Origin of the sequence: Sphingobacterium sp. BIGb0165 (assembly GCF_024810095.1) — a bacterium.
Classification (GTDB): Bacteria; Bacteroidota; Bacteroidia; order Sphingobacteriales; family Sphingobacteriaceae; genus Sphingobacterium; species Sphingobacterium detergens.
The window spans coordinates 1-115343 of the sequence record NZ_JANUEB010000013.1 but is presented as its reverse complement, the minus strand read 5'-3'; the positions used below and the strand labels follow the sequence as shown (position 1 = coordinate 115343).

Here is a 115343-nt window from a genome sequence, read left to right as displayed (position 1 = left end):
ATTTTTTCTGGATTTATCAAAGCTAATGACCCGACAGGTTTCGGTTATAAACTGCAGGAATATTTTGAGGTGTTCCACCTGACAGCCTTCAATGAATACGCAACGGCCATTGCTGTGGTGATCTGTGGTTTTGAAATTCTTTTAGGTGCTCTATTGTTGTTTGGTGTCTATGCCAATTTGGTGGCTTGGGGATTACTGTTATTGATCCTGTTTTTCACCTTTCTGACCTTTTATTCCGCATTTTTCGAAGTTGTCACCTCCTGTGGATGTTTTGGTGATGCCATTCCATTGACTCCTTGGCAATCCTTTTCCAAAGATCTGGTACTATTGGCCCTGATCCTGATCATCTTTTTTTACCGCAAACAGATCCGATCTATTATCAAAGGCTCCGGCAATCAATTTGTTGTCACATTGATTACAGCCGTTGTTTCCTTGGGTATCGGCGTATATACGGTCAACTATCTTCCTTTTATAGATTTCTTACCCTATAAAATTGGCAATAATCTCCCTTCACTAATGGTTCTTCCAGAGGGAAAAGAAGGGGATGTCTTTGAGCAGCTCTATACCATGAAAAACAAAAAGACAGGCGAGACCAAGAAAGTCAATGACAAAGTCTATATGGCGGATAAGCTCTGGGAGGACGAGTCTTGGGAGATCATTGGCGAGCCGGAAAGCAGGCTTATCAAAAAAGGATATGATATTCCTATCCCCGACCTATTGATCACGGACGCAGATGGCGCTGATCATACGCAGGACATCATTGCCAACCCCTATTATAATGTTATCATCGTCGCCAAGGATCTTTCGTCTACCAATATAGATGCGCTCCAGAAAATCAATCAGACGGTGACACAGATGACCAAAGATTACAATGGTCTTCGGGTTGTCTTACTGACTGCCTCAGCATCCAAAGATGCACAATACCTAAGTGACAAGATGCAGCTGATTGCTGAAATATACTATGCGGATTTAATTCCGTTGAAAAGTATGGTCAGAGCCAATCCGGGGGTGATCTTGTTAAAAGGTGGAAATGTAATGGGCAAATGGCATTACAATAATTTCCCGGATGCAAAGACGATTGAAGACAATTTTTTAAGTAAAGACAAATAGAATAATATGCCTAAACCTATTTTTTTGATTGGCTATATGGGCAGTGGAAAGACCACACTGGGGAAAAAGCTGGCCAACAAATTAGATTTACCTTTTATCGACACCGACGAAGAGATCGTAAAGCAGATTGGCATGAGCATTACCGAATATTTCGGTGCACATGGTGAGGCAGCCTTTCGAGAACTTGAGCGTGAACAGATCCGCAAATTTGCGGACAACTATGCCGTCATATCTACCGGTGGTGGTGCCCCATGTTTTTTTGACAACATGGATTGGATCAAAGCCAATGGTTATGCGGTATATCTGCAAATGAGCCCCAAAGCCTTATTTGATCGTCTGTCACAATCGAAATTACACAAAAGACCTATTCTGATCGGCAAATCACCGGAAGAATTACGGGCCTTTATCGAAGAGAAATTAACCGAACGCGAGCCCTACTACAGCCAAGCCCATCTAACAATAGACCAGCTCAATACAACAGTAGAGGTTTTAGTTACCCTGATCAATCAGCATAATACTTAATCGTACAATAGCTAATAATGAGCATACGCCCACACTTCTTTTTTTTATTCTTAAGCTGTGTACTACTTCTCAGCAGCTGTTTTCGCCACAGTGGCGACACCGAAGGCTTACCTGTGGGCAAGCGTATTCAGCTGACTACCGTAGAAGATCTCTATCAATTTCTGACTTACGATGATAATCGTTATCCCCTGGTCAGCCTGCATCGTGGTGGTCCTACTTCCGGCTATCCAGAAAATGCATTAGAGACCTTCGCTTACAATGCGGGGCTGCAACCCGTTATTGTGGAATGCGATGTTAGGTTGAGCAAAGATTCGGCGCTGATACTTATGCATGACAATACGCTCAATCGCACCACGACAGGTCGAGGATCCGTCAGTGAACGCACATTGGCCGAACTCAAAAAACTACGTTTGCTAGACAACAACAAGAAAATAACTCCTTACAAGATCCCTACACTTGACGAAGCACTTGCTTGGGGAAAAGGAAAGGTTATTTTTACACTGGACATAAAAAATGATGTGCCCTACGAATCGGTGATCAATGTCATCCGTCAGCAACGTGCCGAATCCAGTGTTGTTATCATCACTTATAGCGCTGGTCAGGCCGGCAAAGTGCATAACCTAGCTGGGGATCTAATGATATCCGCTTCTGTGAAGAATCTCGATGACCTCGCCCGCCTCAACGAAAAAGATATCCCTGACAATAAGCTGCTAGCCTTCGTGGGAACACGGGAAGCTGACCCTGAACTGACCAAAGTATTGCATGATCATGGGATTATGTGCATTCTGGGTACCCAAGGTAACCTCGACAGACAAGCCGCCAAGAAAGGATTTCAGTTGTATGCTAGCTTTATTGAACGTGGTGCAGATATCTTGAGTACAAATCAGCCAAAGGAAGCTGGACGGGCCCTAAATTTTTATGTCAAAAAAAGAGGGATATCTTCGAAATTTGTACAATAAACGACCCCGACCTCTTTGCTTCTATTTTCAATTGTAGAAGCATCGCCCTCCACAAATCCTATCGCTGTTTGCCTTCTGTATAGATTCTTTTTTCGTTACGCTCTACTCCGTTAATGTTCTAATGCGCTATCCCACTGACACCACCGGAAACCACAAGTTTCATTGCATCGGTAGGTGACATATCCAGCTTTTTAACTTTATCCGCACTGATAATAACAACCTGACCGGCAAAGGAATAGGAATAGGGAAAATAAACCATTACCTCATTTTCTAAACCAATACTTTTCAGATCATGCTGTGTCAGGAACCCGATCTTTTTTAGTCCGAACTCGTTTACAGTCACCAGCACGGGTTCATTGAATTTTTTCGCATCACCCACAAATGCTTCAGTGAAATCCTTTATCGAAGTGTACAAGGTATTCAAAAGTGGTATTCTTTTGATCTGATGATTGATCCACACTTTAATCGGATCAGTCACAAAATTCGTAAATATCACTCCCGCAAGAACAAGGATAAGAATGACTGTCAAGATTCCGATTCCGGGAATATATAGCGGATGCCCTTTTTCATCCTGAAAAAAATGTTCAGTCAGATTAAGCGCAGAGTCTATCGATGCAAAAATCCATACGATCAGAAAGACAGCACCAGCCAAAGGTACAACAACGAGAATACCTCGAATTAGATAATTAATAAATCCCCTGAATAATTTGCCCAGCATGAGTTAGAAAATCAAAATATATTTATACAAAAATGCAGAATATCCTTTATTATTCATAAAAATATACTCTTTTTACCCGTTGCGAGATACTCGTCAACAATTCGTAAGGAATAGTTCCGATAGATTTCGCAGCAAGCTTAATATCGGGGTAAACGATTACCTCGTCTTCCTCGGCAACTTCGATATCCGTAACGTCAAGCATACACATGTCCATGCAAATATCTCCGATCGTCGGTACAAGACAGCCATTGACCATCATCTTTCCTACACCATTACCAAAACGTCTGTCATACCCATCGGCATAACCAATTTTTATGGTTGCTGTTTTGCTATCCCGGTGCAATACCCCATGCCGATTATAACCTACAGTCTCTCCAGCAGCCAAATGTTTTATTTGCGTCACATTGGTCTTCAAACTACTGACTTCTCTAAGCGGAAGATCATGTCGTTCAACATCGATCCCATACAGTCCAATTCCCAACCGAACCATATCAAAATAAGCCTGCGGCCATAGTTCGATGCCCGAAGTCGCTGCAATATGTTTTAAGAATGAATATCCGAGACCTTCTTCAAGGCGCTTTGTAAATTGATCCAAGAGGTCAATCTGTTGTTGGGTGAAAGCATTATCCTCCTTATTTCCAGCGGAGGCCAAATGGGAAAATGCCGACTTTACCTGAAGTATCGAACCTTCCTTTAGCTCCGTACTGAGTCTATCGACCTCATCAGGCATGAAACCAAGACGATGCATTCCTGTATCCACTTTGATATGAACCGGAAAGGACGCAATCCCCTTCCCTTTTAAGTAGTTCAAGAAAGAAGACAAAATTCGAAAGCTATAAATCTCAGGTTCAAGATTATGCTGAACAATAGATTCAAACGTATTTTCATCTGGACTCATCACAACAATTGGCAATGTGATGCCTGCTCCCCTCAGATCAACCCCTTCGTCGGCAAATGCAACAGTCAGGTAATCCACCCTATTGAACTGTAAAAGGTTTGCAATCTCAAAGCTTCCACTCCCATAAGAAAATGCTTTGACCATCGACATCAATTTTACATGTTTTGGCAACAGTTGACGATAGACATTCAAGTTATTCTCCATGGCGTTCAGGTTGATCTCAAGCACGGTATCATGTGATTTCGCCACTAACAACCGGCTGATTCGTTCAAAGTGAAATTCTCGTCCCCCTTTCAATAAAATAGTAGAATCCTCCAATTGAATAGCCCTGATATCTTCCAAAAATGCTGTTGTACTAGGATAAGACACTGATGGAACAGCAAATTGATCAGCTACCTGTGTCAAGATCTCCCCAATCAAGATCAGTTTATCTAGCCGGTATTCTGAAAGTAAGCGTTTCAATTTTGACAAACTTTTCTCATCCGTTATATTTACGCCCGGTATATCGGAAAGGATCAATATTTTTCGGGGATGCTGCCCCTGCTGATTTAAAAACTCGAGCGCGATCTGCAAGGCATCCAGATCATTACTATAGGAATCATCAATAATCGAGCTATTCTTTTTCCCTTTTTTTAGCTCTAGTCGCATCGCAACTGGCTGCAGCTCCTTAATTCTCGATGCAATTACCTCTTTTTCATAACCAAAACGCAACATAACGGCAACGCAGTTGATCGCGTTTTCCACATTTCCCTTATCGACAAAAGGTACCTCGATGGCAAATGTCCGTCCGCCATAGAAAAGTGTGGCTACCGTGAACTTATCATCCACCTGCTTGAGAGAATAAACCTCCAATGAAAGCCCTTCATCAAATCCCCAGGAAAACTTTCGAGGTCGATAGGGCAGTTGAATATCCTCTACATAACGGCTGGGAAAGATCATGGTTTCAACATCCTTGAACAGGTTTATTTTTTCGTAGATCTTTTCGTTCTTTGACTCAAAACCAGCTTTATGGGCCACGCCTATATTTGTTAGTAGGCCGATTGTTGGTTTGATCATATTTTCCAACTTCACCATTTCTCCCTTCTCAGAAATTCCAGCTTCGATAATCGCCAGGTTATACTGGTCCGATAAGCCCCATAGCGAAAGAGCAACACCCAATTGTGAATTGTAGCTTTTAGGACTACGGTAGATCTTATATTCAGGAGACATGAGCTGATATAACCATTCCTTGACTATTGTCTTCCCATTGCTGCCAGTGATGCCGATAACCGGAAAACTAAACTTTTGCCTATGAAAAGCCGCCAATACTTGCATAGCTTCGAGGCTATCCGAAACCCATATCAGATTTGCATCCGGAAATAACAGTTCCTGTTCCTCATCTATCTGCAGAACAAAGTTTCTCACGCCCTTATCATAGGCCTCTTTGATATAATGATGGCCATCCCTACTCTTCTGAAGTGCAAAAAACACACCGTTATCAGCCTGAACAATCTTCCGACTATCATAAAATAAATGCTGAACTAAAGAATTGGGATCCGTGATAAATGTGCGATTAGGGTGTAAAATCTGGACGATTTCCGATATTTTATACATTCTCCTGATATTTTGATTGGATCAAAACTGAACATTTTTTTAGTTATTTCATATTATTTTTGAAATTTTGACAATATGTTCGAAGAAGATAAAAGAAACAAAAAGATACTAACAGCACGTCAGGCTCAATTAAAGGCTGAAAATTATTGTGCTTACCAGGAAAGGTCCCAACAAGAAGTGCGGGACAAACTTTACGGCTGGGGGCTGCATGAGGAGGATGTCGAAAATATTATAGCAAATTTAATCACAGAAAACTTTTTAAATGAAGAGCGCTTCGCGATAGCCTATTGTAATGGGAAGCTTCGCATGAAAGGATGGGGCAAAATCAAAATCAAACAGGCTCTAAAGGGAAAGCGGGTTTCTGAGCAATTGATAAAAATTGCATTCAAGCAGATTGACCTAGACGAATACGAAACTATATTGGAAAATATTATTGACAAAAAAATTCGGGAAATAAACAGTAAAGATTCTTTCATCGTTAGGAACAAAGTCTATCAATTTGCGTTGTCTAGGGGATTTGAAAGCGATTTAATTTTTTCTATACTGAATTCAAAGGAGTTATAAAAAACAATAAAATAAAGTAAACAAATATTTTGCAATATTAAATTTTCGCTCTATATTTGCATCACCAAAAAGGAACACGAGGTTCTTTTTAAAATTGAAATAAAAATTCCATGCGAAAATAGCTCAGCTGGTAGAGCACAACCTTGCCAAGGTTGGGGTCGCGAGTTCGAATCTCGTTTTTCGCTCACCTGCCTAGGTGGTGGAACTGGTAGACACGCAGGACTTAAAATCCTGTTCCCGTTAAGGGAGTGCGGGTTCGATTCCCGCCCTAGGTACAAGAAAGCTCATCAGTCGATGGGCTTTTCTTGTTTATAATAGCAGGTAAAGCAAAAAGCCATAAAGCAAACTCAAAAGTATCAGCTGCAACATCCCGATCCGATAGCGAAATAATAGAAAAACTGAAACAGCGCCCCATAGCAGTGCTTTCCAATCCAACTCCGCCACCGCGAATACCTTAGGAAACAAAATACCCTGTCCCAAATAACAAGCTAAATTAACAATCACCCCCACCACAGAGGCCGTGACCAAAGAAAGTACGTACTGGATGGCTGTATTCTTTTGAGACCGCTCAATCAAGGGAGCCCCAACGAAGATCAATGCGAAATTTGGCAAAAAAGTAAAATAAGCGGTAGCCGCCAGACCTACCGCAGCCATGACATACGAATGGTCGAAATGGTTGAACCCAGCCATAAACCCCACATAAGCCAACACGATTACCAACGGACCTGGCGTCGTCTCGGCCAAAGCAAAACCATCTATCATTTGTATTTTTGCCAACCAAAAAAATTTTTCCGTAACCAGACCTGCGATATAGGGAATAACAGTATATGACCCTCCAATGGTAAAATAAGCCGATTTCGTAAACAAAAAAGAGAGTTCTTTCCAAAATGCAGCATCTGGCATAAATAAATACAAGAAAATAAACGGCCCCAACCACAACAGGAAAAATGCAGATAATTGAATGCCAATCTTACGCACAGAAATTGGCGGCACTTTCTCTAACGAATTAATAGGATAACATTCTTCGACATCTTCCGCTTCTTCCTTTTCAACTATAGCAGTGGCTTTTTTGGTTTTTAGGAAATAAAGAATGAAGCCCCCACCAATAACCCCAAGAATAATCCAGGGCATAGGTATTTTAACAAAATAAGAAAGTAAAAATGCCACCAGAGCTACAAGATAATGCCATATACTCAATAATGATTTTTGCCCCACTTTATAGGTTGCAAACAGTATAATCGCTAGAACTGCGGGTTTTAAACCCGAAAATAACGCAGAAAGAATTGTCGAGTTACCAAAGTAGACGTACACCAGACTAAGTCCAAATATAATAAACAAAGAAGGTAAAATAAAGAACAAGCCCGCTAATATCCCACCTTTCAGACCATGCAATTTCCAGCCAAGATAGATGGTCAATTGATGTGCCTCAGGTCCGGGTAGCAACATACAGGCGTTAAGCGCCTGAAAGAACTTCTTATTGCTTACCCACTTTTTCTTGTCCACCAAGAAATCATGCATGAGGGTAATATGCCCTGTTGTTCCACCAAAACTTATCCAGCCCAGTATAAACCAAAACCGGAGTGCCTCCCGAAAATCAGGAGGACACAATTCATTTCTTTCAACGGATATCTTTTCTTCCAAGATTGTCTAAAAATTTATATTATGATCAGCGCGATTATACGGGTGGAGATAGGAGCTAACTCCATGGCGCATTTTAACAAGAATGCTTAATGCCGCTGATAAAGGCATAAAAAAAGCGATATATTCATAAAATATCTCGCTTTTTAGTTCAGGAAAAAGTCCTGATAATTTTATTTTTTATCTAGGATAGTCACTTCCACCCTTCTATTTTTCTGACGTCCGTCCGGTGTTTTATTATCGCCCACAGGATTTGACTGACCAAAACCTTTAGCAGTAATACGGGACTCCTGTACACCTGAATCTACCAAGAATTTCTTTACAGATGCAGCACGTTTATCCGAAAGCCATTGATTATATTCGACAGTACCAGTCGCATCAGTATAACCATCAACTTTAATTTTATTGTTGTTTTCGTTCAAAATTACGGCGAGCTTACTTACTTCAGTCTTCGCTTTGTCAGACAGATAGGAAGAATTTGTCGGAAACAATAGATCGGATGAAATACTGAATTTAATTCCCTCATCAGTCCTTTTCGCATCATTAAAATCCTTTTTCACATTTTTCAAACCATCATCAGTTCCATCTTTTGTGACAACAGCCCCAGGATTAACTACAATAGCCTGTTGTTTACAAGAAAATAATGATAAACTTGCGCATACGGCCAATAGTCCCAAATTAATTTTTCTAAGCATCGTTTTTAACGTATTTATTGTCGATTTAAGCAGGGTAAATATAAGGAAAAAACTCCAAAAGGGCACTCCTTTTCCGTCTACCGGATCGTAACAAATCTATTTCTTCACATAAACTGTATCCAATGTCTTTTTAATCTCTGGGATCCGTTCATACAACTTCCAGATCATCCCTGAATTGGCATTTTCGATCATTATGGCTATTGTAGCCTGATTCCTTGCCCGATAGCTTTCAGAAACATCATTGTTTTTCAGATCGATCCATGCTCTGAATCCATATTGTGTAAACAGCACATCAGCATATTCCTCGTAAAATTTACGCATGGCTTTCATACCTATCTCCCTTTCAAATGGATAGGAAGCAATTGAAATCGCAGGATTGACAAAATATCCCTGATAAGAATTGTCCGTGTGTTCAACCCCCCAGATATCCGTAAATCTCGTCCCAATATTCAATTCATTATCTCTCCGTTTATAGGCTAGTATATAATCTGACAGATACTTTTTATAATCCACAAAATTATCCACTTTTCCTTTCGGATCCATGATTAAAAATGGTCGATAAACAGACATCAGTGACTCCGCCAGATTCCCTCCTGCAATACTTTTAGCGAAGATAACCTTATCATCCGAATAGATTGAGGCAGGTGCATTCCAAATACTACCGATCAATGGGTTGCTGCTTATAGAACGCGCAAGTGAGTCATTTAATTTTGTTTTTATCTCTGGAGCCAGCGTATTTAACTCATCAGTAAAATCCATTGCATCCCCATGTTTGGTTGCAAATCCATTCATGTAAGCTGAAGCGGCTAAAGGATGTGTAGGAGAAGACATCGCCAGCAGATAGGTACTTAGACTCTCATTAAATCCACCCAATGGACGTGACCTCGCTGTACTATCTATAGGTGACCACTTATTCCAGAGAACATCTGTATTATTTGGATCTGTAAAATAACGCCAATTTATTCTTTCCCATAAAGTAGTAATTGATTTCCTTAAGGATTGCTCTTCCGGATCCTCCTTTGCGAAGTATTCACGGGCGATTAACAATGACTCCATTAAATGGGAAGTTCCTCTTATATCATAGGTAGGCACAGAATCCCGATAGAAGGGCACACCTGATCTCCCATCGTAAAAGGCAGTAAAAACACCCTGATGATTTTGTGCTGCCCCTAAGAATTTTACCATACGTGTCATCCGTGATAATAGAGCCTGTCTGGATATCAATTGATTTTCAGCAGCAACAAGTAGGCCCAAAATGGCATAACCTGTTTCATTCGTTGAAACAACAGCCTGCCGATTTCCGCGATCAGGGAGGTACATACCACTGTTTACATCATAATTATCAATAAAATAGTTGACATGCGCGTTCCGAATAAAATTTAGCATCTCAGCATCGGTCCCTTTTTTGGTCTGTATTTCTTTTACATCGGAAAACGGGGACTCCACATAGTTGTAGTCAACCCATGCTATTTTATAATAATAGTTTTTATTATACTCATTCACCCGATCGAGACACTTCTGTACATAGATCGGCAAGATTGCAATTGGCTGAAAATTAAGCTTATCCTCTGATCTATAAATTTTCACGTAGCGAATACTCGGAGTTAAAGGCAACTGCCACACAAGTTCAACTTGCTTGTCTACAGAACCTATTTTAGATAAAATAGCTGCCGATGACAGTTTCACTTTTGGATAATTTCTTGGCAGAAATTCTATTTGATCAATAAAAAGTTGATGGGTAGTTGCACTGGTTCCATTTTGTTCCAATAGTAACGAGGAAATGGCTTTTCCAATGGTAATACCTTCAAATTTCGATACAGGAATAGAAACATTGAGCCAAGTATCATAGGCAAAGTCTTCGATGTAATGTGTAATATCCAGGGCATTACTGCGTACATCGTTTTGTTGCAGGGCAACTTTAGGCAACTGTCCTTTTTCGGTGTTACTTTGGATAAACAATTTAAAGGTTAAATGATCATCCTTAGCGATCATATACTGAAATTTTTGCTTATCATTTAATATACTGGCCTCCCATTTACCATTGGGGGATGAAACGTAACGTAGCGAAAGCGAGTTCCCTGGAGTAAAAAACAGGCTATCCGAAACAGGAAGACTATGATTCACATTTTGTACCCAAGACTCTCCAGTGTAATGCGCCATGCTTTTTGCATAGCTTCCATTGATTATACTATTATCAAATAGAACCTCCGGATAGCTCTCCGATCTGGCAAGTATGGGCGAAATCAATAGAAAAAGAAAGTAAAAGTATTTTTTCAGCATAAGTCAACATTTTTCACAGGCTTACAATCAAAAATTAAGCCACCACCGAGATTATAACGCAAATGTAACAAAGGATTTCCAATGATATTGTACGCTCAAATTTTAATTTCGGAAAAAATGCGCTAAATTAGCCCCCTGAATATTTTCATAAAATAGATATATGAAAACCACGTTTGATTTTGAAAAGCCAATTGCAGATTTGCAATTGCAGATTGAAAAGGTAACACAAGTTGCCGAAAAAACCCAAGTTGATATGAGCGCAACCGTTCGTGAACTTGAGGAAAAACTTGCTTCTACGGAAAAAGAAATATACAGCAATTTAACTGGATGGCAGAATGTTCAAATGTCCCGTCATCAGGATCGTCCACAGACCTATGATTATATCGAAGCTATCTGCGATGAATTTATTGAATTGCACGGTGATCGCACGGTAAAAGATGACAAGGCAATTGTAGGTGGAATGGCCTCAATCGATGGTAATCCTGTTATGATCATTGGTCATCAGAAAGGTAAAAATACCAAAGAACGTCAATATCATAATTTTGGCATGGCCAATCCCGAAGGTTACCGTAAAGCATTGCGCTTGATGAAAATGGCTGAAAAATTCAATAAGCCTGTGATCACTTTGATCGACACGATGGGAGCTTATCCTGGGTTGGAAGCGGAAGAGCGTGGACAAGGTGAAGCCATTGCGCGCAATCTCATGGAGATGGCCGTACTTAAAGTGCCTATCATCTGCGTCGTTATCGGTGAAGGTGCATCCGGAGGAGCCTTGGGTATTGGAGTAGGTAATCGTGTGTATATGATGGAACATACGTGGTATTCCGTTATTTCACCAGAATCTTGCTCATCCATCTTATGGAGGAGCTGGGATCACAAGGAGAAAGCAGCCGAAGCGTTGAAACTAACGTCCAGTGATATGTTAAGCAATGGTCTGATAGACGGTATCATTCCTGAGCCATTAGGCGGTGCTCATCAAGATCCGGCAAAAGCAGCCGCTAATCTTAAAGAACAATTATTGAAAGATCTAGCTGAATTAACAGCAAAAGACAGCGATACATTGATCAAAGAACGAATTGACAAATTCAGCAATATGGGCGTTGTGACAGAATAATGTTACTCTCCTATTCCTCAAAATATAAAAAAGTCGGCACCAATTGCCGACTTTTTCATTTTAACAAGCTATTGGTTTCAGAAAAGCCGAAAAAGGTGTACCCAAAATCGCTCGATTTACGATCAAATTCCACTGACCTCAAATAGGAATCCGCATCGTCGAGAAAAATAAATACGTAATTTATAAACGGTTATAAAATATATCAATAAAAAACACAAAAAGACTTGGACACAATCACATATTTTTATACCTTTGCATCACTTTCAAAAACAGAAAGGATTCCGTAGCTCAGCTGGTAGAGCAATACACTTTTAATGTATGGGTCCTGGGTTCGAATCCCAGCGGGATCACAAAATAAAAGCTAATCGCAAGATTAGCTTTTTTTGTTTAAACAGGATCAGGATCCCCGTCCTCATGAACTGTTTTTAATCCTGCGTCAGCACAACCTCCAAAAATTTCACTGCTTCTCCCCCAACAATATTTTTTGCACGAAGTTCCACAGATTGCTTTCCTAATGGCAAGTCTATTTGTCCAAGCCCAAGCGAATTTCCTCGTCCACTTGTTGGAGATGACGGATCAATTGAAAAATCAATTACTTTCCCACCTATTTTTAAGACCATATCTCCACCAGTATTTCCAACATCCTTGACATAGCGTACCGAAACATTAAATTGTGCTGGTTTTAACACATTGATATCCCATCCGAGATATTGATTACTATTTTTCCATCCGGACACATAATAACGGTCTCTTTTGGCATCTCCAAATTTCATCGGATCCCCATACTGTTTCGCATAGAAAGACAATAAACGATTTTCAGTGACCTGTGCATCCACATAAATCAGATTATTGGATTCAGGCGCAGCTATATCCTGTTTTAACTGGACAACAATAACTTCATCTGCCGGGTCAGCATCTATTTGATCCAAAGGGATATGAAGACCTACAGCGTCGGAATTATACCCATTGATGCTCTTTTTTGAAGACAATAACGAGATGGATTTGATACCAGCTGTAAGACCACCTACGGTCAATTGCTCTCCTTTTGGCCGATTAAAGACATGCAGATACAATGTGCTCTTTCTTTTTGTGATCACTCCCCATTGTTGACGAGGCAAGGGAGAAGGATCCACACCCATAACACTCTCTTTATTTTTTGTCATCCACAGCCCCATACTCTTCAAAATAGCCACATCCGGTTCATCGAAACTGCCATCACCTTTGGGACCCATATTCAATAAAATATTCCCATCCATAGCCTTAGCTTTCGCCAACAACTGGATAAAATGGGCGGTTGGTTTATGATTCATATCTGTTGACGAATAACCGTATGAATCATTGGTCGTTGGGATAGCCTCCCAATAAGCGCCGTTAGAAACAGGATAGAACTCTTCTGGTCGGTCAGCGGTATTTAAATAATCACCATAATTCCTGCCCTCTGTACGTGCTAATCGCCCGTTAACAACAATCCTAGGATCAGCATCCCGAATTGCTTTCAGAATCCTTAAATTTTCCGACAAAGGCAGCTTATGTGGCGTATCAAACCACAGTAAATCGGGCTGATATTTATGGATCAGTTCCTGTATTTGTGGAATTGCTTTTTCATCCACATAACGTTTTGCTTTGGGCAGCCACTCTGGATGGTTGTCAAACCAGTTTGCTCCACCCAAAAGCTTATCTCCGCCCGGGTTGTTATAATCCCAGTCATTCCCCGGCGCATTGGGGTCTTCCCAATCAAAAGCATGGGAATAGTAAAATCCAAACAACAAACCATGTTTACGGCACGCATTCGCAAGTTCCGCCATTGGATCTCGTTTGAAAGCAGTGCTCTTGGTAGAATAAGCGCTAGCATATTGCGACGGGTACATCGCAAAACCGTCGTGATGTTTAGCCGTAATGATAAAGTATTTCATGCCCGCATTTTTAGCTAACATCCCCCATTCTTCTGCATTAAATTTTTCAGGGTTAAATCTTGCGGCCGAATCCAGGTATTCCTGACGGGGAATTTGCATGACACGCATAAGATGCTCAGCATATCCACCTCCTTTCTTCCCCTTCCAGATATTACCATATTGTGAATAAATGCCCCAGTGGACAAACATTCCAAAGGAGGCCTCTTTCCATTTTTTGATACGTTGCTCTTGCCCCACTAAGGATTCTTTCCACCAGCCTGCTTCCGCAGCGGATATCGCGTTTCTATCCCTCGTGCTCGGGTCATTAAACATATCTGCAGCTTCATTCCCTTTATTTACATTCTGCACCTGTCCCATGACCACCAATACAGCAGTTGAAAGCATTAGAATAAGGCAACACCTGATTTTTATCATAAATTTCGATATTATAATTGTCTCCAATAGCTGCACTAAAGCTTTGAGGAAGACAATAGTGTAACAGAAAATTTTGTATTATCTTCAAAAATAACTCAAATAGCTAAAGATAAGGTGCAATTTTTGTTCATTTTAGGGGAGTAACAACCAAAGTCAGAAAAAATAAAACCTATCCGCTTCTGTACTGTTTATTTTATACTATAAACTTAAGGACTCATGAGCAATCCCTCAGATTATTGGCATGTTCAAATAGGATCTACGGCCAATACCAGTGAAATCTTTATCGAAGTTACCAAAGACGGTCCGTATATTTTACACGGGCAGGTACCCTTTCATTTGCAATATATTATTCCAGATCGACAGGGCGTCTCCAGATCCTATGAAAACGGCGAATCTTTTAAACTTGAAAAAGACACTTATTTATGTCGCTGTGGGCTGTCTAAAAATAAGCCCTTTTGTGACAACTCTCATGAGCAGGCCAGGTCCTTTGGTGTCGACCTGACCGATACAGCGACACTACATGATTCGCTCCAAACAGCGGAAATTATTGAAGGCCCCGTATTTTCCCTCAGCGACGACGAAAAACTATGCGCATTTGCACGCTTCTGTGATCAAGGGAAAAGAATCTGGAATGAGATATCCTATAGCGATGAAAACTCTTTAGAAGGCGCCATAAATATGGCCCATTACTGTCCCAGTGGCAGACTGCTTGTTTGGAACCAGGAGAATACGCCTATCGAAGAAAATACCGTAGCCGAAGTCGGTCTCATTGAAGACGTATTGAATCAGTGCAGTGGACCTATCGCACTTTGGGGTGGAATCCCTGTAAAAAGCAGCAGTGGCAAGTATTATGAAGTACGAAACCGCCAGACCCTTTGTCGTTGCGGGCAATCATCCAACAAACCATTTTGCGATGGCACGCATGCTTCAATGGAATTTCAGGATGGACTCAGTAAGTACACACAAAAATAGCAGATACAAGTTATCGGTATTTATACAATATTTGTTTAAAATTCAGAACATGGAAAAGTTAACCGCAAAAGCAAGTATTCAGATCCAAAAACCCATCAATGAAGTTTTTGAAGCCATCGTTGATCCCAACAAAATGAATCACTATTTTATTAAGTCCTCAACAGGCCGTCTGGAGACCGGAAAAACAGTAGAATGGAATTTCCCTGAGTTCCCTGACAGTTTTCCTGTAACCGGAAAAACAATCCGTCCAGACGACTATATCTCCTTTGACTGGAGTGGCGGATTAGCAAATCAACTGGTTGAAATCAGCTTATCTTCCGTCGGAGAGGGATCCACTGTTGTCAAAATTACAGAACATGAAATGAACAACGATAAGGAAGGCATTTTGATTATGATGCGTCAGACCGAAGGGTGGGCAAACTTTCTAGCCTGCATGAAGGCCTACCTTGAATATAATATCAATCTTCGGAAGGGTGCTTTTGATTTTATGTTTTAACAGAAATAAAAAATGGCGGTAAATAAAACCTCTTATATCGAAAAAAGTGTCGATGATTTTATTCAGGATATACCCGATGGGCAAAAGCGGGCCGACAGCATCCAATTGGTACAATTGATGCAATCTGTCTCAAACGAAGCACCGAAAATGTTTGGCGAATCCATCATTGGCTTTGGACAGTATTACTATAAATATGCAAGCGGGCATGAAGGGTATGCACCCTTAATCGGGTTCAGCCCCCGCAAAGCTGCCATTTCACTTTATGTATATACCGGACTTGAAGAACATCGGTCACTTGTGGAACAACTGGGCAAATATAAAATAGGTAAAGCCTGCATTTACATTAAAAAGCTGAGTGACATCAATACGGAACATCTGACCAAATTAATGCAAGAGACCATCCAATTTATAACAACCCAATACAGCAGGATCAAGAATTAGACACAAGATTATGATAAGTAGCGTTTCAACAATTGACGAGTATATTGACCAATTCGAAGGGGACAAGAAGACCTATCTCAATCAGGTACGGCAGCTGATTGCTGAAGTAGTCCCAGCTGAAGCCACAGAAACCATTTCCTATCAGATGCCTACATTTCGATTTAATGGCAATCTGATCCATTTTGCAATGAATAAACAGCATCTCGGACTATACCCCGGACCTGACGCCATCACGCATTTCGCAGCAGAACTTAAAGATTTTAAAACATCAAAAGGAGCAATACAGATTCCGATTGACCAACCCTTACCGGAAAAAATCATTCGTGATATTGTTGCCTTTAATATCGAAAAACTCAAGGATAAACAGGGCCCCAACTGGCATAAAAGCAGAGGAAATTGGCTAGAAGCCGAAGAACTGATGCAACAGATTCTACTAAAAACCACACTAAAAAAAGAGTTCAAATGGGGCAGTGACATCTATACACACAAAGGGAAGAATGTCATCGGATGGGGTGGTTTCAAAAACTTCTTTTCCCTATGGTTCTATAACGGTGTATTTTTAAAAGATAAGGAAAATGTCTTGATCAGCGCGTCCGAAGGCAAAACCAAAGCTCTTCGACAATGGCGTTTTCAGCATGTCAGCGAAATGGATAGCACCAAAATCGAGGCTTATATCCAAGAATCTATTCGAACAATTGACGAGGGAAAAGAAATTAAACCCTCCAAAAGCGAAGCCATACCTCCTTCTGGAATTCTTTTGGAAGCACTCCATTTAGATCAGGTATTTCATGATCACTTCAAGGCCCTCACACCAGGAAAACAAAAAGAATATATCCAGTATATCGACGAAGCGAAACAGGAAAAAACCAAATTATCCCGTCTGGAGAAAATCAAACCACTGATTACTGCAAATAAAGGATTACACGATAAATATAAATAAGTGAATTTTAAACTAAAAATCGACGCTCATGGAAAATTCAATTATACCGTCCCTATGGTTTGATCAGAATGCGAAGGAAGCTTTTGATTTATACTGCCGGACTTTTCCAAACAGTCATATTGAAAGTAACTCCCCGATCGTTGTCGAGGCACTGCTTAATGGCGTAAAATTTATCGGCATCAATGGAGGACCGATGTTTAAGCCAAATCCATCCATATCATTTATGGTGATCTGCGAATCAGCCGAAGAGATTGATCGCATCTGGAATACATTATCCGTAGACGGAAACGTACTGATGCCACTAAACAGCTATCCCTGGAGTGCTTATTATGGCTGGGTGGCGGACAAATATGGTGTAAACTGGCAGTTATACCAAGGCAACGTAAGTGACACAAACCAACAAGCAATCGTCCCTACGCTAATGTATTGCGGGCCTCAACAAGGCAAGTGCGAAACAGCAGTTCAGTTCTATGAAGAACTATTCAAAGATTTTCACAGCAACGGTATTTTACGTTATCCGGAAGGCGATTATAAAGGGGAAATCCAGCACACTCAATTTCTTATCAATGGATTTACCTTAATGGCCATGGATAGCGGAGTCACTCAGGACTTTACGTTTAGTGAAGGTATTTCCCTCACCATCCTTTGCAAGGATCAAGATGAAATTGACTATTACTGGAATCGCATTACACAACAGGGACAAGAGAGCATGTGTGGATGGTGTAAAGATGAATTCGGCGTGAGCTGGCAAATTGTGCCAACACAAATTGCAACATACCTTCGAAATCCAGGAGCTGAAGAAGCCTTAATGAAAATGAAAAAAATAATTATCAAAGACTTGATCGGATAATTTTATTTAAGATAACAGCATTCCACACTAGAGGGTGGGATAGATAAAAAAACGGGAGTATCCAAAAAGGTTGGACACTCCCATTTTTCATTAATATCATTCGTCAACGATCTCCTTTTAGAAATTCAATTTCAAGAGAGTTCGCTTTTAATTTTTGAACAGTTCTGGTTATGCGTTTACCTGCAACGCCACTGCGTATAATTTCATCTGTTTGATCATCGACAATAAACCATTGGCCCGTGTTGGCGACAAGTGTTCTTTTAAACCGATTTCATCAACGAAATACAGGTCCGCATCAACAATCTCTTTTGCGGTATGTCCCGATAGCACTTTGACCATCAGACTAACCAGCCCTTTAGTGATAATCGCATCGCTATCTGCTGTAAAAAATACCTTTCCATCTTTCACTTCCGGGTACAACCATACCTTAGACTGACAGCCCTTGATAATATATTCTTCTGTCTTATATTGCTCATCAATTAAAGGAACTTCCTTGCCCAATTGGATGATGTATTCATATTTTTCCATCCAATCTGTAAAGAAAGCAAAATCTTCAACTAATTCGTTTTGTATTTCATTAATTGTCATAATCGTTTTTATTACACTAACATATTGACCGCACGCTGAATACCCGCCACCAAGATATCTATTTCTTCTTTTGTGTTGTAAAGTGCTAACGAAGCCCGGATTGTCCCAGGGATACCAAAGCGATCCATTACAGGCTGAGCACAGTGGTGTCCAGTTCGCACAGCAATACCCAATTTATCCAAAATCACCCCTACATCATAAGGATGTGTACCTTCAATGATAAATGAAATAACAGAACATTTTTGATCTGCAGTACCTATAAATTTCATCCCCGGGATCTGCGACAATTTTTCCAATGCATATTCCAGCAACTCGTGTTCGTAAGCCTCAATATTTTTTAAGCCAATCGAATTAATATAGTCTATCGCCTCATTCAAACAGATCCCCGCTTCAATATTCGGAGTACCCGCTTCAAATTTAAAAGGCAATTCATTATAGGTTGTCTTTTCAAAAGTCACTTCTTTGATCATATCGCCACCGCCTTGATAAGGAGGCATTGCGTTTAACAGATCTTCCTTACCATACAACACACCGACACCAGTTGGTCCATACATTTTATGCCCTGAGAAAACTAAAAAGTCAACATCAAGATCCTGCACATCAACCTGGATATGTTGGACAGCCTGCGCCGCATCTATCAATACGACAGCCCCATGCTTATGCGCAATCGAGATGATCTCTTTTACCGGATTGATCGTACCTAGTGCATTGGAGACATAAGTTACAGCAACTAGCTTCGTTCTTTCGTTAATGAGGTTTTGATAGGCGTCCATATCGAGCTCCCCCTTATCATTCATCGGGATAACACGGATCTTACAGTCTTTTTCATCACAGAGCATCTGCCAGGGAACAATATTGGAGTGGTGCTCCATTGCAGAAATAATAATTTCGTCTCCCGCGTGGATAAATGCTCTGCCATAGCAAGTCGCAACCAAATTGATACTATCGGTCGTCCCCTTGGTAATAATCACTTGCTTGTCTTCAGGCGCATTGATAAAAGATTGAAGCTTTTTACGAGTCACCTCAAAAGCATCTGTCGATATCTGGCTGAGGTAGTGAACTCCACGATGTACATTACTATTCATATCTGTATAATAATGTGCAATGGAATTGATTACCGCATTAGGCTTTTGTGTTGTCGCACCATTGTCCAGATAAACCAAAGGTTTGCCATTTACCTGTCTTTTTAGAATAGGAAAATCTGCACGTATTTTATCTATATTATATTTTTCCAAAGTCGTCTAAATAATTTATACAAAGTTAATAGTATTTTATCGAATACAGGGCCGACAATCTGTTTTTTATGTCATTATCAATCATCCAAGTTACTTGATCGATCAAAATAAAAAGTGGCTCAATACCATTAAAGAACCACTTTTTGTAGGTCATTTGCCATTTTTTACAATTATATCTTGCTTTTATAATTTATTGATGCTATTTATTTACCTTTGTATTGATATGCAAGAATTACCTCTAAATTTACCAGAAGGCTCACGTAAAGAAGTGATGGCCTACTTGGAGCCTTTCATGTTGAATGAAATGAGCGAATACCTGAAGCCTGTAGAAGAAATGTGGCAACCTGCTGATTTCCTTCCGGACGCTTCAAGGGATACTTTTTTTGAGGAAATAAGAGATTTACAGGAAAGCGCCAAAGAACTATCCTATGACTTAGTTGCGGTATTAGTTGGTGATACGATTACCGAAGAGGCCCTTCCAACCTACGAATCTTGGCTGACAATGGTTGAGGATGTCGATAAAAACGAACAAGGCGGATGGATGAAATGGGTTCGTGCATGGACTGCAGAAGAAAACCGTCACGGCGATCTATTGAACAAATACCTTTATCTGTCGGGTAGAATAGATATGCGTCAGTTTGAGATGTCTACACAATATTTGATACAAGATGGTTTCGATATCGGCACTGGTGCTGATCCTTACCGTAACTTTATATATACTTCATTCCAGGAACTTGCAACCAACGTATCCCATCGTCGGGTGTCGGGACTTTCTAAAAAAGGTGGTGATAAGCTTCTGGCAAAGATGTGTGGTGTCATTGCTTCGGATGAAGCACGCCATGCCAAAGCATATATGTCTTTCATATCAAAGGCCATGACAGTAGACGCAAGTGAAGTAATGATTGCATTTGAAGATATGATGCGCAAAAAGATTGTCATGCCAGCACAGTTTTTAAGAGAAGCAGGCGAACCTCAGGGCGAAGCTTTCGCACACTTTTCCGATGCTGCACAGCGACTAGGTGTGTATACTGCATTAGATTATGTCGATATCTTGAAAGAACTTAATAATGAGTGGAAAATTGATCAAGTTACAGGTCTAAATGAGAAAGGTGAGAAAGCAAGAGACTACCTCTTAAAATTACCGGATCGCTTGACTAGATTAGCTGACCGCATGAAGATTCCTGAAAAAGATTATAAATTCAAATGGATTTACGGATAAACAAAAAAGCTTGACCAAAAATAGTCAAGCTTTTTTGTTTATCCTATTTCCTATAGGTAATTAACATCGAAACATTCTTTATTTACTTTGTTGTTGGCTGTATGATTGTAAATATTACAAAATAATAATCATCCCCTTTAGGCCAACTATCTCCATACCCAAGTAATCCACAAATGCATATATTTTAAATACAAAAGGATATATAATTTTTCGAAACGAAGTCCGAGTATTTTGGATTATTCGGTTATCCTTCGACTATACTACGGGACATATTTACCCCTTCTTCGTCCCTGAGAGCAGATAAGAGCATGGAGTAGCCTAGGTGCTTACAGCATATTTCCGTGTTTAACACGGACTCACCACGGACTCATGTCGCATTCACCACGGTCGCAGTGCGACACAGCTACGGCGATGTCTGGAAGCTGGTGCGACGCATTGACCATAAAGGTTTACCCCTATCTAATCCGGATATCGCTTACCCTGATACAAAAAAGGGAGCAAACTCGCTATGAATTTGCTCCCTTTTATAAAGATCCAGTCCGTCAATTAGGACTAAGTACTAATGCCAAAAAAAGATTTTTAATACGATCTTTTTTGGAAAATATTTGATTAGGGATTATTTCACATTTCCCATTAATTTCCGCACCACAGGCGACAATGCAATCAGTACCACACCAGCAATTAAAGAATATAAGCCTAATTGCTTATAACTTTCGGTGTACGTCACTAAGTTGTCCGCCAACGAGCTTCCTTCTTTTGCTTCAGCCATACTCGCACCGATCAAGCCAGCAACATATTGTCCATACGCACTTGCCAAAAACCACATTCCCATCATAATACCCTGTAACCTCGCTGGCGATAGTTTCGTCATAATGGAGAGTCCAATTGGCGAAAGACAAAGCTCCCCGACGGTAATCACCAATAGGGCAAACGTAAAGATATCCAATGAGGTCATGCCCTCATGGGCAAATAAACGCGTCGCAAAAAGTACATAGTAACCTAAACCCAAGAAAACAAAGCCCAGACCAAACTTGATAATAGTATTCGGTTCAAGTTTACGTTTTCCCAACCATATCCAAAATAGACCAAATAACGGCGCTAAGGCGATAATGAATAACGCACCGCCAGAATTATTGACACCATTTGGGTCAAGTGTAACCGCTCCAAGTAAAGAGTCATTCAGGTGCTTGGCAGCAAAGATGCTCAATGAACCACCACTCTGTTCATATATCCCCCAAAAGATAATGGAAAACAAAATAAACACTAGTGCAGCAATTAATTTCTTGCGTTCCTCCTTGGTCACTTGTGACATTTCATAAAACAGATATAAAAGTGTCAATGGGCCAATGGTATACATAAAATAGTCGGTATATTGGGTTTTCGACACCATAATCTGAATAACAGGTATAAAGATCAAGGTCAGTGCATATACCGCATATTCAACCCATTTTGGCAAGGCTTTCGTCTTTACGATAGCATCTGGGTGTCCGGGTTTAAGCCCGATAGGCCCAAGGTGTCTTTTGGTAAAGTGAAAATTAATCAAACTTGCCAGCATCCCTATCGCAGCTAAACCAAAGGCAACATTCCAACGGTGAGGTTCGGAGATAACCGAGCTCAACATATATCCTTTACCAATGGCGACACAAACATAGCCACCTAAAAACGCACCTAAATTGATCCCCGCATAGAACAACGAGAAACCACCATCACGACGGCTATCGCCATCACGATAGAGCTCCCCTACCATAGTAGAGATATTCGGTTTAAAAAAGCCGGTACCAATAATAATAAATGAGAGACCAAAAAAGAAATATTGATGTGGATCCGCGGCTAGGAAAAGACTCCCTACAATCATCAATATACCTCCCCAGAACAATGATTTTCTAAAACCTAAAATCTTATCAGCAAAAAGACCACCGATAAATGTAAAGGCATAGACAAATGCCTGGGTAGCTCCATACTGCAAATTAGCCTCTTTCTCCGCAAAGTTCAGTTGTGTGATCATAAAGAACACCAACATGCCCCGCATGCCATAAAAACAAAATCTTTCCCACATTTCCGAGAAAAACAGGCTCCAGATCTGCCTTGGGTACTTTCCCTTAAAATTTTGAATCTCCTCTAGCGATTCCCGTGTACTAACCTCCATACTGTATTTATATTAATCAAAAAAGCTTCTTTCGTAAAAGAAGCTTATATAGTTATTATTTAATTCCGTGCATCAATCTTTTGATCAAAGGATTGAACAGCATGACAAGCAATCCGGCCAAAGCTGGAATAGCCGTAAATAAAAAGAAAAAGTGACTCAACGAATATTCCTGTTGAATTGTTTCTACCTGCCCGCCCAATACCGCTGCAACCTTTTGTGCAATAGCAATTGCTAGATACCAGATACCGAACATAAAAGCCAACATCCGTGCTGGAACCAATTTAGAAACATATGATAGGCCCACTGGAGAAATAAACAATTCTCCCAATGTATGAAATAGATAGGTCAAGACGAGAAATACCATAGAAATTTTCATTCCCGGTGCTATGCCCCATGAACCTAATCCAATAATCAAAAATCCGATGGCAACCAGTATCAGACCAAATCCATATTTAAAGGCAGCTGAAGGATTGTATTTCGATTCCCATATCTTAGATACCGTAGAAGCTAGTGCAATGATAAAAAATGAGTTGAGGATAGAAAACCAGGATACTTTGATTTCTGAAGCTTCTTTATTAAACTCTTGATAAAGCATCCAGATTGCGGCACCCCAGATCAGTCCAAAGCAGACAAATAATACGATATTGGAGATGGCAATCTTATCCCAGGTTACCTTTGCAAGTTTTATTAAAACCCAACTGATAATTGCTAGTGGCACAATCGTTAATAAACCGTTGACCACATTAAATGTCGTCAATGCAGGACCTGTAAGCGCTCTATCGATATTATCCCTTGCGACAATGACCAATGAGGTTGCTCCCTGTTCAAAGCTCATGAAAAAGAAAATAAGGAAAAACGCCAAAAGCACCACAGCAAACATTCTATCCCGCACAGTCTTGTCATAACGCAAAATCCGGGAAACGATCAAATAAATAAACAAGATCAATGCAATAATGACCATGATATACTGACCTCTCAAAAAAGAAGTATCCAGTCCGGCGAAAACATCAATAATACCATTTTTCGACAATGGGTCATTGAAGGCATATACGAAGCCTATTATAGCGACAATACCGATAAGCACGAAATCCTTTATTGTAAACGGGTTTTTAGTATCCGTATCATTGACAATAACTTCTTTCTTCTCCCCGGCCGCGGATTTGTCCAAAATACCAAGGTTGCCCATGAGTGGTTTTGCAAACACAAACTGAAGGGTGCCTAAGAGCATAAAAATACCAGCCAATCCAAATCCCCAATGCCATCCATATGTTTCAGCGATGTAACCACAGAGCATCATCCCAAAGAAAGCGCCTGCATTTACACCCATATAGAATATCGTATACGCTCCATCCTTCTTTTCAGGAAGGTCTTTATACATTTCGCCAAGGATTGAAGGCATGTTCGGTTTGAAAAAACCTGTTCCGATAACCAAACAGATCAATCCCAGAAAAAACATGATCGCAGTATCAAAAGCCATTGCAGCATGCCCCAATGTCATGATAGCTGAGCCGATAATAACAGCTTTTCTGGATCCGATGTATTTATCGGCAATGATTCCACCAAGTATTGGTGTCAGATAAAGCATCATTGCATATGTTCCGTACAATGCCCCCGCTTGTTGTGCGGTCCAGGCCCAGCCAGAGAATGGGCTACCTTGAATAACAGCTGCAGTTAAAAATTGCATCAATAGGACACGCATTCCATAGAATGAAAACCGTTCCCACATCTCTGTAAAGAAAAGTACGAACAGCCCTGAGCGCTGTCCTAGTACATTCGATTTAAAAAAATCGTTCGACGGGCTAGTAGTTATATCCCCGTTTAGTCTCCCCATAAGTAATCAACCTTTATTTTTATAAAATACTTACAAAGAAACAAAAACAAAATCACTTTTGGCCAAAATAAAGTTGCATAAACAAAAAAAGGCAACCCATTTGGATTGCCTTTTCAGTAACATTTTTAATATGCCCTATCTTTTGTGCAATTGTTCGTAAAGATCGATGACCTTTTTCTGAAGTTCGATAACTTCGCCATCACGTAGTTGCAACTTTTGCGTTAACGCATTGACCTCATTGACATACTCTTTATCCTCTTCTGAATCAGAAGTAGATAGTAGTTGAACAACTGTCAAATTGAATAATTTTGAGATTTGATTTAGGCGCGACAGATTTACATCTGTAATACCTGTTTCAATTTTAGAAAATGCTGGGATTGAGATATCCAATCGCTTTGCAACATCCTCTTGACTCCACCCCTTCTGGTGTCTAAGTAATCTGATTTTTTTTCCTAATGCATTCATCTGGTAGATATTTTAAACAAAAATAGTAAATAAAAATATAATTTACATTAAATTATATTTTTTTCTCTAAAAATCCCTAAAAAACCGATCAGCGAGCACGGAGAGATTAACCCCATTATAATTATTTAAACTCATAAGTAGTAAATTGTAACCCTTAGATTTAACCCCATCCAAAAACGAATACAGGCCATCTAAGCTCACAACAACCTCTAAATCAGTATTATTAAAACTCCTTTTGATATTCTCAGGAACACTTCCAATATCCTTATTAAGTTCCTTACAGGAGTGGATATTCACGTAGACCACAGAGAGATCCGACTCTCCCATCGAGTCCGCATATTGTAACAAAAAGGACGAATCTAAACTATCATACGAGTTTAATTCGATAATTGTGACCAATTTCTGATTAGGAAATTGTTCTTTTACCGCGTGAATACTCGACCTAACTTTATCCGCATTGCAGGCATAATCTTGATAGACCACAGATCCTTCGGAGCTCGCCACAAACTCCAGATAACGGATAGATGTATTAAAACTCTTTATTGCATCAAAGAACTCTTTCTTTTTAATGCCCAACCATTCACAAACTGTATAAGCGCCTGCGATATTAGACAGATTATGTTTCCCGAATACTTGTAAAGGGACTTCTCCGTCTGCGGTATTTAGATAGGTAACCCCCTTATTAATTGTGTAATCGGGGATCTTATAGCCATGCCGGTTAATTTTACAGTCTTTGGTATCTTGCAAAACTTTTTGAAGAACGGCATCTTCTTTATTATAGATCAGCGTTCCTTTAGGGGGTATGGAATCAATAAAATCTTCAAATTGTTTAATATATTCCTCTTGAGATATTTTGGAATTAAATTCATTCCATACGATACCAGAGATTAGTGCGATATTAGGCTTATAATATAAAAATTTCGACTTGGAATCAATTTTGGACGAAACATATTCATCTCCCTCGATAATAATAATCTTATTATGCTTGGTAATATCCACAAGTTTATCAAAACCTCTTAATTGCGCCCCAACCAAATAATCAAATTCTTTTCCTAAGGAGCGCATGACGTGCATAACCATGCTCGTAATCGTTGTTTTCCCGTAGCTCCCTGCAATAACCACACGGATTTTATCCTGTGAGAGTTCCTGTATAAACTCTGGAAAAGAATAGATCTTCAAGCCTAATTCCTGCGCCTTTTTTAATTCGGGATTATCTGCTTCCGCATGTGCACCCAAAATAACAGCATCAATATCTTCCGTCACCTTGTCGGCAAACCAACCCAATTGATCTGGCAATAAGCCAGCTTCGATGAGATGGGAACGGGAAGGTTCCACAATCTGATCATCAGATCCAGTAATTTGGTGCCCCTGCTTTGCCAAAGAAATGGCAAGGTTATGCATCACACTACCACCTATCGCTATAAAATGAATACGCATCGCTCTTTTACCGTTTCACAAACTTGGCTGCACACCAATTATTTAAAACTTTTTTGGAGATAAATTCGAAACCTAAAGACTCAGCGGTATCACCTAACATCGCCAAATCTTCCTGTTCATAAAATCCGCTTAAGTACAACTCTCCATTTTTATTGATACTTAAAGCATATTGTGGTAATTGTTCCAATAGAATATTTCGATTGATATTTGCTAAGATAGTATCGAAAATTCGGCCTTCTAAAACTTCGAAGGAACCACAAATAGTCTCGATATTGTCTACCGTATTAAGCAGTCTATTTTCGATCACACTGTCCACACAGATTTCATCATAATCTACTGCCAGGACAGCATTAGCACCTTTTTTGGATGCCAAGATCGCTAGAATACCCGTACCACAGCCCATATCCAGCACCTGCTTACCCTCAAAATCATTCTCCAAAATATATTGGAGCATCATCGATGTGGTCTGATGGTGTCCTGTCCCGAAGGACATTTTAGGATCAATGATTATTTCATAAGGAAAATCAGGTTTTGCGTCATGAAACGTAGCACGTACATAACACTGTCCACCGACTTCAATGGGATTAAAATTACTCTCCCAGAGTTTGTTCCAATTCTGGTTTTCAATTTCCTGAACCTTATAGTCTACTTCAAGTCCTTCATCAAGATTTAGCATTAACGTTTCTAATGCTTGCAAATCAAGATTTGCAGCTGGAACATAAGCTGCAAATCCTGATTCGGTATCTTCAAAAGTATCAAAGCCGATGTCTGCCAAATCAGATACCAATAGATCTTTTTGCCATTCCTCACCCGATAGCATTTGAAAGATAACCTCTATGTATTTCATTTCTAAAAATTAGCCGTTAAACACTTTGGCAATATCTATAAAATCTCTCGATTTCAAAGAAGCTCCTCCAATCAAACCACCGTCAATATCTGCCTGTGCAAATAGATCCTTCGCATTGCCCGGATTACAAGATCCACCATAAAGGATACTTGTGTTATCCGCTGCTTCTTGGCCGTATTTTTCTGCGACAACCTGACGAATAAACTGATGAACTTCCTGCGCTTGCTCTGGGCTAGCCGTAAGTCCTGTCCCAATTGCCCAAACTGGCTCATAAGCTAATACGACTGCAGCAAAAGCTTCATTGGACAAATGGAACAATCCAGCTGTCAATTGTGTTTTAATTATTTCAAAGAAATCACCCGATTCACGTTCTTCTTTTGTTTCTCCGATACAAAATATAGGCGTCAGACCATGTTTCAGCGCGACATCTACTTTAGCAGCCAACAACGCATCTGTTTCACCAAAATAAGCACGTCTTTCAGAGTGACCTAAGATCACATGTGAAGCCCCTACCGATTTTACCTGAGCTGCTGAAATCTCACCTGTATATGCTCCAGACTCCGCCTGATGAATATTTTGTGCACCAATATTCACATTAGTAACATTCTTAGATAATTGCCCAAGACTTGACAAGTGGATGAAAGGGCTACAAACAACCAGTTCCTGATTTCCAATTACCTCATCTTTGGCCATATTGATAATTTCAGAGAATAAACTTAATCCCGATTGATAGTCTAAATTCATTTTCCAATTACCAGCTACGATTTTCTTACGCATGATTTTTACGATTTAATTATATTTTTTGTTAAGTTGATTCAATTCCCTTATGAGCCGTTCCGGTAGTTCCTCATTTTTCGATATATATAGTGCTTCCAGATACGCCATAAACTTATCAAAGTTATAGATCTGTGTATCCCCATTGAACACCCAGGCAAACGACGGTACAAATTTAGCATAAAAACTTGTATCTGCTAGCATACTTGCAATTCCAATTACGGTTCCGGTATTGAAAGATGAGTTGATCCCCGCTCGTGTATAGTCACCTATAAAGACACCACACTTCAATAAGCCTGTATCTCTAAAGTCTTCCAGTTTATAATCATAAATCGCAACCGTTTTTAGATTGTTTTTTAGATTTGAATTGGATGTTCCTGCACCGAGATTACACCAGTCACCAATGACCGAACAGCCCAAATAGCCGTGATGACCTTTTGCGGAGAAGTCACCAATAACTGAATTACCCACTTCACCACCTACAACGCTCTGCTTACCAACAGATACATTCCCATAGATTGTTGCGCCCATTTTCACGACAGCCCCCTTCCCTAGGTATAAAGGTCCCCGGAGATGCGCCCCTTCCATAATTGTAACACCTTCATCAATATAAATGGGTCCGGTGGTCGAGTTGAGTGTCACACACTCCATCGTGACCTGTTCAGCAATGTAAAAATCTGTACCCAGCAGCTGGTTTGTCGGAGAGACAGTCGCAGCAGCTGTCTTTTTTGCTAAAAGATTGAAATCATTGACAATTTCAGCGCCCGTTAATAAAAACAGATCCTCTACCCCTTTCAACAAAGATATGGTATCATCAGCATCCTTTAGTTTAAAGACACCCTCTTGATGATATCGCCAGGCGAAGACTGTTCCATTTTGTTGCAGGGCATCTCCCGCTTCCATTGCAGTAATAACCCGCAATAAGCCCTCAGATGGAATAATATTCTCAGACAGGCACACAATACCATGTTCCAGAACATCACCTACAACAAGCTCTAATTTGAACACCTGAGCCAAGCTATTCCATTTCTCTCTTAGCGACAGTATACCGACACGCAAGTCAAGACAGGATTTAATAAAGGTAAAAGGATATAAACTCTTTTTATCAAAAGAAGTCAGCGGGAAAGTGAGCTTATCCAACGGTCGGATAGCATCAAAACAATCTACAAAAAAGATTTTCACAAAATAAAAATAACAAAAAAAACCCGACAAATAACATTTATCGAGTTCTTAATATTGTAATATACAGATCTGCTACAATTATTTTTTGTTGTAACGGCTACGGAATTTGTCGATACGTCCAGCAGTATCAACCAATTTCATTTTACCTGTATAGAAAGGGTGTGATGTATGAGAAATCTCTAATTTTACAACTGGATACTCATTACCATCTTCCCACTGAATAGTCTCTTTCGTGTCAACACAAGATTTAGTAATAAAAGCATAGTCGTTTGACATATCTTTAAATACAACTAATCTGTAATTTGAAGGATGCAAATCTTTTTTCATTATTATTATGATTACGTATATTCAATTATTGAGGTGCAAAGATAATTTATAAAAATGTAATTTGCAACAATTGCAAAGAATAATTCGCTGAATTTTTCCACACTTTCAGTTACCGGCACTTAAACGGTTACAAATGTAACAATCTTTATTTATCCCCCAAGAATTATTTTGTTTTCCAAGTTTTTTCTCCTAACTTAACTTACTACAATTAAATCATTTACATAATTATGAGCAAATTAGATGAAAAAATTGCTGCATATACTGCAGAATCCAAAAAACTTGGTCTATCACTAGATGATGCGTTTATTGCAAAAGTGACAAAAGGAATGGGACCTTCCATTTACAATGCAGATTCAGAAACTATTGCAGCATCAGATCCCGAGGAGCTTAATCGTGTCAAGCAAAATTTCCTGATCAAAAAATTAGGTCTTAAAGATGGTCCTGATTTAGACAAGGCATTAGAAGAGGTTATTACCGCTATTGGTAAATCCAATAAAAATAAATACCGTGTTTTGGTGTATGCTTTATTGGCAAAAAAATTCAAAAAAGAATCTGTTTACCAATAAGCATCAACATTTTAATAATCCAACTTCTATCCAAAAATCAATTCCCCAAAGAATTGAGGTAAATGGAAATTAGGAGTTGGATTATCTACTTTATTCCATGACAGAAAATGCGGATTTTTTAGGTTGTCACCACACTTGTAAAAGTTCCCATGTATTTTCTTCCCTTTCAGATCACTTGTATCATTAAATTTAAAGACAGCCAGTGGAATGACCTGGATCATACTCCAACGTCTGTCAGTACCACTATGCCGTTCAATCATGGAGAATGCCTGCACCGTCTCAATCTCCGCCACACTGAGCCTGTTTCTCGTTGATTTATCAGGAGTTCCGTAGCCGATCAGTCCTGTTCCTATCAAATTAAACTCAATATTATAATAATGCTTACGATCGTCAAACGAAACGAAAAGTTCTACACAACTATCCTCCCATACATTTTGATTCACCTCCGCATAATTTCCACGCAATTGCTCTTCTGCGACATCAAACTGTAACAGCAATGCTTTTTGCGTGTAACCAATTTTAAATCGCACCTGCGGCTTGTAAGGATACGACTCGCTCCAATTACTATATTCCAATGTATTCCATTCCAAATCTTTGACAAGATCCGAAAGCTGATTAAAATTGTGACTGCCGGTCAAATCTGATGCAATAGGCAGAATGGTTAGTTTCTTCATATACAATAAAGTTAAGAAAAAGAAGCTTCATCATCAGATGGAAGCTTCTCAAAATATTAAAGGTATAAAATCGTTAAATACAATCAAAAATTACCTTTCTCATAAATTCCTCATTCTTTTCCATCTCCTCTACCAATTTCAGCTGTGTATTGGTGCGTACCAAATTATGTTCGTCATATTTGGTTTTATAATAGTGGTCACCCTCGAGATAATCGGTCAAGAAACGTACACCTTGCATATAAGGCAACAAAAATGCGCCATCCACTAAAGTTTCTTTTTCCAGTGTCGTCAAAAATTCGTTTGCTTCTTCCAAATACCCTTCCGCATAAGCCTTATACAACGAAAGGTTCAGTATGATTTTCGATATATCCTTCTCATCTTCAGCAACGGGATTAATAATGGTGCGGATGGCATCCCCAAAATCATAAGCCACATACCCTGGCATAACTGTATCCAGATCGATTACACATTGCATTTTATCATGAACATCCAACAATACATTGTTAAACTTTGTATCGTTATGTGTGATACGTAGCGGCAATGCACCTTTATTTCCCAAATCCAGAATCGTCTTCATGCGGTCTTCACGGTTAAAGATAAAATCCAGCTTATCTTGCACCAGACGAACACGTTGGCAGACATCTTTTGCGATAGCCTTTCTCAGGTTATCAAGTCGGAATTCCACATTATGAAAATTAGGAAGTACCTCCACAATACGGGAAGCATCCAGGTCAGAAAGCTGTTTCTGGAACAGTCCAAAAGCACGTCCGCCTTCTGCGGCCTGCACTTCTGTCTCTACAATATCATAACTCTTCGTATCCTCGATCAGGATAAACATACGCCAGTAATTCCCGGTACTATCCGTTGTATATAACTTGCCCTCCAGTGTAGGAATGATCGTCAGAACATGATCACTAACCTGTTTGCCTTCGGCAACTTTTACTTTTTTACTGAGGTGTTTTGTTACTATTTCAATATTATGCATCAAGCCGTCCACATTTGGAAAAACGTGATGATTAATGCGTTGCAATAAATGCGATATCCCGCTATCTATGGAGGTAATTACACGATAAGTATCATTGATATGACCAGAACCAAAAGGCTGCACTGAAATGATATCTCCTTCTAATGTAAATTGTTTTGCTGCGTTCTCTACTACTAATTGGTTAAAATCAGACATTAAACTATGTTTTTTAAATCATCAATGTGCTTGCAATATCATAAATTGAATTAATAAATGATAATTTTTATTTCAATCAAACGATTGCATGAAATTTAATAAATTTAAACAATCGTTTGCACTTTCATTTATAGCAAATGAAATAATATATTTGTTGATAAGAGCCAGTCACATAGACGGTTCTTATTGTAAGATAAATAACTAATATACAAACTCCTCATATCTCAAAACAATGGATAGAAGAAATTTCATTAAATCAACTGCCATCACTACCGCTGGAATCGGCGTTCTTTCAAGCACAGACCTATTCGCTCAAACAAACGGGAAGATAAAAATCGGCTTTATCGGGGTTGGCCTTCGCGGACGTAATCACGTTCAGATTGCCTTACATAGAGACGACTTAGAAATTGTGGCAGTATGTGATACACAAGAAGAATCTCTTGCACAATGCCGTAAACAGTTCAATGAGAAAGGCACCAAACTTCCGAAAGAGTATACTGGAGGCGTTGATGCTTACAAAAAAATGTTGAGCAGCGAAAAATTAGATGCCGTTATCATCGCAACACCTTGGCAATTTCACAAAGACCAAGCTATTGATGCCATGAAAGCGGGTTTATATGTAGGTTGTGAGGTTATCGCAGGTTTAACAGTACAAGATCACTGGGATGTCGTAAAAGCTTCTGAAGAGACAGGCAAACCTTACATGACATTGGAAAATGTTGCCTTCCGTCGTGATGTGCTTGCTGTACTAAATATGCACAGACAAGGCTTATTCGGCGAATTGTTACATCTTGAAGGTGGCTATCAACATGATTTACGCGAAGTTCTATTCAATGATGGAAAGAGTTATTACGGTCATGGTGTAGAATATGGACCTAAAGCACTTTCTGAAGCACAATGGCGTACACAGTTCAACATAGACCAAGATGGTGACCTTTACCCAACACATGGTTTAGGTCCAATCATGCAATTTGTTGATATCAACAAAGGCAATAGATTTACACACATTACATCTTACTCAAGTAAGGCACGTGGTTTGGCAGCCTATGTAAATAAAGTATCACCAGGGCATGCAAACAGCAAGCTGAACTATAAAAACGGTGACATTACACAAACGATGTTACAATGTGCGAATGGTGAAACTATGTTGTTGACACATGATACCCACTTACCAAGACCATATTCTATCGGTTTCCGTGTACAGGGTACAGATGGTATCTGGATGGACGTCGCTAAAGGTATCCATATCGAAGGTAAATCAAAACCCCACACTTGGGATCCGGCAGACGAATGGGTTAAAAAATATGATCACCCTATCTGGAAGAAATACGAAGAACTAGCAACTGGTTCAGGTCACGGTGGTATGGACTGGTTTGTATTCAATGCATTTATCCAAGCTGTAAAACAAAAAGTTCAAACGCCAATTGACGTTTATGATTCAGTAACGATGAGTGCGGTATTCCCACTTTCTACAGAATCTATCAAAAAAGGTAATAAAACGTTAGAGTTCCCAGATTTCACAAAAGGAAAATGGAAGACAAAGAAAAACACCTTTATGCTTGACGATAGCGGTATGTAATATCGAAAAATACCATAACGAAAGAAGCTGTATCCCGAAAAGATACAGCTTCTTTCGTTATGGTATTTAATATAATACCGATAGTTCTACCATTTAGGCTGCCTTTTTCTTAAATTAGCGTTCACAAACAATTTTTCCATAACATTATGCTCACCGAAGCAATTATAATCTTAGTACTAATCATCTTAAATGGAATCCTGTCTGCTTCCGAAATTTCAATTGTTTCCAGCAGAAAGGCGCGCTTACAGGCCGAGAGCGATAAGAATAATCCAGCTGCCAAGATTGCACTACATCTCAAGGAATCCCCCAATAGCTTCCTATCCACAGTACAAATTGGGATTACGCTAATTGGTATCTTAACAGGTTTCTTTTCGGGTGGTAGCATCTCCGCCTACCTGATCGAAGTTTTTAATAAATCGAGCATACTCGCACCCTATAGCCACGAGCTAGCGGTTGTTTTGGTGGTGCTGATCATTACCTATTTTTCATTGGTTCTTGGCGAACTGGTACCCAAGCGTATTGGTATGGCTATCCCTGAAAAATACGCCATGTTCATTGCTTACCCCATGAACTTGCTCAGCAAGATTGTCAGACCATTTGTCTGGTTATTGAGTGCCTCTACTGAGTTTATTGTCAAGATCCTCAATATCAAAAGTACGGGAAACAGTGTGACTGAAGAAGAGATCAAGGCATTGGTCGACGAGGGGGTCGATAGTGGCGTGATTGAAGGCATTGAACACGATATCGTGGATCGTCTCCTCAGTTTAGGCGACAAAAAAGCGATCAATCTGATGACCCACCGCAAGAACATTGTATTTCTGGATCTTGAGGATAGTTTTGAGGAAAACAGGCAGATTATCCTTGACAATGACCATTCCATTTATCCTGTTTGCGAAGGTGGACTGGATAATATCAAAGGTGTTGTTCATGTCAAATCGCTGCTTAGACAATGTTTTCAAAACAAACCCTTTGATCTCAGGGAACTTCTATTGCCGATCAAATTTGTCAACGAATTCAGTCCTTCATATAGTATTATGAATACGCTGAGAACATCGCAGGTGCATCAAGCAGTGGTTATCGACGAATATGGCTCTCCACAGGGTATTATTACACTACGCGATATTGTAGGAGACCTCGTTGGTAACATTACCGAAAGCGACATCAGTGTACGCCCCAAAATGCGTCAAATGGAAAGCGGCGACTATGTTGTCGATGGCCAATATCAGATCGAGGATCTCCTGGATGAATTTGAAATAGGTCTTTCCGAAGAAGATGAGGACGACATCAACAATGTCACGACAGTCGGAGGCTTGGTATTTTTATTACTGGATCACGTTCCTGAGGAGGGCGAACGTGTACGCTTCAAAAATATGGTATTTGAAGTATTGGACATGGATGGCAATCGTATAGATAAGCTGTTATTAAAAATCGAGGAATAAAACGAAGTTTATCACTTTCAATAACAATAAAGGGCCGATCAATTATGATCGGCCCTTTATTGTTATTCTAATTTTAAGACAGTTATCTTAGTTGATGCCATGCATCATCTTTTTCAAAATAGGATTGAAAACGATTAATAATAATGCTGTCACAGCTGGAACGATTGCAAAGATCATGAAGAAATAAGACATCGAATGCTCTGCTGTAATTTTATCAATATACGAACCTAAAAATCCACCGATAAAATTAGCGATAGCTGAAGCACAGAACCAACAGCCAAAAAGTAAGCCTAAAAACTTCTTTGGAGAGAGTTTACTTACATAAGAAAGTCCTACAGGTGACAAACAAAGTTCTCCCGCTGAGTGGAAGAAATAAGCGATAACAAGCCATATCATACTCACTGAAGCTGTTTTAGCTCCCTGTGGAATATCATTTGCACCGTAAGCCAGGGCTGCAAAACCAATACCGACCAAGATCAAACCCATAGCGAATTTTACGGGTCCCGAAGGATTCCATATTTTTTCCCAGAATTTACTGAAAGAGGATGCTAACGAAATAATAAAAAAGGCATTTAATATCTGGAACCAAGAGGCACCAACTTCCGAACCTGTTATACCGATCTCACGAAATACTTTCCATAAGCCCAAGCACCAGATAATACCAAAAGAAATCGCTGTAAACAAAATCGTCAATGGATATTGTTTATAGATCTTTCTGGCTAGTGCGGTCAATACAATAGTTACAATAACAATAGGAACAATCGTTAAGATAGTATCAATCCATTTAAAGGCCACTGCTGAGTCCCCCGAAAGTACACGCTGTGTATAATCTTTGGCAAAAATAGACATGGAACCTCCGGCTTGCTCAAAAGATAAAAAGAACACCACACTGGCAAGCATGAATATTGTCACCACAATAAGGCGGTCTCTAACGACATTACCGGGTATAACCTCATCAACCTCTTCATTATTTTTCACTTTCTCGTCGTGATGAGCCTGTAGAGCTTTGGGAGTATCGCCAATAATTCCGAATATTTTCTGTCCAAAATAGAATTGTAACATTCCAAAAAACATGAAAACCCCTGCTAAACCAAATCCATAGTGCCAGCCGATCTTCTCACCAATATAACCACACAAAAGCATTCCCAAAAATGAACCAGCATTGATACCCATATAGAAAATCGTGTAACCAGCATCTTTCTTCGCGCTTTTATCCGGATATAGATTTCCAACCATCGAGGAAATATTTGGTTTGAACATCCCATTTCCCAAGATCATCAAGAGTAGACCTAAGAAAAAGAAGCCTGAATTGACAGCCTCAAATGCCATGGATAGATGACCCAGCGTCATAATCAATGCACCGATCAAGATGGCTTTTTTAAAACCGGTCAATTTATCTGCAATCATACCACCGATCAACGGGGTCAAATAAACAAAACCTGTATATAAACCATATAACTTCATTGCACGCTCATTGCTCCATTCCCATCCCCCATCAGCGATCGTACTGATTAAAAATAAGGTCAATAGCGCACGCATTCCATAATAGCTAAAACGCTCCCACATTTCCGTAAAGAACAGCACAAATAATCCGGCAGGATGCCCATTTACCATCTTGTCATCTATCCCCTGCTTGGCCAGATGTGCTACAAGAACTTGATCTTTTTCTTGATTCATATAATTTCAATAATTGTTTTATAACTCAGGTTTTGTTTTTAATTTGATAAAAATCGCATGAAGATACACTATTTTTCTATGAATTAATCAATCCCATGCATCATCTTTTTTATTTTTTTATTACCGAGCAACAGAAATACAGCCGCTATCATAGGTATGACCGTAAACACGGCAAAGAAAAACGACATGGAATGTGATTCGGTTATCTTATCAATATAAGAACCAATAAATCCACCGATAAAATTAGCGATGGCATTGGCACAAAACCAAAAACCGAATAACAGCCCCAGGAATTTCTTTGGTGACAATTTACTCACATACGACAAGCCCACGGGGCCAATGCACAGCTCACCCACTGTATGAAAAAAGTAAGCCAATACCAACCAGATCATACTGACCGAAGCTGTCTTTGCCCCTGTTGGAATCTCTGCACTCCCTATTGCTAAGGCCGCAAACCCAACACCGACCAAGGTTAGCCCCATCGCGAACTTAATCGGGCCAGAAGGATTCCATACACGCTCCCAGATCTTACTGAATGAAGTTGCTAGCGTTATGATAAAGAAAGAATTGAGCATGGGAAACCAGGACACGGTCACTTCCGAATTCATGCCATGATATTCACGGTAAACCTTCCATAGACACAACGACCAGATAATCACAAATGAGATACTGGAAAAGAGTATGATTAAGGGGTATTTACGAATGATTTTCTTCGCCAATACAAAGAGTACTCCGGTAATCACAACAATAGGTACAATAGTTAACGCGAAATCTGCCCATTTAAAAATGGTGGCAACATCTCCGCTCAATACACGCTGGGTATAGTTTTTGGCAAATATGGTCATCGAACCTCCGGCCTGTTCAAAAGCCAAATGGAACACAATACTTGAAAACATAAAAATCGCAATGACCAATAGCCGATCCCGTACAATATGCTTTGGCTGTTCATCGTCCTGATTTAATTTTTCCGAAACAGTGCTTTCTTTTTCTGGCGTATCCCCTATTTTCCCAAAAATGCGTTGTGCAAAGTAAAACTGCAACATGCCCAGAAACATAAATATACCTGCAAGTCCAAAGCCATAATGCCAGCCTATTTTCTCGCCAATATAACCGCACAGCATCATGCCCAAAAAGGCCCCACCATTGATCCCCATATAGAAAATCGTATATCCGGCATCTTTTTTACCGCCCTTATCAGGATATAATTTACCCACCATAGAAGATATATTGGGCTTGAACAAACCATTTCCCAGCACAATAAGGATCAATCCCGCCAGAAAGAAATTTTTATTAAATCCCTCCATGGCCATCGAAATATGGCCCAGGGTCATGATGATCGCCCCCACCATGATAGACTTTTTATATCCTGTCAGACGATCCGCAATAATTCCACCGAATAAAGGCGTTAAAAAGACCATCCCCGTATACAGACCGTACAGCTTCATGGCCTCCGAATTTGTCCAGCCCCAGCCATGTTGCGCAATCGTCGAAACCAGAAAGTTTACCAATAGCGCGCGCATGCCATAGTAACTAAAACGCTCCCACATCTCCGTAAAAAACAAGACAAATAATCCAGCGGGATGCCCCTTCACCAATACTCGTTCAGCACCCACTTGATTTAAGTGAGATTCCAGAACAGCATCTTTTTCAAAATTCATGTTTTTCTAATCGTTATTTTTCAATATCAGGTCGTGTGATTTCAATTTATCCAATACTATCCAGCCCAGGTCATCCTACATTCATAGGCTACTAAAGCAGTGTGCTACAATCAAATTATTCGACAAAATAATATGGACAAAATTTAGATTTACTTTAATAGGATATCTCCTATCAATTAAATTCTCAGTTAAAAACAAAGTTCTTTTCAATAGCATGAAAAGAACTTTGTTTATATACTTTTATATTAAATCAATGGACGCAAACGCTCCAATAATTTTTTAGTTGCGAAGATTCCTTCCTCTTCACTCAATTTACTTCCTTCGTACTCAATCCCAACATATCCTTTGAATTTCGCCTTTTTCACGATTTTCAACATACGCTCATAGTCAATTTGGGTTTCATTACCATTCGCATCAAAATCATGTGTTTTCGCGCTTACACCATGCGCATAAGGCATTAAATCTGTCACACCTTGATAACGGTCATATTCATAGAAATTACCCAAATCAGGTAAGCTTCCACAATATTTGCTTCCTACAGCTTTCAGGGTTTTAGCCAACCAGTCACCATGCGAGGAAATACCACCATGATTTTCAACGATAATACTGATACCTGCTTTTTTTCCGATATCCGACAGCGTAGTTAAACTCTCTACCACACGTTTGCTTACTTCATCCGGTGTACCTTTACCAGCAGCGTTTACGCGGATGGCATGGCAACCCAAAAAGTTCGCGGCAGAAATCCATTTATAGTGATTTTGTACAGCCTGTTTTCTTTTAGTTTCATCTTCGTCACCAAGATTTCCCTCACCATCAATCATGATCAACACATTCCTTACACCATTATCCTTTGCACGCATGTTCAGTTCAGTCAGGTAATTGTTATCATTAGCCTTGTCTTTAAAGAATTGATTCACATACTCTACACCATAGATACCATATTTTTTTGCAGCTATAACCGGGAAATCCAAATTGTTCAGATCACCTTTAAATAAAGTTTTATGCAATGACCATTCAGCCAAGGAAATGTCAAACCAGTCTTTCTTTGCTACAGCAAAGCTCTCCAATGATGGCGCCAATGCTACACCAGCAGAGGCTAATGCAAGGTTTTTAAGAAAATCTCTTCTAGAATTCATGTGTTTAGATTTAAAGTGTGTTATTTATATATTTCCCCAACCAGTAGTCAGTACGTCCACGAGATGCATGGTCTGGATGGGTAATTTATGTTTATCAATATACGCCTGCAGTTGCAACAGGCAAGACGAATCTGTCGAAATAATATAATCAGCATTCAATGCCATGGCATTCCTGACTTTCTGTTCCGCCATGGCGGCCGATATCCCCTCAAACTTGACAGCAAAACTTCCACCAAAACCGCAACAGGTTTCACTATCTTTTACTTCCACCATTTCCAATCCCAACACCTTGCTAAGTAATTTTCTCGGCTCATCCTTGATCTTGCACTCACGTAGGGCTGAACAAGAGTCATGATACACCCCAACACCTTCCAATTCAGCTCCAAAATAATCCTTTTTCAATACATTGACTAGGAAATCGGAAATCTCCATGACCTGTTGTTGTATTTTATGACATTGGTGGGAATCTGCAGAATTTGCGAACAGATCGCTATAACCATTTCTGACCATACCGGTACAGGAGGCCGAAGGAGAAATAATGACATGATCTCCCGAAAAATCTTCTAAAAACTTCTTTCCTACCTGCTTCGCATCGTCCCAAAAACCAGCGTTATAAGCTGGTTGCCCACAGCAAGTCTGATCAGGATTATAATTCACCTCACAACCCACCTTCTCCAATAAACGGACCGTGTTAAAAGCGGTTTCTGGATAAAGCTGATCTATAAAACAAGGAACAAAAAGTTCTACCTTCATATTTAATTCAATCAATAAAATTAAGATTTATTGGATATTAATATCCGCACCAAAAGTAACAATCCGATTACAAAAAATAAAGAAAGTACCAGTGCAGAATAGCGAATATTATGTGTGATCTGTTCTATCAGGCCAAAGGAGAACAAGCCAATGACGATAGCCACCTTTTCTGTAACATCATAAAAGGAGAAAAAAGCCGTCGTATCCTTGATATCCGTTGGGATCAATTTGGAATAGGTTGACCGCGATAAAGATTGAATTCCGCCCATAACCAAGCCGACCAATGCGGCAATAATATAAAACTGCATTGCTGTAGCCAAGTAGAATGCAGCGATACAAATTGCAATCCAGATCATCACAACGACGATCAGCACCTTAATATTTCCAAAAAGTTTGGATAGGTACGACATCAAAAATGCACCTAAGATCGCTACAAGTTGAATTAAAAGAATTGTTGCAATTAATCGCTCAGCCCCCAGATGAAGAATTTTCTCTCCAAATGAGGATGCGACGATCATCAATGTCTGCACCCCGATCGCGTAGAAGAAAAAAGCGGGTAGAAACTGCTTTATTTCGGGTATACCTTTAATTTTATGAATCACATGGCCAAACTCATCCCGCACATTCTGTACAAAGCTTTTCCCGATATTATTGCCAGTGGCTTCAATTTTAGGTAAATATTTAAATGGAATCATGGAAAAGCCCAACCACCACAGTCCCACCATCAGAAAAGAGATCCGGGCAGGCAAAGACGGGTCAGTAATACCAAACCACTCCGGTTTCAATACTACGATAAAACAAAGTATCTGTAAGGTCACACAACCGATGTAGCCAAAAGCAAATCCTTGCGCGCTCACCCGATCCTGTTGATCTACAGTTGCTAACAGTGGTAAGTAGGAATTATTAAACAGCACCCCACCGATATAACCCATTGCAGCCAAAGCGAAACAGATAATACCGATCTCCAGAGTATCGAGTTTGAAGAAAAACAGACACATACATGAAATTGCTCCCACATAAGTAAAGAATTTCATAATCGGTTTCTTCAATCCTTTAGCATCCGCATAGGATGATATAAAAGGCAAAGAAAATGACATTAACAAATAAGCCGCAGCCAGAGCAAAATTAGAAAGCGCAGTATTGACAATCTTCAAACCAAAGAAATTAACAACATCACCATGTTCCTTTGTCGTTGTAATTGCGGTATAGTATACGGGGAAAATGGTTGAAGTAATCACGAGGTTGTAAGCGGAATTGGCCCAATCAAACATCGCCCATGAACGAATCAGTTTTTTATTGTTTTTTACAATTGCTTCCATTTAAATTGGCTTAATAAGTTTGACGAATATAAGTAATTATTTTAGCCATTTCTTTACGAATTACACTTGCGCGATCATCAATATAATTATTATTCATAAAAGAGAAAGCAAGCCGTCTTCCCGATCTTGTGACCAGATAACCACTCTGGTTATAGACAGACGTAATTGTTCCGGTTTTTGCGAAAACAAAAGGTTCGCCCTGGTCTTTCCCATAGGTTCTTTTCAACGTACCATCCACCCCACCAGCAGGAAACAGCCGAAAACGCACCTTTTCGTCCGGGATCTTATTTTTCAAAAGCACCAGCAAATCCACATTATTCTGTGGCGTGACCTTGTTATAGGAAGACAATCCCGATCCATCAAAAATCGCCACTTCATTCGAAAAGAACTTATAGACCTTATTTTTCATCCAGTCCCGAACTAGATAGGTATCAAATTGGCCATACTGCTTCCATGAGCACATCATCAAAAATTGTTCAGCGATAAAATTATCACTTGGCAACATCATCTCCCGAATCAGATTTTTGGTCTCTCCGGAATACAATATTTTTGTATCATTTGGCTTTTTATAGGTCAGCAGATTTACCTTCTTGCCTAGCGTATCTGACAACAATTTTACAAATAGACTATCTGAATAGATAAAAGGCACTTCATTGACATAATCGTTTGGCACAGGGCGTTTCGACATCCAAAAAACATTGCTCCGAAACGAGCGGGAAAGTTCAAAATCACCTGATTTAGGTTCAGGTAAAAAATTCAGGTCATTCTGAAAAATCCCAGGAGAAGTATTTAAATGATTATACCCTCTTTGACGGAAAGTGACCACATTGCCATAAATCGGGAAAGTGCTTATCTCAGGCTGATAGTATGCTTCGAAATCCTCCATTGCCCAACCGTGAGCATAGAACTTATTTTTCATTGTCCCGGGCACAACATAAATCGTTTTGTTCGTTCTTTTCAGAAAGTTATAGACCACCCGCGTATCGAGTCTATTATGCAAAAAGGTCGGATCTCCTGTTCCCCAGATCAACAGGGAGTCACCCCTTTCCACATACTCCAACCCAGGGATGGAGTCACCCAACAGCTCCAACGCGGCATAGGTTGTATACATTTTGGTATTTGAAGCTGGAGTAAAATGCTTATTACCATTGACGTCCAGGACAAACTTATTGGCGTTTAAGTCGTACAGTGAAAACCCATAGAAATGATCATTTAATATTTTGGATTCCTGAAGCATCCGATAGACGTCTTCAAAATCCTGTGACTTTACAATAAGGGTAGAAAATGGGATAAGCCAAAGCAGCAATATCGTGCGCAAGAAATTTTTCATTGGTTCAAACATACAAAAAAGAGCAACAACTCCTTTTCTCCTATTGCCAAAATTAACATACAAATCATTTAAAACGGCAAAAGGAGGAAATTCACTCCTCCTTTTGCTGTCTCTATATCAACTATTAATAACCGGGGTTTTGCTTTAGATTACCCATACTCGCATTGATTTCAACTTGAGGTATTGGGAAAATTTCATTTTTGTTAGGTGTGAAATTTATTCCTTTAAAGGTTGGCAAGATTCCTCCTTCAAAGGTCGAATAAGCTGCTATCACATCCTTTGCTATACCCCAACGTACAAGGTCATAAAAACGATGACCTTCCATTGCTAGCTCTAATCTACGCTCAAAACGCACAGCTCGCCGAGCATGATCTTGATCAGTAAATGCGAGATAAGGTTTCACATTATATTTCGCTGCGGGTTCCCCTTTATCTGTAAGTTTCCCAGGTAGTTTAGATGCTCTAATTCGAATAGCATTGACATATTTTAACGCCTCAGGAAGGTTATTCAACTCGATCTCACACTCAGCTGCCATCAAGATGACATCAGCTAAGCGAATAATATTTACATCCAGATCTGTCACATAAGTACCATCATTGGACGTATGCCCTGAAAACAGTGCCTTAGGGATCATTGTTTTAATAATTGAAAAAGGTCCTGCGTGTGGACGTTGCCCTTCTTCAGCTCTCAACCACGCGTCGCCAGGAAAAATTCCATAATCTAAATACATGACCCCTCTCCTTCCAACATTATAGTCAAGACGGGGATCGAATTGAAGGTTTGTATTCACTTTGTAATCAGCAAGGTCCTTACCTGTCAAAAGAATATCCGAAGTATACGGATTGTTTCGATAAGAACCATCTAACAACGGTAGTCCATTCGCATCAACTTTATACGCATTAACCAGATCTATGGAAGGTTGATAAAAGCCACAACATCCAACAGGGCCACCATTTAAACCCGACAACATATCTCCAACATTCGCATTGTCACCCGAACCATCAGGGTTAATTATATGCTTTGACACCATAATAGCCTCAGGACCATCTTCTTTTAACACATCATAGTTGTTCTGATAAGGCATTGCGGTAATATCTTTCCCTGCGATGACAGCCTTAAACAAATCGAGCGCTTCTCTATACTTTTTCTGATAAAGATAAAATTTCCCTAAATATGATTTTGCCACATTTTGATCCATTCGTCCAGCCTCATTGTTAATTTTCGTCAGCGGCAAATTCGCAATAGCTGTTTTCAAATCACTTTCAATCAGCGGTAAAATATCCTGATCATTTTTAATAGTTTTCGCCTCTTCAATTGGGGTATTTTCATTTATAATTGGAATATTTTTAAATACACGCCATAGTAGAAAATAATAATGGGCACGTAGCAATTTCGCCTCTCCTTCGATCTGCTTAGCACGCTCCCCAGTCACAGTCTTTTTAGAACTCTGATCCTGCGCTAATAATTTCAATGTTGTATTAGCACGAAGCACGCCCTCATAATACACCTGCCACATTGTACTCAAATTGTCATTCGAAGAAATAGGAGAAAAGTTCACCAATGCATTCATATTAGGCTGATCTGTAGGTACAGATCCCTTATGTGCATTATCTGAAATAATTTCACCAAATACCCATTGGCTCGGAGCAGAAGCATAATTACCCCAGGTACCGTTCACATTCCCATTTAATATAGCATAAGTGCCGATCAGCGATGCTTCTACACCTTTTTTTATTCCGACCTGATCTTCTATCAATTGTCCTTGTGTATTCTTTTCCAAAAAACCTTTACCACAGCTCGCTAAACCCAGAATAGCGATCCCTGTGATTCCAAGCAATATTTTTATATTTTTCATTTCACTCAAATTAAACATTAAACTAAAATCCTACACTTACTCCCAACATGTATTGTCTTGACTGTGGATACACTCCAAAATCAACGCCAAGTGCAGGGTATTTGGATGGTGTCGCAGTAACCTCGGGATCTAATCCTTTATATTTTGTAATTGTAAACAAATTGGTCACCCCTAGATAAGCACGAAGTCTCTTCACACCTGTATTTGACCCAAATATTTTATCAGTCTGAAAGTTATATCCGATCTGGAAATTTTTCATTTTGAAAAAGCTCGCATCTTGGATATAATAAGTTGATGAAGCGTATTCATTAGGAGACACTTTATCTTTGGTTATCGATGGTACAGCACCTAATGTGTTTTCGGTACTCCACATATCCTGGAGCCGAGTACTTTTTTGCCCATCAAAAACACCAAAATCAGTAAAATAACGAGTTGCTTCATAATTTTCATTACCTTTTGATCCGTAGAAATACATCATCATATCAAAATTTTGGTAACGTGCATTAAAATTAATTGCATAGGTAAAATCTGGATGTGGACTACCAATAATCGTTTTATCACCTTCGTCTATTTTACCATCATTATTGATATCCTCGAAGCGGAAACCTCCCACACGAGCCAAATCATAAGAAGCGTACTGAGTCAACTCGCCTGTATTTTGATAAATTCCTACGACCTTAAATCCATAAAATGCACCAAAAGGACTCCCCGCTTTCATAATTGATGTTTCCATACTCCGAAACGCACCATATACAACCTGTTCGACTCCCGGAGCGAGTGAAAGAATTTTATTGTCGTTTTTCGAGAAGTTAACCCCTAAGTCGAAATCGAATTTATTCGGATCATGTTGCTTATGGTGATAGTTAAGCGACAACTCTACCCCTTTATTTTGCATATCCCCCACATTTAAATAAGGAGAGTTACCCCTTCCAACCGCTGTTGCAGGTAGAGGCAAAGCAAACAACATATCGGTGGTTTTCTTATTATACCAGTCAAATGTTCCGTCTATCTTACCTTCAAGAATAGAGAAGTCCAGTCCCAGATTGAGCGATTTAACCTGTTCCCATTTCACATTTTCATTTTGATAATCGCTGATCCACATCCCGCTAACAAGATTTCCACCAATTGGATAGGAGGACGAGTTTTGTGATAGTTGAAATCTCTTTAAATATTGGTAACCTGGAATACGTTGATTTCCGGTAATTCCGTAACCCGCCCTAATTTTCAAATCATTCAACCAAGAGATATTTTTCATAAAGTCCTCCTGTGACAAACGCCACGCCGCACTAGCTCCTGGAAATACACCATATTTGTTATTCGGCCCGAAATTTGAAGAACCATCTCTTCTCACTGTGGCACTTAATATATAACGATCTTTGTAGGAATAATCCACCTTTCCAAACATCGAAAACAACGAACCATAGTTTCCTTCACTCTCACCTGATCTCTTACCCCCAGAAGTTACATAAAAATAATCTAAGTTATTCGTAATAAAGTAATCATTCCCAGCCCCTTTAACCTGCCGATGCGAATTGTCAATCGCCTCTGTTCCTAATAGGATATTTAAATTATGAACATCGTTAAAATTCGCTTTATAATTTAAGGTATTTGTCCAGGTCCATTCCGTATTATACCCCGCTGTTTCTGCTATCCCATTATTGGCACTTCCCTCCTGAAATTCAAGATTCGGATAGGTGTAATCAACACCATAATAATTTTCATATTTAATACCAAAACTTGTCCTGAATGTCAATCCCTTCAAAATATCGTATTCGCCAAAAGCATTACCAAAAAACAGGTTCGATCTATTCACATCATCTTTTGCGCGATAAGCAATAGCTACGGGATTTTCACCATTTCCCCATCCACCTTTCGACCCAGCGAAATTTCCACCCTCGTCATATACAGGAATGATATTTTTAATACGATAAGCAAAACCAATCGCACTTCCCTCGCCGATATAATCACCTGCAGTATTTGTATTTACACCTATTCCATGTCCTTTGGTCATACTATATTGCATATTTTCACCAAAGCGCAATTTTTTATTGAAAGCAGAAAAATTAGTATTTGAACGCACATTAAACCGCTCAAAACCAGTATGTATAACAGTTCCTTTCTGTCCCAGATATCCCCCTGATACAGCATATGAAGCATTTTCACCTCCTCCTACTGCACTCAATTGATAAGATTGCGTAGGCGCATTTTGCGACAATTCCTTGAACCAATCTGTTCCCGCCTTATTTGCTTTGGTAATTTGAAAAAATTCTTCTTTATTGTCCGCGTAGTTATACTTGGACATATCCACATTCTTGGGATCAATATCGCTTCCAGAAAGTGAACCATAAAGCAGATAATCTGGAAGATCTCCCTTATTACCGTTTATCTTGTATACTTCCTGAGGGTTCAACATCTTCGGAAAACGGCCTCTATTAGGTACCTGTACACCATAATAGGTGTCTAGACTAATTTGTGGCTTTCCTGATTTACCTGATTTTGTCGTTATAATAATAACACCATTATTCGCACGAGAACCGTAAATAGACGCCGCCGATGCATCTTTTAAGACCTGCATAGACTCAATATCATTCTGGTTTAACCAGCTCAGTTTTCCTTCGTACGGAACACCATCGATAACATATAATGGTTCATTATTATTAATCGTACTGAAACCACGAATCTTAATTGCAGGTGTTGCCCCTGGAGCACCATCTGTTACAACTTGAACCCCAGTTGCACGGCCTTGCAAGGACTCGACAGCACTCGCCGCTGGCGTGGTTTTCAATTGGTCTGTATTGACGACAGCGACAGATCCCGTCAGATCTTTCTTACGTTGCGTCGAATAACCTGTTACTACGACTTCTTCCAATGCACCTTCAGCAGAATTCAACGAAATTGTCAGATCCGCTTTTCCAGTGACGGTGACTTCAGCGCTTGAGTAACCGATGTAACTCACGACCAATACATCACCGACTTTTCCCTGGATCGTAAATGCACCATCCGCATCTGTTGATGTTCCCTTGCTTGTTCCTTTGATTTTAACCGATACACCGATAATCGCCTGGCCTGTAGTGGCATCTTTTACCACACCCTTAATGGGTATTTCCTGTAACCCATTAGTTTTCACCAACGAAACGACTTCAACTCGACCATGAGCAACAGCTCCTTTGGCAGATATCTGAGCAGTCATTCCGCCTGCGATGAGTAGAGAACTCATCAGCAAGAACCTCTTATTGAACTTTTGGCCCAATATGAGATCAAAACAGCAATTTTTGTCCGTTTTTTTCATCATAATTTTAAATAGGTGGTTTAAAAAATTTATGTTTATTTATCTGTTTGTTTAGCTTGGTAATGGTTTATTTAAGTTTTGGTCGTTCGACTCCAACAGAGACAATATGCATTATCACTGATTATGAGCCACTTTGGTTATCATTTTCAATTTCAGTTTGGTTATTTACAGAAATGTTAAAATCTGTTAAATAAATGTAAAGAATAAAAAATATAAAAAAAAGAAAATTCTTAATTTAAATCACAATACACTATAAATCAAGTTATTGTAGTTAATACACTAAGTCAAACATCCATATTTCTGTTACAAAAGAACGTTGAGAAAATTTAGTTTATCTGCTTCCCGCTCAATATCAAGTCGGAATGTCAAATATTCGCCAAATACATTTAAATCCGCTAAAAGGTACTTATATTTGTTTTGATGAATGTAAGTAGTTTATTAGAACGGGCGCTCCGATTTGAGTTCCTTTCCAAGGAAGAGGGTGTTTTTTTATATCAAAATGCACCTACAGCTGATTTGACTTTCGTAGCCAATGAATTGCGCAAGATACAAGTACCACATGGCAAGGTAACCTGGCAGATCGACAGGAATGTCAATACGACCAATGTCTGTATTGCAAACTGCAAGTTCTGCAATTTCTTTCGTCGTCCCGGTCATGAAGACAGTTACATCACCGATATCGAGAGTTACAAACAAAAGATCGAAGAAACATTTAAATTCGGTGGCGACCAACTTTTGCTACAGGGAGGGCACCATCCGGATTTAGGTATTGAATTCTACAAAAATCTATATAGACAGTTAAAGGAACTTTACCCTACACTGAAACTCCATTCACTCGGTCCACCGGAAATCGCCCATATTTCTAAACTGGAAAACATGAGCCATATCGACGTGTTGACTCAATTGAAAGAAGCAGGTCTTGATTCTTTACCGGGAGCCGGAGCCGAAATTCTCAATGATCGTGTGAGACGTTTGATATCCAAAGGAAAATGTGGTGGTAAGGAATGGCTCGATGTGATGCGCGCAGCGCACAAAATCAATCTGCCTAGTTCCGCTACCATGATGTTTGGGCATATTGAAACTATTGAAGAGCGTTTTGAACATCTGGTATGGATCAGAGAAGTGCAAGATGAAAAACCTGACGATTCTTATGGTTTTATAGCCTTTATACCTTGGCCTTTCCAAGATGATGGCACATTATTAAAAAGACTCCGTGGCATTACCAATGATGTTACAAGTGAAGAGTATATCCGTATGATCGCTTTGAGCCGAATCATGTTACCGAATATCAAAAATATCCAGGCATCATGGCTTACAGTTGGAAAACGCACCGCCCAGTTATGCTTGCATGCTGGTGCCAACGATTTTGGATCCATTATGATCGAGGAAAATGTCGTTTCGGCAGCAGGTGCTCCCCATCGGTTCACCTCTAAGTCAATACAGGAAGCGATTCTGGAAGCGGGGTTTGAACCGCAATTGAGAACGCAAAAATATGATTTCAGAGAACTGCCTGCGCACATGGTCGAACAAGTCATTAACTATTAATACCCTACATTGAAAGACGTCATTAGAAATATTGAAGCAATTATTTTTGCTTCTGCAGAAGGAATAGATCTTGCCGATATCAAACAGATTCTACAGGAAGCCTTGGCTATTGAAGTATCGAAAGAAGAGTTGCGTGAATTGATCAAAAAGATTGAAGACAAATATCAGGATGAAGATCAGGTATTGGAGTTGCGGTATATCAATAATTCATATCAGTTTCTGACCAAAGCGGTCTATCACGAGGCGATACAGCAATTACAAAATCACAACAACAAACGCAAGCTCAGTCAATCGGCTCTGGAAACACTTGCCATTATCGCATACAGACAGCCGATTACCAAACTGGAAGTTGAGCAGATCAGAGGTGTCAGCTGTGATTATTCTATCCAAAGACTACTGGAAAAGAAACTGATCAAAATAGCTGGAAAAGCCGATACAATAGGCAAGCCATTGTTGTACGCGACCAGCCAACAGTTTATGGATCATTTCGGAATCAATGGTGTTCGTGATCTTCCGCAGCTAAAAGATATCGTTACGGAAGACAATGCAATTGGCGAAACAAATGAGTAAATAAAATAAAATAAATTTTTATTTTTAAAAAACAATTCAACATATTGATTAGCAGAAAAATAAAGGGCTATATTTTTTTTAAAAAAAGTTTTAAAAAATAGTTTTCTTCTCTAATTTTACAACATTGAATAAGCAACAATAAAGTATTATTTTATGAACACGGCAATATTAGCTAACGAAGATCTTGAAGAAGTAAAATTCGCGTCTTTCAATGGACCCGATGACGACGATGATGATTTCGAAAACGATGATTTCGAAATTCCTGAAATTGAAGGATTGGATGACTTCGACGATGATGATGAGTTTTAATATTTAGTGCTATATAACACTACCTATCAAAACCAGAGAATCATTAAAAAAATAAGGCGTTCAATTTGATTGAACGCCTTATTTTTTTACCCACCGATTTATTTCGCCTGGTCGATTAGCTTATGCAATTCCATCTTTGGGATCACCCCACTCTGGCGCCACAGCTGTTGACCATTTTTAAATAATATAAAAGTAGGTACTCCACTTACTTTATAAATGGAAGCAATTTTTGGATTCTTATCCACATCTATTTTTATAATCGATAGATCCTCCTGATAAAATTCCTTTACATCCTGTAACACCGGCGCCATCGTCTGGCATGGACCGCACCACGTCGCAAAAAAATCCACTAAAACCAGCGAATTTGATTGAATAATCTGGTCAAAAGTTGCCATTATTAATTCTCCTTTATTTCATCTTTCAATGCCTTATATCCACCCTGAATATTGCACACATTTTTAAATCCTTTGGCACGCAAAATAGAGACGGCAACCGCACTGCGATAACCCGATTGACAATGCACATAAAGTGGCTTATTATCTTTTTCTAGCGTGTTACCAAAATTAATGAAATCCGTCAAGGGAATGTTCATTGCATTGTCAATATGTCCCTTATCAAATTCTTTCACTGTCCGTACATCCACAATATGACCTGGATCTGATCTTTCTCCAAATTCCCCAGCACTCAGATTTATAACAGAATCGATAGGTTCTCGTTCCTTCCAGCGGTCTATCCCTCCGTCCAATATACCGATTGCTCCCCTATAGCCCAATTGCGCTAGACGTGCAGCCACCGCAGTACGGTCTTGCTCCTCAGCAACAATTAAGAGCTTTTGGTTTTTATCAGGTACAACCTGTTTCAAGAAAGTATCAAATGGCCCCTTAAAACCTACATTGATCGATCCTGGAATGAAACCCTTTAAGAAATCATCACCTGACCGAGTATCCAACACCACCACATCATGCTGTTTACGCAGTTTTCTAAATTGCTTCAAGGCAAGTAATGGTAAATCAGCTATGGTATAATGTGATTCTTTTTGCTGTAGATCTGATTTTGCATTAGCTGGCAGAGCACCAGGACATATAAAGACAGCCCCTATCAATGCGGCTACTAAAATTCTGTTCATCTTATTTGCTATTTAAAGGGGATAAGTAATTTTTCCAATTCCGTTATTTTACCATTGTAGATATTTAAATCGACATTTCCACGGATACCGGTCACCGAGCCTTTTTCTGAAAATTGCCAAAATGCCCAATGCTCTTTTGGATTTTCGATCCAAAAATTATAGTTCGCGATCCAGAGGGTATAGTTTGCGAATTCCTTTTCTAAAAAATCACTATAGAATTTATCTCCGGAGTATAGGATAGGTTTGACTTTATAATGCGCTTCCACCTCGTCGAGCCAACGTTTCAATCCCACTTTCAGGCTATCCATGGATTGCTGTTTTGGATGCTCCTCAATATCGAGTACGGGGGGAAGATCTCCTGGATGGAGCTCAACCTTACGGATAAAATTTTTGGCCTGTTTGACCGAATTTTCATTTGGCCGAAAATAATGGTATGCACCCCGTAATATAGCTCGGTTACGTATTTTGGACCAGTTGCGGCTAAATTTATCATCGATACCCTTCTCCCCCATCGTCGCCCGGATAAATACAAAGTCAATGGGAAATTGATCGTTTATCGTGTTCACTTTCTGCCAGTCGATATCTTCCTGATAGGTCGAAACGTCAATACCAAACACCTTGTCATCATGCTTACTCATGATTTCGATATTACGGATATCATACTTAGCTTCCTTTGTTAAGGATTTATTTTTGGATGTTGCCACACGGAAGTAATACATTATTCCGGCTTTATAGTGCCATGCAACAAGAAATAAGAAAAACATAAACATCCCCACGATCATCCATATCCATTTGGTTTCGCGAGGTTGCTGTTTCTTCCCACTCCCTTTTGTTCTTTTTGATTGCTGTTGCGCCATACGATGATGAAGTTACGGCAATCACAATTAACTCGCAAAGTTTTCGTAACAATTTATATTTTTGTATATGATCGTATACAACCCTAAAGATTGGCTGTCAGCAACTTTCAAACTGCATAAATCAGACACGTTTATAAAGCTATTACCGTTTCTTATCTTAATAGCTGTCTACTCTTGGGCTATAGCCTACCTCGAAATGGAATATCTCAAATTAAATGAAAGAAGCTGGGTTAAAAACATTACCATCGTCCATAACCTGCTGGGTTTTGTAATCTCCCTATTGCTGGTATTTAGAACCAACTCAGCCTATGACCGTTGGTGGGAGGCACGCAAACAATGGGGCACATTGACCAATGTCAGCCGGGCCTTTGCCTATAAGCTCAACGCCATGCTCGATGCGGATGACAAGGTCAATCGCAGTTTCTTCCGAAAAACTATACCCTTGTTTGCAGAGACCCTATATGATTTTTTGCGATCCGACTACACCAAGTTTATGCTCGATGAAAACGAGCATCCCGAACTTAGGGCGTTGGACAGCAAGAAGCATGGTCCAAATCAGGTTTCCAATATGATTTTTCAGAAGATAAACGATCTTTACAAAGAAGGAATTGTCAGTGGAGAACAGTTGATTATACTCAATGAGGAGATTGTGTCCATGACCAATGTATGTGGTGCCTGTGAACGAATAAAAAATACGCCAATTCCATTAGCTTATAGCGCGTTTATCAAGAAGTTTATTATCTTCTATACGATGACACTTCCTGTAGGTTATGTTTTTTCGATCGGATATTTTGTTGTCGTTGCCGTTCCGTTTATCCTCTACGTATTAGCTTCGCTTGAATTGATCGGCGAATCCATTGAGGAGCCTTTTGGTATAGATCAGGATGATCTACCGATAGATAAAATAGCTGCCAATATCAAAAAACACTGCCACGAGATTATCCCAGCATAGCATTTTGAAAATAATCTAGCTCATTTTCAAACCATAAGACATTGCTGCAAAAATAAGTTTTGCAAATCTATTCAGAATTTCTACTTTTGTCGCGGAGAGTTGGCAGAGTGGTCGAATGCGGCGGTCTTGAAAACCGTTAACTGTCACAGGTTCGGGGGTTCGAATCCCTCACTCTCCGCCACCAAAAATAAAGCCCGACGATAGTCGGGTTTTGTCGTTTATAGACTTTTGCAAACAATGTTTGATAAAAAGTGTATAAACGACGAAAAAATGAACGGAGTGAATGGCTTTATTTTATGGTGAAGCCTCCCCCATCGGGATCATATTATTATCCCTCACTCTCCGCAGAAAGATCCTTCATCGAAAGATGAGGGATCTTTTATTTTACAGACAAGTTGATAGAAATTTACACTTAGTCATAATCTGGTATATTTTTGCCCAGGATGATATTTCGCCTGATTATTAGCATACCCGATTCTATTATTGGGAGGACTATCCCTGAACCACCACGATTTTCAGCAGTCTCTTTTTTCACAATTGATTCCGCGTGATCGAATAAAAGACTGATTTTGCCATCTGAGCTATTTGTAATTCTTAAAAAAAATCATTCAATAAAAACCTGATATCCAGGAACATTTTTGGCATAAATCGTCCAAATGGCACATTAAACGAAGAAAAATGTAAAATAAGTTTTGTAAATCTGTTCAGAATTTCTACTTTTGTCGCGGAGAGTTGGCAGAGTGGTCGAATGCGGCGGTCTTGAAAACCGTTAACTGTCACAGGTTCGGGGGTTCGAATCCCTCACTCTCCGCAGAACAAGCCTTTCAGAAATGAAAGGCTTTTTTCGTTGTATTCGGATTTGAACCAAAAGGGTTGGTCGGGGTTCGAACTTTATCATCTTCCCCTACCGTCTCTCAGGTTAACAATTAGAAGATTTTTCGATAAAAAACCTGAGTTCTTTCTTTCAGATATCCAGGTACTTTTTTGTAGATTTACGGTATTAACCGATTAACTTTTATGGAGTCACCTAAATCCAAATATTACCTTACAGCAAAGAAATTCTGGAAGACAGTTGTAGACATTGAGAAAACAGCAGATACCTCCCACTTACAACAACAGATCGAATTTCATAAACGTTTGTTAAATATATTTCAAGCAGGAAATTTCTATTATTTAGTTTTCAACATGTATACAGGGGATGTCGAGGTCATCAGCGAAGAATGCCAAAACCTGATCGGCTATAAACCAGATGAGCTTTCTATTCCATTCCTCATGGAACGTATCCATCCTGATGACAAACCCTATTTTCTCAACTTTGAATATAAAGTCGTAGAGTTTTTTAAGAGTTTACCTTATGAAAAAGTAAAAAGCTATAAAGTCCAATATGATTTCAGGTTCAAAAGAAAAGATGGGCATTACATCAGGATCCTGCATCAAGCTATTCAGATAGATTATGATGAAAATAACTTCTACCGGACACTTTCTCTGCATACCGACATATCGCATATAAAACAAGAAGGAAAACCCTGTTTCTCACTTATTGGACTTGATGACGAACCTTCTTTTTTTAATATTCAACTCGATCAAGCGTTCACAAAATCCTATGATATGTTTACAAAGCGAGAGCGAGAAATTTTAAAATGTATCCTCGAGGGCAAGATGAGCAAAACAATTGCCGATGAGCTGTGTGTCAGTCTCCACACGGTAAACACGCACAGGAAAAATATTCTTGCTAAAGCTGGCGTAAAAACACCAGTGGATCTGATAGCCAAGGCGATAAAGGAAGGCTGGTTGTAGGCTAAATAGATTAATAACTTAAGGAATTTAAATGAAGCATTTACATAAACCTAGACTCTTTCTGCTTATTTGGCTCTTACATATTCTAGTGTATTATTCCATCTATTTAATCGTTTTAAGAATATTAAAAAATGACTATGAGGCTTTTTATACGGTTCTTGGTGGTGCTATTGGCGGATTAATTGGCTGGTTGGAACAGATACCATTCTTTATCTTAATACCAATTTCTATCATGCTTGCTCTTATCAATTCCTTCTTAAAGAAAAAATGGTTTGAAGCCTATCTAATTGCTATATTGACAGCTTATTTAGCAGACTATATCTGGCTATTTTCAGAAGATAAAAACAATGGAGTGTTACTGTCTACCATTGATATCGACCTCATTTATCTGATTATTCCATCACTATTGATAAGCATCCTTAGTAACTGGCTTATTTTTAAGCGGTACTATAAAGCCATTGCATCGCTCTAAGACTATCTTTTATGGCATAAAAGCGAGAGCCCTGATCAAATTACCAGAACAGCAAGAGATTTATTTTTAATCAAAAAGCGTCGGAGTCCGATCTTTCATTTCCAGATCAATAAGAATAGATTTATTTTTCAGGCCACCTGCAAAACCAACGAGTTTACCGGTTCCACCGATGACCCGATGACAAGGTACAATAATGGATATCGGATTCTTGTTCAATGCACCACCGACTGCACGTACAGCTTTGATATCGCCAAGCTGGCGTGCCAGATCTCCATAGGTTTTTGTTCGGCCATAAGGAATAGTGAGCAAAGCTTCCCACACCTTAAGCTGAAAGGGAGTTCCCTGCATATCCAGCGGTAGGTCAAAAACAGTACGCTTGCGGTCAAAATACTCCAAAAGCTGTTGTTGAGCGAGTAAAAGTATTGGTGCATGGTCATCTCTATCCGGTTTAGATAACTTTGTACGGGTATAGTCTTCACCTTCCCACAATACAGCAGTAAGACCGCGCATGGTCGCCACAAGCCTTATGCTCCCTACCGGTGATACGATATCTGTATAGACAAGTCCTTTATCCTGCTCCATATTTTTTATTGGCAAGTTACTAATCTTTTTTATTTCATTTCCCGCAACGAAAATACGTTCCCCAACAATCTCCCCTAACTGACGACCTATATTATACAACCGCCACGACCACTTTATCACTGCTTCACCTTTTTGCGATAGTCACTACCAGAGAAGACAAGTTCTCAACCTTAGAAGTTAGTATCACCACAACACTATTTTTAGCACCAGCAAATCTTGGTCTATCATCTTCTACTAGATAATTCTTTAACCTATTGCAATTGAACCCTCTGAAAAAATTCAAAAAAAAACGGCTCCCCTTGTCAAAAAAAAATATGGAATAGTTCTCGTCGGGGCATCATATCAATGTGTATGAACAAGAGTTATAACCTAAAGACAAAGCATCATGGCAGAATTAAACCAAAAAACACAAGAAAGCGGAAAGAAAAAAATTAGAAGCCGGAAAATGGCTCCAAAGGTAGATCTGACAGCGATGGTAGACCTTGCTTTTCTTTTGATCACCTTCTTCATGCTGACCACAACCTTAAACAAACCTGCAGCAATGGATATTGCCATGCCAGACAAAACAAAAGGTGAGGCGACACCACCAGTGCTCATTGACGAAAACCGGACAGCGACATTGATCCTTGGGGATGGAAAATTTATGTGGTATCATGGCGACTTCAAGAAGCCCATTGCCTTTTCTGAAAAACCAAGCGATATAGAGAAAACATTACCGCAAGTGCTCACACAGTTGAAAGCAAAGATCAGTACCCTGCCCAACAGCAAGGATATGATCGTACTGATCAAACCGAGCAAAGAAGCAAGGACGAAAGATCTGATCCATACAATTGATGAGATCAAACACCAAAACATCACACGATATGTCATTGGTAAAACGCAAGAAGAAGAGGAAAAACAGTTATTGGCTTCCGTTCAGTAAAATACGAAAGGGAAAGCACCAATAGCAATGAAAATTGACTGAAGCTCTTTCTGGTCAATAAACCGAGCGTAACGAGTTCATTGATGCCTTAATGAAAAATACGAATCAATAAAAACAGGCAATTCAGAAAAAAAAGCCTATGTATTCAATATTCCAAACAGGACTGTAGCGATCCGAGCATAATCAAAGACAAAAGGGCCATTCCAAAATTGAATGGCCCTTTTGTCTTTGTATTCAGTATTACAATCTATTATCTTTTGTCCAGATTTTCCCAATAGCGTTCCACATTCTCTTTTACCTCGGTAGGCAAAGAAGCATAATTGTCTGAATAGGAAGTCTTAGCATATCCATCCTCCGCCTCTGCACGCAGACGATAAAATTGTCCCTTATATAAAACCAAAGCAATACAGCTCAGCTGCTTTTCGACGTGATCCTTTGGATGCCTGGAATAGATAAACACCGCATCCAGTTTCCCATCTTTGTCAGCATCAAAGAAGGCTTTTCTGGATTCCCACACCGAAGTAATAATACCATCTTCAACGATAGTTTCCTCCACAATAGGCACCCACATACCATCTTTTCGCTGAAATTGCTGTGCATATAGTTTATCCGGATCTGCTCCGCGTTCCTCTTTTGAAAAAATGATATAATTATCTTCCTTTTCGGTCTGAATATGCTCCACCTGCAGCACACGCTTGCCTTTAAATGGAAAACCCGAAGATTCAAAATTTTCTTTGTTGACTGTAATATCGGTGATTTGTGCCTGCGCGGTGTAACATCCCAGCAGCAGCAGGACAAAAAAAGTGTATTTTCCCATGTATTTTCCCTAAATATCTATTCAAATTACTGACAATAAAAGAAAAATCCAATATTTTTAACATGCATCTTTACATCTACCTGATTCAATTCTCCTATATTCTCGCTAAATTTATCTTATTCATACACCGTGCAACAGCTACAGATGAGGTATCCGTTTCACAAAAGCAGGCATTAAACCCATGAAACAGGACATTCAAACCATCGCGGACATAAAAATATTAGTCGATCAGTTTTACAACACCGTTCGTCAGGACAATCTCCTAGGCCCTATTTTTCAGGAACGTATCCAGGACAATTGGGGCGTACACCTGGAAAAAATGTATCGCTTCTGGCAGACGATCCTGCTGGATGAACATACCTACTTTGGCAGTCCATTTCCACCCCACATCCCCCTTCCCATTGAGGCAAAACATTTCGATCAATGGCTCCTGCTGTTTGAAGCGACCGTCGATCGGTTATATACAGGTGAAAAGGCTGACGAAGCCAAATGGCGCGCACAAAAAATGGCACAGATGTTCCAGTTTAAAAAAGAATATTTTAATACCAATCCAAAAAAGAAACCCCTGATATAAGGCATTTCGTATTCCAGGTTCGATATGCAGTCTCACTTCATTTTCCACTAGCATTCCAGATAAAGTTACCCCCCAGTATCCGATAGGCTCATTATTTTAGCAGTTGCCATTCTCTTTTTCTTGTAACAAAAATTGTTTATCACAAGCAATAAAATAAAAATAAAAGACTAGAAATCAATTAAATATACATAAATAACAAATTTTAACACTCTACATTCTACATAATGTAGAATAGATTCTATATTTGTAGTATGAATAAATTATCAGCGACTGAAGAACAATTGATGGGGTACATCTGGGACATGAAAAAGGCCTTTATGAAAGATCTTATGGAAGCCTATCCTGAACCCAAACCCGCTCCGACGACGATTGCGACATTATTAAAACGGATGACCGAAAAAGGAGCTATATCGTATGTATTATATGGCAATTCACGTGAGTATTATCCCCTATTCGATAAGGACAGTTATTATCTCGCACACGTCAATGATATTGTTGAAACGTATTTTGATAATTCAGCTTTAAAATTTGCTTCTTTTTTCACAAAACAATCGCAGTTGAACAAGGAGCAATTGGAAGAACTGAAAAAAATAATTGATTCAGAAATTAAAAACAAAGCGACATGATTATCTATTTGGGAAAATTGATCGCCTGTTCAGGCTTACTGTATCTCGTATACATTTTTCTTCTACAACAGCATAAGCTATTGGTATTTAACCGGTTTTATTTGCTCGCTATTATACCAATCGCTCTTTTTGCACCATTGCTGCAAACTGCTTTACCGTCTTTTATTCCTGATTTTTTTCATTTTAATAGAGTTCAACCGGAAGTCGTTCCTGAGAACATGGAGCTTGTCATCACAGCCCCTGCAGCCGTCCCGCAGGAACCGTTGATATCAACCAACACGGCTATTTTCCTTGCCTATCTACTGATCGCGATTGTACTTCTGATTAAGTATTTATTGAGCTATAAAAAGTTCTCGACTTACATCGATCGTGCCGCAGCGACTGACAATCCTTCAATTTATAGCATTCATGGCCTCAAAACTCCCTTCTCATTTTTCAGGCGGATCTATGTTCCCCGTGGAGCCTATTTACAAGGAGAGATTGAGGCTTCGATTATCGCCCACGAACAGGCGCATGTAGACCAGCGCCATTCCATAGATGTGATCGTCATGCAGTTCATGCGCGTTATACTATGGTTCAACCCAATGGTTTACCTAATCGACAGAGCCGTTCGACAAAACCACGAGTACCTGGCAGACGATGCTGTAGTACAGGTTTATGAACGCGCCAGTTACCAACATCTGATTATCCAGTGGAGCATGTCCTCCCCCGATATAAACGCATTACCGGCCAGTAATTTTAATTTTTTAACAACAAAAAAACGATTAATTATGTTACAGAAAAGAACAAACAGTGGTAAGCTCCTGCTGATGCCAGCGCTTACCCTATTGCTGACAACAGCAATTAGTCTGTTGTTTTCGACTCATGTCGAAGCGCAGAAGACAACCCCGGCCAAAACAGAAAAAACTGAACCAGCGAAACCGGCGATGACTCCGCCTGCGTCCAAAAAACCGGGTGCTCCAAAAGCTGTATCTGAACAGCCTAATCCGCCCAGAAGAGCAGATGCTCCCGCAATGGAACCCAAGAAAAATGCTGCTCCAAAAGAAGAAACAGTACGCTTTCCAGAACCCAAGAAAAGCCCTGCTGCTCCAAAAGAAAAAACAGTACGCTTTCCAGAGCCCAAAAAGACAGATGGAAGCAGTAAGAAAACAACTGGAAGTAAACCTCCAGTACCTAAAGAGGTAAAATTGGATCCTGCGCCACCTAAAATCGAAGAAGTGACTTTGGAAAATGTACAAATTCAGGAGCCTAAACGGGTTAATGTAAACGGAAATGGAAATTCAAGCGGAAACGGGAATGCCAATACAAATGGAAACACGAACGGAAACGTAAAATTTCAAGAACCTAAACATGTAACTATGCGTGCAACTGCAAATGTGAGCACTGTCACATCGGTAAAAGCAAACAATGTTCAAGTCAATGATCCCAAAACTGTATCGATAGTAAAAACAGGAACTGCCACATCTGGATCGGCAAAGGCAACGGAAATTAGGTCAGCGGAACCAAATACCATAACGAATGTAAACGTGCGTTCTACTAGTACCATCAGCTCCGAAGCAAAGGAAAACAACGGAAAGCGAGCCGCAAAAATCGTTCTTAAAGGTCAACCCGCAAAAAAAGAGCTTACATCAAATTAAACAGGATTTATGTCAAGTGACATGAAACGTCTGATTCAAAAAGCAAAAAAACCGGAGGAACAATCGTTCCTCCGGTTTTTCAACCAAGCCTATGGAAAAATCGTGAAATCCATGAAGCTTTTATTGCATACGTACCGCCTGAATCACTTTCGGCTTGGATGTTAGGTAGTTCCTAAACCCAGTTGCATACTGTTCAATCTCCGCATTTAAGGTTTCGATGTACTTCTTTTTCGCTCCGCTATCACCATCCAGTTTTACCATCCAGTTAATTTCAGTGCTATCATCCCCTTTTTCTTTGGTAAATATCGCTACCTGAACCGCTTTCAAGCCCGTCGGCAGCGCATCTTTTTCAATCGTATACACCAAAAAACGATGCTGCTCCTCCAATTGGTTCAGCAATTCATCGCGCTTGGAACCGTCCTTAAATGTCACCTCCCGCGCAATAGGCAATTCAGTACCCTTGTTAACCATGGACTTCACATATCCATTGGAAAGAACGGCAACCAAGCCGTTATTCTTCAGCAACGACCAGACCGAGTCCCGTGCTACGGGAACCTCGATCCGTCGGTCTATATCCCAGCTTACAACAGCTGCTGTGGCCATTTGCGCCTTACCTTGCATCGCAACCGATACCAGCAAAACAAGCATGAAAAGAATACGTTTCATCGGTTATTTGTTTAAAAGTTTGGCCAATTCTTTTTCAAGATCTGCACCACGAAGATTTCGAGCTACCACTTTACCATCACTGTCTAACAAGAAGTTAGAAGGAATTGCTGTGATATTGTAATACTGAGCGGCTTCATTTTTCCAGCCTTTCAGATCCGATACTTGCGCCCAAGGCATTTTATCATCTTTTACCGCTTTCAACCAGTTATCCTTCTTATCGTCCAATGATACGGCAAAGACATCAAAACCTTTTGCCTTAAAAGCATTGTATGCTTTCAATACATGTGGGTTCTCAGCCCGGCAAGGACCACACCAGGAAGCCCAGAAATCGACCAATACATATTTCTTACCTTTCAGGTAGTCGTATAAGTTGACATTCTTTCCTGCGGCATCTGCCTGTGTGATATTGATAAATTTAGCGCCATCCTCTGTTTTCTTCACAGCAGCAAGAGCCTTGTTGATATTTTCCTTCACTTCCTTTGCTTCCTGTAACCAAGGGTATTTTTCAATCAGGGGATTGACATAGCTCAGGATAAATTCCTGATCACGTCTGGGACTGACATAGCCCAAAGCATAGACCACCTGCGGTTCATTTTTATAGTTCTTAACGTACCATTTAGCGCGGGTAGCCATATTATCATATTGTTCCATCATCATATCCGTCAACGATTTAGTCATTGCCGTATCCTTGCTCTGCATAGCCATGTACTGTCTTTTACCAATAGCAATGGTATTCTGATAGTTTTGATAATTTTCCCAGTTCAGCATATTGATCAACTGATTGTCTTTACCTTCGGATTCAATAAAAACATAAGGCGGATTTTTGATTTTGATTTTAGCGGTATCCAAGCCTCTAAAATCAATTTTTAAATCATCATTACCGGCCCAAAAGGTGATTCTATCCCAACCAAAAACATCCAGGCTGTAAAAACGAGGTGTTTTTGCCGGTACTTTTATTTCATAGGTATTATCTGCCTTTAATTGAATTTTCTGAAAAACCTCTGCATCCTTCATGGCTTTGTCTTTCAATACAAAAGGAAATTTCTCCTGACTCTCTTTATCTGGTGGAAATTTCACTGTTCCCCGTACGGTAATGTAATCTCGCGTTTGCGCAATTAATGCTGTAGTCATCAATAGTCCAGCGACTATACCTAATACCACTTTTTTCATGTTGTATCTAATTATATGTTTAAAATTTAACCTTGAATAATTCTTCTAATTTTTTCTCCATAGCGCCACCACCTTTGGGCTCAAAACCGATTTCCTTCATAATGATTTTGCCTGAGGGGTCGATCAGATAAGAAGTCGGCACTGCATTGACATTAAATAGGGAGTAGGAAACCTTGCGGTCGTCGTATAACTGTGGCCAGGGATTGGACTCCTCCTTTACAGCTTTTAACCAGGCGTCCTTATTTTGATCGATCGAAATATTGATCACAATAAAATCCTTATCCTTGATCTTGCTATAGACCTCACGGATCCTTGGGAACGAGGCCCGACATGGGGAACACCAGGAAGCCCAAAAATCCAACAGGATGTATTTCCCCTTAAACTCATTAAAGCTGCGTAATTTTCCAAGGGCATCAGGCAGTTCGAAGTTCTTGACCGTAGCACCTATATACGCATTTTTCTGCCCTTGGATCTTGGCGTGTAAGGTCTGCGATTCTTCGCTTTTTTTGACCTTATCCGATAATTTATTGTAATAATATTCCAATCGTTCGAGTGGTAATGTCGTTTCCTGCGACTGTATAAAGACAGGCGAAACCGATGCATTTGGTTTCACAAATACATTCAGCAAAGAATCATTCAAGTGCACAAAAAGCTGTTCTTTATACGCTTTTGCGGTTTCAAATTGTGCATTTCCGGTCTTCATGGCATCTGCACCATATTTTTCCTGCGTCAGACGCATGGATTCCCGAAATACCTTGATTTTAGCTTCAGTGTATTGGTAAAAAGAAGTTGCTGAGGCAAGACCGCTCACTTTACCGGACGACAAGCCTTTCACTATATCAAATTCCACGTTGATTGTACCCGATTGATCGTAAAACAAGACTAGCGGTGTATACATACGACGTTTGGCATGATCATATTCAATGGAAATCGCTCGGGATCCGACTTTTTTATCTTCAAAATTGATTTCGAAGTGGCCATTTTTTATTTCTGCCGAATCTTTCGCCATACGATTGTACAGGTATACCTTGTTATGCCCTTCCGTATCACCAGTTACCTTCCCAATGACCTTGACCTTAATCTGACCGATGGCCAGCTGCGCGATCAAAAGCCCTAAAACACTAAAAATTATTTTCTTCATCTATCTAAAATTTATTATTAAGCTACTCTGATTGCCATGCTTTCCGTACGGGACAACGTTCCATGACCAAACGCATCCGCTCTATCTGTCCCTGGGTGAAGCTATTCCGTAGCGAAGCAAAGCGGACATCATCCATAGCGTTGTTTGCCAGAAACTTTTCACCATCTAAGCCTGTCCTCAGGAGACCTGAAGATTGGTTTGCCGTCTGCGTATTCCCCGTAAAATATTTCTTCGTATCCGCCACAAAGTCATTGACAGGCAAGGTTATTGAATTCGTTGCATACAGACCATAATATATACCCAGATGAGGAGCGATTTCTATTTTTAGACTCGACTCCGGAAAGAAAATTGACCGCTGAATCCCCAGACCGTAGATTGTATAAAAATCAGTTGTCGGGATTTCGGCTTCCGAGTTAACGATATTGGCAATCCCCTCGATTGCCTGCTGTCCTGCAGGTACGAGTTGATAAGCCGCACGGTTATTTCCAATACTGGTATTTGCTACTGTTGGATAGATATAGATATTCAAAAATTTATCCTTGTTCCATTGGTAGGCAGCAGTCGCATTGATTTTCGCCGTAAAATTTGTGGGTAAAAACTGCGCTGTGGGGGAAGCTTTCCAACTTGCATCATACAGGATCTTATTGTAACCAGGTAGTGCTAAAGCCATCCCTGCCGGATTTTTCTTCGCCAGACGGAATTCAAAATTTGCCTGCCCGCCATTTGGATCTTTACCATACACATTGTTAAATACTGCATTCGCATAGGCTATAGCCGACTCCAATTGTTTTTGCTGAATATCTTGATAGGTCAGGGCATCATAGCCAGGGTCCGTCGTACTCAGCTCAAACACATGGAATACCACATCAATGTAGCGTTTTGCTCCCAAAGGCTTTGGCGCTTTAATCTGTACTGATTTAACCTTAGATTTCAGCCCACCGATCTGCGCATAAAATTCTCGTGTGTTCTTCGAAAGATCTTTTACCTGATATTCCATTCCTTCGACCAGCTGTCCATCCGCAAAAATCTTGACTTCAGCTTTCGGGAGCTTAGCGTAGTCCACATACATCATCGTATCCCTTGGCTGTCCCCCCGCATCCTTGATCTGCACTTTACGATAGGCCTCCAGCACAAATTGCAATGTCGCTTTGCCATCGGCGATCAGCGATGTGCTTCCTGTCGAAAAGTAGATGGAATCGATATCTCCGACTTCCGCTGCATAGGTTTGGTAATTAAACGTGTCTTTTTTGCAGGCCTGCAGGCCCAGCAAGACAATGAGTACAAAGAGTATATTTTTCATCTTTATCTATTTTTTTCGTTCATTCATCTATAACACTTAAAAAATAATTGGATTCCAGCCTTCATTTGGTACGATATGCGGATTTTCCTGCAATTCAGTCAATGGAATCGGCAATGCATAGTAATAGTCTCCGGCCTCGACCTTAATGTCAAATTCCTTATCGAAAAACTTGAGCTTACGCTGCATCGTGCCCAGTCGGTAACGTTTGAGATCTAACCAACGCTTATCCGTATCACAAAAGAATTCCTTGCGTCGCTCGCTGATAATCTCACGCAGCAGCTGTTCATTATTCAGATTGTTTTTTGCTGTTGCCCCTCTAAATCCTTTAAACTTATTTAAGGTTGCCAGCGCTTGCTCGTTCTGATTTAAACGGCAGTAGCTCTCCGCCAATATCAGATACGCTTCCTCTGGCGTAAACAAGTGAATACGCACATATTTTGGTCCATTGGGCATCCCGTCTGGCCAGGTACTTGACAATACAGCTCCATTGAAATACGCCGCCTTCCGTATGTCATCGTTGTCAAAAGATTCCAAAAATCCGGGATCCACTTTTAGATTTGCCGGAGCAAAACCCAGATAATCGTAAGGCGATCCGTAGATGGCGCCGACATTACCAAAGTTTAACGATTGCATATAAACTGCCGGATATTCGGTATTGAGATTGCGCTGCACATTTTGAAAAGCCGTCAGTGTATTTGGAATATATGCATCCACACCATCGATAGCCGCCAGTGCATAGTTGCGCGCTTCTTTATAATCTTCCGCTTGTCTGGCCGAGGACTCGGCCTTAAACCAATAGACCTGAGCCAACAGATTCTGGATAAAACGACCATTGAAAAAGCGGCTGTAACCAGGGTTCCCTCCTTCCGATTGGTAGAAGGCCAAAGCCTGTTTCAGATCGTCAATAAGGACTTTGTATACATCAGCCGATTTCCACCTCTTCATTTCAATACCTACCACCTCTTTTCCTGTATGCAGATACAAGGGAATTCCCCGGTCTTCCTTATCCATAGGTGCGAAATATTGCTGCAGTTTGAAGATATAGTAGGCCCGATGTACCAGCATCTCTCCTTTTACGCGTTTCAGTTCACTCGGATCAGCCTGCGTTAATTCGTCCGACTGGTCGATCAATGCGTTTAGAAACCCGATCACAGCATAATAGTTGTTCCAGATATTATCCGAGGTCTCCATATCGTTAAAAAGTAACTTATTAGCATACAATTTTTCGATACCGTGGATGTTTTTGGGATTGATATACTGCCCCATATTACCAGCAAAATCGAAATTGTCCGCATAGGCCTCAAACATCATATTTTGTGCTTCGTTCATAATTGGAGCCTGCCCAACAATTGGACTGGTGTTTGACCGTGCAAACATATCCAGATAACCAGCCAATACAGATTTTGCGTCGTCCAGGGTTGTTACCGCCCGTTGGTTTTTCGGCGGTAGATCCAAGAAGTCCTTACAACCGTTATTGATTAATGTACAGCATAATGCGATATAGATTACTATCTTTTTCATCTTTAATAGCTATTAAAATCCAATATTTAACGAAAATGAATAACTTGGTGTGGTTGGATAACCAAAAGCCATCTGTGTCTCCGGATCCGAACCTGAATAAGGTGAAATCGTAAACAGGTTATTGGCAAATACGCCGATCTGCAGCTGTTTGATCAATTTTTTGAGCACCGCTGGATTTGCGCGCCAGTTGACACCGATTTCGGTACATTTGATATACATCCCTGACTCAATATCCCTATCGATGAGGTAATTGACATAATTTGAAGCTGTCGGTGAATAATAGGGGATATCCGTCACATCACCATACTGACGCCAGCGGTATTGCTGTTCCTTGAGACGGTTTGTACGTCCAGCTGTCACATCATCCGTCATCCCACTCGGTCCCTCCCGACGATCCTGAAATCCCTTGATCATATTACCGTCCGCAAACACAAAGTTTGTTGAGAACGTCATGCTTTTATACCGCAAGCGCGTATTGAAACCGCCATATAATTTAGGGTCCTGCTGTCCCAAGTAATATGTCCTGTATTTGCTCTGCAAATCTGCCGACGATATTTTTGAAAGATCAATAATTTCCTCGCCGCTGATATTTCCGGCCGCATCCAGACGTTGGGCCTTCACCATCATGTGCCCATTATTCGGATCGATATGGTCATATTTATAGCCAAACCAAGAACGCATCGCATAATTCTCTACATTTTGTGGTGTTAGATTAGACACTGTCGGTTCTTTCTTATAATACACCTTATCGAGGTTATTTTTGACTGTCGTCAGATTTCCGCCAACCTCCCAGAGCCAGTCTGTCTTTTTGAGCAATTCCACACGTGCCGAAAGTTCCCAGCCTTTATTGGAAAGTATTCCCGCATTCACGACAGAACTCGTACGCCCTACCGATACTGGCAATACCACATTGTCCAAGAGATCGGTCACCCGATTATCGTAATAGTTGGCTTCGATATTCAGACGGCTATTCAAGACAGATATTTGGGCACCATAATTTATATCTCGCTTCTTTTCCCATTTCAATACAGGATTACCGTATTTAAACGCTTGTGCTTTTACGACATCATCATAGACCAATGCGCTGAGGGTATAGGTATGGAAGGGATAGACCGAACGGTTGATACTGCCTGTATAACCAAAACCTGCCGAGAGTACAAATCGGTTCAACCAGGGCAGTTGTTCCTTGACAAACTTCTCTTCATGTCCGTTCCATTTGGCACCCACCGACCAGAGTGGTGTAAACTGATTTTTTGAGCCAATGATATCCACACCGTCCGAACGGAAATTCGCATTAAAGACATAACGATTTGCATAACTATAGGTTGCGGAACTGATAAAGGATACGGAGCGATCTTTTTCATAATAAGTACCACCTAAGCGTGACAAATCCAGCTTTTTATAGTTCGCCGGTGGCACATCATCCCAGGAAGGATAGCCCGCCATACGGTAGTCCTGCAAATAAATGGGATTGTAGTGAAAGAAACGATTGTTTGTCCGCTCGGAGACCTCATTGGCAAAAAAAGCCTGAACATAATGCTTGTCTGCGAAAGTCTTGTTATACTCGATGGTATTCCGGACCGTGTAATCGAGGGTTCTGCCTGAATTTTCCTCCAAAAAGCCATAGTTAAATTTCGGTAATACTCCAGATCCACTCGTCCGGGCCACATTTAACCAGTTTTGAGCAAACGAACGGTAGGTACCCGCACGAGATTCATCCGCAGTAGATACATTGGTATAATTCACCACAGCGGATCCACGGTATTGGAATCCATTTAAAAACTTCCATTCCAGTCCAAACTGACTCCGTACATTGGCATAATCCGTGGTCAACGTATTTTCCCGCAGTTCTTTGATGATATTGAAAGTCTCATAATTTAAATAGGCCGTTTCACCAACTTTACCACTTAAATCCCGATAGGTCTTATCCCAGGCATACGAACCATCTTCCTGATAAGGTCGTTCATACGGATTGGCAAATAGCGCATAACGGAATGGATCCATGGCCGATTGCCCCTCCTTATTTTTCTTGATCGTAGAATACAGATTAAAATCGACCAATAGTTTATCGTTGATATTACGCGTCAGTTTGACATTCATCCCCCCTTGTTTGTTGTTATTTTCCATCAGTGTACCATTGGCATCCTGATAGTTCAACGAGACATTGTACTGGAGTTTCGTACTTCCACCGCTCATGGCAATATTATGAGACTGCTGATAGGCCGGATTGTACAGTACATTGATCCAGTCTGTATTGATCATTGACAGTTGGTTGATCTGCTGTTGCGCTTCCGCTGCTGAAATAGCGCCATTATCTACTTGTAGCAGCAATTGGTTGGCACGTCCACCATAGACCGGATGAAAATCTTTGTACAATTGGGTTTCGAAGGCCAGCTTTTCTGCCGAATTCATAAAATTGAATGCATTGCCCGGCTGCATATTCAAGGACTGCTTGGTGCTATAATTGATATAATCCTTGTCAGCTTCCCCACGTTTGGTCGTGATCACAATCACGCCATTGGCCGCGCGGGCACCGTAGATAGAAGCTGCGGTCGCATCTCGTAGAATATCGATGCTGGCGATATCTTCCGGCGGAATATTTCCGATCCCGTTGGTCAGCAAGCTATTGATATTGGAACTTGTTTTATCTGTTCCAGCAACCCCACCGTTCTGTAGCGGCATACCATCCAGGATGATCAGCGGCTCACTGCTTCCGGTCATAGTATTACTCCCGCGGATGATAATTGATCCAGCTTCGCCCGGCCTGCCCGAGTTGGAGCGGACATAGACACCGGTCAGTTTTCCACGCAGGGCCTTGTCTACGGTCGTTATCCCCGATGCCTGCAGATCCTCCCCCTTGATGGAGGAAATATTTCCGATCAATTTATTGCGTTCACGTTTTTGAAAGCCCGTGGAGATGACCACATCATCGAGCTGTTGTGCTTTGACACGCAAAGTCAGCATCAGTGTTGTCTGTCCAGCGACATGGATTTCTTCGGGGTGATAGCCCAGGCAATTACAGAGCACCTGCTGCCCATCAGCAGGGCGGAGCAACTTAAAAGTCCCCGTACGATCAGTGGCAGTACCGATCCTGGTACCTTTGATCAGCAAGGTCGCTCCCACAACAGGATTGCCCCGTTCGTCAACCACCTTCCCTTGAATGGTATCTTTTTGTGCTGCCTGCAAGGTTAACGCTGCTGCTTTTGTTTCCCCGGTTCCTTTCGTCGTTCTTTTCTTCACCAAAACCTGCTGTCCCGAAATCTTAAATTCCAATTTCGTCTGCTGTTCAAGTAGCTGAATAACCTGTTCTATCGAACAGTTGGCACAATCAAAGGAAATCGCAGGACTGTTTTCCACGGCCTTGTCGTAGAGAAATACATACTTGCTCTGTTTCTCGACCTGACGGAAGACGCTTATCAGCGATTTTTGTTTGGCGGCGATATTGATCTGTGCCTTTAGCCCTCCAAGCGGTGAAAGTATCAAAAGCCATACGCCTCCCCCGAGCAAAATGGATTTCACACGCCTATACTTCATGAAATGGTGTTTCATAATGTTTTAGGTTAAATATTAGAAAATTGATTAGTTTGCTTTTGTTGCTTATTCGTTTTTCGTGACCGTAATCTCAATATCAAAAAACCGCAGCATTTCCACGACTTCTTTCATGGAGTCCGTTCGCTTGATCCTTCCTGAGATTTTCTTCGTAGTATCCTGCTGTTTTAAGCCTATAGACACTGGATACCAGCGCTCAAGCTCCCTGACGATTGTGAGTGCGTCAGCATCTTCAAAGTAGAATTCGCCATTACGCCAAGCCACTACCGATTCCGGATTAGCCACTGTATGAACAGTCCCCACTAGCCCATCTGACACATACTGTTCGGCTGGTTTCAGTACCGTTGGCGCATCTTTTCGTCTGCTATCGCGCAGCGCTACAGCGCCCTCCAATAAAGTGACGGTCTTGCTTCGCTCATTGTGATACCCTCGGGTATTAAAATGCGTTCCCAATACCTTCACCTGCTGTTGTCCCATCGTGACGATAAACGGAGATTTTTTGTTGTGCGCCACCTCAAAGTAAGCCTCACCAGTTACCGAAACTGGGCGCTCAGCCGCTTCAAAATGTGCTGGAAATTTCAGTTGCGAAGATGCATTCAGCCACACCTCTGAACCATCAGACAATGTCACATGTAATTGCTTTCCTCGTCCGGTCTGCAGAGTTTGAAGCTGCCCCTGCAGTTTCGTATGATCTAGTTTTCTAAAATCCAGTGAACTGGCGTTGTGCGCCAATTGAGACAAATTGCTATCCAATGGGCGCGCACCATCCAATAAAACGGTATCACCTGTAGATAGAATGAGTTTTGACGATGAACTAGCATCCACATAGGTTGCTTTGAGCTCCTTCTCGTCCATAAAAGAGGTGGATGAATGCAGCCACAATTTCCATAGCGAGCCCAACAGCAATAGCACGAGTACCGCTGCTGCACCAATTGCCCAGCTGTTCCGATAGAACGGCATTGATCTTACAGTCATATCAATAGCCGATAGACTGTAGTCATGATCTTGCTCAGCTTTGCGGACAATACCTTTCCAGATCTCGTTCTGTTTATTCCTATTTGGTTTATTGGATAGAAGACGCATAATCAAATTTTGATTTCTACCTATATAGTCTGTCCTTTTTCAAAAACATACTATATAAAAAATAAAAAAAATTAAAATTTGATAAAAAACAGGAATAAGAGCCAGGTAGCCTTATCACCAAAACGGTTCTTAATACGCTTTAAAGCAGTAGAAATTTGGTTTCTCACAGTCTGTACAGTAATTCCCAATTTGTCTGCAATCTGTTGGGCAGATAGGTTTTCAAATCGGCTGAGCAGAAATATTTCACGCATTTTTTCGGGCATAGCATCAATTTCCTTTCTTACTTGCTGATTTTCGGCGGCAAAATCCTGCTGTTCCCCCTCCTGAAAACTATAGTCCCAGTATTCCTCCTGTTCATTAATGGGGACAAAGATGGGGAGTCGATCCCGTTGGGCATAGAAATCGTATATTTTATGACGCAGCATGGACATCAAGTAAGCAGCGATATTGCTTTTCACTTGCCAGCCAGCGCGATTTTTCCAAATAATGTAAAAGACATCTTGTGTAATGTCAGAAGCATCTTCTTCTGTAGGTAGTTTTTGCAGGGCTGTCCGATAGATTTTTTTCCAATACGTGTCAAACAGCCTTTTAAAAGCAATGGGATCGGCATTATTAATCGCCTCAATCAGTTCAACATCGTCTCTGTTCACAGCTAGGTTTTTCGTTAAAAGGTACTTGTTTAGAATTTATAATTTCCAAGTATAGAAAAAAAAACTTAGAAAGCAATTTCTAAAACCTCTTTTTAAGACAGCTACCTTTAAAAAAAATAGCGAACTCAAGTTCCTGTATGCGAATAAAATAACTGATTAGATTAAATAGATTAAAGTACACTAGAACAACCTATCCAAACAGATAAATTAAACTAAAAAGTATAGACAAAAGATAAATTGTTTATTTAAAATAGAGTTAATATACAGCTAATATCGCTAGAATACCTTTGCGGTATGAGAAGAAACCAAATTACAATCCTGAGTTTACTATTGTCAGTGGCAATAGCTGGCTGTAAAGACAACGACAAAATCGGAGATGGTGGAGAGAATCCGCCGGTGGAAAATTTAGAAAACTATTCAAAAGAACCCGCTTTTGTCTTTGGCATGCCCGGTTTTGAAAATTTAAAGATCACCACCCTGATCTCAAGTTCAGATAAATTATCCGGCAGTCCTGAATTCGTATTCGCTGGTCAACCTGATGGTGCTGGATTTATGAAGGATGACAAATCAGATGGTTTCCTGATGATCAGTAACCACGAAATCACGCAATCGGTATCCCGGGTTTATCTTGATAAAAACTTCAAACCTATTAAAGGCGAATATATCATGGATGGTACTGGTGGTAGCACCAGACTGTGTTCGGCTACACTTGCCACACCTGAGGAGCATGGGTTTTCCGCTTTTCTAACAGCTGGAGAATCTGGCGAAGAGAGCATGGTTCATAAGCTGGATCCACTGGGATCTGTAGCCCAACGCTCGGACAAAAACCGTGTTAAGCCGGCTTTAGGAAAAGCTTCCATGGAAAATGCGGTGCCACTTCCAAAAGACGTATCCAATGGCAAGACCTATATCCTAATCGGAGAAGATCAATCCTACGGTTCAAACCATCAATCCGCTGGCCAATTGATACTATATGTCGCTGATCAACAAGGAGACTTGGATAACGGCAAGCTATACGCCCTAAAGCGTAGCAATAATGACTATACCGAGACGAATATGAAAAAGGGTAGTTCCTATGATGTCGAGTTTGTCGAAATTCCGAATGCCAAAAATCTGATGGGTAAAGAAATCAACCAAGCTAATATAGACAATAAAGCCATCCGTTTCTCTCGGGTAGAAGATGTGGATTACCGTAAAGGTGCTGGTAATGGACGTGAAGTCTATTTTACCGCAACTGGGCAATCAAGTGATGGCAAGACCCCAACAGAAGGGTTAACAATGTGGGGCCGCGTCTATAAACTGAATATGGACGCTAAAGATATGTTGAAGGGCAAATTAGAAGTTATAGCTGAGGGAGATTCCGATCCGGGAAATAACCTGATCAATCCGGATAACCTATGTGTGACCGAAAACTACGTGTACATACAGGAAGATGGTGATTCTTATTATACTGATGCCAAACACGATTCTTATATCTGGCAATACAATATGGCGACCAAGACCTACAAGCCTTGGTTAAACATGAAACATGAGCGCAACAACCAAGATTGGCAAACAGCTTATAACCAAAGCGGCAACCTGCAGAAATTTGGCTCATGGGAATTTGGAGCGATGACAGATGTTTCCAAATTGGTTGGCATTCCAAATACCTTCGCTGTCAATATCCACTCTCACACTTGGCAGAATGATAAATTTGCCAACGCGGATGGATCTGGTGCGGTTACCAACAAGGAAGGTGGTCAAGTCGTTCTTATCCGTAACGTACAACGATAATTTAAAAAAATCAATACTAAAACTCAAAAGGGTATTCTTTCATAGCGAGAGGATACCCTTATTGTTATTTTATTCAAACATAAAAAATAAATGAAATATTGGCTTGTGAGCGGTCTGATAGCAATTGTATTATTGGCTATCATGTGTAAGGGAAATCAGGAGACAGATCCCCAAGATCTGCCAGCGATCAGACAACAGGTGTTAAAGATCAATACCGCATTTGATAAACAGATTGACCAACAGATCGCCAACGTCGAAAACAATAGTAGCGACCAACAGTTGCAACAAGGATTTGATCAGTTGCGGCTCACCTATAAAACTATGGAATGGGCAGTTGGCTATTTTATGCCCGAGACCGCCCGTTTTTTGAATGGTCCCAACCTGGACGAAATCGAACTGGAAGAAAATGCCGTCATCGAAGCTGAAGGTTTGCAAACTTTGGAGGAATATTTCTATCCCAGTTATCAAAAGGAAGAAAAACAACAGATTATTCGATTTTTAAAGAAGCTAAAAAACAAATCCCTAGCGATCAATACTTATTTTGAGGTCAATACCTTATCATTGCCACAGCTCATGGAATCATTACGCAATGAAGTATTCCGGATCACGACATTAGGCGTTACAGGTTTTGATACCCCCATCTCGGGGAAAGGTCTCGTCGAATCGACTCATGCCCTCGATGGTGTCGCTGATGTACTGCGTATGATCAAAGGACAGGTCAATCATCCTGGCGAGATCGAAAACATCTTAGGCTTAATTAAAACAACCAATACGATATTGGGCAAGAGTGCAGATCGGAACCAATTTGATTACCTCGGTTTGATGGATCAACATTTGAATAAAATTTCCGATGCACTGCATCAATTTCGAAAATCCGAAGGTATCCCATCCTTGCAGGTCAATCATCCTATCTCGCCCGATGCATCCAATCTTTTTAGCGAAGATGCCTTTAATCCCGATTTCTTTGTTCCCTCAGAGCGACAAAAAATGAGTCCTGAAAAAGTTACTTTGGGCGCCAAATTATTCCGGGACAATATCTTATCCGGGGATCAAACCCGTTCTTGTATCTCCTGTCATCATGCAGACAAAGCCTTTGCGGATGGGGTCAAAGTACCTAGTACCCTATCCGGTGCGAAGATGGATCGCAATACCCCCTCCCTTTCCTATAGTAATTATCAACATGGGCAATTCTGGGATATGCGTCGTGAAGATCTGGAAGGACAGAGCATGGACGTCATCACCAATAAGGACGAGATGCACGGATCCATGACGGAAATTGCCAAACGCCTGAATCAGCATGCAACCTATACAAAAGCGTTTAACAAAATTTATAAAACCGATACTGTTGAAAATTGGCAGGTACAGAACGTATTGGCCAGTTATGTCCGTTCATTAAGCACATTTAACTCCCGCTTTGACCGTTATATGCGCGGTCAGACGCAGCTATTGACTGCAGATGAGAAAGCCGGGTTTAACCTCTTTGTAGGCAAAGCCAAATGTGCTACCTGTCATTTTGTTCCCCTGTTTAACGGGACGGTACCACCTGAATATGCCAAGACCGAATCTGAAGTATTGGGCGTGGCCGTAGACTATCGTAATAAGCAACTGGATCCCGACCGCGGCAGAGGACGCTATCATGAGACGGTGCCACAATTGCAATATTCCTTTAAAACACCGACAGTACGCAATAGCAGCAAGACAGCGCCTTATATGCACAATGGTGGTTATGTCACCTTAGAACAGGTCATGGATTTTTACAACAAAGGCGGTGGTCAACAGTTTGGCTTTAAGTTGGACAACCAAACCTTACCGACGGATACATTGGGTTTAACACCCAAAGAGACAGCCAAAATTATTGCTTTTCTCAAAGCATTGGATGATTGATGTCAAAAGGAATATTCGTTCGTCGCCATTTGTAAAAAATGCGACAGCGGAAATGTGAGTAGTTAGCCGTACAAAGAAGCCGCATGAACGGGGAGTTCTATGCGGCTCAAGTATGTATAGATTATCAGGAATATATATGACGATTGAAACCCGCAATTGTCCCGAAAAATTTTAGAAAAGTTTTAGAAACCTTGATCAGAAGTGCAGCATACAAAAAAAGAAGCCGCAAGAACGGGGAATTCAATGCGGCTGTAACCAAACTAAGAATAGTAATTAAAATAAATCTGTGTTATTAGTAAGACGGTTCAGCAGCCCGATTGTCCCGAAAAATTTTAAAAAAGTTTTTTACTACCTTAGATAAAGAAATCAAACGAGGAAAACCAACTTGTTTTTCATTAACTAACGTAATATTTTATATGAAATCATATGCACTTGTTTTAGCAGCGGGCCTGCTTCCGGTTGTTGCCTTGTGTCAGAAGATCGTTGCCCCCGGCAGCCAGGATATCAACACCAAGTATATAAAGCCTGAGAAATCGCTTTACACGGTATATTATGTCAAAGAGACCAACTGGGACAAGCAGGGTACAATAACGTATGATATTGTTGCGGCCAACAATCAACTGAGTCTGACAAGTTCTTATACACCCAAAGACAATACTTGGGTCACGGCCCGCACCAGCGTCGTGGATGGAAGCACACTAAAATCCATCAGCTATGCGGCTGACACCAAGAAAACAAAATTAAATCTCAACTTTGGCGAGACCATCACCGGTAATTATTATTCCAAAGAAACCAAAAAAGATAAAAAGCTGAATTTACGTCCTACCGAACCATTTATTGATTTCAACTGGACAGACCATCTGATGGGCACACTTCCCCTAGATGTTGGGTATAAGGCACGGATCCCTCAATTTTACTACAATGACGAGTCCAATGTTCAGGTGGAATACTACACGATTAAAGAAGTCAAAAGCTATAGTTATGGCTCACCGAAAACAGGCAAACATGACAGCTGGTTAATCACGCTATTGGAAGAGAACACGGGGGCCATCTATAATTATGTCGTGGACAAGAAAGACCGCCGTTTATGGCAACGGGAGATGTCCATGGGCAATGGTAAGTGGGAAATTACAGTCAACGAGGAGCTCGATTACCAGCCGATCAAAAACCGATTTAACAAAGAGCAGGCTATTCAGCAGATATCCAATGGTAACAGTGTGATCATCGGCACCGCATATGCACGGTCAAGCTCTGGCAAGCGGCTGGCTGGTCTTGTCAATACAGCGAAAAAACAATATGCGCCAAAAGGAACGGAGATTATGCTTTTTCCAAATTCAGCATACTATGAAGAATGGCTTGAGGTAAACAAAAAAATCCGAAAGCAAAAGAAAGTTGCGGAGGTTCCGCTGGATGCCGATTTTGGCCATTCCGTCAAACGTACAAAGACCTATGATGATGAGGGGCACTTTGAATTTGCTGAGCTAATGCCCGGCAATTATATCATTATGACCAGCTTTGATTTTTCCAACTCCTATAATTATTCTTATGTATCGGGTTATACCAATTATTATAATTATTGGGGCTATACCGGATCTACCACAAATTACGGAACCGGACGGTCTTCATATATTGACAAGGCGAATATAGAGAAACGCATCACTATAGATAAGGATGGCGAGAAGAAAGAAGTGAATTTAAAGGAAATGTAACAAAAAAAAGCCGCACAAATGGGGAATTTGCTGCGGCTTCACACTAACCTATGAAAAACATATACTTTGTGAAAAAGTCTATACTTATAAGACGGTTAAGTGAGCCAATTGTCCCGAAAAAAATAAAAAAAATTAAATTACTTTATTTTCTTCTGTGCCGTTCCAAATAATGATCAAGACTGAAGGGAAAAATTCGGTTTGTCCCCAATAGAAAACAAGCACTTGCCCCCACCCAGACCGAATAGTTAAAAGTGACTTTGATACCAAAGGACAGCATCATTGTCAATGCAAAAATAGTCAGCAACCCTCCAGAGAACAGCGCTACCAAACGTGTCCGATAGCCGATCAACAGCAAAATCCCCAAAACTACTTCGAGTACCGTAGCTCCGATAGCGAGCACATTGCTCATGGAAGCAGGCGCAAAAAAATTAAGCTGATTGGAATAAGCGACGAAATTCGCCCAGTTTCCCCATGAAGCATTCGATGTACCGGGTGCTCCCCAAAAACCCAAACGATCCGCCACGGCAGATAAAAAGGCTGTTGCTACAGCCAGACGAACAAAAAGTTGACTATACATATGCTTTATTTTAATGATCAAATATAAAACAACAATAATCGTGTCAACTTAAACCAGTTTAAGAAATGAATTGACCAACAACAATAAGGCCGCCAGTACATCGGGTACTATGCGGCCTTAAACATCAATTAATACGAATAAGAATTTATATGGTGTATCTCTCCATTAAATTGTGATACACTATTTAAACGACAATCGAATTGTCAAATAGTCCCAATAAAATTTTCAATTTCTTATACCACACCGGGTCAAACTAGGATTTGCGTCAAAATCCTCTGTCACATCAATGTAGACACCTCACGCACTACCGCCCATCGGATCCATCTCCAACTAAACGAATAGCCATCATTAAAAAAATACATCAGGTGGCTAAAGAACTACTGTTTTCTCCATACAAGCTTTCATGCGCTGATAGGTTCGTTCAATATCATGATCCAGCCCAATAGAAAAACGGATCAATCCATCCGATATCCCCATGCTTACCCGTTCTTCCTCCGGAATTTCAGACGAGGTCGAACTGCATGAACAGGAAAATAAGGTTTTATAAAATCCAAGGCTTACCGCCAAATAGCCAAGATTTTCCTTTTGCATCAGTTCCATGAGTTCATTCGCTTTATCTGTTGTTCCCGCATCCAGCGTCAATATACCACCAAAGCCATACTCGGCGTGCATCATACTTTTTAATAGTTCATGATGTTTGTGGGAAGACAATCCGGGATAAGAAACCCGTAGTCCGTCCCGTTCAAAGCGTTCGGCGAGATACAAGGCGTTGTAACTATGCTGCTTCATCCGGATATGGAGTGTCCTTAGATTTTTAAGAATACTTGCCGCACGGAGGCTATCCATTGTCGGACCGAGCAACATGCAGGCACCCGAATTGACATTTTTGGTATCGTTGATAAATTCCTGCGGTCCACAATAGACTCCACCGACACTATCGCTACTACCATTAATAAATTTTGTCAGGCTATGAATCACAATATCCGCTCCCAGCAGACCTGGTGAAACAGATAGTGGTGAAAAGGTATTGTCGACCACAAGTTTTAGATTATATTTCTTACAGATTGCCGAAAGCTTCCTTAAATCTGCGACTTCCAATAGCGGATTGCTGACACTTTCACAATAGATCACTTTCGTTGTCGGACGTATTGCCTGTTCGATTGCATCGAAATTGCTGATATCGACAAAGCTGGTATCAATTTGAAATGGTGGCAAGAAATTCTTCAGAAAAGCATAAGTCCCCCCATAAATGGTCCTGCTGGAAACAATATGGTCACCACTTTTACAGAGCTGCAATAGTACAGTTGTAATGGCGCCCATTCCCGAAGCTGTTACATTGGCTGCCGCTGTATTTTCCAGCTTCGCCAATGCCTGTGCGAGATATAGATTCATAGGTGACGAATGCCGTGAATATAAATAACAGCCATCTGCATTGCCCTCGAAGGTATCAAACATCGTTTTAGCCGACAGAAAAGTATAGGTCGAACTATCCGAAATCGAAGGGTTCACACCACCGAATTCACCAAAGTATTGTAAATCCTGTATTTCATTTGCTGCATTAAAATCTTCCATAATTTTTTACTTATAAAATTGGGCCATTTTAAATTTTATAACAACATTTTATCAGTATATTAGACTATAAATCTAATTTTTAACAAAATATCAGAAAATATATCTACAATAGATGCAGTATATATTTTTAAACCAAAAAATAATCTATGCAATTCGATGAAACGGATAAGAAATTATTGCAATTTCTACAGGAAGATGCTAAACAGACCAGCAAAGAGCTCGCACATAAGCTCGGATTATCTGTAACGGCGGTGTATGAGCGCGTGCGCAAACTCGAAAACACAGGGGTGATCTCCAAATATATTGCCCTCCTCAATAAGCGCAAGATTGCCAAGGATTTTATGGTGCTCTGCCATGTCAAGCTCACACAGCATAAAAAAGAATATATTCAGCAGTTCGAGCGAGAAGTGTTGGATTTACAGGAAGTCACCGAATGCTTCCATGTCAGCGGCGACTATGATTATATCCTAAAAATCTGTGTGCGTGATATGGAAGACTACCGCCATTTTATGCTGAGTAAGCTGACCTCTCTCCAGCATATTGCCAGTACACACAGTTCATTTATGATCGCTGAGGTAAAAAACACATTGACCATTCTCGTTTAAAAAACCTATTGAACGAGAATGTACTGCCAAATGCATGTATTGTTAAACCAATACACCATTTTTCGATGCAATCGGATCGGGCAGATTTTCTTCACCCATTATTTGCAATAAGTCAATCTCGATCGTCCGGCAGATCGACAGCATCGGGATATCAAACATCAGTCCGCCAAATGGATTTTCGGTATAGTCCCCGACCAGCTCCATTACAATATAGATCCATCCGATCACCACACAAAAAGGAATACTGGTCCAGATTCCCCAATGACCCAACTTAGCAAATTCATTGACCAGCCCTAAGGGCAATAGCATGATCAAAATAACATTAAAAACAAATGCTGTACTCGCAAACTGCCTTGGTGAGGGAAACTTTTTGATCCGTTCGGCTTGCCCCTGGTAATCATAGAATTGATTGAGGCAATTCTGCAATTGCGTTTGATTAAAATCTGAGATTATCCGATCATTTTTTAAGGCATTGATATCTTTTGCCTGCTCGGCATTTAAATAAGTTGCAAAGTTTCTATAGCTCGATTGCAGTGCAAATTCCTCCGCTGAAAGATATTTATGTAAAAAAATAGGCGTTCGGCTATAGTCCGGAAAACCTGCCTTTATCAACCGATGCCTTTTTACGTTCAATGCCCCAATATGTCTCTTCAGGCTGATGTGTTCCCATTCGGTTGGTACCAGGAGCTGCTCACGCAGTTGATATAACCATGCAATATGACGATAGGTTATTTTCTTCCTGATTTCTTCCAGATTTTGCTGATCCCCCTGTTCGGTATTAAAAGCATAAAGCATGGATACAAAGGAACGGCTGGAATTGACGATACCGCCCCAGATCTTACGTGCCTCCCATAACCTATCGTAGGCTTGGTTATTTTTAAACCCTACATAAAAAGCCTCTGCTGTACCAATCAATGCCAGGGGAACCCAAGGAATGATCATCCATTCCCACTGAAAGAAATAATAGACGACGGCAACAAGAGAACACCAGGCTGTCAGCCAGATCAGGTGTACCCCAGCAAGGTTAAAGATCTGTTTGTAATTAAAATATTTTGTTGTGATCATAAAAGGTATATATTATTAAGGCCTTCCAATATCAGTTAAATCAAAAATCCTTGTTTTTCAAATTGCTTGACCAATTTTGCAGCATCTCTTTCAGCCTCGTTCTCCTCCACCTCATAATTATCCAACAAAACGGCTGTTACACTTTCGACATTAAATTCCTTTCCCTGCAGTTCCAACCAGATCTGCACAGCGGTCTCATTAAAGGTATACACCTTAGAAGCATCCAGTTGATCTTGCCCTGGATAGACTAGAATATGGTCATCGCCCAATTTGCGTAGTTGTAAATCTCCTCTAAGTTTCATCTGGCTATTCTTCTTTTTATTTCTATGACATTCAAACCGACTGTTTGGTTTGTCCTATTACGAAAAAATATATACTTATCCAATGAATTCGAATGGCATTTTCGTCTTCAAGGTGGCTTTCTATCAAAGATAGAAAAGACAGTGGAAAATACAGCACTCGATTAATTATATTATCATATCCTGCAATAAAAAAATTGAAATGGAATAGTGGATAACATAAGTTAACAATTTTATTAAATATATCGGCAATTTTTAAAGATTATCTGCAACCTCTATTCTATAGGACGGCTATACCCTGCGAATGACCTAAGAAAAAGCTAAAAATGGCTGCAGGAGATTACATTAATCTCCTGCAGTCTACAACTTATCTATTTCCTTCCCATATTTAGCAAGCAGACTGCTAACAGTAATGTTTACAAAATACCAAAACTATTATTTGTATTTAATCTAAATAAACTTATATTTGTCCCGCTTCGAAAAACTTATGCTCCTTATAAAGCTGATTGGCAGGAGCATAGTTAAACGATCTAATCATATGTCACTATAAAAAACATACATAACGCTAATAGCATGCTCAAGTCAACCTACATTTTTTTCATCTCGGTATTTTTCCTTACCTCCATAGCGCAAGCTCAAACATCCTTTTCAGGGTATGTGAAAGATGCCTTCGGAAAAGCAATCGAAAGCGCCACCGTTACCGTTGTCGGCACCAACCTCAGCACATCGACTGATATAGATGGGTTTTACAAATTAAAAATAGATTCCAAACAGAACCATAAAATTGAGGTGAGTTCTGTCGGTTACATTACGCAAAGTATCCTATTGAAAAGTAATGAAACGTACAGAGACTTTCAGCTAAAAAATGATGACCACATGCTGGAAACTGTCAATGTAAAAGGGCAATCTGAAAATCAAAAAAGGGTCAACGAAATAAAAAGATCAGGTTTCAATGTGAGTGTTGTTGACATGAACCGATATGCCAACCAGACCGCCAATGTGAGCCAGATTCTCCGTACAGCTCCCGGCGTGACCTTTCGGGAAGACGGTGGATTGGGATCCAATTTTGTCTTCCGTATTAATGGCCTTGTAGCCAAGATCTATATAGACGGTGTCCCGATGGATGATTTTGGATCTGCCATGTCCTTAAATAATATCCCGGTCAATTTGGTCGACCGAATAGAAATCTATAAAGGGGTTGTTCCTGCATTTTTAGGATCGGATGCCCTCGGGGGAGCTGTCAACATCATTACCAAACAACGGAATAGACATTTCCTTGATCTCAGCTATAGCTATGGTTCCTTCAATACCCACCAGGCATCCTTGGTCGGAATGTATACCAACCCCAAAAATAAGCTATCTGTCCGGACAAATGCTTTCTACAACTATTCAGACAATGACTACAAAATGTATACAGAGAAAAAATACGGTATTGTCTTTGAAAAAGTAGTAGATAATAAATTCATACCCATTGATTTCGTGAGACGATTCAATGACCGCTATTATTCGTCCATGGCCCAAGTTGAGGTCGGCCTCCGTGATAAAAGCTGGGCCGATCAGTTTTTCGTTGGTCTGACCTATTCCGGAAATAATAAACAAAATCAGCTCGGCGCCACGATCAACAGGCCTTATGGTGGCGACTGGCGAGAATCGGCTTACATCATGCCTACCCTGAGCTATAAAAAGCAAAATTTCATTGTTGACCGACTATATGCGGACATCTACGCAAACTATGGCTTTGACCTCACCCGCAACAGAGATACAGCACAATATAACTATGAATGGACCGGTAATCCGATCAGCAACCCCAATGGTCAGAGCAGACGAAAAGAGGTTTACATCAAACAAAACACCAATAGTGTACTCGGAAGGGTAAATCTGAACTATGACTTCGACGAAAGCCGCAACCATAGTTTGAACCTCAACTACAATGTCAGCACCAATTACCGCAAAACTTTTGATAAAATAGCGAACAATAGTACCTCTGGTTTGCCGAAAAACATGGTTAAGCATATTGCAGGACTGGCCTGGCAGAGTCAATGGCTGGATAAACGATTGGTCACCAATATTGCGATCAAATACTACGGCATGGACACCTATCAGCAGCTTGATGAGCGCAAATTCGGAGATAACAATGAATTATTGAGTGGTGCTATTATCACACAATCAAAATATCTAGGCTATAAAGGCTATAGTTTTGCTTCCCGTTACCGGATTTTCAAAGATGGTGGGGTCAAATTCTCTGCCGAGCGAGCTTATAATTTGCCCGAGATGATTGCCATTTATGGTGATGATCAAGACTATGTTTCAAATTGGGAGCTGAAGCCGGAGCGCAGCGATAACTTCAACACTGGTTTTTATTATAATACATTTTTTAATGAAAATCATTTTATAAATCTTGACGTTTCGGGATTCTACCGCCGGGCAAAAGATTATCAAAATGTACGTATCGTCAAAGACGATGAACGCGAAAAATTTCAGTATTACAATATTATGGGGGCTAAAATATATGGTGGAAGTTTCGAATTTCGCTATGGCTATAAAGATATCATCACAGCCGCGTTAAATGGAAGTTACGATAAAGCCATCGATAAGCAGAAATATACCGACCAAACCGATCAGCAAATTAGCCCGGCCTATGGCTATCAAATACCTAACCGACCTTGGACATATGGCAATATAGATCTTGGTTTTGCTCAAAATGACTGGTTCAGCAAAGGAAGCCGTACACAATTTAACTGGACGACGCAGTATACCAAATGGTTTTATTTAAGCGAAAGCCATCTTGGTTCGCTGGCTTCAAAAAATTATATCCCCACGCAGATCGTTCATTCCTTGCTGGTGAGCTACTCATGGAACCGCAACCGATACAATATTTCCGGTGAGGCCCGCAACATCTTTGATGAACGCGCCTATGACAACTTTCGTCTCCAAAAGCCAGGAAGAGCATTTTACGTAAAATTTAGAATATCACTACTATAATTCATCAAACACCATCAAAATCATGAAGAAAAATAGACTATTTGGCTATTGTGCATTAGCAGGACTATTACTATCCTCCTGCAAAGATAGCCCGAGCATCCCTGAAGTTACAGAAACCATACCAACCGCATATTCTGTCTGGGTGGCTACAACCAATGGATCGTACCTGTTGACGACCGATAAAATCATGAAAGATACCTTATTGTCGCCTGCGAATAATAAAGGGGTCGACATCACGGGCAACCTGCCACAAGCACGATATGCAGGTTATGCCTATGTTTTCAATGGTTACTATTACTTATCCAATGACGGAACCCGTTTTAGTAAACACCAACTGACAGAAAACGGGCAATTCAAAGAGGTTGATAATTATGCTTTCCCAACCGATTTCTATTTAGGAAAAGTCGCAGCCCAGTTTAGCAGCACGGATGAAATTGTTTTTACGGGAACAGGAGCGAGCGACGCAAACCTAGAGAAAAAAGTATTTGAAAAGGACATCTACTTTATGAATACCAAGGATATGACGATCTCAAAAACCTTAAAAGCACAGATTCCAACGTTAGACTATACCGTTTATAAGCCCGATGGCAGTGTTGATCCGACGATCCTCAATGTCACCAGTATGCGCATTGGCGGTGGAAAAGCGTATTTTGGTTTCTTCTATTATAACTACGATTACAAGCCGGTAGACAAGAAAGCTTACGTCTATATCTGTGATTACCCAAGCATGCAAAACGGTCACGTGATGAGCGACGACAGAGCAAGTTATGTAGCGGGTCACTGGCAAAGAGAGAACTACTCCTTCCTGGATGACAACAATAATCTATATGTATTGACCCGTGGTAAAACGGATGGTACCTACGCATTGATGCGTGTCAATAATGGTCAGACTCAATTTGATAAAAACTATCTATTTGACCTAAAAGACTACGCGGTAAAAGGCGGTGACCTCGCTTGGTTGGGTGAAGGAAAAGCATATATCAGACCTTATGTAATCGATGTTGCCAATAAAAGAATTGTCGCTAACCTAGCTGAAATGACAGGCGGCGATCCGACGACAACAATCAACCTGATCGAAAATGGCAACCTGTATACTGCCGTAAAAACACCAGCATCAAAATGGTTTATTTACGAGTATAATATTAAGAATAACAGTGTAAAAAAAGGTGCTGAAATTGATCCGGGTGTAACCCAGGTTTATCACATCAATAAATTAAAATAAGATAAATCGTAAGCACGTTGAAAAAATCCGCTCCTTATCGGGAGCGGATTTTTTATATAATTTACCGCTAACTTCCCGGCATAAACATATTCTTAAATAACTGTGGATAGTTCTTGGGCAGTTCAAAACGCCAGTTATGCATCGGGAAATCATCATTGCGGATCTTACCATCGGGATCCATCAGAATATACCGAGGTATTCCGTTGAATTTAAATAGCTCCCGTAGCGCCAGGTATTCGTCTGATGAAACAATATAACTTTCGAACATATGATTTTTGGCGACATAATCCTTGTAAAAATTCATATCTGGGGTACCACTGCTATCCGTCACAAAAACAAATACGAGATTGGGATTATCCTTGAGTTTTAATCGTTCTTCTTTCATCCTTTCGATTCCGGCACGGCAAGGACCACAGGATTCCGCCCAAAAATCAACAAGAACGACCTTACCACGATATTTATCGGTCAGTTTTTTAAATACAGCCGCAGATTCCGTCTGTGGCAATACGTAGCCTGCCATCGTTTTTTTCACTCTTTCGTTCAACGCTAAGGCCTCTTTTTTTAAATCCACATTTGTCAGCCCCGTCAAAAGGCTCGTTGTGATCCTTGCCATCTGCGCTGTATCCTGAACACTTGATATCCTGGATTTTAATGTCCGTAGTTTTGCTGCTTCGGTAACCAACGTACCGGCTATCGGCCCATTCACATTTCGATTTAAGGAATCCAATACCTGATAGAAGTCTACTTTCCGCTGGCTGTTCATTATCTGATAAAGTTTGGTGGTAGGAAATAACGGTGAGTACTCAAAGCGGTTGATAAATGTTGAGAACTCCCTTGGGACAAACAGTGCAGGATCATTCAGGTTCAGGCGCTTTATAAAATCAAAATAATCTCCCAGAAGGGGTTCTTTAAGATAAGGATTTAGGCTGTCACTTTTTGAAATCCCATTGCGGTACATCTGGAGATCCAACAGCTGCGTAGCGTAATTAACGTCCACATCGCTCCGGATCAAATGCTTTACCTTAGAGGTATATGCTGCTGTCGCCAGACGGCCATTTACATCCTGTCGGATGGAATCCCATGTCGAAACAATCCCCGCTTTGGTTTGTTGTACCGGCTTTTCTTTCAGCAGCTTTTCAACATGATCATAAAATTTCCTCCGATTGTCCTCCCATTTAAAATCCGTAAGCTGTTGATTTTCCGGAGCAAGCGGCCCACCGTACCGCAACAGTTCCAATTGGCCGGTCGCCGAAGCTTTCAAAATCATGGACAAGGTCTGACCGGGTTCGATATAATACTTATAGATCGCGTCATTAAAACACAGGTAGGACATTTCTGGATTTGTGGTCAGGTAACTGGTCTCAAAACGGCCATCAGGGTATATCCGGATAGTAGCCGGATAATCCTCTCTGGTCAATTGGTTGCCGCAATAGATAATGCCACTGGTAAAACCGAGTTTGGGGCTATAGCCTTCTATATACCCGATGATACGGACCGAATCTGGTCTAAAAAAATTTTTATCATAGTTTTTAAGCGCTGTTTTGACCTTTGCCCTAGCGAGTTCTTGCTTCATCCAACGATCAGGATCAATGGCTGCAGTTTTTTTCGAAGATGTTTGCGCCGCTGCAAACGAAAAGATCAGAGAAATAAAAAAGACTATGAGTGGATATTTCATAACTTATGGCTTTTAATCCCTTTAAGTTAAGCATTTTACACCAATCAAACCAAAAGTTTCAAAAAATCATTAATATCATTAACGCAGATGGACGTATCGTTTATGCATCAATTGGCTTCGTCAAAGATGAATTTGTTAAAAAAGAAACGATAAAGAAAGTAGCCCCAGGATAATCCCTTGGGGCTACTTTTACTTTTACCAATCTTTGCGATGGACAACTTGATCATACGAAAGCTCATCATTAAAGAAAGCTTTGGTCATCAGCTGTAGCTGCTCAAGCTGCATATCAAAATTGCTCCTTGTCTGGTCTAGCGCAAATATCATGTGCGTGCCATCACCATTTTTTGTAGCCGATATTGTGCTGTGGCAGTTACTCGCAGTGCTGGAATTTATCTTGAAAATCTATTCCCTTTATATACTTTTCAAACGCCGTGCACGTTACCAGCCTTTCCTGCTTCCCTCCTTTCGAATGATCGTCTTTGTACCGTTATTTGGTAGCCTGATATTCCTATTTACAAATAGCAACATCAAGAACAATGATAATTTAACTTAGACAAATATTTCCCTATTATCGCTGTGGATGGCAAGCGAAGCCCAGCGATTGGTGGATACCCTTTGGATAACTGGTTTAAAAGCACAAAAAGGGAATGTAAAAAATTACACTCCCTTCTACTATTGCTTTATATATCGTTTACCTGGTTTCTTATTCGCCTGATTAATTTGTGTTTACTGGATTTAAGGTCTGAATCATCTCCCGATAATACTTATAGCTCTTTTGCTTGTCATGGTTAAAAGCATAGGCACCAAAACCAGCCTGTGCGAACATCATCTTATACGAAGACGGTTGAGAAGCCAGATTGTCCCGAGGAAAATAAAATTCCTTTAAAATTTATCAATATTGAAGTTCTAGGACCGGTTTGTTTGCCGCTGCTTCCCGACTGCTAAATGCCATGTCATTGAATGAGGAAGCGGCTCCGGTATTCAGAAACAGGAACGACACCTTACGATCTGTACCTGTCAACTGTCTGTTGATCGCTTGCGTCACATCAATGGTCTGAAGACCGACTCCCGAAACAACGATCTTCCCAGCTGATACGGTATCCATTGGCGCATTATTCCAGTTGATGGTATTTTCCAGCCAGGAACTGGTACCTGTCCTATAGATATTGATCGTACGCTGGGGTGCTGTATTGACACCACTGACATACATTTTTAATTTTGCCGAACTTACCTTCGGTAGCGTAACTGCCGCGATATCAAATTTGATATACGATTTGCGCGCATAAGATACCGCATCAGATTTTACGATCAGATCCGGCAATGTACCATAATTGGTACCGGCATAGGTACCATTGCGTACATAGGCATCGGCAAGACTACTGCCAGCCTGTGAAATTACCGCATGTTGAAATGCACCGACATCTGGATTGCCCGCTGGTAAAACATTGCCGACAAAATCTTTTCCGCCATTGCCCGCAATCAGTATCCCCGCATTGCGGACAGGGGAATTGGGATCTACATCATAGCCTTTGGCAATATCAAAACCAGTTCCGGAGATGGGATTTAAGAAAACAGGATCTGTATAAAAGCTATTGCTCTGTACTGAGGTACCCCAATTGAATGCAGTAAATATATTGCCAGGGTAAAGGTTATTATTGTTGAACCTTGTCTGCGTTGTCAATGGAATTGTACTACCGGCATCATTTCTGGCTAAAACCAAACCTGTAGCCGAAGGTGCCACATAGAAAATATTATTGGAATAAGTCCCATACGGAGCACTATGGAAGATGGTACCCCCCGGGTTTTTAATGTAGAATACATTGTTATAAATCTGGTGATTGCGGTTTGTGCTACCGTTGAAAAGAAATAGCTTTTTCTTACCGGTCGTTCCGATATCATTGACACTGACATTATAACGCACGGTAATATTCTGCGAATTGTACATAAACAACATAAAGCCGCCGTTGTTGTCATGGGAATAGTTGTATTCAAAAATATCACCATTGGTCGGGGAGTTGGCATCGTAGCCATCGGCATCAAAGGCCATACCGTCATTGGCACCACCACCGGTCAATCCATATACTTCATTGTATGCGACCACCGTATTCTTGCTCTTTACAGTCCATATTCCCGCATAGTTATAGTTGGTTGTATTCATACAGGCTTTATAGACCGTATTATGGGTAATCTTACAGCCCCCTGTCGCTCCGGCCATAATAATGCCGTCGCCATAGATATACTCCAGCAGATTATCGCCAAATAGTACATTTGTCGCTGTACCCGTAGTGCGGATACCAGTGACCGAAGAGTTGGCAATATGGCAGCTTTGTACTAAAACATTACTTACCGTGCCATCAATAATAATACCGCCGGTTGCTTTTACAAAATTCGGCTGATTATCAAATGCGGCGTTGACATGATGAATGTAGCAGTTCTTTATCGCAATATCGGTACCACCATTGACCCGGATTCCTGTCGCCGCATAACTGGTTCCACTAGGCACTGTATTGGTCAATTCCAGATTATTCACTTCAACATAAGATACCTTATTTAAAAATAGGGTATTGGAACCATTTCTTTTCCCGCCGCCGTTAATGACGGGTCGTACCTCACCATCGTATTTGTCAAGCACAATAGCAGCTCCGCTGGCTCCAGAGCTTTTGATATGCAGGGTATCATTCCATACGCCGCCACTCTTGAAAAGGATCCGATCACCAGGGCTGAACACTGAAGCATTAATTTTGGCTAGTGTCTTCCATGCGGCTCCGGCACTTGTACCAACACTGTCATCGCTACCCGATGGGTCGACATAGTAGGTCGTCCCCAATACCATGCCATTGGCAAGAGCCTTTGCTTTAAGTACATCATTTGCAACGAGCCTATCGGCTTTCTTACAACTTAACAAGCCCAGCAGGCCAATTGAAATCAGGATAATAGTTTGTCTCATAACTTTGGTTTAAAATTTTATCGTAAGGATTATTCATTAACACTTAGTACATAACGTTTGAAATCAAAAATTGTCCTGAACTATTTTCAAAAAATGTATATTTTCCTCCCTAAACCGTCCAATGTTATGGTCATTCATCCCATAATCAAGCTCCTTATCCCAACAATATTTATCATTCGATCGATGACCAAAAATAATTTTAGCGAACAAACAAAAGTCCGTTGTAAATAAAACAGAAACACGCTACTTTTACGGTAAGTAAAAGCGAGGACATGAATTTTATTGACGACATCCATCCCATTCTATTTTCTATTATTGTAGGTGGTATTATCGGGCTTGAACGGGAGTACCAGCTGAAATCAGCGGGATTGCGGACCATGATATTGGTCACACTAGGATCCTGCATGTTTACCATGCTCTCCTTGAGTCTGGGTGGACCGGGAAGTCCCGACCGTATCGCTGCCAATATCATTACGGGAATAGGTTTTGTAGGCGCAGGTGTCATCTTTAAGGAAGAAAACCGTGTATCGGGGCTCACTACGGCAGTCACCATATGGATCTGTGCCTCTCTGGGCATGACCATTGGTGCGGGTTATTACAAAGAAGCAACAATTGGTTCCGTTGCCGTATTTTTAATGCTTATCGTCTTTAAATACATTCAGAATATTATCGATCGGATCAGCATGCGCTATACCTATGAGATTACCCTTCATTATGATGAGGGAGCGTTAGCAAAATATGAAGAGATCTTCAGGCAACATCATTTAAAAGCAAAACGTGGTAAACAGATCCGACGTGGTGGAAAATATACCGTCATCTGGTATGTACAGGGCACTACCCAGAATCATGAAAATTGTGCAAAGCTACTTTTCAACGACCTGACAATTGACGAGTTTAAATTCTAAATCTTTTATCCCCTGGCTTTGGCGAGGCTATTGATTTTAGAATTGACATCTTAACGTTATCCTTTCCTATCTATAATTTCTGAGCCAAGCAATAATTTTCTTCAACAATACTATTTTCGGAAGACGTATATGAAATAAAAATGAGGTTGTCACTTCACACTTTAGACAACCTCATTTTATTATTGTACCAGGCTATTAATCATACAGTAGATGACTTACTAAAGTTGCAAATTCAATTCCTGCTGTTGCTGATTTCTAAAGACATTAACTTTTGGTTGATCGGCGTGGACATGTTTTTTAATCGCTTGCTGCAGATCTGTTAATTGATCTGTCTTCTCACCTTGATAGTTTAGCACCACATCGCCTGTCCGCAAACCGCTTTTATAAAGTGTGCTCTTTTCGTCCAATTGAAGGACCAATACACCTGCGATCGATGGCAGACCTGCCGCTGACTGTTCGCCCAATGTTTCAACAGATTTAAATTGCCCGCCTTTCCAAGCCCACTTCACGCCCTGCTCTTTTGTATCCTTTTGTATCAGCTGCGGTATCTCAGGGCTGGCAGCAAGGCTTTTCAGTCTTTTGCTGGTCACACCAAAATGCAGCATATCAAAATTTTTGAAACCTTGGTCTTTCCAGTTCTTCAATCGAAAATCGCCTAGAGCAGGTGCGACAAAATTCATCGCAACAACACGCCCATGTTTTTCTATGCCTTTGGCCTGATCTTTTTGAAGATCTTCTTGTCGTGCGTAGATATTGTAATCCACCTCATCCCCCCAATACTTCACCTGAATATCTTGATGAGCATGCATCACAATATTATTGCGAAAGACATCATGGCTATTTTGGAACCAGACATGGGGATGAAAACCATTGTTGAGCATCACATTGTTATATACTTTGCGGTAAAAGCCCTCCCTCAATTTCAACCCGCCACTTAAACACAAGTTATTGTATATTTCATAGTTGGAGGATCCATCATCCAGATCAATGTCCCATCCGTGATCACAGCGAAAACGGTTGTCGTGAATTTTGGTTGTTTTGACCGCATCCAGTAAGATCAAGTCTGGGTGAGCTGCTGTCAGCTGATCCATCTTGTTTCGATCGGGATGCCAAAAACGATCACGTCCCCAGGAATTAAACGCACCATGGTCGCTGGTTTCCAGCACGGTGCTAAAAACATCATTGTAAGCGATCTCATGACCGCCCCAGGTGCCGTCACCTACATTGATCCCTGCGCGGGGTACATTGTAAATTGTATTGTGCAAAATACGTAAAGACTCTGCCATAGACACTTGTACACCTGCCACTTGTTTTTCGATCAGACCGATGCTGTGGATCAAATTGTCACTGGCTTCACAATCCATGGGGTAATTATTACTTTTAGGACCTTTGAGGGTGTCCATCTGATCGAGTGGAACAAATTTTTCATAGCGAAACGCTGGTGAACGTACAGCCTCGGGATCACCTACAAAATTGATGGCACCGGCACCGATCTGTTCGATACGATTACCACTGATCTTTACACCACGGTTGTAATTGTTAACGAAGATCGCATTTCCACCCAATTCGATAAAATCATTGGCACGAAGGATACAGTTTTCAGCACCTTCGATCTTCACTGCTCCTTGACGATAGATGGTCCAGTCGCTACGCAACAAAGGTTCGGCTGTTTTCATAAACGTAGGTGCAGTATGCGTAAAGCGGATACCGCTGACTTCGATATCGTGCACTGGATTGTTGGCAGATCCAGCGATTGTAATCAAATTTTCCAGCTGTGGTGCTACAAATTTCAATTGATTGGGGTCTTTACCTTTAGATGGCATATAATACAGAGTTGCTGTCCCCTCATCCAAATACCATTCTTGTGCACTGTCAAGTTCTTCAACTATATTCTCGACATAGCGGTAGGTTTCATGCATTGGGCTTGGCCGGTTATTTTGCTCTCCGCCTGCTAATGTAACCTTTGATGCTCCATCTTTTCCGGTAATACGGTAATGGAATCCACCCCAGCGACCTGAATGTAAAGCATGTACAATACCTCCTGTCGGATTTTTCCAGGTGGCAACGCGTTCTGGACTCAGTGCGTCAGCAGCGTAGCCCTGAAAGGGTAGTACGGATGCGTCATAATTTGGATACCGCGCCCGAATCAGGTGTGCATCATTGGCATATAAACTTTGGAAACTCATTCCCGCAGGAACTTTGGCTTTCCAGATTCCTTTATCTCCCTGCTCCCATTTCAGATCAAGCGGTTTAGCTCCACTGAGGATAACTTGCTTTCCGTCTGCGGCTTTGATCCGCAATGGTAGTTTTTTTGTACCGGACCGCGCTGCAGATATTTGAATTGGTTTGTCTAGATAGTAAGTGCCGCCAGTAAAAATAATTTCGATTCCAGTTGTCGCCTTTCCCTGTTTGGATTTTTCAACGACACGCAAGGCTGCCTCGGCGGTAGCAAACGGCCGCGCTACTGTTCCCGGATTTTGGTCATTGCCCTTTGTACTGACGTAAACTCGCTTGATTGTACCAGACTGTTGCGCTTGTATTGTAAACATAGGTGCACAGCTCAGACCAATAAACAATATTTTGGGAACTAGACTTGGTTTTATCTTCATAATTTTAATATTTCATTTGGTTATCGTTTGGTCAATTTTAGCTTCTTATTATAATTCAATTTTAACCTCTTATTATACAAGATGACTAATAAACGAATTTGTCCCTACAAATCCGTTTATTTTAGTTGTTTTATTTTCAGGAGCCGCCCGCAAAACTGCGGCCCCTTTTTTTAAATTTGCTCTAATCTCCCTTGATCTCTTTTTAACTATTCATTTTTCAGGGGCTCGCTTTTCTTTTGGGACAGCTTGTTGTTTCATACTCTTTCTAGTTGTCCAATTAATTTGCACTTTTTCTGCCCCTAGTCAAATATTGTTATTTATATAAGGGATTCTGTGGTATATTATTGTTGGTCACTTCGGTGGTCGGAATCAGCCAGGTCTGGTTGTATGGTCCGACAGGAACGTTCAGCGAGGCACCACGTTGTTTCTGAATACGGTCAAATGTATTGGTTCGCTTCATAATCGTCCAAGACTGTCCCTCTTCATGCAATTCCCAATCAAACTCTCTCCAAACCGCCTGTTGGAATTGTTCCTTGGATAATCCACTCAAATCAGGTACCTGTGTAGGATCATTTTTATCCATACGTGCTCTTTTACGAATAGCATTAATATAGCTATAGGCATTTGCAGGACCATTGATTGCATTTTCGGCTTCAGCGGCAATCAGATACATCTCTGCCAATCGGATAATGGGAACAGTATATGGAATACTTGCCTGTGAGGGTAAATCCCCTCGATTGATAGAGACGGTATCCACAAATTTCTGAAAAAATGGGCGGTCCAGAACCTTTTTATCAGGCTTGATGTAGTTGCTAATGATCCCCCAGGAAAAACGGCGATCACCTTTTGAAAAACTCGCCATAAAATTGTTTGATGGAACCAGGGTCGGATTATAACCAGGAGAAGTATTGGATGAGCCGTTCAAGAAATTGGAACCACGACCTGGTTCATATAACTTCTCCCAAATGGATTCGCTGGTATACTTCGTATTGTGAAATACCTGCGCATAATCATCCATAAGTTTGTATTTTCCAGAGTTGATCACCGCTGTAGACTTTTGCAGCGCATCTTTATAATACTGGGTTTGCTTGAGTGGATTGCCGGCCATAGTCAGGTATACGCGTGCCAGAAGTGCAGTAGCCACGTTTTTATCCACCCGTCCCTGCTGTGCGGCTTTGTCAGGAAGATTCTGCTCAGCGTACAGTAAATCTTTTAACACCTGTTCGTAAACCTGAGCCTGTCCAGTTCGGGGCAATCTTAGACTATTGTAATCTTGAGGAATCTTCAATGGTAACGGCACATCACCAAACAATTGTACCAGATTAAAGAAAGCATACCCCCGCAAGAAGCTGGCCTCGGCAATTAATTGTGTCTTTTTACTATCATCCAATGGCGCATTGGGAAGATATTGCAAAATAAAATTAGCATTCTTAATCACTGCATAGGGTGTATTCCATGCACCACCTGCATTGTAATAATCAGGTGTAGGTTGATTATTATAAATTGGCAAGGCTTGTTCGGCTGATGCAGAAGGTGTTGCATAGAGATCGGTAATCATCTCATGTGTATACACTACATACAGTGGAAAATCAGCGTAGATACCTGTTACTGCTGATTCATAGCTACTCGGGTTCTTAAAAAATTCATCCGGTGAAATCACCGTCTTTGGCGTCTCTTGCAAGGATTTTTCACAGCTCTGTAACAGACCGGCGGCCAACAGAACGCAAAGGATATAATTTAATTTCATAATTGCTCGTATTTAAAAATTAACTCTTAAACCTGCGGTAATGGACTTAAAAGCGGGATAGTTACCGCGGTCCCAACCATTGACAGACGCGGAAGCCCAAGATACTTCCGGATCATAACCACTATACTTGGTAATGGTCAAATAATTCTGTGCACTGAGATACACCCGGAGGTTGGACAAACGCCAGGATTGCAATAGGTTCTTGGGAAAGGTATAGCCTATGGTCACATCACGCAAGCGCAAATAAGAGCCATTTTCTACCCACAGCGAGTTGGCATAGTCTCGGATTGCACTGCCACTTTTTTCACTTGGGCGATCAAACTGCGCTTCTCCTGTACCCGTCCAACGGTTATTGTAGGCCTCATACGTGGGATTCCAATTGCCATTGAGCGAAATATTGTACTTACGGAATTCATTGACAATATCATTGCCATAACTTCCGACGATCAAAAAGGAAAAATCAATATTTTTGTAGGTAAAGCGATTATTAAAACCAAAAGTAAATTTGGGTTCCAAATGACTAATTACCGTCCGATCCTCACTTGCCGAAACAAGGCCCTGACCGTCCCAGTTTTTAAAACGGTAATCTCCTGCGCGCTTATCTGGCTCTCCATTATCTTTCGCCTCCTGATCGGTCTTGTAGGTACCTTCCACAGTAAAACCATACAATTGCATCATGGATTGGCCTACAATGGTGGGGAACCAGTTGCCACCAGTCCCGATTTCCTTGTAGGTAATCGGCTGTCCATACGCGTCGAGTCCGATGTCTAATACTTTGGTACGATTGGCGGATAGATTGAGTGAAGTATTCCAAGTAAATCCCTCCCCTATATTTGGTCGGGCAGAAACCTGAAATTCAAATCCACGATTTTGAACAACACCTATATTTTGCAATACGGAGCTAAAGCCACTTGATCCAGGCAAGGTCACATTGAGTAATAGGTCTTCTGTGCGTTTGTTATAGTAGTCTGCCACAACCTGAATCCTGTTGTCCAAGAATCCCAACTCCAAGCCCAAGTCTGTCTGCTTGGTTGATTCCCATTTGAGATTTGGGTTAGCCATCGAAGACAGGAAAAAGCCTGTTCCGATTTTACTATCAAATACGACATCCCTTGCACTCACATTGGCCAGTGTCTGGTAGTTACCTATACCTTGATTCCCGGATTTCCCATAAGATCCGCGGATTTTAAATTGAGAAATCAGCTCTTGGTCTTTTAAGAATTCTTCCTTATGAACATTCCAAGCCAAGGCTGCTGAGGGGAAAAAGGCGAACTTTTGATTAAGGCCAAAACGTGAGGAGCCATCGTATCGGCCTGTCAATGTCAGAAAATAACGGTCTGCGAAACCATAATTGATCCGTCCAAGATAGGATATTAGTTTATTGTCTCCATAAGACGTAGAAGGCAAGCCTTTCGTAATAGCCGAACCAATAGCATTGTTTTCATACAAATCACTGACAAAACCAATACCGCTACCACTATTGAGATTATCGCCTTTGCTCTTCTGATAGGTAAATCCAGCCACAGCATTGATGTGATGCTGCCCGAAATCTCTTTCGTACTCCAGGACATTTTCATTAATAATTGTGACAGAGCTATTATAACTTTTGGATGCGACGCCAAAAATTGGTTTTCCATTTGCATCTGTCCGTTGTCCCAAACTAATCGTGCCCGGATAGTAAAGATCATTTTTGGTTGTTCCTTGATCTATTCCAATACTGCTCTTCAATTTTAAACCAGCCATAATATCCACGGCCAAACTCGCATTTCCAATAATGCGAAGATTGTTGGAAGTATTATTCCAATTCTCGGATAATCCAACAGGGTTTGTCTCACCCCAGGATACCCCCGTAAACTTGGTATAATTTCCATTTTGGTCATAAACCTGCATCGTCGGAGGCAATACCATACTGGACCAAGGAATCCCTCCTCCACCATCGGCACTTTCATATTGTGCGCGGTTGTACTTCGAATTTTGTAGAGACATCGATGTCGCAAAGGTCACCCGATCCCAAAACCGATGTTCAATATTACCTCGAAAAGATAAACGTTGAAATCCAGAATTGCGGATAGTTCCATCTTGATTAAGATAACCAAAAGAGGTGTAGTATTTTGTCGCATCATTACCACCACTAAGATTAAGGTCATGATTTTGGACCATTGCCGAACGATACACCAAATCTTGCCAATCGGTCCCTTTACCTAGGTTGCGGATCTGTTCGTCAGTCCATGGCAAAGGTTTGTTTTCATTTTTGGTGATATTATTATTTTGGGTTACTTCGTTTTGCAGATTGGCAAAATCCTGTGCATTGAGCACATCAATACGTTTCCGCAAGTTTTGTACACCGAAATAGTTGCTATATCCAATTTGTGTCTTGCCACTTTTTCCCTTTTTTGTGGTAATCATAATAACCCCATTGGCTCCTCGGGAACCATAGATCGCGGTTGAAGAGGCATCTTTCAGTACAGAAATATTTTCGATATCCTCTGGGTTCAACTGTGCTGATAGACCATCCAAGGGCATACCATCGACTACGTATAAGGGATCATTGCTGGCGGAAAGTGAATTGATACCTCGGATCTGAATTTTCATTGCTTCACCGGGTTGTCCTGAGGCCTGATTGACCCGAACACCAGCTGCTTGCCCCTGTAGTGCCTGCGCCACATTGGAAACGGTATTGACCTGTGTAATTTGACTGGATCCTATGCTCGATACGGATCCTGTCAAATCAGACTTTTTGACAGACCCGTAACCTATGACGACAACTTCACCGATGTCCATATTGGAATTTTGCAGTACAACTTGTATTGTATTCTTACCGTTTGTCGACAGTTCCTGCGTCATGTAACCCACAGAAGAGATTTGCAAGATAGCCTGCGCCGCTCCACTCAGTTTAAATCGGCCACTAGCATCCGTCTGGGTACGATTGCTTGTTCCTTTAATCTGCACAGTAACCCCCGCAATCGGCTTACCGTTGTTGTCCTGTACGACTCCTGTGATTTCATGCTGTACATAGGTATAGACGGGAACCGTCTTCTCTGCTTCGCGGATCACAATCATCTTATCGACGAGCGTCCACTGCAAATTCTTTCCCGCGACAATCATATCCATAGCTTGTTGTAAACTAGCCTCCTCAATACGCGCAGTAATCGGAATATTGGCAATCTGTGCCCCGCGAAAGAAGAAGCGATACCCCTGTTGCTTCTGAATGGATTTCATCACCTTTTTTAAAGTTTCATGCTGCGCGTTTACGGTAATCTTCTGTGCTTTGACACTTGCGAAGGTCTGTAGGACAGCAGCAATACATAGCATAACCGTTAATTTCATATAGAGTAATAATCGGATCGCTGGACGATACATAGCCCGTCCAGTATATGGTTTAAAAAACATATCTTTGTGTGTTTGATTGGTTATTTAATTCACGTTAATAAGTCCAGTGTTATACACTGGTGCAAGCCCGTCAAACAATTTAGCTGAGTGATGTGTCCAGCATCGCTCAGTTGTTTTCTTGGCCTATTCGATTGGTTATTGTATTTCCGAAATGACCTCCTTTCTATAGAATTTTCCCTTATTTTATTGTTATTCCCCTTCAATCATCAGGCGTGTACGGTCGGCTTTCCGCTCCAAGCGTAATTTGACCCCGCTTTTTTGCAATATTTCAACTACTGTTTTTAAGCTCTTATTCCGCTCAATTGTTCCGAAAAAAGCAACATGTGGTTCTTTACCTATGTATTGTATATCGATATCATACCATTTACCCAATTGCTCAAAAGCTTCCTTTGCATCTTCGCCATCAAAATAGAATAACCCATCTTTCCAAGCGATGGCCTGATCCACATCAACTTCTTTGATTTGAAACGCATTGCCATCAAATAAACTTTGTTTCCCTGGTGTCAATAAGACTGATTTCGAAGGATATCCTGCAGCGGATACTGCTACTTTACCTTCCAATAAAGTTGTCTTCGTGGTCTTGATATTAGGATAAGCCGTTACATTAAACTTAGTCCCCAAAACCTCCAACAACTGCCCCTTGGTTTTTACCAGAAAAGGGATACGGGTAGGTTTAGCTCCACGAACAGCATTGTTTGATGTAAGTTTGGCGACTTCAAAATAAGCTTCCCCTTCAAGTTCAACCACGCGGTTATTTTTCTCAAATCGTAACGGGTAATGCAACTTAGAACCTGAGTTAACCCAGACTTGAGTGCCATCGGAAAGGATTATTTTATAAAAATTCTTTACAGGAACCTCCAATGTTAGCAAAGTATTATCTGCGATCTTTGTATTAGTCAAATCTGTCGTGGCAAGTCTATCACCATTTACATATTGAATTTCCTCCCCCATTTGGATGCCCTGATCGTCTGATTTTAGTGCGATAACAGTACCATCCGGTAAGGTTAAGCGCGCGCCACTTTTCCCCGGTTTTATATCTTCGGTATTTTTATAGGCCAATGTTTGCCCTTTTTTATCCGACTGTCTCTGTTGTACGATGAAGTAAATGGAGAAACAACAAAGCAAAATCGCTGCAGCCGCATACCACCACAAAGCGGAGACTTTCCTAGTTTGCACAGGCTCTTCCATTGCTTGGACTTTCTCCATCACTTTTGTCAAGAGCATCTGATCATCTTGACTTTTTTTCGAAGTATTGTTCAGACGATGCCAAATCGCTAGATCGTGTTCCCATCCGCTATTTTCTGCGAGTTGCTCAAAGAACACACGATGTTGTGGATCCGAATTGAGCCAAGTCTGCAGCTCATCCTGTTCCAAATCCGTAAGGTCGCCCTGAAAGTGATGAAAAATAAGGCATGCAATATCTCTAGGCACAGTCATAATCGTGGTTTTTATAGGTAAACCGGAAACTGAGCAAAACCTTAGTGAATATTTTACTTTTTTTAAAGATGCTGAAAAAGATAGGGGGCTAGGAACAATGCCAATAACATATCATTCCGTCCAAATCGCTGTCTAAGATAACTTAGCACCTTAGATTTAGCGTAAAACACATTATTAGCGGTGGTGTTTAATAATGTACAGATTTCCTCCGTACTGTAACCTTCCAAATAACTCAATCTAAAGATTTGTGCTTGTTGTGTTGGCAGTTTATCCAACTCAGCATATAATAATTGAATAAACTCAGCATAAATCATATCGAATTGTATATTTCGATCGTCCTGTTGGTCTATCCCCTCAAGCCCATGGTAGACAAAGGGCGATGATTTTTCCTTTTCAATATGGTTCAGACAGGCATTCTTCGTGGTTTTAAACAGGAAATATTGAATATGGCCAAGATCAGTCATCCGTGCACGATGCTGCCAAAGTTTAAAGAAACTATCAGCAACAATTTCTTCACATACGGTTTCATCTCGAATAAATTTGTAGGCGAAAAACAATAGGGATGACCTATTTTGCTGAATGCAAAATTCTAGCACCCGCTGGTTTCCAGCCTTAAAGTCTTCAAAATAATTGTAATCCATTTGAGCTAATCAATAAAGCAATTTATCATAGTAAGACGATTGAAATAAGGTATTTTCCTGTTAAAAATGCTACTTTTTTATCTTTTTTAAAACATCCAAGTATTTTTTCTTTACACCATTATCTTCCTCCAACTCACAAAGGAGTTCCACTTCGGGGATTAAAAAATCATTTTGAACGGTTTTTAACTTGATTATTTCGGCTAGGGCATAGGCCGTAGCCCAACGGACAACCGTCCCACTATTACGTGTATTTTTCAACAAATTAGCGACAGTCTTATCCAATTGATCTGGAAAAAGCTTTGTAATATTTCCAACTATTTTGGCGCTCTCCCATTTTACTCTTGGTTCATTATCCTTCAATGCATGTGTCACATAATCCAACAGGTTGCTGTTGGCAATTGTCGAATTCTTTTTCGTCGCATATTCAATAGCTTCTAGACAGGTCGCTTTGTCAATAGCCTTTTGTTGATCTGCATATTCTAATAACAATTGGAGAGAAAGGTCGCCATTGAGTAATCTAGCTCCAAGAATAGCGACCTTACCCTTTAATTTTATCGATTTGTCTTGAAAAATTTCTTCTATTTCCATCTGTAGATAAATTGCTTATTATTTTAAGAGAGCCAAATAAAATTATGCTGAAAATAAAGATAAAAATAAAAGTCGTTTGCTTTTCACAAACGACTTTCTTCAGGTCTTAATTTTAAATAGATCCTGATTATTCTACCACTTCATTAATCTGAACTTCGGGCTTGACATTGGTGTATTTTGGAAAATCCTCTGCAAACTTACTCCCATTCTCTTTCATAGGACCCTCATAACCCGCTACCGATTCAAAATACAAATGACAAATGGCCAAATATGTTGGTTCACCTTGTGATCCTTTTCCAGAAAGCCCTTTGTCAATCGCGACACCTTTTAAATTTTTTCCAAAAACTTGTTTCACCAAGGCCATATGTTTATCGAGATAATAATTCCAGTCAAATGTTTTTCCTGGCCCATTAGGATAAAAGACAGTTAATTTAATCATCCCTTTTTTCTGAAAAGGTGGATCGGCCTTCACGCTATTTTGGAATCCGAACAGCATGGTGATCATGACCAAAAGTAAAATGATTTTTGTTTTCATGTTTGTTTGAAATTAAGTTTATCTTGGTTGCATTATATTATCTACTATAAATATACTGATCAAGCTTTAGGTCTGCTTATATTTTTTTCATTTTACCTATTTTTAGGAGGGCGGATAAAATACGATATTGAGCTGAATATAGATTCACCTTATTTGGAAAGATTATCTGTTATGATTTAGCTTCAGATGTCTTTGAAAACTCTTTAATAATTTCTATATAACAATGATCAAAGATATATTTCGGCATAGCTAAATTTCTATGAAAAACAAAGTAATGACCTGTCATTTTATAACTGACCCATGGGGTTCTAAACTTATGATCAATAGGAGATATAAATTTATCGTCTTGTCTACTTAAATATAGTGACAGTTTGTCTTTATCATTTCTGAAAATAATTGAAGTCCGATTCAAATCAATAATAAAAAATGGTCTTCTTTTAAAATAATAAAGATAAAGCAATAGGTCGGGGACAAATTTCTCCTTGACTTCATTTCTAGAATTTGCATAAATCCGAAGCTTTAATAATGATTCCATATTTTTAGTATCTTACTCTCTTATTGACGGTTGAAGGCTCGAAATGTCCCTAAAAAAATGAGAAGAAATTTTCTTTTTTTAGGGACAATCTAACATATTTATCGTCTTCTATAAGTAGGGAGTGATGCTAGATCTAAAACGTAGTGATCTGAAACCGATAAAGCTAAACTTCAAGGTTTCGAAAATTTAAAACGCATACCAAATAAATTATGAATAAAACACTATTTTTTATTGCTATGTTTCTCAGTCTATCCACAATAGGCTACTCACAGGAACAAAAATCCAGCAACAAGCCTACGCAGGCACAAAAGGAAATGATCAAACGTGGCTATGGCATGTTTATGCATTTCGGCGTCAACACCTTTACGGATGTAGAATGGTCTGATGGAAGCATTCCCGTAGAAAAATATAACCCAACGCAGCTCGATCCGGATCAATGGGTACGTACAGCTCGGGATGCGGGATTCCGTTATGTCCTATTAATTACAAAACATCATGACGGTTTCTGTTTATGGGATAGTAAATACACTGATTATGATGTCGCCGCCTCACCGGTGAAAACAGATGTGGTCAAGGCTGTATCCGATGCCTGTAAAAAATATGGTCTGGATTTCGCAATCTATTATTCCCTGTGGGATCGCAAAGAACCATCTTACAAAGACAAGGATCCCCAAAAGTATATTGATTATATGAAAAACCAGCTGACAGAACTCTTTACCAAATATGGCAACATTAGCGAACTATGGTTGGATGGTGGTTGGGATCGTCAACCTGATAATTGGGGGCTGGACCAACTGTACAAGCTGGTCAAATCCTATAGTCCGAACTGCGCCATCAGCGTTAACCATACGATCGTTTATAAAGAAGGTGAACGAAATGCCGCCTTACCATCAACTATGACCGAGGATAATAAATATTATTTTCAATATTTTCCCTCCGATTTCCGTCTTTGGGATCCTAAGTTGATCACCCGTTATGACAAAAAACAATATCTGCATAAGGGCCAGTCCTATTATCTCCCTTATGAGCATACGATCTGTTTGAGCAGTCGCTGGAACTGGTTTCAAAAATCGACAGAATTGCCGATCCGGTCGGTCGACGAACTGGAAGAACTGTTCTACTGGAGTACAGATAATGACAACTGCCTAGTCGTCAATGTCCCTCCTGATCAAACGGGTCGTATCCGCGAATATGAAGCGAATGCCGTTATTGAATTAGGAAAACGACTGGGGCTAAAAAAAGGACAACCCTTGCCTAAAAACGGTCAGTTTGTTTCGGCAAAAGCACCTGTTACCGCAAGCTCAACCGCACAGGATACAAAAGTGAACTACGCTGCGTCAAATATTACTGATGGAAGCCTAGAAAGCCGCTGGATGGCCAGCGATACAATAGCAACAGTTGACATTCAATTGGATCCTAAGAAAAAATTTAACAAAATCAGCATCTTTGAATATCAGGATACCAAAAATCTAGGGGATGGGTTTTCCAATGTCAGAATCAATAGAATTCAGGAATATAAAATACAAGTCTTTAATAAGGGCAACTGGGAGACAATTTATTTGGGTGCTGAATCTATGGGCGATTGTAAGGTCATCCGGTTACCGAGAGCATATCAAACAGAAAAGCTACGATTGAATATCACAAAAGCAAGCGGCTTACCGTCCATTTATGAGATTAATGTTATTGACAAATAATGGAGCAGTCAACTAACTCATTGTGATGTATTCAAATAAGGAAAATGACATTATTTTCGATAATTAATATTGGAAGGGCCTAATAAAAAAGAACCAGATTCACGATGAGTCTGGTTCTTTCTAATACAATTTGCTAATCGTTTATTTTGCTTGACCTTTTCGCTCCGCCGCCGCTTTCAGCAATATCTCTTTACTTATCGCAGGAACCTCACCATTTCCGTCTGGACCTATATTCAACAATAAATTTCCGCCCTGTGTATTAATCTCCACCAACTTTTTGTTTACTTCCTCCGGGCTCTTCCAGGCACTGTCCGATCGTTTGAATCCCCATGAGTTATTCAAGGTATAACAAGCCTCCCAATCATAATCTACTTTCGCACTGAGGTGCTCTTGCTCTGGTGTACCAAAGTCACGTTTGAATTGCTCACGTTTGGCTACGCGATTATTGATAATAAGAGATGGCTTTAACTCACGTAAATATTGGTAGAGTTCCTGTCCAGCGGCCATATCCCACCAATTAACCCAATCACCATCAAACCAGAGCATATCGGTATCGTACTTGACAATCAATTCTTTCAACTGATTTTTCATATACTGTATATAAACAGCCCTCTGATCTTGTTTCATCGCGACCTGTCCCCATTTGTCCCAACCGTTTTTTCCATCGCTATTACGATACTGTGAATCGTGGTGCCAGTCTATAATACTATAATAAGTACCAAATCGGATTCCTTTTTTCTTACAGGCAGTAGCCAATTCCTGTATGAGATCCCGCCCTTTCATTGGTGTTGAAGCAATATCATAAGCTGTATATTTTGAATCCCATAGGCAAAACCCTTCATGGTGTTTGGTCGTAACTACCAGATATTGCATGCCTGCATCTTTGGCTAACTGGACGATTTGATCCGCATTAAAATGCGATGGGTTCCAGCTATGGATCAACTGGGCATATTCTTCCTTGCGAATATCTGCCCCTGCCTGAATCCATTCGGCATAGCCTTCAATTGGCTTTCCCTTATAGTCTCCACCAAGTTGGCTATAAAGTCCAAAATGGATGAACATGCCATATTTAGCTTCTCTAAACCATTGCATGTGTTTGTCAAAGTCTGCTTTGGATTGGTTTAAATAATTGATTTGAGCTTGTACCTTACTATTAAACAGCAAGGCAATAAGAGCGAGTGCAAGACCTGTTACTTTTTTCATTATTTCGTAATTTATAATTGGTTACACGAATTGTCAAAGCAAATATAAGGCTAGCGGGTTTCTCTTTTTAACCAAAGAAAATACCTGATCAATTCACGAATAATAATCAGCACGAAGTATTCCATACTTTATCTAAATATCGCAAATCTGTTTGGAAAGATTTATATTTACGTAAAAAGTTTTAAAAGATTTACAAAACTATAAACCAATAATTATGAGCTTAAAAACATTAATCACCAAAAGCGTACAGTACAACAACTGGGTAGTCAACAAGTATCTGGATTGGTTAGGTACCAAGTCAGATGAACAACTCAATCAAGAAGTCCCATCGAGCTTTCCGACGATCTTAAAAACATTAAACCATATATGGCAGACGCAGGAGTATTGGTGGAGTCATATCTCAGAACGTAATGACTTTGATTTCGAAAAAACATTCAGTAATAAAGAGGATATCTTCAGGGCTATCAAAGACAGTTCGCAGAAACTCCAGGACTATGTAGAAGGTCTATCGGAACAGGATCTAGAAAAAAATGTAAAGGTCGAATCGCCTTGGTTCCAGTGTGATTTTTCAAAATATGAATATATTCAGCATTTGATTATCCATGGGACCTACCACCGAGGGCAGATCGTCACCATGGGCCGGAATATCGGTATAACAGATGCTCCGATGACGGATTATAATTTTTGGAATATCTATAAAGATCAAAAATAATAAATCAGATCGTGCAAATGGAAAAAATGACCAGTAAGGTTCGTGTAAGAGAAATCCTAGAGCAGGCCAAGCAAAGTTGGGAACTGCAAGGGCAGGATGCGCTCCTTGTAGTCATATATGAAGGTTTATTGAAAAAGAAGGTTAGCTTTCCTCTTTTGGAATTCGCAGCAAAGGAAATGGCATTATGGGTACCCGAGGATGAACAGCTACACGTTATGGATATACTGGTCGCTACCAAAGAAATGGGAAGTTATGTATTGGCGGGTATGATGCTACAACTGCATTTACCTTTATATCTTGAAGAGTCGATCCAAAGAGCATGCGCTTATATTGTAGGCGGAGACGAATGGTATGTCTGCGATATCGTAGGTGAGCGTGTACTTGGGCATGCACTCCTTACCTATCCAGAAAAAACAATTCCTTTGTTGAAACACCTGGCCCAATATTCCGACAAGTGGATTGTCCGTACGATCGGTGTAGCGACACATTATGCGGTAAAGAAAGGCCTTTCACCACAATTTACGGAAATAATGTTCAGGCTTTTGCTTTCGCTATCCGATGCCACAGATTTCCACATCAAAAAGGGAATCGGTTGGGGAGCTAAAACGATCGCAAAATTCCATCCGACAATTATAGAACGCTACCGAAAACAGATTGAATTGCCGGAGATCAGGCAATGGTTCAGGACGAAAATTACCATCGGTCTCAATCGGAACAAAGTGGCAACGTCATTATAGATAACACCGAGAAAGTCTCGCAGATAGGCAACCACATGCAAATACCATAAAGAGCTACTACGGTTATTTTTGAAAAAAAGCTCGTAAAAAGTAAGATGGGTATCCCTCGAAACGCCCCCCCTATTGGGAATCGAGGGTTTAAAACGAGACAGTGAGCAGAATAATGATTTTATTAGTAATACTGTTGGAAAACTAAAACAGAATCCCAAGGAGTAGAATATTTGAAATGCATCTGGGAGGATATGTACCAAATTATAAAAGAATAGGGCTAGCTGAATCCTCAGTAGCCCTATTCTTTTATAACCTGTAGCAATATGTGCGGCTAGTCTTTCTTCATGGTTCCTTTTTCTCTTAAGTTGATATGCCAACTGAATGCTTCCTCCAATAAATGTGGCGTATGTCCTCCCCTTTCACAGGCACGAGTATAATAATCCAATAATTGCGCTTTGAAATCGGGGTGTACACAATTTTCAATAATAACTTTTGCGCGTTCTCGTGGTGCTAAACCACGTAAATCGGCTAAACCATAGTCTGTCACCAAAATATCAACATCATGCTCAGTATGATCCACATGAGATACCATCGGAACGATATGGGAAATCACATCACCCTTAGAGGCCGCTTGCGTGACGAAGATACTTAAGTAAGCATTTCGTGCGAAATCTCCTGATCCACCAATACCGTTCATAATATTGGTACCTGAGGTATGCGTGGAATTTACATTTCCATAGATATCAAATTCAATTGCTGTATTGATCGCAATAATGCCCAAACGCTTGATTAAGCCCGGTGTATTGGAAATATTTTGAGGACGTAGCACAATCTTGTCACGGTATTTGTCCAAATGATCAAATACGCGTGAGTAACATTCCTCCGATACGGTAATGGAAGAAGCTGATGCAAAATCCAGTTTACCAGCATCAATTAAATCAAATGTACTATCTTGCAATACCTCAGAAAACATTGTTAAATTATGAAATTTACTATGTATAAAGCCTGTAAGTACCGCATTGGCTACTTTTCCGATCCCGGCCTGCAATGGCATCAAACTTTCGGATAGATGTCCCAATTCAACCTCATTTTCAAAAAACGCCAATATATGTTTCGCTATTGCTGTTGTTTTCGCATCTGGCTCAGCAATATCCGCCGGACTATCAAGCTCATTGGTAAATACGATACCCACGATCTTGCTGGGATCCAATGGAATTGTTTTTCGACCGATTTTATTTTCGGGCGCGACAATAGGAATTACATTACGACGTGGATAATCTTCTGCCTGATAAATATCATGTATCCCTTTGATTGTGGTCGGTATAGCAGTATTGACCTCCAAAATAACCTGCTTAGCCAATGCGGCAAAAGTAGCTGAGTTACCAACCGAAGTCGTTGGAACGATACTACCGTCGGATTCGATCGCCGCAACCTCCAAAACAGCGATATCGACCTGTGGTAGATTTTTATTGTGTAACAGCTCTGCAGTCTCACTTAAATGCTGATCTATAAAAAGCACATCTCCAGCATTGATCTTATTGCGAAGGGTACGATCCACCTGAAAAGGCATGCGTTTGGATAGCGCTCCGGCTTCTGCCAGTTTTCCGTCTGTACCATGACCTAAAGAAGCCCCTGTAATCAACGTTATTTTCAACGGATCTTCTTTGGCCCGATCTGCCAATGCTGGTAATACGACTTTACTATCGCCTGCCTTTGTAAAACCACTCGACCCGACGACCATACCGTCCTGAAATAATTTTGCAGCTTCGGTAGCTGTAATAACCTTATCGTGTAAGCTCTGAATTTTTATCCTTTCGTAAGCCATATCCTTATAATTTTATTTTGTACGCTATTCATGTAAACTTAAGAAATTGAAACCTATTTATATCCGCTATTTTAAAAGATATTAAACGTCAGTGAACATTTCTTAAACAAACAATTTTAACGTTTTTTTATACAGTGAATTTATTACCATTCGACACAAAATTATTCAATGGAGACGAAATAACTATAACACATTGTTGTTCAGTAAAATAAACAAAAATATATTTCCTATTATTTTTATAAAAACAGAAACAGAATTCGTATCAATCTAATTTTCAATGAATTAAAAAAAATCAATTTAAAACCAAGTAAGTAAATACTAACTCGCCAGCTATTTAATTGCAATTTTATTGTAAGCATACACTCACTTTAACAGCAAGAAGGTTAGGTCTAGTAAAAAAGTCTTACCTTTGCAGCGTAGTTTTATAGGAAAAAATGAACATAAAAGATACAACGAGTGATTCAAAATATGTCAACCGCTATTATATGACGGAGGTTGATTCATTTCAAGATAGCATCTATTGCCATCATGCCATAATAGCTGAAAATCATATCACTGAGCATTGTCATGAAAAGGATCAATTTTTATATACAGAGGGTGGAGTCGTCTTTATAAAAACAGATGAAAAATCATATTTTCTGCCGGCCCGACATTATCTATGGATTCCCGCTGGTGTAAAGCATAGTATTCATCCAAGTACTCCTGAGGTAGTGATGCGTAATCTCTATTTTCCAAAAACGAATAACGATACCGCATTCTACAGCAAAATGGGCATCTACCCAGTAAACGATCTACTGATTGAATTGATCATGTTTACCAATCGTTGGAATGGCAATATATTCCCCGTTGAAGAACCTAAATATAGCTTAGCTACGGCATTTAAACTTATTCTTCCTGAACTATCGCTGCACGAACTTCCCTTGGCGCTGCCTTATCCAAGCCACCCCAAATTAAAAGATATCGTTACTTATCTAGAAGAGAATATCGAAGAAAATGTAAGCTTCAAAAAACTTGCAAGCCTCTTTAATATCAGCGAACGTACATTGGCGAGACTCTTTCAGAAGGAATTGAATATGTCATTTATCCAATACTATACCATCCTTAGAATGTTGACTGCGCTCAAGTTGTTATTGGATGAAAAACTAAGTGTCAATGAAGTCGCTTTGAAAGTTGGATATAACAGCTTGCCCACATTTAGTAATACATTCAATAAAGTCGTAGGTATTCGTCCCAGTGAGTATGTCAAACAAAAAGAATTGCTTATTTAAAAATGTTTCCCTAATTTAGGTCAATAAACCTAATTCAGGATGAAATTCAAACATATTATCTATGGTGCTGGAATTTTATTACTCAGTACTTCCGTATTTGGCAATTCTCAAGACAAAAAACCCAAACCCATTCAATTATTCAATGGGAAAGATTTAAAAAACTGGACCCCTAAAATCCGAAACCACAAGGTTGGAGATAACTATAAAAACACTTTCCGTGTTGAAGATGGTTTATTGAAAGTCCGATATGATGGCTATGATAACTTCAATTTTCAATACGGCCATTTATTCTTTAATAAAGAATTCTCAGCTTATTTATTACGTGTAACCTATCGTTTTGTAGGCGAACAAGCACCAGGCGGCGAAGGTTGGGCTTGGCGCAATAGTGGTGCTATGCTACACGGACAAGATCCGAAAACAATGGGTATAGATCAAGATTTTCCGATATCAATCGAAGGACAACTTTTAGGTGGCAATGGTAAGGACGAACGTACAACAAGTAATCTCTGTACACCGGGAACAAATGTTGTCATCGATAACAAACTATTTACCCCACACTGCATCAGCTCCACATCCAAAACCTATGCTGGAGATCAATGGGTAACAGCGGATTTTCTGGTATTGGGAGATTCACTTGTACAACATATCCTTGAAGACAAAGTGGTGATGCAATACACCAAACCTCAAATCGGTGGTGGCAATGTAACAGCCTTTGATCCTGCAGTAAAAAAAGATGGACAACTATTAAAGAAAGGAAGCATTTCGTTGCAGAGTGAGAGTCATCCAATCGACTTCAAAAAAGTAGAGCTATATGATTTGGAACCTTATATGAAAGATCCCAATAAGTTGAAAAAAGTCATTGCGGAGTTATTGCCCAATTTAAAGCAATAGTTTATCCACTAAATAACATAAAATAAAAAAAGCATCAGTATTGATGCTTTTTTTATTACTATTCGCTTGGAAAGAGAAATCCAAAGTATATAACATAAAGAAAAGGGATACAGCGAGCTGTACCCCTCAATATCTATACAGAAAGCTTACGCTAAACCGTTAACGAATTTAGTTAACTTAGATTTGTTGTTAGAAGCTTTTTTCTTGTGGATCACATTTTTCTTTGCCAAACGATCAAGCATAGAAATTACGCGTGGTAACAATGTTTTTGCTTCTTCTGCAGAAGTTGTATGACGTAATTTTTTGATTGCGTTACGCGTTGTTTTTGCTTGGTAACGGTTTCTTAAACGTTTAGTAGCGTTTGCTCTAATTCTTTTGATCGCTGATTTATGATTTGCCATTTTTTTTAGCTAATTTTTATTCAATTTTTTCTTGTAATTCGGACTGCAAAAATAACACCTTATTTTCAATATTCAAAATCTATTTTGTTTTTTAGGTTTAGTATATTTGCGACATGCAAAAATTATCGATGGATGAACTTCAACGTACAGATGTTGAATCGTTTAAAAAACAAGAAAAAACGCCTATCGCAATCGTTTTGGACAATGTTCGTAGTATGCACAATGTCGGCTCAGCCTTCCGTACCGCAGACGGATTTGCTATTGAAAAAATATATTTATGTGGCATTTCCGGCACTCCTCCACACCGAGAAATCGAAAAAACTGCTTTAGGTGCTACACAATCCGTGTCTTGGGAATACCATAAAGATACAACTGACGTCGTAGATCAGCTAAAAGCAGAAGGTTATACCATCATCGCCGTTGAACAAGCAGATGATAGTGTCATGTTACATCAATTTGAGCCAAAGTCGGATAAAAAGTATGCATTAATTTTTGGAAATGAGGTCAATGGAGTTGATGAAGAAGTCATGGAAAAAATCGATACTTGTATCGAAATCCCCCAATATGGCACCAAGCACTCACTTAACGTATCTGTCGCAATTGGCATTATCCTTTGGGATTTTATCCAAAAACGCAATCTGAACTAAAAATTTATCAATAAAGGTCATATTCCTATCCACATTGCTTCCATTTTAGAAAGCAAAATAGTAGATTTGTGTGCAAAATTTAAAGAAGAAATGAGTGTATTAGTTAATAAAGATTCAAAAGTAATCGTTCAAGGTTTCACTGGAAACGAAGGTACTTACCATGCGACTCAAATGATTGAGTACGGAACAAATGTAGTTGGTGGTGTGACTCCTGGTAAAGGTGGTCAACAACACTTAGACCGTCCTGTATTCAACACTGTTCAAGATGCAGTAGACGCTACAGGAGCTAATGTTTCTATTATCTTTGTACCTCCAGCATTTGCTGCAGATGCAATCATGGAAGCTGCCGCTGCGGGTATCGAAGTGATTGTCTGTATTACTGAGGGTATCCCTACAAAAGACATGATCCAAGTAAAATCTTACTTGAGCGACAAGAAATCTCGTTTGATCGGTCCTAACTGCCCTGGTATCATCACTGCAGGTGAAGCTAAAATCGGTATTATGCCAGGATTTATCTTCAAAAAAGGTAATGTAGGTGTAGTTTCTAAATCAGGAACTTTAACTTACGAAGCGGTAGATCAAACTGTAAAAGCTGGATTAGGAATCACGACAGCTATCGGAATCGGTGGTGACCCTATCATCGGTACAACAACTAAAGAAGCTGTTGAATTATTAATGAACGACCCAGAAACTGAAGCGATCATCATGATTGGTGAGATCGGTGGTGGAATGGAAGCTGAAGCTGCACGTTGGATCAAAGAACACGGCACTAAACCTGTTGTTGGATTTATCGCTGGTCAAACAGCGCCTCCAGGACGTCGTATGGGCCACGCTGGTGCAATCGTTGGTGGTGCTGATGATACTGCTGCTGCAAAAATGAAAATCATGCGTGAGTGTGGTATTCGTGTAGTTGAATCTCCAGCTGAAATCGGAAAAGCAATCGCTGAAGAATTGGCTAAATAATTAGACAATTCAACATATAAAAATAAAGGGGATCAATTTGATCCCCTTTATTTTTATATCTATTTTTCTATACCATATCCAAATGATACTACATACTGGGCATCGGTTCATCCGCCGAAGGCCCATATAAACCCGGTACTGGAATACCGAGTAACCGTAAATATACAGTCAACTGTCCACGATGGTGAACGATATGGTTGTTAACAATAAAACGTATAGCGCCAGCGCGTGGTAAACGTGCTATTTCATAGTCTCCAGCTTTCAATACCCAGTCTTTAAACCAGTCATCCTCAGCTATATCTTCTATGGCAGCTTTGTTCTTTTCCAATCCTTCAGAAAGAGTCAATTTAAGCTCTTCTACAGAAGATACTTTGAGTGGATGATAATCTACCTTAAAATCAAATGCATCTTTTGGTATCGCTTTAGACACCCAACTATGTAACTCCACAACATGGGATGCAAGCTCTCCTAGAGTCATCGATTTTTCATGCGGACGCCAATCCAATTTTTCATCTGGTATCCGATCCAAAATACGTTTGGTATTTTTTGTTTCATGATCTAATTCGATCAAATAGCTTTTTTTGATACTCATATAAATATATTATTTCATTAATTGAAAATCCTTCAATACAGTAACCCCATAAGGAGATTCCAACGCTTGATGTGCGGCCGCCCGTGCTATCTGCCCTTCAATATAGGTTACTTTAAGTGGCAAAAACGTATTATTGACAACATTTTCTTTAAACAGTGCCTCATACCAGGTACATGCGGCTACAAAACGTCCATAATCCAAATTAAGATGATAGCCATCCCGTGTGAATTGATCGCCTAAATAGCTTGATCGTGCATTTTGTATAGCTGTTCCCGAAGGTACCAATACATTAAAATTCCCCCAATTAAAGACTTCCTGAGAGGTGTTTACGATAGCCGTATACATTGCACTCTGATTACGATTATACCGGACAAAGCCTTCATGCGATGAACCATTCTGATAGGCCCAGGTTTGATGTAATATATAGTTCGTTTCCGGATACTTTACATGTTTTGTGACATACTCATATAAAAGTGGTAAATCCTTCGCATAGGAATCATAATCTCCCGATAAAGGGCTTGCCTGCTGGAAACTAATATAATCCCAAGCTTCATCTACCAAAGCCGTAGAAAGCCTTTCATTTGCCCGCTCTGACATCCGACCGTCGAGATTGATCTTCCGATAGCGATAAGCAGGTTTATCTTCTTTCGCATTGCTTACATGTAGGCTTAATGGTGCCCCACCAATATAAAGGTTACCGATGACGATCTTTTTCTTCCCTGCTTTGGCTAATTCATACAGGTTCTGCTCGATCGCATCCTCCGAAAAGCTATTCCCAATCGCCAATATGCGCAAAACACCATCATCCAATGCTTGCCCCTGTGCATTCAAACTATTGCTGATAAAGAAAAATACAAGTAAAAAAATACTGAGTAAGGATATCTGTTTAGCTTTCATCATATTTACATTGCTGTAATGACTAAATTAGCTAATATCTCGTAGAATTGCTAATCGTATAAAAGGAAAAACAGTTAAACCTGTAAACCAATACCGATTTTAGTGGATCCACTGCAGCGTCGATGCGTGGTCCATTGAAAAGTAGATTATATAACTTAAGGGCCAGGCCATTATTCTTTGGGATCTTTTGGGGCAGTATGTAAACGAAAGAAGCCCTTGACTGTTTCCAGCAAGGGCTTCCGTGTAAAAAAAGGCACCGACCTACTCTCCCACCTGTTACGGCAATACCATCGGCTCTGGCGGGCTTGACTGCTCTGTTCGGAATGGGAAGAGGTA

At 40.3% G+C, this 115343-nt stretch carries 97 protein-coding genes, 5 tRNA genes and 1 rRNA gene (1 of these 103 running past the window's edge); 43 read left to right on the top strand and 60 right to left on the bottom strand.

The window, feature by feature from the left end; genetic code table 11:
* The 3 genes in view from M2408_RS25975 to M2408_RS25965 are tightly spaced (at most 17 nt apart) and all read left to right on the top strand, a layout consistent with a single transcriptional unit that may run on beyond the window.
* Window positions 1–1110, top strand: partial view of a BT_3928 family protein gene (locus M2408_RS25975; RefSeq protein ID WP_259187493.1) — the 3' portion only. The gene continues 75 nt to the left of window position 1, outside the view; the window shows 1110 of its 1185 coding nt (coding positions 76–1185); the start codon falls outside the window, past its left edge; the stop codon is at window positions 1108–1110.
* A 6-nt stretch (window positions 1111–1116) separates the two neighbouring features.
* Window positions 1117–1632 (top strand): shikimate kinase, encoded by a 516-nt coding sequence (locus tag M2408_RS25970; RefSeq protein ID WP_259187491.1) that lies wholly within the window; start codon window positions 1117–1119, stop codon window positions 1630–1632.
* 17 nt (window positions 1633–1649) lie between these two features.
* Window positions 1650–2591 (top strand): glycerophosphodiester phosphodiesterase family protein, encoded by a 942-nt coding sequence (locus tag M2408_RS25965; RefSeq protein ID WP_259187490.1) that lies wholly within the window; start codon window positions 1650–1652, stop codon window positions 2589–2591.
* A gap of 118 nt (window positions 2592–2709) precedes the next feature.
* Here M2408_RS25965 and M2408_RS25960 read toward each other — a convergent pair whose 3' ends face one another.
* Entirely contained in the window at window positions 2710–3309 is a 600-nt protein-coding gene (locus M2408_RS25960) for a DUF502 domain-containing protein (RefSeq protein ID WP_120259509.1), read from the bottom strand.
* 49 nt (window positions 3310–3358) lie between these two features.
* On the bottom strand, window positions 3359–5800 hold the full coding sequence (locus M2408_RS25955; protein ID WP_259187489.1) for a bifunctional UDP-N-acetylmuramoyl-tripeptide:D-alanyl-D-alanine ligase/alanine racemase: 2442 nt from the start codon (window positions 5798–5800) through the stop codon (window positions 3359–3361).
* A gap of 75 nt (window positions 5801–5875) precedes the next feature.
* Between M2408_RS25955 and M2408_RS25950 the strand changes: the two genes are divergently transcribed.
* The 3 genes from M2408_RS25950 (at window position 5876) to M2408_RS25940 (ending at window position 6639) form a co-directional block, all read left to right on the top strand.
* Window positions 5876–6364: a regulatory protein RecX gene (locus M2408_RS25950; protein ID WP_259187487.1), complete on the top strand. Its 489-nt coding sequence runs from the start codon at window positions 5876–5878 to the stop codon at window positions 6362–6364.
* Between the two features lie 112 nt (window positions 6365–6476).
* Window positions 6477–6549: transfer RNA gene (locus M2408_RS25945), tRNA-Gly, on the top strand.
* Between the two features lie 5 nt (window positions 6550–6554).
* Window positions 6555–6639 (top strand) — tRNA-Leu (locus tag M2408_RS25940).
* Window positions 6640–6673: 34 nt separating this feature from the next.
* Here M2408_RS25940 and chrA read toward each other — a convergent pair.
* The 3 genes from chrA to M2408_RS25925 all read right to left on the bottom strand — a co-directional run bounded on the left by chrA (window position 6674) and on the right by M2408_RS25925 (window position 10977).
* Entirely contained in the window at window positions 6674–8005 is a 1332-nt protein-coding gene (chrA, locus tag M2408_RS25935) for a chromate efflux transporter (RefSeq protein WP_259187485.1), read from the bottom strand.
* A gap of 170 nt (window positions 8006–8175) precedes the next feature.
* The gene (locus tag M2408_RS25930) at window positions 8176–8697 is read right to left on the bottom strand and encodes an OmpA family protein (protein WP_120259505.1); all 522 of its coding nucleotides are present in this window, start codon (window positions 8695–8697) and stop codon (window positions 8176–8178) included.
* A gap of 96 nt (window positions 8698–8793) precedes the next feature.
* Complete coding sequence (locus M2408_RS25925) at window positions 8794–10977, bottom strand: glucoamylase family protein (protein ID WP_259187484.1); 2184 nt, start codon at window positions 10975–10977, stop codon at window positions 8794–8796.
* Between the two features lie 160 nt (window positions 10978–11137).
* On the opposite strand from M2408_RS25925, the gene M2408_RS25920 reads away from it, so the two are divergent.
* A complete protein-coding gene (locus tag M2408_RS25920) occupies window positions 11138–12091 on the top strand; it encodes an acetyl-CoA carboxylase carboxyltransferase subunit alpha (RefSeq protein WP_120259503.1) in 954 nt (317 codons plus the stop codon).
* 277 nt (window positions 12092–12368) lie between these two features.
* Window positions 12369–12441 (top strand) — tRNA-Lys (locus M2408_RS25915).
* A gap of 75 nt (window positions 12442–12516) precedes the next feature.
* Here M2408_RS25915 and M2408_RS25910 read toward each other — a convergent pair.
* Window positions 12517–14418 (bottom strand): alpha-L-fucosidase, encoded by a 1902-nt coding sequence (locus M2408_RS25910; RefSeq protein WP_259187482.1) that lies wholly within the window; start codon window positions 14416–14418, stop codon window positions 12517–12519.
* Window positions 14419–14634: 216 nt separating this feature from the next.
* On the opposite strand from M2408_RS25910, the gene M2408_RS25905 reads away from it, so the two are divergent.
* The 5 genes from M2408_RS25905 to M2408_RS25885 are packed head-to-tail and all read left to right on the top strand — an operon-like array spanning window position 14635 to window position 18117.
* Window positions 14635–15390, top strand: coding sequence for a CDGSH iron-sulfur domain-containing protein (locus M2408_RS25905; protein ID WP_259187481.1), 756 nt, complete (start codon window positions 14635–14637; stop codon window positions 15388–15390).
* A gap of 49 nt (window positions 15391–15439) precedes the next feature.
* Window positions 15440–15886 carry an SRPBCC domain-containing protein gene (locus M2408_RS25900; RefSeq protein WP_259187480.1) on the top strand — a complete coding sequence of 149 codons (447 nt, stop codon included), beginning with the start codon at window positions 15440–15442 and terminating at the stop codon, window positions 15884–15886.
* 12 nt (window positions 15887–15898) lie between these two features.
* Window positions 15899–16327 carry a DUF1801 domain-containing protein gene (locus tag M2408_RS25895; RefSeq protein WP_259187479.1) on the top strand — a complete coding sequence of 143 codons (429 nt, stop codon included), beginning with the start codon at window positions 15899–15901 and terminating at the stop codon, window positions 16325–16327.
* Window positions 16328–16337: 10 nt separating this feature from the next.
* Complete coding sequence (locus M2408_RS25890) at window positions 16338–17267, top strand: DUF1801 domain-containing protein (protein ID WP_259187478.1); 930 nt, start codon at window positions 16338–16340, stop codon at window positions 17265–17267.
* A gap of 28 nt (window positions 17268–17295) precedes the next feature.
* Entirely contained in the window at window positions 17296–18117 is an 822-nt protein-coding gene (locus tag M2408_RS25885) for a VOC family protein (protein WP_259187477.1), read from the top strand.
* Between the two features lie 168 nt (window positions 18118–18285).
* Here M2408_RS25885 and M2408_RS25880 read toward each other — a convergent pair whose 3' ends face one another.
* Together M2408_RS25880 and M2408_RS25875 are read right to left on the bottom strand one after the other, a co-directional pair.
* Complete coding sequence (locus tag M2408_RS25880; RefSeq protein WP_120259416.1) at window positions 18286–18705, bottom strand: SufE family protein; 420 nt, start codon at window positions 18703–18705, stop codon at window positions 18286–18288.
* 11 nt (window positions 18706–18716) lie between these two features.
* A complete protein-coding gene (locus tag M2408_RS25875; RefSeq protein WP_259187475.1) occupies window positions 18717–19940 on the bottom strand; it encodes a cysteine desulfurase in 1224 nt (407 codons plus the stop codon).
* Window positions 19941–20163: 223 nt separating this feature from the next.
* On the opposite strand from M2408_RS25875, the gene M2408_RS25870 reads away from it, so the two are divergent.
* Window positions 20164–21159: an acyl-ACP desaturase gene (locus tag M2408_RS25870; RefSeq protein WP_120259999.1), complete on the top strand. Its 996-nt coding sequence runs from the start codon at window positions 20164–20166 to the stop codon at window positions 21157–21159.
* A gap of 616 nt (window positions 21160–21775) precedes the next feature.
* On the opposite strand, the gene M2408_RS25865 is transcribed toward M2408_RS25870, so the two are convergent.
* The 8 genes from M2408_RS25865 to M2408_RS25830 form a co-directional block, all read right to left on the bottom strand.
* Window positions 21776–23305 (bottom strand): peptide MFS transporter, encoded by a 1530-nt coding sequence (locus M2408_RS25865; RefSeq protein ID WP_259187473.1) that lies wholly within the window; start codon window positions 23303–23305, stop codon window positions 21776–21778.
* A 55-nt stretch (window positions 23306–23360) separates the two neighbouring features.
* Window positions 23361–25136 (bottom strand): peptide MFS transporter, encoded by a 1776-nt coding sequence (locus tag M2408_RS25860; protein ID WP_259187472.1) that lies wholly within the window; start codon window positions 25134–25136, stop codon window positions 23361–23363.
* A gap of 135 nt (window positions 25137–25271) precedes the next feature.
* Window positions 25272–25601 (bottom strand): helix-turn-helix domain-containing protein, encoded by a 330-nt coding sequence (locus tag M2408_RS25855; RefSeq protein ID WP_120259412.1) that lies wholly within the window; start codon window positions 25599–25601, stop codon window positions 25272–25274.
* 66 nt (window positions 25602–25667) lie between these two features.
* A complete protein-coding gene (locus M2408_RS25850; protein ID WP_259187471.1) occupies window positions 25668–27038 on the bottom strand; it encodes a Mur ligase family protein in 1371 nt (456 codons plus the stop codon).
* A 7-nt stretch (window positions 27039–27045) separates the two neighbouring features.
* Window positions 27046–27885, bottom strand: a complete 840-nt coding sequence (gene prmA, locus M2408_RS25845) for a 50S ribosomal protein L11 methyltransferase (RefSeq protein WP_259187469.1) — start codon at window positions 27883–27885, stop codon at window positions 27046–27048.
* A gap of 9 nt (window positions 27886–27894) precedes the next feature.
* The gene (gene tpiA, locus M2408_RS25840; protein ID WP_259187466.1) at window positions 27895–28662 is read right to left on the bottom strand and encodes a triose-phosphate isomerase; all 768 of its coding nucleotides are present in this window, start codon (window positions 28660–28662) and stop codon (window positions 27895–27897) included.
* A gap of 12 nt (window positions 28663–28674) precedes the next feature.
* Complete coding sequence (locus M2408_RS25835) at window positions 28675–29841, bottom strand: putative sugar nucleotidyl transferase (RefSeq protein WP_259187464.1); 1167 nt, start codon at window positions 29839–29841, stop codon at window positions 28675–28677.
* A gap of 78 nt (window positions 29842–29919) precedes the next feature.
* Window positions 29920–30168, bottom strand: a complete 249-nt coding sequence (locus M2408_RS25830; RefSeq protein ID WP_077437478.1) for a type B 50S ribosomal protein L31 — start codon at window positions 30166–30168, stop codon at window positions 29920–29922.
* A 227-nt stretch (window positions 30169–30395) separates the two neighbouring features.
* On the opposite strand from M2408_RS25830, the gene M2408_RS25825 reads away from it, so the two are divergent.
* The gene (locus M2408_RS25825; protein ID WP_223585151.1) at window positions 30396–30734 is read left to right on the top strand and encodes a DUF2853 family protein; all 339 of its coding nucleotides are present in this window, start codon (window positions 30396–30398) and stop codon (window positions 30732–30734) included.
* A 26-nt stretch (window positions 30735–30760) separates the two neighbouring features.
* On the opposite strand, the gene M2408_RS25820 is transcribed toward M2408_RS25825, so the two are convergent.
* The gene (locus tag M2408_RS25820; RefSeq protein ID WP_259187463.1) at window positions 30761–31408 is read right to left on the bottom strand and encodes a carbohydrate-binding family 9-like protein; all 648 of its coding nucleotides are present in this window, start codon (window positions 31406–31408) and stop codon (window positions 30761–30763) included.
* Between the two features lie 73 nt (window positions 31409–31481).
* A complete protein-coding gene (locus tag M2408_RS25815) occupies window positions 31482–32588 on the bottom strand; it encodes a phosphotransferase enzyme family protein (RefSeq protein WP_259187462.1) in 1107 nt (368 codons plus the stop codon).
* 232 nt (window positions 32589–32820) lie between these two features.
* Here M2408_RS25815 and M2408_RS25810 point away from each other — a divergent pair, with 232 nt between their 5' ends.
* Both M2408_RS25810 and M2408_RS25805 read left to right on the top strand, forming a co-directional pair.
* Entirely contained in the window at window positions 32821–34167 is a 1347-nt protein-coding gene (locus tag M2408_RS25810; RefSeq protein ID WP_259187461.1) for a Gfo/Idh/MocA family protein, read from the top strand.
* A 146-nt stretch (window positions 34168–34313) separates the two neighbouring features.
* Window positions 34314–35606, top strand: coding sequence for a hemolysin family protein (locus M2408_RS25805; RefSeq protein ID WP_259187460.1), 1293 nt, complete (start codon window positions 34314–34316; stop codon window positions 35604–35606).
* A gap of 87 nt (window positions 35607–35693) precedes the next feature.
* Here M2408_RS25805 and M2408_RS25800 read toward each other — a convergent pair whose 3' ends face one another.
* The 8 genes from M2408_RS25800 to M2408_RS25765 all read right to left on the bottom strand — a co-directional run bounded on the left by M2408_RS25800 (window position 35694) and on the right by M2408_RS25765 (window position 48626).
* Window positions 35694–37283 carry a peptide MFS transporter gene (locus M2408_RS25800; RefSeq protein ID WP_259187459.1) on the bottom strand — a complete coding sequence of 530 codons (1590 nt, stop codon included), beginning with the start codon at window positions 37281–37283 and terminating at the stop codon, window positions 35694–35696.
* Between the two features lie 83 nt (window positions 37284–37366).
* On the bottom strand, window positions 37367–38941 hold the full coding sequence (locus M2408_RS25795) for a peptide MFS transporter (protein ID WP_259187458.1): 1575 nt from the start codon (window positions 38939–38941) through the stop codon (window positions 37367–37369).
* Window positions 38942–39186: 245 nt separating this feature from the next.
* Window positions 39187–40077 (bottom strand): TIM barrel protein, encoded by an 891-nt coding sequence (locus M2408_RS25790; protein ID WP_259187457.1) that lies wholly within the window; start codon window positions 40075–40077, stop codon window positions 39187–39189.
* A gap of 24 nt (window positions 40078–40101) precedes the next feature.
* On the bottom strand, window positions 40102–40830 hold the full coding sequence (locus M2408_RS25785; protein ID WP_259187456.1) for a (Fe-S)-binding protein: 729 nt from the start codon (window positions 40828–40830) through the stop codon (window positions 40102–40104).
* A 20-nt stretch (window positions 40831–40850) separates the two neighbouring features.
* The gene (locus M2408_RS25780) at window positions 40851–42149 is read right to left on the bottom strand and encodes an MFS transporter (protein ID WP_259187454.1); all 1299 of its coding nucleotides are present in this window, start codon (window positions 42147–42149) and stop codon (window positions 40851–40853) included.
* Between the two features lie 10 nt (window positions 42150–42159).
* Window positions 42160–43479, bottom strand: coding sequence for a D-alanyl-D-alanine carboxypeptidase/D-alanyl-D-alanine-endopeptidase (locus M2408_RS25775; RefSeq protein WP_259187452.1), 1320 nt, complete (start codon window positions 43477–43479; stop codon window positions 42160–42162).
* A gap of 124 nt (window positions 43480–43603) precedes the next feature.
* Entirely contained in the window at window positions 43604–45334 is a 1731-nt protein-coding gene (locus M2408_RS25770; protein ID WP_259187451.1) for a RagB/SusD family nutrient uptake outer membrane protein, read from the bottom strand.
* Between the two features lie 22 nt (window positions 45335–45356).
* Window positions 45357–48626, bottom strand: a complete 3270-nt coding sequence (locus M2408_RS25765; RefSeq protein WP_259187449.1) for a TonB-dependent receptor — start codon at window positions 48624–48626, stop codon at window positions 45357–45359.
* Window positions 48627–49043: 417 nt separating this feature from the next.
* Here M2408_RS25765 and mqnC point away from each other — a divergent pair, with 417 nt between their 5' ends.
* From mqnC to M2408_RS25750, 3 genes are all read left to right on the top strand, one after another.
* Window positions 49044–50168, top strand: coding sequence for a cyclic dehypoxanthinyl futalosine synthase (gene mqnC / locus M2408_RS25760; RefSeq protein ID WP_259187446.1), 1125 nt, complete (start codon window positions 49044–49046; stop codon window positions 50166–50168).
* 9 nt (window positions 50169–50177) lie between these two features.
* Entirely contained in the window at window positions 50178–50738 is a 561-nt protein-coding gene (gene scpB / locus M2408_RS25755; protein WP_120259394.1) for an SMC-Scp complex subunit ScpB, read from the top strand.
* Window positions 50739–50891: 153 nt separating this feature from the next.
* Window positions 50892–51047, top strand: a complete 156-nt coding sequence (locus M2408_RS25750) for a hypothetical protein (protein ID WP_167457266.1) — start codon at window positions 50892–50894, stop codon at window positions 51045–51047.
* 98 nt (window positions 51048–51145) lie between these two features.
* On the opposite strand, the gene trxA is transcribed toward M2408_RS25750, so the two are convergent.
* The 3 genes from trxA to M2408_RS25735 are packed head-to-tail and all read right to left on the bottom strand — an operon-like array spanning window position 51146 to window position 53030.
* The gene (trxA, locus tag M2408_RS25745) at window positions 51146–51442 is read right to left on the bottom strand and encodes a thioredoxin (protein WP_259187443.1); all 297 of its coding nucleotides are present in this window, start codon (window positions 51440–51442) and stop codon (window positions 51146–51148) included.
* 2 nt (window positions 51443–51444) lie between these two features.
* Window positions 51445–52173, bottom strand: coding sequence for a rhodanese-like domain-containing protein (locus M2408_RS25740; RefSeq protein WP_259187442.1), 729 nt, complete (start codon window positions 52171–52173; stop codon window positions 51445–51447).
* An 8-nt stretch (window positions 52174–52181) separates the two neighbouring features.
* Window positions 52182–53030, bottom strand: coding sequence for a glycoside hydrolase family 25 protein (locus tag M2408_RS25735; protein WP_259187441.1), 849 nt, complete (start codon window positions 53028–53030; stop codon window positions 52182–52184).
* A 67-nt stretch (window positions 53031–53097) separates the two neighbouring features.
* Here M2408_RS25735 and M2408_RS25730 point away from each other — a divergent pair, with 67 nt between their 5' ends.
* The 5 genes from M2408_RS25730 to M2408_RS25710 all read left to right on the top strand — a co-directional run bounded on the left by M2408_RS25730 (window position 53098) and on the right by M2408_RS25710 (window position 56251).
* The gene (locus tag M2408_RS25730; RefSeq protein ID WP_259187440.1) at window positions 53098–53982 is read left to right on the top strand and encodes a bestrophin family protein; all 885 of its coding nucleotides are present in this window, start codon (window positions 53098–53100) and stop codon (window positions 53980–53982) included.
* A gap of 93 nt (window positions 53983–54075) precedes the next feature.
* Window positions 54076–54163, top strand: a tRNA-Ser gene (locus tag M2408_RS25725).
* Between the two features lie 545 nt (window positions 54164–54708).
* Window positions 54709–54793 (top strand) — tRNA-Ser (locus tag M2408_RS25720).
* Between the two features lie 206 nt (window positions 54794–54999).
* Window positions 55000–55779, top strand: coding sequence for a LuxR C-terminal-related transcriptional regulator (locus M2408_RS25715; RefSeq protein ID WP_259187439.1), 780 nt, complete (start codon window positions 55000–55002; stop codon window positions 55777–55779).
* A gap of 31 nt (window positions 55780–55810) precedes the next feature.
* Entirely contained in the window at window positions 55811–56251 is a 441-nt protein-coding gene (locus M2408_RS25710; protein ID WP_259187438.1) for a hypothetical protein, read from the top strand.
* Between the two features lie 66 nt (window positions 56252–56317).
* Here the strand turns inward: M2408_RS25710 and M2408_RS25705 are convergent, their stop codons facing one another.
* The gene (locus M2408_RS25705; RefSeq protein WP_259187437.1) at window positions 56318–56953 is read right to left on the bottom strand and encodes a methylated-DNA--[protein]-cysteine S-methyltransferase; all 636 of its coding nucleotides are present in this window, start codon (window positions 56951–56953) and stop codon (window positions 56318–56320) included.
* Window positions 56954–57218: 265 nt separating this feature from the next.
* Between M2408_RS25705 and M2408_RS25700 the strand changes: the two genes are divergently transcribed.
* Window positions 57219–57755 carry a biopolymer transporter ExbD gene (locus tag M2408_RS25700; RefSeq protein WP_259187436.1) on the top strand — a complete coding sequence of 179 codons (537 nt, stop codon included), beginning with the start codon at window positions 57219–57221 and terminating at the stop codon, window positions 57753–57755.
* Window positions 57756–58005: 250 nt separating this feature from the next.
* Here M2408_RS25700 and M2408_RS25695 read toward each other — a convergent pair whose 3' ends face one another.
* A complete protein-coding gene (locus M2408_RS25695; protein WP_259187435.1) occupies window positions 58006–58572 on the bottom strand; it encodes a hypothetical protein in 567 nt (188 codons plus the stop codon).
* 181 nt (window positions 58573–58753) lie between these two features.
* Between M2408_RS25695 and M2408_RS25690 the strand changes: the two genes are divergently transcribed.
* The 3 genes from M2408_RS25690 to M2408_RS25680 all read left to right on the top strand — a co-directional run bounded on the left by M2408_RS25690 (window position 58754) and on the right by M2408_RS25680 (window position 61409).
* A complete protein-coding gene (locus tag M2408_RS25690) occupies window positions 58754–59146 on the top strand; it encodes a group III truncated hemoglobin (RefSeq protein ID WP_259187434.1) in 393 nt (130 codons plus the stop codon).
* 251 nt (window positions 59147–59397) lie between these two features.
* Entirely contained in the window at window positions 59398–59772 is a 375-nt protein-coding gene (locus M2408_RS25685; RefSeq protein ID WP_259187433.1) for a BlaI/MecI/CopY family transcriptional regulator, read from the top strand.
* Complete coding sequence (locus M2408_RS25680) at window positions 59769–61409, top strand: M56 family metallopeptidase (protein WP_259187432.1); 1641 nt, start codon at window positions 59769–59771, stop codon at window positions 61407–61409. Before M2408_RS25685 ends, M2408_RS25680 begins: the two co-directional genes overlap by 4 nt.
* A gap of 120 nt (window positions 61410–61529) precedes the next feature.
* Here the strand turns inward: M2408_RS25680 and M2408_RS25675 are convergent, their stop codons facing one another.
* The 8 genes from M2408_RS25675 to M2408_RS25640 all read right to left on the bottom strand — a co-directional run bounded on the left by M2408_RS25675 (window position 61530) and on the right by M2408_RS25640 (window position 72489).
* Entirely contained in the window at window positions 61530–62075 is a 546-nt protein-coding gene (locus tag M2408_RS25675; RefSeq protein ID WP_259187431.1) for a hypothetical protein, read from the bottom strand.
* A gap of 3 nt (window positions 62076–62078) precedes the next feature.
* Window positions 62079–63245, bottom strand: coding sequence for a TlpA disulfide reductase family protein (locus M2408_RS25670; RefSeq protein WP_259187430.1), 1167 nt, complete (start codon window positions 63243–63245; stop codon window positions 62079–62081).
* A gap of 19 nt (window positions 63246–63264) precedes the next feature.
* Window positions 63265–64386 carry a TlpA disulfide reductase family protein gene (locus tag M2408_RS25665; RefSeq protein WP_259187429.1) on the bottom strand — a complete coding sequence of 374 codons (1122 nt, stop codon included), beginning with the start codon at window positions 64384–64386 and terminating at the stop codon, window positions 63265–63267.
* A gap of 22 nt (window positions 64387–64408) precedes the next feature.
* A complete protein-coding gene (locus M2408_RS25660) occupies window positions 64409–65686 on the bottom strand; it encodes a M43 family zinc metalloprotease (RefSeq protein ID WP_259187428.1) in 1278 nt (425 codons plus the stop codon).
* 36 nt (window positions 65687–65722) lie between these two features.
* Window positions 65723–67207, bottom strand: a complete 1485-nt coding sequence (locus M2408_RS25655) for a RagB/SusD family nutrient uptake outer membrane protein (protein WP_259187427.1) — start codon at window positions 67205–67207, stop codon at window positions 65723–65725.
* 12 nt (window positions 67208–67219) lie between these two features.
* Entirely contained in the window at window positions 67220–70756 is a 3537-nt protein-coding gene (locus tag M2408_RS25650) for a SusC/RagA family TonB-linked outer membrane protein (RefSeq protein ID WP_259187426.1), read from the bottom strand.
* A 48-nt stretch (window positions 70757–70804) separates the two neighbouring features.
* The gene (locus M2408_RS25645; protein WP_259187424.1) at window positions 70805–71839 is read right to left on the bottom strand and encodes a FecR family protein; all 1035 of its coding nucleotides are present in this window, start codon (window positions 71837–71839) and stop codon (window positions 70805–70807) included.
* 71 nt (window positions 71840–71910) lie between these two features.
* Window positions 71911–72489, bottom strand: a complete 579-nt coding sequence (locus M2408_RS25640; RefSeq protein WP_167457265.1) for an RNA polymerase sigma factor — start codon at window positions 72487–72489, stop codon at window positions 71911–71913.
* A gap of 294 nt (window positions 72490–72783) precedes the next feature.
* Between M2408_RS25640 and M2408_RS25635 the strand changes: the two genes are divergently transcribed.
* The 3 genes from M2408_RS25635 to M2408_RS25625 all read left to right on the top strand — a co-directional run bounded on the left by M2408_RS25635 (window position 72784) and on the right by M2408_RS25625 (window position 77855).
* On the top strand, window positions 72784–74262 hold the full coding sequence (locus tag M2408_RS25635; protein WP_259187422.1) for a hypothetical protein: 1479 nt from the start codon (window positions 72784–72786) through the stop codon (window positions 74260–74262).
* Window positions 74263–74352: 90 nt separating this feature from the next.
* Window positions 74353–76146, top strand: coding sequence for a cytochrome-c peroxidase (locus M2408_RS25630; protein ID WP_259187419.1), 1794 nt, complete (start codon window positions 74353–74355; stop codon window positions 76144–76146).
* Between the two features lie 416 nt (window positions 76147–76562).
* Window positions 76563–77855: a hypothetical protein gene (locus M2408_RS25625; RefSeq protein WP_259187417.1), complete on the top strand. Its 1293-nt coding sequence runs from the start codon at window positions 76563–76565 to the stop codon at window positions 77853–77855.
* Between the two features lie 142 nt (window positions 77856–77997).
* On the opposite strand, the gene M2408_RS25620 is transcribed toward M2408_RS25625, so the two are convergent.
* The gene (locus tag M2408_RS25620; protein WP_259187416.1) at window positions 77998–78432 is read right to left on the bottom strand and encodes a DoxX family protein; all 435 of its coding nucleotides are present in this window, start codon (window positions 78430–78432) and stop codon (window positions 77998–78000) included.
* Between the two features lie 369 nt (window positions 78433–78801).
* Window positions 78802–80004 carry an aminotransferase class I/II-fold pyridoxal phosphate-dependent enzyme gene (locus tag M2408_RS25615; protein ID WP_259187415.1) on the bottom strand — a complete coding sequence of 401 codons (1203 nt, stop codon included), beginning with the start codon at window positions 80002–80004 and terminating at the stop codon, window positions 78802–78804.
* Window positions 80005–80150: 146 nt separating this feature from the next.
* Here M2408_RS25615 and M2408_RS25610 point away from each other — a divergent pair, with 146 nt between their 5' ends.
* Entirely contained in the window at window positions 80151–80609 is a 459-nt protein-coding gene (locus tag M2408_RS25610) for an Lrp/AsnC family transcriptional regulator (RefSeq protein WP_259187414.1), read from the top strand.
* A 42-nt stretch (window positions 80610–80651) separates the two neighbouring features.
* On the opposite strand, the gene M2408_RS25605 is transcribed toward M2408_RS25610, so the two are convergent.
* Together M2408_RS25605 and M2408_RS25600 are read right to left on the bottom strand one after the other, a co-directional pair.
* Window positions 80652–81674: a bestrophin family protein gene (locus M2408_RS25605; protein WP_259187413.1), complete on the bottom strand. Its 1023-nt coding sequence runs from the start codon at window positions 81672–81674 to the stop codon at window positions 80652–80654.
* Window positions 81675–81709: 35 nt separating this feature from the next.
* Window positions 81710–81976 carry a PqqD family protein gene (locus tag M2408_RS25600; RefSeq protein WP_223585120.1) on the bottom strand — a complete coding sequence of 89 codons (267 nt, stop codon included), beginning with the start codon at window positions 81974–81976 and terminating at the stop codon, window positions 81710–81712.
* A gap of 570 nt (window positions 81977–82546) precedes the next feature.
* On the opposite strand from M2408_RS25600, the gene M2408_RS25595 reads away from it, so the two are divergent.
* Complete coding sequence (locus M2408_RS25595; RefSeq protein WP_259187411.1) at window positions 82547–84955, top strand: TonB-dependent receptor; 2409 nt, start codon at window positions 82547–82549, stop codon at window positions 84953–84955.
* A 22-nt stretch (window positions 84956–84977) separates the two neighbouring features.
* Window positions 84978–86177, top strand: a complete 1200-nt coding sequence (locus M2408_RS25590; RefSeq protein WP_259187410.1) for a hypothetical protein — start codon at window positions 84978–84980, stop codon at window positions 86175–86177.
* Between the two features lie 67 nt (window positions 86178–86244).
* Here the strand turns inward: M2408_RS25590 and M2408_RS25585 are convergent, their stop codons facing one another.
* From M2408_RS25585 to M2408_RS25575, 3 genes are all read right to left on the bottom strand, one after another.
* On the bottom strand, window positions 86245–87852 hold the full coding sequence (locus tag M2408_RS25585; protein ID WP_259187408.1) for a TlpA disulfide reductase family protein: 1608 nt from the start codon (window positions 87850–87852) through the stop codon (window positions 86245–86247).
* A gap of 195 nt (window positions 87853–88047) precedes the next feature.
* Window positions 88048–88176: a hypothetical protein gene (locus tag M2408_RS25580; protein WP_259187405.1), complete on the bottom strand. Its 129-nt coding sequence runs from the start codon at window positions 88174–88176 to the stop codon at window positions 88048–88050.
* A gap of 568 nt (window positions 88177–88744) precedes the next feature.
* A complete protein-coding gene (locus tag M2408_RS25575; protein WP_259187403.1) occupies window positions 88745–90799 on the bottom strand; it encodes a DNRLRE domain-containing protein in 2055 nt (684 codons plus the stop codon).
* Window positions 90800–91071: 272 nt separating this feature from the next.
* Between M2408_RS25575 and M2408_RS25570 the strand changes: the two genes are divergently transcribed.
* Window positions 91072–91704, top strand: coding sequence for an MgtC/SapB family protein (locus M2408_RS25570; protein ID WP_259187402.1), 633 nt, complete (start codon window positions 91072–91074; stop codon window positions 91702–91704).
* A 218-nt stretch (window positions 91705–91922) separates the two neighbouring features.
* Here the strand turns inward: M2408_RS25570 and M2408_RS25565 are convergent, their stop codons facing one another.
* The 8 genes from M2408_RS25565 to M2408_RS25530 form a co-directional block, all read right to left on the bottom strand.
* The gene (locus tag M2408_RS25565; protein ID WP_259187401.1) at window positions 91923–94313 is read right to left on the bottom strand and encodes a PDZ domain-containing protein; all 2391 of its coding nucleotides are present in this window, start codon (window positions 94311–94313) and stop codon (window positions 91923–91925) included.
* Between the two features lie 313 nt (window positions 94314–94626).
* Complete coding sequence (locus M2408_RS25560; RefSeq protein WP_259187400.1) at window positions 94627–96060, bottom strand: RagB/SusD family nutrient uptake outer membrane protein; 1434 nt, start codon at window positions 96058–96060, stop codon at window positions 94627–94629.
* Window positions 96061–96072: 12 nt separating this feature from the next.
* The gene (locus M2408_RS25555; RefSeq protein WP_259187398.1) at window positions 96073–99450 is read right to left on the bottom strand and encodes a TonB-dependent receptor; all 3378 of its coding nucleotides are present in this window, start codon (window positions 99448–99450) and stop codon (window positions 96073–96075) included.
* Between the two features lie 189 nt (window positions 99451–99639).
* Window positions 99640–100887, bottom strand: a complete 1248-nt coding sequence (locus tag M2408_RS25550; RefSeq protein ID WP_259187397.1) for a FecR family protein — start codon at window positions 100885–100887, stop codon at window positions 99640–99642.
* Window positions 100888–100949: 62 nt separating this feature from the next.
* On the bottom strand, window positions 100950–101528 hold the full coding sequence (locus M2408_RS25545; protein WP_259187396.1) for an RNA polymerase sigma factor: 579 nt from the start codon (window positions 101526–101528) through the stop codon (window positions 100950–100952).
* Between the two features lie 69 nt (window positions 101529–101597).
* On the bottom strand, window positions 101598–102116 hold the full coding sequence (locus M2408_RS25540) for a hypothetical protein (RefSeq protein WP_259187395.1): 519 nt from the start codon (window positions 102114–102116) through the stop codon (window positions 101598–101600).
* A gap of 127 nt (window positions 102117–102243) precedes the next feature.
* Window positions 102244–102651 (bottom strand): EthD family reductase, encoded by a 408-nt coding sequence (locus M2408_RS25535; RefSeq protein WP_259187394.1) that lies wholly within the window; start codon window positions 102649–102651, stop codon window positions 102244–102246.
* Window positions 102652–102820: 169 nt separating this feature from the next.
* A complete protein-coding gene (locus M2408_RS25530; protein ID WP_259187393.1) occupies window positions 102821–103186 on the bottom strand; it encodes a hypothetical protein in 366 nt (121 codons plus the stop codon).
* A gap of 209 nt (window positions 103187–103395) precedes the next feature.
* Here M2408_RS25530 and M2408_RS25525 point away from each other — a divergent pair, with 209 nt between their 5' ends.
* On the top strand, window positions 103396–104880 hold the full coding sequence (locus tag M2408_RS25525) for an alpha-L-fucosidase (RefSeq protein WP_259187392.1): 1485 nt from the start codon (window positions 103396–103398) through the stop codon (window positions 104878–104880).
* Between the two features lie 141 nt (window positions 104881–105021).
* On the opposite strand, the gene M2408_RS25520 is transcribed toward M2408_RS25525, so the two are convergent.
* A complete protein-coding gene (locus M2408_RS25520; RefSeq protein ID WP_259187391.1) occupies window positions 105022–106083 on the bottom strand; it encodes an alpha-L-fucosidase in 1062 nt (353 codons plus the stop codon).
* A 214-nt stretch (window positions 106084–106297) separates the two neighbouring features.
* Here M2408_RS25520 and M2408_RS25515 point away from each other — a divergent pair, with 214 nt between their 5' ends.
* Together M2408_RS25515 and M2408_RS25510 are read left to right on the top strand one after the other, a co-directional pair.
* Window positions 106298–106795, top strand: coding sequence for a DinB family protein (locus M2408_RS25515; protein WP_259187390.1), 498 nt, complete (start codon window positions 106298–106300; stop codon window positions 106793–106795).
* 17 nt (window positions 106796–106812) lie between these two features.
* The gene (locus M2408_RS25510) at window positions 106813–107532 is read left to right on the top strand and encodes a DNA alkylation repair protein (RefSeq protein ID WP_259187389.1); all 720 of its coding nucleotides are present in this window, start codon (window positions 106813–106815) and stop codon (window positions 107530–107532) included.
* Between the two features lie 322 nt (window positions 107533–107854).
* Here the strand turns inward: M2408_RS25510 and M2408_RS25505 are convergent, their stop codons facing one another.
* The gene (locus tag M2408_RS25505; RefSeq protein ID WP_259187387.1) at window positions 107855–109348 is read right to left on the bottom strand and encodes a succinate CoA transferase; all 1494 of its coding nucleotides are present in this window, start codon (window positions 109346–109348) and stop codon (window positions 107855–107857) included.
* Between the two features lie 434 nt (window positions 109349–109782).
* On the opposite strand from M2408_RS25505, the gene M2408_RS25500 reads away from it, so the two are divergent.
* Together M2408_RS25500 and M2408_RS25495 are read left to right on the top strand one after the other, a co-directional pair.
* Entirely contained in the window at window positions 109783–110616 is an 834-nt protein-coding gene (locus M2408_RS25500) for an AraC family transcriptional regulator (RefSeq protein WP_120259332.1), read from the top strand.
* Window positions 110617–110655: 39 nt separating this feature from the next.
* Entirely contained in the window at window positions 110656–111507 is an 852-nt protein-coding gene (locus M2408_RS25495) for a DUF1080 domain-containing protein (RefSeq protein WP_259187386.1), read from the top strand.
* A gap of 146 nt (window positions 111508–111653) precedes the next feature.
* Here the strand turns inward: M2408_RS25495 and rpsT are convergent, their stop codons facing one another.
* Complete coding sequence (gene rpsT / locus M2408_RS25490; protein ID WP_046671646.1) at window positions 111654–111908, bottom strand: 30S ribosomal protein S20; 255 nt, start codon at window positions 111906–111908, stop codon at window positions 111654–111656.
* Window positions 111909–112021: 113 nt separating this feature from the next.
* Between rpsT and M2408_RS25485 the strand changes: the two genes are divergently transcribed.
* Both M2408_RS25485 and sucD read left to right on the top strand, forming a co-directional pair.
* Complete coding sequence (locus tag M2408_RS25485; RefSeq protein WP_259187385.1) at window positions 112022–112555, top strand: RNA methyltransferase; 534 nt, start codon at window positions 112022–112024, stop codon at window positions 112553–112555.
* Between the two features lie 90 nt (window positions 112556–112645).
* Window positions 112646–113518: a succinate--CoA ligase subunit alpha gene (gene sucD / locus M2408_RS25480; RefSeq protein WP_077438675.1), complete on the top strand. Its 873-nt coding sequence runs from the start codon at window positions 112646–112648 to the stop codon at window positions 113516–113518.
* A gap of 88 nt (window positions 113519–113606) precedes the next feature.
* Here sucD and M2408_RS25475 read toward each other — a convergent pair whose 3' ends face one another.
* The 3 genes from M2408_RS25475 to rrf all read right to left on the bottom strand — a co-directional run.
* Window positions 113607–114110 carry a DinB family protein gene (locus tag M2408_RS25475; RefSeq protein ID WP_259187384.1) on the bottom strand — a complete coding sequence of 168 codons (504 nt, stop codon included), beginning with the start codon at window positions 114108–114110 and terminating at the stop codon, window positions 113607–113609.
* Between the two features lie 9 nt (window positions 114111–114119).
* Window positions 114120–115010: a DUF4886 domain-containing protein gene (locus M2408_RS25470; RefSeq protein WP_259187383.1), complete on the bottom strand. Its 891-nt coding sequence runs from the start codon at window positions 115008–115010 to the stop codon at window positions 114120–114122.
* A 245-nt stretch (window positions 115011–115255) separates the two neighbouring features.
* Window positions 115256–115343, bottom strand: a 5S ribosomal RNA gene (gene rrf / locus M2408_RS25465); the annotation flags it as partial.

Coding starts and splice junctions, on each gene's coding strand:
- M2408_RS25970 (WP_259187491.1), top strand. CDS start 1,117: ATGCCTAAACCTATTTTTTTGATTGGCTATATGGGCAGTGGAAAGACC.
- M2408_RS25965 (WP_259187490.1), top strand. CDS start 1,650: ATGAGCATACGCCCACACTTCTTTTTTTTATTCTTAAGCTGTGTACTA.
- M2408_RS25960 (WP_120259509.1), bottom strand. CDS start 3,309: ATGCTGGGCAAATTATTCAGGGGATTTATTAATTATCTAATTCGAGGT.
- M2408_RS25955 (WP_259187489.1), bottom strand. CDS start 5,800: ATGTATAAAATATCGGAAATCGTCCAGATTTTACACCCTAATCGCACA.
- M2408_RS25950 (WP_259187487.1), top strand. CDS start 5,876: ATGTTCGAAGAAGATAAAAGAAACAAAAAGATACTAACAGCACGTCAG.
- M2408_RS25930 (WP_120259505.1), bottom strand. CDS start 8,697: ATGCTTAGAAAAATTAATTTGGGACTATTGGCCGTATGCGCAAGTTTA.
- M2408_RS25925 (WP_259187484.1), bottom strand. CDS start 10,977: ATGCTGAAAAAATACTTTTACTTTCTTTTTCTATTGATTTCGCCCATA.
- M2408_RS25920 (WP_120259503.1), top strand. CDS start 11,138: ATGAAAACCACGTTTGATTTTGAAAAGCCAATTGCAGATTTGCAATTG.
- M2408_RS25910 (WP_259187482.1), bottom strand. CDS start 14,418: ATGATAAAAATCAGGTGTTGCCTTATTCTAATGCTTTCAACTGCTGTA.
- M2408_RS25905 (WP_259187481.1), top strand. CDS start 14,635: ATGAGCAATCCCTCAGATTATTGGCATGTTCAAATAGGATCTACGGCC.
- M2408_RS25900 (WP_259187480.1), top strand. CDS start 15,440: ATGGAAAAGTTAACCGCAAAAGCAAGTATTCAGATCCAAAAACCCATC.
- M2408_RS25895 (WP_259187479.1), top strand. CDS start 15,899: ATGGCGGTAAATAAAACCTCTTATATCGAAAAAAGTGTCGATGATTTT.
- M2408_RS25890 (WP_259187478.1), top strand. CDS start 16,338: ATGATAAGTAGCGTTTCAACAATTGACGAGTATATTGACCAATTCGAA.
- M2408_RS25885 (WP_259187477.1), top strand. CDS start 17,296: ATGGAAAATTCAATTATACCGTCCCTATGGTTTGATCAGAATGCGAAG.
- M2408_RS25880 (WP_120259416.1), bottom strand. CDS start 18,705: ATGACAATTAATGAAATACAAAACGAATTAGTTGAAGATTTTGCTTTC.
- M2408_RS25870 (WP_120259999.1), top strand. CDS start 20,164: ATGCAAGAATTACCTCTAAATTTACCAGAAGGCTCACGTAAAGAAGTG.
- M2408_RS25865 (WP_259187473.1), bottom strand. CDS start 23,305: ATGGAGGTTAGTACACGGGAATCGCTAGAGGAGATTCAAAATTTTAAG.
- M2408_RS25860 (WP_259187472.1), bottom strand. CDS start 25,136: ATGGGGAGACTAAACGGGGATATAACTACTAGCCCGTCGAACGATTTT.
- M2408_RS25855 (WP_120259412.1), bottom strand. CDS start 25,601: ATGAATGCATTAGGAAAAAAAATCAGATTACTTAGACACCAGAAGGGG.
- M2408_RS25850 (WP_259187471.1), bottom strand. CDS start 27,038: ATGCGTATTCATTTTATAGCGATAGGTGGTAGTGTGATGCATAACCTT.
- prmA (WP_259187469.1), bottom strand. CDS start 27,885: ATGAAATACATAGAGGTTATCTTTCAAATGCTATCGGGTGAGGAATGG.
- tpiA (WP_259187466.1), bottom strand. CDS start 28,662: ATGCGTAAGAAAATCGTAGCTGGTAATTGGAAAATGAATTTAGACTAT.
- M2408_RS25830 (WP_077437478.1), bottom strand. CDS start 30,168: ATGAAAAAAGATTTGCATCCTTCAAATTACAGATTAGTTGTATTTAAA.
- M2408_RS25825 (WP_223585151.1), top strand. CDS start 30,396: ATGAGCAAATTAGATGAAAAAATTGCTGCATATACTGCAGAATCCAAA.
- M2408_RS25820 (WP_259187463.1), bottom strand. CDS start 31,408: ATGAAGAAACTAACCATTCTGCCTATTGCATCAGATTTGACCGGCAGT.
- M2408_RS25815 (WP_259187462.1), bottom strand. CDS start 32,588: ATGTCTGATTTTAACCAATTAGTAGTAGAGAACGCAGCAAAACAATTT.
- M2408_RS25810 (WP_259187461.1), top strand. CDS start 32,821: ATGGATAGAAGAAATTTCATTAAATCAACTGCCATCACTACCGCTGGA.
- M2408_RS25805 (WP_259187460.1), top strand. CDS start 34,314: ATGCTCACCGAAGCAATTATAATCTTAGTACTAATCATCTTAAATGGA.
- M2408_RS25800 (WP_259187459.1), bottom strand. CDS start 37,283: ATGAATCAAGAAAAAGATCAAGTTCTTGTAGCACATCTGGCCAAGCAG.
- M2408_RS25795 (WP_259187458.1), bottom strand. CDS start 38,941: ATGAATTTTGAAAAAGATGCTGTTCTGGAATCTCACTTAAATCAAGTG.
- M2408_RS25790 (WP_259187457.1), bottom strand. CDS start 40,077: ATGAATTCTAGAAGAGATTTTCTTAAAAACCTTGCATTAGCCTCTGCT.
- M2408_RS25785 (WP_259187456.1), bottom strand. CDS start 40,830: ATGAAGGTAGAACTTTTTGTTCCTTGTTTTATAGATCAGCTTTATCCA.
- M2408_RS25780 (WP_259187454.1), bottom strand. CDS start 42,149: ATGGAAGCAATTGTAAAAAACAATAAAAAACTGATTCGTTCATGGGCG.
- M2408_RS25775 (WP_259187452.1), bottom strand. CDS start 43,479: ATGAAAAATTTCTTGCGCACGATATTGCTGCTTTGGCTTATCCCATTT.
- M2408_RS25770 (WP_259187451.1), bottom strand. CDS start 45,334: ATGAAAAATATAAAAATATTGCTTGGAATCACAGGGATCGCTATTCTG.
- M2408_RS25765 (WP_259187449.1), bottom strand. CDS start 48,626: ATGATGAAAAAAACGGACAAAAATTGCTGTTTTGATCTCATATTGGGC.
- mqnC (WP_259187446.1), top strand. CDS start 49,044: ATGAATGTAAGTAGTTTATTAGAACGGGCGCTCCGATTTGAGTTCCTT.
- M2408_RS25750 (WP_167457266.1), top strand. CDS start 50,892: ATGAACACGGCAATATTAGCTAACGAAGATCTTGAAGAAGTAAAATTC.
- trxA (WP_259187443.1), bottom strand. CDS start 51,442: ATGGCAACTTTTGACCAGATTATTCAATCAAATTCGCTGGTTTTAGTG.
- M2408_RS25740 (WP_259187442.1), bottom strand. CDS start 52,173: ATGAACAGAATTTTAGTAGCCGCATTGATAGGGGCTGTCTTTATATGT.
- M2408_RS25735 (WP_259187441.1), bottom strand. CDS start 53,030: ATGGCGCAACAGCAATCAAAAAGAACAAAAGGGAGTGGGAAGAAACAG.
- M2408_RS25730 (WP_259187440.1), top strand. CDS start 53,098: ATGATCGTATACAACCCTAAAGATTGGCTGTCAGCAACTTTCAAACTG.
- M2408_RS25715 (WP_259187439.1), top strand. CDS start 55,000: ATGGAGTCACCTAAATCCAAATATTACCTTACAGCAAAGAAATTCTGG.
- M2408_RS25710 (WP_259187438.1), top strand. CDS start 55,811: ATGAAGCATTTACATAAACCTAGACTCTTTCTGCTTATTTGGCTCTTA.
- M2408_RS25700 (WP_259187436.1), top strand. CDS start 57,219: ATGGCAGAATTAAACCAAAAAACACAAGAAAGCGGAAAGAAAAAAATT.
- M2408_RS25695 (WP_259187435.1), bottom strand. CDS start 58,572: ATGGGAAAATACACTTTTTTTGTCCTGCTGCTGCTGGGATGTTACACC.
- M2408_RS25690 (WP_259187434.1), top strand. CDS start 58,754: ATGAAACAGGACATTCAAACCATCGCGGACATAAAAATATTAGTCGAT.
- M2408_RS25685 (WP_259187433.1), top strand. CDS start 59,398: ATGAATAAATTATCAGCGACTGAAGAACAATTGATGGGGTACATCTGG.
- M2408_RS25680 (WP_259187432.1), top strand. CDS start 59,769: ATGATTATCTATTTGGGAAAATTGATCGCCTGTTCAGGCTTACTGTAT.
- M2408_RS25675 (WP_259187431.1), bottom strand. CDS start 62,075: ATGAAACGTATTCTTTTCATGCTTGTTTTGCTGGTATCGGTTGCGATG.
- M2408_RS25670 (WP_259187430.1), bottom strand. CDS start 63,245: ATGAAAAAAGTGGTATTAGGTATAGTCGCTGGACTATTGATGACTACA.
- M2408_RS25665 (WP_259187429.1), bottom strand. CDS start 64,386: ATGAAGAAAATAATTTTTAGTGTTTTAGGGCTTTTGATCGCGCAGCTG.
- M2408_RS25660 (WP_259187428.1), bottom strand. CDS start 65,686: ATGAAAAATATACTCTTTGTACTCATTGTCTTGCTGGGCCTGCAGGCC.
- M2408_RS25655 (WP_259187427.1), bottom strand. CDS start 67,207: ATGAAAAAGATAGTAATCTATATCGCATTATGCTGTACATTAATCAAT.
- M2408_RS25650 (WP_259187426.1), bottom strand. CDS start 70,756: ATGAAACACCATTTCATGAAGTATAGGCGTGTGAAATCCATTTTGCTC.
- M2408_RS25645 (WP_259187424.1), bottom strand. CDS start 71,839: ATGCGTCTTCTATCCAATAAACCAAATAGGAATAAACAGAACGAGATC.
- M2408_RS25635 (WP_259187422.1), top strand. CDS start 72,784: ATGAGAAGAAACCAAATTACAATCCTGAGTTTACTATTGTCAGTGGCA.
- M2408_RS25630 (WP_259187419.1), top strand. CDS start 74,353: ATGAAATATTGGCTTGTGAGCGGTCTGATAGCAATTGTATTATTGGCT.
- M2408_RS25625 (WP_259187417.1), top strand. CDS start 76,563: ATGAAATCATATGCACTTGTTTTAGCAGCGGGCCTGCTTCCGGTTGTT.
- M2408_RS25620 (WP_259187416.1), bottom strand. CDS start 78,432: ATGTATAGTCAACTTTTTGTTCGTCTGGCTGTAGCAACAGCCTTTTTA.
- M2408_RS25615 (WP_259187415.1), bottom strand. CDS start 80,004: ATGGAAGATTTTAATGCAGCAAATGAAATACAGGATTTACAATACTTT.
- M2408_RS25610 (WP_259187414.1), top strand. CDS start 80,151: ATGCAATTCGATGAAACGGATAAGAAATTATTGCAATTTCTACAGGAA.
- M2408_RS25605 (WP_259187413.1), bottom strand. CDS start 81,674: ATGATCACAACAAAATATTTTAATTACAAACAGATCTTTAACCTTGCT.
- M2408_RS25600 (WP_223585120.1), bottom strand. CDS start 81,976: ATGAAACTTAGAGGAGATTTACAACTACGCAAATTGGGCGATGACCAT.
- M2408_RS25595 (WP_259187411.1), top strand. CDS start 82,547: ATGCTCAAGTCAACCTACATTTTTTTCATCTCGGTATTTTTCCTTACC.
- M2408_RS25590 (WP_259187410.1), top strand. CDS start 84,978: ATGAAGAAAAATAGACTATTTGGCTATTGTGCATTAGCAGGACTATTA.
- M2408_RS25585 (WP_259187408.1), bottom strand. CDS start 87,852: ATGAAATATCCACTCATAGTCTTTTTTATTTCTCTGATCTTTTCGTTT.
- M2408_RS25580 (WP_259187405.1), bottom strand. CDS start 88,176: ATGATATTTGCGCTAGACCAGACAAGGAGCAATTTTGATATGCAGCTT.
- M2408_RS25575 (WP_259187403.1), bottom strand. CDS start 90,799: ATGAGACAAACTATTATCCTGATTTCAATTGGCCTGCTGGGCTTGTTA.
- M2408_RS25570 (WP_259187402.1), top strand. CDS start 91,072: ATGAATTTTATTGACGACATCCATCCCATTCTATTTTCTATTATTGTA.
- M2408_RS25565 (WP_259187401.1), bottom strand. CDS start 94,313: ATGAAGATAAAACCAAGTCTAGTTCCCAAAATATTGTTTATTGGTCTG.
- M2408_RS25560 (WP_259187400.1), bottom strand. CDS start 96,060: ATGAAATTAAATTATATCCTTTGCGTTCTGTTGGCCGCCGGTCTGTTA.
- M2408_RS25555 (WP_259187398.1), bottom strand. CDS start 99,450: ATGTTTTTTAAACCATATACTGGACGGGCTATGTATCGTCCAGCGATC.
- M2408_RS25550 (WP_259187397.1), bottom strand. CDS start 100,887: ATGACTGTGCCTAGAGATATTGCATGCCTTATTTTTCATCACTTTCAG.
- M2408_RS25545 (WP_259187396.1), bottom strand. CDS start 101,528: ATGGATTACAATTATTTTGAAGACTTTAAGGCTGGAAACCAGCGGGTG.
- M2408_RS25540 (WP_259187395.1), bottom strand. CDS start 102,116: ATGGAAATAGAAGAAATTTTTCAAGACAAATCGATAAAATTAAAGGGT.
- M2408_RS25535 (WP_259187394.1), bottom strand. CDS start 102,651: ATGAAAACAAAAATCATTTTACTTTTGGTCATGATCACCATGCTGTTC.
- M2408_RS25530 (WP_259187393.1), bottom strand. CDS start 103,186: ATGGAATCATTATTAAAGCTTCGGATTTATGCAAATTCTAGAAATGAA.
- M2408_RS25525 (WP_259187392.1), top strand. CDS start 103,396: ATGAATAAAACACTATTTTTTATTGCTATGTTTCTCAGTCTATCCACA.
- M2408_RS25520 (WP_259187391.1), bottom strand. CDS start 106,083: ATGAAAAAAGTAACAGGTCTTGCACTCGCTCTTATTGCCTTGCTGTTT.
- M2408_RS25515 (WP_259187390.1), top strand. CDS start 106,298: ATGAGCTTAAAAACATTAATCACCAAAAGCGTACAGTACAACAACTGG.
- M2408_RS25510 (WP_259187389.1), top strand. CDS start 106,813: ATGGAAAAAATGACCAGTAAGGTTCGTGTAAGAGAAATCCTAGAGCAG.
- M2408_RS25505 (WP_259187387.1), bottom strand. CDS start 109,348: ATGGCTTACGAAAGGATAAAAATTCAGAGCTTACACGATAAGGTTATT.
- M2408_RS25500 (WP_120259332.1), top strand. CDS start 109,783: ATGAACATAAAAGATACAACGAGTGATTCAAAATATGTCAACCGCTAT.
- M2408_RS25495 (WP_259187386.1), top strand. CDS start 110,656: ATGAAATTCAAACATATTATCTATGGTGCTGGAATTTTATTACTCAGT.
- rpsT (WP_046671646.1), bottom strand. CDS start 111,908: ATGGCAAATCATAAATCAGCGATCAAAAGAATTAGAGCAAACGCTACT.
- M2408_RS25485 (WP_259187385.1), top strand. CDS start 112,022: ATGCAAAAATTATCGATGGATGAACTTCAACGTACAGATGTTGAATCG.
- sucD (WP_077438675.1), top strand. CDS start 112,646: ATGAGTGTATTAGTTAATAAAGATTCAAAAGTAATCGTTCAAGGTTTC.
- M2408_RS25475 (WP_259187384.1), bottom strand. CDS start 114,110: ATGAGTATCAAAAAAAGCTATTTGATCGAATTAGATCATGAAACAAAA.
- M2408_RS25470 (WP_259187383.1), bottom strand. CDS start 115,010: ATGATGAAAGCTAAACAGATATCCTTACTCAGTATTTTTTTACTTGTA.